A 104,253-nucleotide genomic window follows, 5' to 3' on the forward strand; every position below is an offset into this window, starting at 1 on the left:
GTCCGTGTTCAGCCGCCGGAGGCTGGACTCCACCGAGGCGAACATGCTCTTGCGGTGGCTCCCCGCGGAGTTCGGGTCGCCCGGCCGGCGCAGCGTGGTGTACTTCGTCGCCAGCACCAGGCCTTCGCGGCCGCCCCGGGTGAACTCGCCCAGCTGGCGTTCGGAACTGCCGTCGGTGTACGTGCTGGCGGTGTCGATGAAGTTGCCGCCGCGCTCGACGTAGGCGTCGAACAGCCTGCGCGCCTCTGCCTTCTCCGCGCCCCAGCCGAACTCGGTGCCGAACGTGGCCGTGCCCAGCGCGAGCGGTGAGACCCGCAGTCCGGAACGGCCCAGCAGCCGGTAGCTGTCGAGGGTGAGTGCCATGGTGACCTCCCGTGTTCGTGATCCGTCGTCGACAGCGAGTCTGCGGCGGCGACGGGGCGCGGATAAGGGAGGGGACTTCCTGGGAACATCTGTCCTACCCTGGCTGTTGCGCCGGTCATGACGACCTCCGCGCCGGACAGGACCCAGACCCAGGAGCTGGCCGCGTTCCTGCGCAGCCGGCGCGAACGCCTGGATCCCCGGGACGTCGGCCTGCCGGCGCGCCTCCGGAACCGCCGCACCCCGGGGCTGCGCCGTGAGGAGGTCGCCGAACTGGCCGGGGTCAGCGTCGACTACGTCGTCCGGCTGGAACAGGCCCGCGGGCTGCGCCCCTCCCCCGACGTGCTCCAGGCCCTGGCCGGGGCGCTGCGCCTGGCCCCCGACGAGCGTGCCTACCTCTTCGACCTGGCCCTGCGGCGGCCCCCCGGCGCCGACCGGCCCGCCACCGCCGCCGCGCCGCCGCTGGCCCGGCTGGTCGCCGACCTCGCACCGCTGCCCGCCATGCTCCTGAACCACCGCTACGACATCCTGGCCTGGAACGCCGAAATGGCGGGACTGATGGTGGACTTCGACGCCCTGCCGCCCCCGCAGCGCAACGCGATGTGGCTGTGCCTCATGCACCCGCGGGTGCGGGAGTTCTACCTCGACCGCGAACGCGTGGTGCGGGAGGGGATCGCCCACCTGCGCGCCGCGTGGGCCGCCCACCCGGAAGACCGGGCCCTGAGCGGCCTCATCGCCGAATTCGCCGCCGGTGACGAGGAGTTCGCGCGCCTGTGGGCGGAGCGGGACGTCCGGGTCAACGGCCGCGGCCACAAGGCGCTGCGACACCCCGAGGCCGGCGTCCTCACCGTGCAGTTCGAGACCCTCAGGCCGCTCCAGGACCCGGACCAGCTGCTGGTGATCTACCGTGCGGCGGACGCGGAGAGCCAGGCGGCCCTGGACCGGCTGCGCGTAGCTGCCGCCGGGCCGCGGAAGGAGCCTGACGGGCTCTCGCACGCGTCCGCCTCCTCACAGCGGCCCTGACCGTCGGCCACTCACCACGGAGCGGCAGAGGCGGCACCTGTACGTGGAGTCAGCCGAGGTCGAACTGCCAGTACGCGGTGTCGCGGAACCCGGGCGACTTCGGGGCGACCTCCACCGTGACCGGGCCTCCCTGCTTGTCGGGCTTCACCCGCACCGACACGGTGCGCTTCTGCTCCGTGCCGAGGAGCGGCGTGAGGGCGGTGACGGTCGCGGCCTGGTCCAGGAAGGTCATGCCGGGAGCAGGGACGGGAGCGGAGCCGAAGGCGGAAGGGGTGGACAGCGGGCCGGAGTCGATGGCCTTCCCCGCCCGGACCACGACGGCGGCGGAGCCACCGGTCGTGCCGACGCCGGTGTCGGGGGACGTCCCACCGGGGCGCAACTCCTCACCCGTGCCGTTGTCGTAGGTGATCGTGAAGCTGTAGCTGCCGTCGGGTTCCCGGCGGGGAGGGCCCACGGTGATCCTCAGGCCGTCGTCGTAGCGGGCGGTCCCGCCGGCGCCCAGGGGCTCGACGACGGTTCCGGGGCCTTTGACGTACCCGTGCTGGGTCAGGGAGTCCTCGAACGTGGCCAGCGCCATGGCTCCCAGGACGACCAGGGCGGTGAGGACCGCCAGCGCGACCCCGAGGACGGTGGCCCAGCGCGGGGTGTCGGAGGGCCGGGGGCAGGCGGGAGCCACGTTCGTGTCCATGCGGGCCACGCTAGGGAAACAGCTGGTCGGAACGCATGAGCGGACGTACTCAAGGGCCACTGAGTAGCGGGCCTACGCGGTGCAGGTGCGGTCGCGGGCGGGGAGGTGTCCGGTGGCGAGGTAGGCGTTGACGGTGGTGTCGACGCAGGAGCTGCCGTGGACACCGTAGTTGGCGTGCTGGTTGGCGCCCGCGAGGGTGAGCAGGCGGGAGCTGGGGAGGCGGTCGTGCAGGGCGGTGCTGCGGGTGTAGGGGACGCGGGGGTCGCCGGTGGAGGCGACGATCAGGGCCGGGGTGTCGTGGCGGACCCGGACGGGGGCTTCGCGGGGGCGGTCCCAGAAGGCGCAGGGGGTGATGTTCTCGGTCAGCGGGGCGAACAGCGGGTGGGCGGCGCGGGCGCGTTCGATGTCGCTCCAGTACGTCTCGGGGTCGCGCGGGGCGGGTGCGTCTCCGCACAGGATCGCGGTCTGGGCGCTGCCGGTGCTGGAGCCGGCGGGGGTGAACACGGAGCGCAGGAGGTCGGCGAAGGCGGGCGGCAGGGTGGAGGGGTGGCCCTGAGCGGCCCGGGCGAGCAGGGACATCTGCTCGGCCAGGGAGGCGCGTGCCGGGTCGGTGTCGTCGGCCATCCCCGTGAAGAGCAGGGCGGGGACCTGGCTGTCGTCGAGGCGGAAGGCGTCGGGGGCGGTCCCCACGGTGAGCGGTTCGCGGGAGGAGGCGGCGATGACGCCGTCGAGGGTGGCGCGTACCTCCTCCCGGGTGCGGCCGAGGCCGTAGGTGCTGTCGCGGGCGGCGGTCCAGTCGGCCCAGTCGTCGTACGCCTTCTCGTTCTCGGCCTCGGTTCCCTTCATGAGGCGGGGGTTGTAGCGGTCGGGGTCCAGGGCGCTGTCGAGGACCACCCGGTCGTAGCGGGTGGGGAACATCTGGGTGTAGGCCGTGCCCAGGTAGGTGCCGTAGGAGTAGCCCAGGTAGGAGATCCGCCGTTCGCCGAGCGCGCCGCGCACGACGTCGATGTCCCGGGCGGTGTTGCGTGTCGTGACGTGCGGCAGGACGTCGGCGTTGGTGGCCCGGCAGCGGTCCGCGACGTCCCTGGCCCGGGCGGTCTGGCGGTCGAAGCCGGCCCGGTCGGGGCCGGCCGACAGCAGGCCGGGTCCGGAGGGCAGGCCGCAGTCCAGGGGGGTGCTGCGGCCGGTGAAGCGCGGGTCCATGCCGATCACGTCGTAGCGGGCGCCGGTTTCCTTCATCACGGGGCGCACGGTGAGCCCGATGCCGAGGCCTGGGCCGCCCGGGCCTCCGGGGTTCACCAGGAGGGAGCCGATCCGGTGGCGGGTGTCGGTGGCCTTCAGGCGGGACACGGCGACGGTGATGGTCCTGCCGCCGGGGTCGCCGTAGTCGAGGGGTACGGTCACGTCGGCGCAGCGCGCGCCCGCGGCGTCGAGGGCGCGGCCCGTCTGGTCCTCCCCGCCCCGAGCGCAGCCGTGCCAGTCCAGGCGCTGCTGGTAGTAGCGGCCGAGTCCGGCGGCAGGGGCCGGCGTCGCGGCGAGGGCGGCGGGTGCGACGGCCAGGCAGGTGGTGAGGCCCGTGGCGAGGACGAGGCCCGCGGCCGAGGCGCGCCGGACGGTGGTGCCGGTGATGGTCATGCTGCTTTCTCCCGGGGGGTGACGGACGCGTCCGGCCCGGAGGAGGTCCGGGCCGTGCCGGTCGAGCCTCTCAACGCACCTCCCCCGAAGGCATCGCCCTGTGACACGAACTGGCGGTACGTCAGACGCAGCAGGGCGGGCCATCGGTATACGACCGGCGCACCATCCCGCCCGTTCCTTCCGCAGGACGGACGCGGTACCGGAACGCGTCGAGGGGGCCGTCGGAGTCGATCCCCTGGACGACTTCGGCGCCTTCGGCATCGTCGAGGGGTGGTGGAGTCGACTCAGCGGGCCGTCGCGGGAACGAGGTGGTCGAGGCCCTGGGCACTTCCCGTCGCCGCCTTGATCGAGCGGGGCAGCATGACGTGCTCGTAGGCGCGGACGGCGTCGCCGACGCTGGATTCGGTGACGAGGGCGTGGGCGAGGTCGGCGCCGTCGAGCATGGCGAGGTTGGCGCCCAGCCCGACCGGGGGCATCAGGTGTGCGGCATCGCCGAGCAGCGTCACTCCGGGCACGTGCGTCCAGGCGTGCGGGGCGGGCAGCACGTGCAGGGGCCGGCTGACGAAGCCGTGGTCGCTGTCGCGCAGGATCCGCAGCAGGCCGTCGTCCCAGCCGTCGAACAGCTCCAACAGGTGCTCCCGCACGGCCCGTTGGTCGCCGAGGTCGAGTCCGGCGGCCGTGTGCCAGTCCTGCGGCTCGCGCAGCGCGAGGTAGCCGCGGATGTGACCGTTGCTGTTGCGCTGGGCGACCAGGGTCCGGCCGACGCCCTTCGCCAGCAGCGATCCGCTGCCGACCAGTCGGGCGAGTTCGGGGTGGCGGGTGTCGCACTGGTCGAAGCCGGTCTCGACGAAGGTGACACCGGTGTAGTGGGGTACGGCGGGTGACAGCGCCGGGCGGACCCGTGACCAGGCGCCGTCGGCACCGACCACCAGGTCGAACTCCTCGGACGTACCGTCGCCCAGGAGCAGCCGGCACGTGCCGCCCACCAGCGGGGTGACCCCGGCGGCGGCACGGTCCCACCGCACCGTGTCCGGGGCGAGCGAGTCCAGCAGCAGGCCGCGCAGTTGGCCGCGGTCGATCTCCGGCCGGCCCCCGCCCGCGGTCGGCCCCCGCTGCGCGAGGAGGGCGCCGGTGGCATGGTCGAGCACCCGCCACTCGTCGCCCTCGGGGCGGGCGAGGGCATGGAACCGGTCGAGCAGGCCTGCCGACCGCAGGGCGGCCTGGCCGGTGTCGGCGTGAAGGTCGAGGGAGCCGCCCTGCGGGCGCGCGTCGGCGTCGGCTTCACGTTCGAACACCGTGACGGCGCGGCCGTGTTGCTGCAGGATCCGGGCACAGGTCAAGCCGCCGGGGCCGGCGCCGACGATCGCGATGCGGGGGGCACGGGCAGTGGGCATGGGTGTGTCCTTCCGGTGGTGGGCGGGTCGCCGGGCGGCCCGACACCACCAAGAAAGCACACTCGCTAAATAAGTGCAATGACTACACTTTCAGAGTGGATGCACTTCGGGCTATGGTGGTCGGGTGACCGAAGCGATTGGGCGCCGCGAGCGCAAGAAGGCCCAGACCCGCCAGTCCCTGGCCGACGCCGCACTCGAACTCTTCCTCGAACACGGCTACGACCAGGTCGGTGTCAAGGACGTCGCCGACGCCGCGGACGTCTCGGTGACCACCCTGTTCAAGCACTTCACCAGCAAGGAGGCGCTGGTCTTCGACCAGGACGACGACCTGGAGGCGGCCCTCGTCGCGGCCGTGCGCGAGCGGCCCCCGGGCCGGTCGGTCCCACAGGCGCTGCGCGAGCACCTGCTGCTGAACCAGACCCGGTTCGCCATTCACGCCGCCGACCCGCGGTTCGCCGACTTCACCCGCCTGGTGCAGGACACCCCCGCGCTGCGCGACTACTCCCAACGGATGTGGACCCGCCACGAAACGGCCCTGGCGCGGGCCATCGCGCAGGCCGTGGACGCGCCCGACGACGACGTCAGCTGCGTCGCCCTGGCCCGGTTCGCCCTGGCGGCCCGCAGCCTGATCCTGCAGCACCCCGAACCGCGCCGGGCTGCCGACGAGGCCTTCGCCCTGCTCGAACACGGCTGGGCGGCCTCCCATCCGAGCAGCTGACCCGATCCGCGAGAGCCCCGATGCGCGCACAGGCGCCGCGTGCTCCCGGCCGCGGCCCCTGTGATCCGCGGATCGCACCGATTGTCGCGAAGCCTTGACACTGCGCCACGGGCTGAGAACCCTGGTGCTGTACTCCAGGGACGCGAGGGACACGGCATGCCATGGGTTGACGAGAGCAAACGCCACCGGGGTTTCCCGGCGGCGGTGTTGGCGGACGGCAGCGAGCCGGAGCCGCTGCCGGACGGGCGCACCACCTGGTGGCTCTACAACGGTGCGGACGGTCCCCGGGCCACCGCGGTGCGCGGTGGTTGCAGCTGCGGCTGGCGGGGCGAGCAGGTGCACCGGTTGGACTTCGGCGACGACTCGGCGACCGAGGCGGTGGGCAAGGACACCGGGCCGTTCGCGGACTGGGAGTCGCACGTCGACCTGGCCGAGGGTGTGGTGCCGCGCGAGGTCGAGGACCTGATCGCGGCGCTGGTCGACCGGATCTGCGACCTGACGGAGAGCAGGCCGTACGCCGCCGCCCGTGCGGCCGGCCGGTTCGAGCGCGCCGCCGCTTCGACCGCGCTGCTGGCCGGCCGCAGGGCCCACCACAACCTGATGACCTGGGAGTACATCGGCCGCGCCTTCGGCTGCGGGCCGGCGGAGGCGCAGGAGCGGTTCGGCGAGACGCCGCAGGACGGCGACCGGGACGACGAGGTGTAGGTCGTCGGTCGTCACGCATCGGGCGGGCGGTGCGAGCACCGGTGCCGGCTGCGAGCACCGGTACCAGCTGCGAGCACCGGTATCAGCGAGGACACCGCCAAGCGGGTGCCCGCGTCACCACGACGGGCACCCGCTCCTCAACCACCCCCGGTCCTGCCAGGACCGGGCTCCCGCCCCGATGCTGCCGCACCCCTGCCCGCGCGCGCCAGCTCCACCCCCCGAAGGGGTGACAGGTCCCAACCCTTCCGATTTTTTCTGCTCCGCGGGAGTCCGCCCTGGGGGTGTCCCGGCCTGGGGGCGTCCCGGCGTCCGGCGCGGACCGCTTCCGGTCAGGCCTCCGGTCAGGCGTCGAGGACCTGGCCTTCGCGCTTGACGACCGGTCCTTCCGTCGACCACGGGAACTCGATCCAGTCGTCGGTCCGCTTCCACACGTACTCGCACTTCACCAGGGAGTGCGACTTCTCGTAGATGACGGCGGACCGGACCTCGGCGACGTGGTCGAGGCAGAAGTCGTGCACGAGCCGCAGGGTCTTGCCCGTGTCGGCGACGTCGTCGGTGATCAGGACCTTCTTGTCGGTGAAGTCGATCGCGGCGGGAACGGGCGCCAGCATGACGGGCATCTCGAGGGTGGTGCCCACGCCCGTGTAGAACTCGACGTTCACCAGGTGGATGTTCTTGCAGTCCAGCGCGTACGCCAGACCGCCCGCCACGAACACCCCGCCGCGGGCGATGCTCAAGACGAGGTCGGGCTCGTAGCCGTCGTCGGCGATCGTCTGCGCGAGTTCGCGCACCGCCCGCCCGAAGGTCTGGTAATCCAGGGTCTCACGCACATCAGTCACGACGATCAGTGTCCTTGGCCGTCGGCCGGGCCGCGAGTTCCGGCACGCTCTGGACCGGAAGTGTGGTGCTTCACACGTCGGCCGAGCGCTCCGGTTCCCCGGGCCACGGCGGCCGGCCCGCGGGGAGTCGGGCGGGTGCCGTCAGGTCCGGCGGGCGTGGGAGGCCAGGCGGTCGGCGAGGGCGGTGACGAGGGTGCGCAGTTCCTCCGGGCGCTCGATGACGAACGGCCGGTCGATCGCGGCGAGGAGCGGCGGCAGCCAGTCGAGGCGCTCCGCCCGTAGCTCGACGCGCAGCCAGCGCTCGGCGGTCGGGTCCCCGTCCGGTGCCGGTGCCGGGTCGTGGTCCTCCAGTGTCGCGACGCCGGCGGGCAGGTGGGCCCGGATCTGCTCGGCCGTGCCGTGGATGCGCAGCGTCACCTCGTGCCGGTAGTCGGCCGTGGCGAAGCCCGACAGCAGGCGGTCGGCCGGGTCGGGGCCGGCGGGCACGTCGAACATGCCGGGCAGGGCCCTCGCGTCCGCGACGCGGTCGAGCCGGAAGGTCCGGTCCTCGCCGATCCCGGGGTCCGCGCCCGTGACATACCAGCGGTTCGCGTGGGCGACGATCCCGTACGGGTGCAGCGTGCGCTCACTGGGCCGGCCGTCGCGGTCGGTGTACCTGAGGGAGACCGGCCGGCGGTGGCGCACCGCGTCGGCGAGGGTGAGCAGGATCCCGGCGTCAGGGGCGGCGTCCCCGCCGGAGCCGTCCGTGAAGGAGAGGGCGTCCAGGAGCGCGTCGAGCCGGGCCGCGACGTGCCGGGGCAGCACCCGGCGGATCTTGGCCGCCGCGGTCTCGCCCGCCGTGCGCTCGGCCGTCGCCAGTCCCGTCCGGCGTCCGGCGAGCAGTCCGAGCAGCACGGCGAGCGCCTCGTCCTCGCCGAGCATGAGCGGGGGAAGGCGGTAGCCCGGGGAGATCCGGTAGCCGCCGTACCGGCCGCGCACCGACTCCACGGGCACGTCGAGGTCGATCAGGTGGTCCACGTAGCGCCGCACGGTGCGCCCGTCGACGCCGAGGCGGTCGGCCAGTTCGGCCAGCGTCCGGGTACCGCCCGACTGCAGCAGCTCCAGGAGGGTCAGCACACGGCCGGTGGGTCGGGACATGACCACAGCCTAGGCGGATAGTGGACAGGTTCTGTCCACTATCCCTCCTAGTCTGCGGAGCGCACGGCCGCTCAGCGGCACCAGCACTCAGCCGCGCGACCGCGGCCGGCTCCGACCCCGTCCCAGGAGGACACCATGGACTTCGTTTCGATCCGCATCATCACCGGCGACGTCGCACGCCTGGTCGAGTTCTACGAACGCGCCACGCAGGTACGGGCGGAGTGGGCCACCGAGGACTTCGCCGAGCTCCGGACCCCGGGAGCCACCCTCGCGATCGCGGGCACCCGCACCGTCCCGCTGTTCGCCCCGGGCTCCGCCCGCCCGGCCGCCAACCAGAGCGTCATCACCGAGTTCCTCGTCGACGACGTGGACCGCGTCCACCGCGACCTGACCGGGTTCGTCACGGACTTCGTCACCGAGCCGACCACGATGCCCTGGGGCAACCGCTCCCTGCTGCTCCGCGACCCCGACGGCAACCTCGTCAACTTCTTCACGCCCGTCACCCCGGCGGCCATCGCGAAGTTCACCCGCTGACGGGGCACCCCGCCGCTACGCCATCCCCGCCCGCCGAAGCAGGTCTTCGTCACCCGCGGCGCCCGCAGCACCGACGGCCGCCGCGCCGCGGGGCTCGCCGGTGTCCGTGCACAGCCCCGCGAGCAGGCGCAGCCCGTCCTCGGCGGGGCTGCCGGGGGCCGCGGACAGCACCAGCAGCTCGATGCCCGGCTCGTCCGGCAGCGCGAAGTTCTCCTGGTGCAGTTCCAGCGGTCCGACCAGGGGGTGCCGGTACGCCTTGCGCCCGTGGGTGCGGGCGCGGACGTCCGCGCGGGCCCAGAGGCGGCGGAAGCGCTCGCTGCCCATCGCCAACTCGCCGATGAGCGAGGCCAGTCGGGGGTCGTCGGGGTACTGGCCGGCGGCCAGCCGCAGGTGCCCGACCACGTCGAGGGTGCAGTTCTCCCAGTCGGCGTAGAGGCCGCGGTCGGCCTCCTCCAGGAAGATGTGCCGGGCGGTGTTCAGGCCCGGCATCGGGCGGCCGAGGAGGAGGCCGGCGAGACGGTTCCCGGCGAGGACGTCCAGGCGGTGGTTCATGATCAGCGCGGGTGCGCCGGCCACCAGGTCGAGGACGCGCAGCAGTTCCGGCCGGACCCGGCTGCCCGGCGCCGTCGCACGGCGGCGGCGCTGCCGCGCGAGGCGGTAGAGGTGACCGCGTTCGGTCTCGTCGAGGTCGAGGACGCGGGCGAGCGCGTCGAGGACCTGCTCGGAGGGCTGGGTCGCGCGGCCCTGCTCCAGGCGTACGTAGTAGTCGACGCTGACGCCGGACAGGTGCGCGACCTCCTCGCGGCGCAGCCCCGCGACCCGGCGGCGGCTGTCGGTGGGGATGCCGACGGTGGCCGGATCGACCCGGGAACGCCTGGTCCGTAGGAAGCCCGCGAGATCGTCCATGCCCCTCAGTATGGCCGCGGCGGGCGCCCGTACGGCCGGCTCGGGTGCCCGTGAGGGTGGCCCTGCCGGTACCAGGAAGTCCGGTCCGACGGAAGCGGCGCCCCTGAACGCCGGGCGCCGCGGCGTCCAGGATCAGAGGCATCCGATCCGAAGGAGTCCCCCGTGAAGACGCTGATCGTCCACGCCCACCCGGAGCCGAAGTCGCTCAACAGCTCGCTGAAGGACCTCGCGGTGTCCACCCTGGAGACCGCCGGGCACGAGGTACGGGTGAGCGACCTGTACGCGATGAACTGGAAGGCGGTCGTGGACGCCGCGGACTACGGCCCCGAGGCCTCGAGTCCGCTGAAGGTCGCCCTGGACTCGGGCCGGGCCTTCGAGGCCGGCACGCTCTCCCCGGACGTCCGCGCCGAGCAGGAGAAGCTGCTGTGGGCCGACACGATCGTCTTCCAGTTCCCGCTGTGGTGGTACACGATGCCCGCGATCCTCAAGGGGTGGGTGGACCGGGTGTTCACCTACCGCTTCGCGTACGGCGTCGGCGAGCACAGCGCCACCAGGTACGGCGAGCGCTTCGGCGAGGGCACCCTCGCGGGCCGGCGGGCGCTGCTGTCGGTGACCGTCGGCGGCCCGGAGTCGCACTACGCCGCTCGCGGGATCAGCGGCCCCATCGACGACCTGCTGTTCCCGTTCCAGCACGGCGTCCTCTACTACCCGGGCATCGAGGTGCTGCCGCCGTTCGTGCTGTACGGCAGCGACCGGATGACCGACGAGGACTACCCGGCCGTCGCCCGGGCCTGGGAGCAGCGCCTGCTCACCCTGGAGTCGACCGAGCCGATCGCGTTCCGGCGGCAGAACTTCGGCGACTACGAGATTCCCTCGCTGCACCTGAAGGAGGGGCTGGAGCCCGCGGGCCGCACAGGGTTCGGGCTGCACGTGCGCGGCTGAGGGCGGTCGACTCGGTCCCCCGACTCGGTCTGTCAGCTCGGTCTACCGACTCAGTTGGTCGGCTCGGTCCACCGACTCGGACCGTCGGCTCGGTCTGCTACTTCAGTCCGCCGGCTGGGTCGGACAACCCAGTCCGGCGGCTGGGTCGAGCAACCCAGTCCATCGGCTGGGTCGAACGACAAAGTCCGTCGGCTGGGTCGAACTACCCAGTTCTCCGACTCAGTCCGCCGGCGACCGCTCCGCGAGCCCCCGGCGCCGCGGGCCCCGGGCGGGACCGCCTCGCTGCTCGTACGTCCACACCGCCAGCTGCGTGCGCGAGGCGAGCCCCAGTTTGCCCAGGATGCGTTCGACGTGGTTCTCCGCGGTCCGCTGCGCGATGGTGAGGCGCGCCGCGATGTCCTTGTTGGTGAGGCCCTCGGCGACCAGTTCCGCGACCTGGCTCTCGCGCTTCGTCAGTCCCGGGACCCCGGCCGGGTCGTCGAGGACGTGGGCCATCGCCTCGTCCACGGTGGCGCGCGCTCCGCGGCGGAACTCCCGGTCGAAGGCGGCCGCGCCCAGCGCCTCCCGTACCGTGGCGTCCAGGCGCAGGTGCTGGGTGCGCATGAACGGCGCCGCGCCGAGCCGCCCGCCCAGTGACTCCCACAACAGGTGCAGCACGCCCAGGAGCCGGGCAGTGCGCCGCGGGTCGTTCCGGGTGCTCCAGGCGATGACCTCCACGCACATGGCCACGTCCCACCAGTCCTGGAACGGGCGCAGCCGGGCGATGGCCGCCCTGGCGTGCGTGGTCGCGTCGGCGGGCGCGTCCGCGCGCAGGGCCAGCAGGGCGCGGGCGAGCAGGGCCATGCCGTGCAGCCATGACTCGCCGTGCGTGCGGGCGGCCGCCTCGACCTCGCCGCACGCCTCCTCGGCCACGGCGGCCTCGCCCCCGCAGGCGTGCGCGATGGCGAACTTGACCCGGCACTCGAGGGCCGCGTCGAGGCAGCCCAGCGCGCGGAACTCGGTGCGCGCCCGCGCGAACAGTTCGGCGGCGCTCGCGTAGTCCTCGCGCCAGACGGCGAGGATCCCGTGGTGGTGCCACACCCACGCCGACTCCCGCCGGTGGCCGCCCTGTTCGGCCGCCGCCTCGCACGCGGCGAGCGCCTGCCGTACGTCGGCGTCCGGGTCGCCCTGCAGGATGCGCAGGTACGTGTCGGTGACCCGGGCGTGGACACGGACGGCCGTCTCCGGCCCCGTCGCGCCGTCACCGCGACTGTCACCGTCACCGCCGTCCTGCGCATGGTCAGCGGCGAGCAGCTGCGACAGCCAGTGGCGCCCCTCGGACAGCAGGCCCGCGGTCATCCAGTAGTGCCGGGGCGACACGGCCAGGGCCAGACCGGCCCGTGCCTGCCCGGGCCGCTCCAGGCAGAATCCCAGGGCGGCGCGCAGGTTCGGGTGGTCCAGGCGAAGGCGCGTGAACCAGTCGACCTGCCGGGGCCCGAACCACTCCCGCCCTGCTCGTGCGGTCAGTTCGGCGTACCGGTCCCGGTGGCGGCCGCGCAGGGCGTCGAGCGAGTTGGACGCGGCCAGCCGCTGGTGCCCGTACTCCCGTACCGTCTCCAGCATGTGGTAGCGCGAACGTCCCCGCACATGGCGGCAGTTGACGATCGACCGAGCCACCAGGCCGTCGAGGGCGTCGAGCAGGGCGGCGGGCGGCAATTCGGCGTCCGCGCAGACCCGTTCGAGGCTCTCCAGGTCGAAGCCGCCGCGGAACACCGAGGCCCGCGCCCACAGCAACCGCTCGCGCCCCGTGCACAGTTCGTGGCTCCAGTCGATCAACGCGCGCAGGGTGCGCTGCCGGTCGGCGGCGACGCTGCTCCCGCCGGTGAGCAGCGCGAACCGGTCCGTGAGCCGCTCCAGGATCTCCTGCGGCGTCAGGCTCCGGATGCGGGCGGCGGCCAGTTCGATCGCGAAGGGCAGCCCGTCCAGGCGGCGGACGAGCTCGGCGACGGCTGCGGCGTCCGGCCTGGTCAGGGTGAAGCCGGGCAGCACGGCGGCGGCCCGGTCGACGAACAGCGCGACGGCCGGATTGCCGTTCAGGTCGCGCAGGCCGTGACCCGCCCGCGCGTCCGGCACCGGCAACGGCTCCACGGGAAAGACCTGTTCGCCCGCGATGCCGAGCGGCTGCCGGCTCGTCGCCAGGACGCGCAGTCCGGGCGCGGCCCGCAGCAACGCGTCGGTGAGGCGGGCGCACGCGTCGACCAGGTGCTCGCAGTTGTCCAGGACCAGCAGGGCGCGCCGCTCGCGCAGCCGGGCGGCGAGGACGGCCGCCGGGTCGGCGCCGGGGTGCCCCGGATTCGCCACGTCGAGGGTGCCGAGGACGCTCGACGCGAGCAGCTCCGGGTCCCGGAGGTCGGCGAGTTCGGCGACGTACACGCCGTCGGGGAAGGCGGAGCGCGCCGCGTCCGCCGCCACGCGCAGCGCCAGCCGGGTCTTGCCCACGCCTCCGGTGCCGCTGAGCGTCACCAGACGCGCGCCGGACAGCAGCCGGGCGATCCGGGCCGTGTCCGCCCGCCGCCCGATCAGCGGCGTCAGTTCGGCGTCGAAGCCGCCGAGGCCGGCGAACGTCCCCGCGGCTGCCCCCGTTCCCATGGGTGGTCATCCTACGGACGCGCGCTGACGGTACCGGCACGGAAAGCGTGCGGGAATTGAGTAGTTCTCCCGTTGTCCCCCGCACGCACCCGCCCGAGACTCGACGACGCGGTATCGGACGGCTATGCGAGGTGTGTGGTGACGGCAGGCACGGCGGCGGGGTCGGAGCGGAGCGGGCGGCTGCTGGGGCAGCGGGTGTGGACCTACCAGGGGGCCTACGTACGCAGGCCGACAACCGCGCTGGTCGTGCTCCTCATCCTGTTCGGCGTGCTGTGCTCCCTCGTCGGCAAGTACTACGACGAGGACTCCTCGTTCCGCCTCGCGTTCTGGGCCCTGCCCGTGGCGGCCCTGGGGTGCCTCGCCCTGTGCGTGCGGCACGCCCGGATCCGGATCCGGGAGTACGAGCACGGCTTCGAGCTGCGCCGGCCGGGGCGCCGCACGCTGCGGTACGCGTGGCAGGAGATCGCCTCCGTCGAGTCGACCCGGGTGTCCGTCCACTTCAACTCGGCGCACTCGCACGACGTGCTCAAGACCGTGATCCGCCCCCACTCGGGCGGCCGGATCCGCCTCCGGGGCCTGGACTACATCAGGGTCCAGGAGGAGTGCGGCTTCTGGCGGATGATCACGAAGGCGCACCCCACCACCGGCGCGCGCTTCGTCTCGGACGCGACGCAGTCCGTCGCCGTGGCCCGTGCGCAACGCCTCCTGGACGAGCTCGGCGCGGGCGGGTCGTTCCGCTGGGGCGCCCTGACCTTCACCGCCGAGGGGATGACCCTCTCCCCGTTCCCCGCGCCGATCGCCTGGTCCCGGATCGCCCTCGTCTCCGCGCGCCCGGCGGACGGTGTCCAGCTCGACGTCCGGGGACTGGCCTCGCACGTCGGCAGCCGGGCCCTGTCGGGGCGCGCGACGAAGGCGGGCTACCGCACCGAAGGGGACCGGCTGGAAGTGTTCGTGCCCGTCCGCCGCCCCGGATCGGACTACGTGGCGCTGAGCGTCCTGCTCGCCCACGGCACCGCCCTGCGGAACGGGCAGGACCAAGGACACGAGGGATAGCGAGGGTCGGCCGGGCCCCGGCCGGTCTACGGCCGGCGGCGGGTGGGCCCGGGCCGCAGGGCCTCGGCGGCGGCCGCCGCGACGGCCTCGGCGACCGTGGACAGGGCGGGCGAATCCAGCTTCCACTGCTGCCAGTACAGGGGAACGTCCATCGGCCGGGCGGGTGCCAGCTCCACCAACCGCCCGGACCGCAGCAGCGGCTCGGCCTGCGGCTCGGGCACGAGGCCCCAGCCGAGACCGGCGGCCACCGCGTCCCGGAACCCGTCCGAGGCGGGCACCAGGTGGCGGATCCGCCCGGCGCCCGACCGCCCCCGGGTGAGGGACCGGACGAACTCGTCCTGGAGCTCGTCGCGCCGGTCGAAGGCCACGGTGGGGGCCCGGCCCAGATCCTCGGCCAGGTCCCCGGTGAGATGACGGGCCGCGAACTCCGGTGTGGCCACGGCCAGGTAGCGGGCCAGCCCGAGCCGCCGCACGGTGCAGCCGGCCACCGGGTCGGGCGAGGAGGTGACGGCGGCCATCACCTGGCCCTCGCGCAGCAGGGCGGTGGTGTGGGCCTCGTCCTCCCGGTGGAGCTCGAAGCAGATCGGCGGGTCCTGCGGCACCCGGGTGAGCGCGGGCAGGAACCAGGTCGCGAGGGAATCGGCGTTGACCGCGATCGGGACCCGGGCCGGGCCCTGCTCGGCCGCCAGGCCCAGTTCGGCGCGGGCGTCGCGTTCCAGCCGGGCGAGCTGGCGGGCGAACCGGACCACCACCTCGCCGGACTCGGTGGGCCGCACCGGCTTGGTGCGCATCAGCAGGACCCGACCGGTGCGCTGTTCCAGGGCCTTGACGCGCTGGCTGACGGCGGAGGGGGTCACGTGCAGTGCGGCGGCCGCGGCGTCGAAGGTGCCCTCGTCGACCACCGCGAGCAGGGTCCGGACCTGGTCCAGGGGAAGCTCGTCCATAAGTACGGCTAAGGTTACTTTAGAATCTTTAGCTGTACTCATCTATACGCGGTCCATACGGTCGGACCCATGACCAGCAGCACCATCGCCGCCGCACTCGCCGGATTCGGTACCGGACTCTCCCTCATCGTGGCCATCGGGGCCCAGAACGCGTTCGTCCTGCGCCAGGGCGCCCGCAGGCACGCCGTCCTCGCGGTCGTCGCCATCTGCGCCGTCTCGGACGCGGCGCTGATCGCGCTCGGCGTGACGGGGGTGGGCACGGTGGTCACGGCCTGGCCCGCGGCGCTGACCGCGGTGGGCCTGATCGGCGGGGCGTTCCTGCTCTGTTACGGCTTCCTGGCGGCCCGACGGGTGCTGCGCCCGGATCCGGCGGCCGCGCTCACCGGCGGCGGACCGGAGACCGGGTCCGTCCGGCGAGCGGTCCTCACCTGCCTGGCGATGACCTGGCTGAACCCGCACGTGTACCTCGACACCGTGCTCCTGCTGGGCTCGCTCGCCTCCGACCGCGGCGACCTGCGCTGGGCCTTCGGCGCGGGCGCGGCGCTGGCCAGCCTGTGCTGGTTCGCCGCCCTGGGCTTCGGCGCCCGGCTGCTGAGCGGCGTCCTGTCCCGGCCGAGGGCCTGGCGGGTGCTGGACGGACTGGTCGCGGCGACCATGCTGGCGATGGGCGGGATGCTCCTCGCCGGGGCGTAGGGCGCCCTGACCCACCGGCCCCGGCTGCCACCCGCGTGGGTGGCCGGCCATGGTGGCATCCGACCCGACCAGGCCGGATGCCACCCTTCGTCCGACGCCGCGCGGACCCGCGGGCGTACGCGCGGGTTCACTCCGCGGGGCCGGGGCCGTGCCCGGGGGTCAGGGCTGCTGCGGGTCGCTCCGCGGGCCGAACCGGCCCGTCAGCCGGACCGCAGCGAGGGCGACCGCGTACCCGACGGTGAACAGCACCACCAGGAACAGGACAGCGGTCGCGTTCATGACGTAGTAGCCCGTCAGCGTGGGGGCGACCACGGGCGGCACCCCCAGGACGACGGCCGTCAGGGCCGCCGAGCGGACCGTACGGGTGGTGCAGGCGACGGCCGCGCCGACGACCACCGGGGCGACGAGGGGGAATCCGGTCCGGAAGAACACTCCCTCCCCCGGGCCGGAGACCAGGACGAGGGCGACGTCCGAGGCCGTGGTGGCGAGCACGACCGCCCACGGTACGGCGGAGCGCGGTCGCGTGGTGCGGTCCGGCGGGGCGGCCAGCAGCACCAGGGCGTTGAGGGCGAACAGCACCGTGTCCGGGCCGACCAGACCGTAGGTCAGCGGGCCCCGCGCGTGCGCACCGGGCAGTTCGGGGCCGGCGAGCAGGACGAGCAGCGGGGCCACGACGGTGGCCGCCGCCAGGGCGCGGGCCGCCGTCCAACGGCCGGTCAGCGCCGCGACGGCCATCAGCACCGCCGGGACGAGCAGCGCCATCGTGGCGCCGAGCGACCCGACGCGCATCCCGCCGTCCGGGTCGGTGGCGGCCCGGACCGCCCAATAGAGGTGCACGGCCGCGTAGCCGCCGGCCAGTGCGGCGGCGAGCGGGGCCGCGGTGGCCAGGGCCCGGCCCGCCGGCCGGTGGGAGACCAGGCCGAGCCGGACCCGGACCCCGTGCCCCGCCACATCGGCCACCTCACGCAGAGCGGCGAGCGGACTCGCGGTTCGGACGCGGCGCTCGGCGTGATCGGCAACCTCCGCCAGCGCGTGGGTGCCGTAGGAGGCCGGGTAGAGGGCGAGGGCGCGGCGCAGCAGGTGGGTCGTCAGGCGGCCCTCCCTGCTCTGCTCCTGGTGATTCTGGTGGTCCTGGTGGTCCTGGTGCGCGGTCATGCCGGGCCTCCCGCGAGCCTGTTCCGGGTGATGGCGAGGCGGCGGTCGGCCTCGCGGAGGGCGGCCCGCAGCCGCCGGCTCTCGTCGGTGAGGGCCTGGGTGCCGGTCGGGGTGAGGGCGAAGACGCGGCGGGGTCGCCCGTCGACCGTCTCCTCCCGTTCGACCCGGATGAGGCCTTCGGCGAGCAGTCGGTCGAGCGTGCCGTACAGGCTTCCGGCGCCGAGCCGGACCCGGCCGTCGGAGATCGCGGCGACCTCGTCGCCGAGCGCGTAGCCGTGCCGGGGCTGGTCTGCGAGGGCGGTGAGCAGCAGGAAGGTGGGCTCCTGCATGGAGCGTTTCTTCGTCACGCCGATCACCATAGTACGGTCACCGTAGTGTCCGGAAGAGCGGGTGCGATCGGAGGCGGGGGGCACTCACCGCTCATCCGCCAGGACCAACGCACACCCGGGAAGCCGGTAAGGCTTGCCTTGCCATGGAGTCGGGCCCGCCTCTATGGTGAAGTCCTCAGAGGACCTGAAGACCTGGGGACCTGAGGACTACTTGGGGAGAGTGATCATGTCAGACCTCCATGCCCTGACGCTGGCCGAACAGGCGGCGGCGATCCGCGGGCGCACCGTCTCGCCGACCGAACTCGTCGACCACCACCTGCGCCGGATCGAGGAACTCGACGGCGTGCTCGGCGCCTACCGCACGGTCGACGCGCCCGGCGCCCGTCGGGCCGCCCGTGCGGCCGAGGCCAGGCTGGCCGCCGCCGGGGACGGCCCCGAGACCGGGGACGGCGCCGGGCTGCCGCCACTGCTCGGCGTGCCGCTGTCGGTGAAGGACACCTGGCCGGTCGGCGGGCTCCCGTTCACCGCGGGCTCCGCCGCCTTCGACGACCGCACCGCTCCGCAGGACGCCGCCGTGGTCGGCGCCCTCCGGGCCGCGGGCGGCGTGCTGCTGGGCACCACCACGGCCGCCGAGTTCGGCTGCTCCGCCTACACGGAGACGGTCCACGCCACCGCGCGCAGCCCGTACGACCCCGGCCGCGGCGCCGGGGGTTCCAGCGGCGGGGCGGCCGCCTCGGTCTCCGCCGGACTGGCCGCCGGGGCCCTGGGCAGCGACGGCGGCGGCTCGGTCCGGATCCCGGCCGCCGCCTGCGGTGTGGTCGGCCTCAAGCCCAGCCGGGGCCGGGTGACGACCGCCCCCGGCACGGACGCCTTCGGGCTGGCCACCGCCGGCCCGCTGGCCCGGACGATACTGGACGCGGCCCTCCTGCTGGACGTCATGGCCGGCAGCGTCCCGGGCGACGGCAGCACCCTGCCCGCCTCCCCCGCCGGCCACTTCCGGGCCTGCGTCGAACGCGAGCCCGGCCCGCTGCGGATCGGCGTCCTGCCCCGGACGGACGGGTGGCACCCGGAGGCCGCGCTGGCCTCCCGCCGCACCGCCGACCTGCTCGCCGACCTCGGCCACCGGGTGGAGGAGGCCCCGCCGTTCGACCCCGCCGAGTACGTGCCGGACTTCACCGTGCTGTGGAGCGTGCTGGCCGCCGCCGTGCCCGTCCCGCCGGAGCGGGAGGACCGGCTGCTGCCGCTGACCCGCTGGCTGCGCGCCCGGGGCAACGAGCACAGCGCGGTCCGGCTGGCCGCGGCGATGGCCTCGCTGACCGCCACCGCCCGGACGATCTGCCACCGGTACGACCATTTCGACGCGGTGCTGAGCCCCACGACGGACCAACCGCCGCTGCCGGTCGGGTCGTTGGCCGACCCTGACGCCCCGGAGCGGACCTACGCCCGGATGCTCGCCGTCACCCCGCGCACGCCGGTGGCGAACCTCACCGGCCGGCCGTCGATCAGCCTGCCGCTGCACTGGACCCCGGACGGACTGCCGATCGGCGTGATGCTGACCGCCCGGCTCCACCAGGAGGGCCTCCTGCTCTCCCTCGGCGCCCAGCTGGAACGGGCCCGGCCCTGGCACCACCACGCCGCCCGGCAGGCGGCCGTCCTGGAGCGGGCGACCGGGCAGAACACGGCGCGGCCCGAGCGGGGGACGCGGTGAAGCGCGGACAGCTGGCCTTCCTGACCGGCACCCACATCGTCAACGACCTCTACCAGGGCGCCGTCCCGGCCCTGCTGCCCTTCCTGATGTCCCAGCGGCACTACAGCTACACCGCCGTCTCCGGCATCGCCCTGGCCGCGAGCGGCCTGTCCAGCGTGGTCCAGCCGCTGTTCGGCCTGCTGGTCGACCGCCGCCCCCGCGGCTGGCTCATCCCGGCCGGCTTCCTCACCGCCGCGGCCGGGATCACCGGTGCGGCCCTCGCCGACAGCTACCCGCTGACCTGGCTCTTCGCCGCGCTGGCCGGCATCGGCATCGCCGCCTACCACCCGGCCGCCACCAACCAGGCCCGGGTCGCCGGCGGACAGTCCCAGCGGGCGATGAGCCTGTTCTCCGTCGGGGGCACCCTCGGCGCCTCGCTGGCACCGGCCCTGGTCACCCTCGTGGTCGGCGCGTACGGCCTGGGCGGCAGCTGGCTGCTGGCCGTCCCGGCGCTGGTGACGGCCCTGCTGTGGGCCGCGCAGGGCCGCTGGCTGCGGTACCGCGGCCACACCCCGGCGACCCCGGCCGCCGCCCGGGGCGCGGCGACGAGCGCCCACCGCGACGACTGGCGGGCGTTCGGACGCCTCGCCGCGACCACCGTCGCCTGGTCGATCCCCTACGTAACCGTCACCTCGATGCTCGCCCTCCACATCCAGCGCGACCTCCACGGCTCGACGGGAACCGGCGCCGCCGCACTGACCCTGCTCACCCTGGCCGGGGCGGCCGGCACCCTGCTCGGCGGCTGGCTCGGCGACCGGCACGGACGGATGACCCCGATCCGCACCGGCTACTTGCTGGCCGTCCCCGCCCTGGCCGCCGTGGCCTTCGCACCCTCCGTCGCGGTCGCCATGGCCGGCGCGGTGGCGTTCGGACTGGCCATGTTCCTGCCCTTCGCCCCGCAGGTGACACTCGCCCAGGACTACCTGCCCACCCGGCCCGGCACCGCCAGCGGGCTGACCCTCGGACTCGCCATGTCCGTGGGCGGCCTCGCCGCACCGGCGCTCGGGGGCCTGGCCGACGCCCACGGCCTGCGGACCGTCCTCGCCCTGGTCCTCGGCGTGCTGGCGCTCGGACTCGGCTCCGCGCTGCGGCTGCGCGACCGCGTACTGCCGGAGGCGGGGCCGGAGCAGGGGCCGGAACCGGCCCCGGAACGGGTGAACGAGCAGGCCGCCACGGGTGCGGCACCCGGAGGACGATAGGGTCGTCCTCATGACTGTTCGCCCGGTACGCCATCGCTCACTGGTGGAGGAAGCCACGGCCGAGCTGCGCCGACTGATCGGCACGGGCGAGTGGCCGGTCGGCAGCAAACTGCCCGGTGAGGTGGAGCTGAGCCGACTCCTCGGAGTCGGCCGGACCACCTCGCGCGAGGCCGTCCGGGTGCTGATCGCCGACGGCCAGCTGCGCGCCCGTCAGGGCTCGGGCACGTACGTGGCCGCCGCCGCCCCGGTCTCGGAGTTCGACCGGGAGCTGCGGCGCTCGGAGGTCTTCGACGTGTACGAGGTCCGGGCGGCGCTGGAGGTGGAGGCGGGCCGGCTGGCCGCGCAGCGGCGCACCGAGGCGGACGTCGCCGCGCTCCGGGCGGCGCTGGCCGCCCGCGACGCGGCCGCCGACCCGGCCGAGCTCGTCGAGACCGACCTGGAACTGCACCGCCAGGTCGTCCGGGCGGCGCACAACCCGGTGCTCATCCGCCTCTTCGACTCCTTCGTCGACGCGCTGCGCGAAGCGGCCGGCCACGTGGTGGCCGACAACCGGCTCCACGACGGCGTCGAAGCGGAGGGCATCACCCACGCGCACCGCACCCTGGTCGAGGCGATCGCCGCGGGCGACCCGGACGCCGCCGTCGCGGCGACCCAGGCCAACCTGGACCACACCCTCGACAGACTGCGCGCCACGGGCACCGGACCACGCTGAGCCGGCCGCACCCGCGCCCGACCGCCTCGGGCCCGGCCGTCCGGTCGTGCCCTCGTACGGCCCCCGGGTCCGGCGGTTCCTACCGACAGGAGCCGCCGGGCCCATCCGCATCACCGGGCCCCACCTGGCTCCCCACCGAGGCCAGGTAGGCGGCGGTCAGCTCGGGGGTGGCCAGCCAGGCGGCGTAGTCGCGCGCTTCGGCGTAGGTGTTGGCGAGCCGGCGGCCGACCTCCGGGTGTTCGGCGGCGGCCGCGAACACCCCCTGGAGGTGGTCCGGCACGGTCAGCATCGCGGCGGTGAACTCGACGCTGTGGCGGGCCTGTTGCTGCCAGAACCGCTCGGCGGTGCGGCACATCCAGTCGGCCGTGTAGGGGGCGTCGCCGTGCTCCACGACGGCCCGGCGGTAGGCCTCGGCGGCCCGGGCGGCGTTGTTGGCGCCCTGTCCGGCGATCGGGTCGGTCACCACCACCGCGTCGCCGAGGCCCAGCACGTGGACGGCGTCCACGCCCGAGCCGAGCTCCGCCACCGCGCGCCGGACCACCGGGGTGACCGCGCCGAACAGCCCGGCCCCGGCGTCGGTCGGCTCGGCCTCCGTCCAGAGCTCCGCCTCCCAGGGCAGGTACTCGGCCAACAGCTCGCGGATCCGGGCCAGTTGGACATCCGGCGGCGGGGCGTCGCCGAACGCGTCCAGCGGGCCGCCGGGCAGCGCCTCCCAGAGCAGGATGTCGCAGGGGCCGGAGAGGGTGAGCGCCGGCTGCAGGTACAGCTCGCCTAGGCCGGGCAGGGCGTTCATCCGGGCCCTCGGCCCGGCGGCCGGGTCCGGCGAGCCGACGCCGTGCGCGTACAGGCAGGACAGGGCCCGCTGCGGTCCGTCGAACGGCGAGCGGCCGGCGTCGCGTTCGAAGATCCCGGACAGGGCGCCGCGGCCGGCCGCGACCACGGTCAGCTCGTGCCGACGGGCCAGCTCGTGCAGCCCGCCGCGGTCCAGCGTGCGGTACTCGACCACGCCGCCGCGCTCGGCCAGCAGTTCCAGCCAGCCGGCCAGCTTGAGCCGCTGGTCCACCGACTGGGCGGGCTCGTCCAGCGTCATGGTGTACTCCAGCGCCCGCACGCCGGGGGGCGCCGCCAGCACCGCCTCCACCGAGGAGACGGCCGGCGCCTGCTCCGCCCAGAGGTCCAGCCCGGCCGCCGCCTCGATCCGCAGGGCGGGGCCGAACATCGCCTGGGTGGACAGCACCCGGCCGCCGCGCAGCTGCTCCGGGGTGCGCTCGGCGACCAGCGTCACCCGGTACCCGTCCGCCACCAGCCCGAGCGCGAGTTGGAGGCCGGCCTGGCCCGCTCCGACGACGGCGATCCGGCGCACGCTGCCTCCTGGTGGTCTGTTGACGGTCCGTCAAGCAGGCACAGTAGTCGAGCGGGCGCGCTCCGGTCACCGGTGGCGGGCGCATCCGTTCGAAGGAGGCGGCGGCGTGCGGACCGCGCCGCCGCCCCGGTCGCCCGGGGTGCCCCGGGCCGGCTCAGCCGCGCAGGTGCGCGGTGAGCACCTCCACCACGTCGTGGGTCCGGTCGGCCAGGTAGAAGTGCCCGCCCTGGAAGACCCGCAGGTCGAAGGGGCCGGTGGTGTGCCGCTCCCACTGGCCGACCTGGTCGACGGTGGCGTGCGCGTCGGACTCCCCCGCCAGGGCGGTGATCGGCAGCGACACGGTCGCGTCCGGGGTGCTGCAGTAGGTCTCGACGGCCATGTAGTCGGCCCGCAGGCTCGGCAGGACCAGCTCGCGCAGGCCGGGCACGGCGAAGATCCGGTCGTCCGTGCCGCCGAGCGCGGAGATCTCGGCGAGCAGTTCGTCGTCCGGCAGCTGGTGGACCCTGGTCGTCCGGGGCAGCGAGGGCGCGCGGCCGGCCGAGACGACCAGCCGGTCCGGCCCCCGTACGCCGTCGCGCTCGAAGCAGCGGACCGTCTCGAAGGCGACGGCCGCACCCATGCTGTGCCCGAAGAAGGTGAGCGGCCGGTCCGCCCACTCCCGCAGCTCCCGGGCGAGCTGCTCGGCGAGGCCGGTCACCGAGCCGATCGTCGGCTCGCCGATGCGGTTCTGCCGGCCCGGGTACTGGACGGCGAGCACATCGGCGTGCGGCGCCAGCGCGTTGGCGTACTCCAGGTAGTAGCTGGCCGAGCCGCCGGCGTGCGGGAAGATCACGATCCGGGCGGGCGCGGAGTCGGACGGGTTGAACCTGCGGAACCACGGATTCTCGACGACGGCGCTGCTGGACATGCGGGGTGCGACCTCTCTCCGTGACGGACTCTGCAGGCCCCAGTCTGGCAGTGCCGGGCCCCGCCGCGGGCGCGAAGTGACGATCATGACCCTCCGGCAGGCCGGTTCTCGCCGGTGCCCCGCCGGCCGCCCGGGCCTGCCTGTCAGGAGGTTCAGGCCCGGACACCGGTCGCGGGGTCCGGGTCGGTGACCCAGCCCGCGGCCAGGAGGAGGCCGGAGGTGCGGTGGACGGCGAGGAAGCCGAACGGCCGTCCGAAGCCGGCCCGGGCGATCCGCCGTAGGTACGACGGGCGCGGGCGGGCGGCGGCGCCCCCGGCGACTCCGAGGGCGGTCACCGAGGCGGCGCGGAAGCCGTCCGGGCCGAAGGTCGCGGTGGCGCGCTGCCGGGCGCCGTCGATGAACAGCGGTTCCTCTCCCCCGAGCCCGGGCAGGCGGTGCTCGGTCTCCGAGCGGGTCCCCAGCGTGGCCAGGCCGAAGAGGTCGAGTCGGGCGAGCAGATCGTGGTCGGCCCCGACGGTGAACCGCGGGACGTCCACGGCCAACAGGTCCTCCGGCTCGTACCGCCGGATCCGGTCGATCGTCAGGCCGGGGCCGGGGGTGCCGACGGGCAAACGGTCGGCGGTGGTCCGGCGGTGGCGCCCGCTCGATGCCTCGATCCCGGTGGCCAGCACCCGGCCGGGCGACGCGCCGGGCTCGCCGAGCAGCAGATGGACACTGATGTCCCCGTACCCGTGCACCCGCACTTCGGTGACGAGCCCGGTCGGTGACTCCAGCACGGCGGCCCGGTCCAGCAGGCAGGTGTACCGCGACAGATACCGGACGGGCCTGCCCCAGGCGTCCGCCGGACCCTCCGGCGGGCCGTCGATCTCGTCGAACGGCCGGATCCAGTCGGTCCGGACGGTGAGCGCCGCGGCCAGCACCAGGCGGGTCTCCCGGTCCAACCGCACCGGCATGGCGTCGATCAGACCGCCGGTGGCGCGGGCGGCCCAGGCGTCCAGCCGCGCCTGGTCCTGCCGGACGTCACCGGAGAGCCGCCCGTGTACACCCGCCGGCAGCCCGGCCGGCCACTCCGGGCGCAGCCGCAGCCGCTCACCCGTCCAGAGCCCGAGGGCCGAGCCGACCGCCGGGATGCCCTCCAGCAGACCGAGGAGTTCCCGGGCCCGCTCGGCGGCAGCCTCCGGCAGCAGACCCAGGGCCTGCGTCAACTCGCCCTGGACGGCGGGGCTTCCGGCCGGCGCCAGCAGGCCGAGCAGCGGCCAGACACCGGCCGGCATCAGGACCGTCCCACCCGCCGGGTCGACCTGCCCGACCCAGCGCGCGCCCAGCGCGTTGACGACCCTCACGGCTTCGGCCCGACTCATCCGCCCCCCTTCGCTCGATCGTCCGGTACGCCGCCGAGGGTAGGCCCGCGCCCGGGTGGGAGGCGACCGGTTTACCGGCACTCCCGGCCGCCAACGCCCGCTCCGGGAAGGCGGGTTCCGCCGTCCCCCCTTTCCGCTGTCGACCTGATCCGATCCGTGTCAGCATGGCCGCATGAGCGAACCCGACGACTGGATCACCATCGCGGCGTACGAGAATCTGCCCGGCCGCCCGACCCCGCCGGCAGCCCTCCGCGCTTGACTGCGTGACCGGGGCATCGACTGGATGCCCATCGCCGCGGAAGCGGTGCGCAGTGACCTGCTCTGCGGGGTCGGACCGGACGGCCGTTGGCACGGCTGGTTCGAGGTCCGGGTCCACGCCGACGCCCTGCGGACGATCGGGCTGCACCCCGAGCAGGCGTCCGCGGTCGTCAACGGATCTTCCCCGCCCGGCTGGTGGCACGCCGAGGCCGAGCGCCGGGCCCGTCGGTGACGGCGGCCGCCGGCCCGGATCAGCCCGCCGCGCCGAAGCGGACCGTCTCGGCGCGGGAGCGGGAGGCCGCGTCCAGCAGCAGGACGGACGAGGCCTCCGGGGTCGGCATCGGGCCGCCGGCGCGCACGTGCCGGGTGAAGGCGGCCAACAGCTGCTCCAGGCCGCGGCGGTGGCGGGCGAAGACCCGGCCGGAAGCGTGCCGGCCGCGGGCCCGCTGGCCGTCCAGCGCGGTGGCGGCGCCGACGTCCAGCAGCACCAGGTGCAGTTCGCGGCCCCGGCGGGCCGCCTCCCGGGCGAGCCAGCGCCGCATCCAGGCGCGGCTGCCGCAGTCGTGCACCAGCAGCGGGCCGCCACCGCGCACCGAGGAGCGCAGCAGCCGGAAGTGTTCCAGCCGGGCCCACGGCCGGTACACCGCGTACGGCAGGGCGGCGGGCATCACCGCCTCGCAGGCCTCGTGCACCGTCCGCGGGTCCACGGCCCGGACCGCCGCCCCGGACCAGCGCCGCAGCAGCGTGCTCTTCCCGGCCCCCGGCAGCCCGGACACCACCACGACGGCGTCGGCCGGGTAGGCGGTGACGAACCCCGCCCCGGCCTCGCCCCGCAGATCGACCACGCCGCGCGGCGCCACGACCGCATCCACCCCGCCGCCCACCAGTCCGAGCCCCCGTTCACGTCCGACCGGGAACCCTAACAACAACGCCCGGCCGGCCGCTCGGCGGATCCGGCCGGACCGGGCCTCGGCGTCGGGCGTGCGCGCCTCGCGGAGAGGAAGCGGGGGCGCCCTCCGGCCGGGGGCCGAGGGGACCCCGCAGGCCCGCACCGGTCCGTCGGCGCCTACCCGCACCCGTCGGTGCCCCTGGGCCCCCGGCGACCGCAGTGCACCCGTGGGCCCGCCGTCCACTAGGCTGACGGGCCGTCAGACAGGAGGACGGGCCATGGCGGAGGCGGCTCCGACGTACACCGCGCTGGTGCTGGACGGGCTCGCCCGCGATCCCGCCCGGGTGGCGCTCCGGTACGGGGACGAGGAGTGGACCGGGCAGCGCTGCCTGGACCTGGTGCACCGCGCCGCCCGCGCGCTGGAGCGGGCCGGGCTCGGGCGCGGGGACGGGGTGACGGTGCTGGCCGGGAACCGGCCGGAGGCGCTGCTGGTGCGGCTGGCCGCGAATCTGCTGGGCTGCCGGGTGGCGATGCCGTTCCCGGACGGGCCGGTCGCCGAGCAGGTGGCGCTGGCGGAGTTCGCCGGGACGTCCGCGCTGGTCTTCGACCCGGTCCGGTGCGCGGCGGCGGCCGACGGGGTCGCGCGGGCGGTGCCCTCGGCCGTCCTGCTCTCGCTGGGCCCGTCGCCGCTCGGGCTCGGCACGGACCTGCTGGACCTCGCCGCGGCCCGCTCCCCCGCCCCGCTGGCGCCCCGCTACCGGCCCGAGGACGTGATGGCGGTGCGGTTCACCGGCGGCACGACCGGGCGCCCGAAGGGGGTGCTGCGCCGCTTCGCCCGTCCGCCGCGCCCGCCGCTGCTGGCCGGCTCGGTCTTCCTGCTGTGCACCCCGCTCTGCCACGGCGGCGGCACCACGGCGGACCTGGCGCTGGCGGCGGGGGGCACGGTGGTGATGCAGGACGGGTTCGACGCCGGGGCCGTGCTGGCGGCGGTCGAGCGGCACCGGGTGTCCCGGATGTACCTGCCGCCGCACCTGCTGTACCGGCTGCTGGACCACCCGCTGCTGCCGACGACCGACACCGGCAGCCTGCGCCGGGTCGGCTACACCGGGTGCGCGCCCTCGCCGCGGCGGCTCGCCGAGGCGACCCGGCGGCTGGGCCGGGTGCTGCACCAGACCTACAGCCTGACGGAGTGCGGGCCGGTCGCCCGGCTGGGCCCGGACGAGCACCTGGCACCGCGGCTGCTGACCACCGCGGGCCGCCCGTACCCGGACACCGGGCTGCGCGTCCTGGACGAGGACGGCGCCGAGCTGCCGCCGGACCGGACCGGGGAGATCTGCGTCCGGACGCCGACCGCGATGGCCGGCTACTGGCGCGACCCGGAGCTGACCGGGCAGGTGCTCCGGGACGGCTGGCTGCACACCGGCGACCTGGGCAGCCTGGACGCGGCCGGCTATCTGACGGTGGCCGGGCGGCGGGACCCGATGGCGGTCGTCGAGGGGCACAATGTGTTCCCCCGCGAGATCGAGGAGCCGCTGCGCACCCACCCGGAGGTCCGCGAGGCGGTGATGTTCACGACCACCGACCCGGACCGCCTGGAGCGGGTGCACGCCGCCGTCGCCCTCGTCCCCGGCTCGCGGCTGACAGCCGAGCAGCTGCACCGCTGGGCCCGGGCGCACGGCCTCGGCCGGTGCGCCCCGGACTCACTCCTGCTGCTGCCCGCGATCCCGCTGAACGGTCTCGGGAAGCCGGACCTCGCCGCCCTGCGGGCCCAGGTGGACGCCGGGAGCGGACGGGCGGCCGCCACCGCGGGGGCGCGCGACGGGGTGTGACGCGCCCGCCGAGTGCATCGAGCGCCTACGCGGGCGACCTCTCGTGCGCCACCCGGCGGGAAGAACCGTCCGTGGGCACTCGATCGTGCGGCCCGACCTGCCGATACATCCCCGGCAGCGCCGTGCACGTCGCTGTGGGCCGCACCGTCCCCCCAGGAGGCACTCCCTTGACCTGGCTACGCGTCCTGACCGCACTGGGCATCCTCGCCGTGGCGGCCAGTGCCCTGATCGTCTTCGCCCTCTGCACCGCCACCTCGCGCGGCGAGCGCGCCGCGGAGGAGGCGCCGCCCGACCTCCGGGCGGACGCCGAGGGCAGCGGCCTCTTCCAGCGGATGGGCGGCGACAGCTGACGCCGCGCCGCCCACCGCCGGTCAGTGCCCGGCGATGTCGTCCGGCCGGACCTCGATGTGGTCGGCGGCGAGATCGACCGCCACCCGGTGCTCCATGCCGAGCGACTCCAGGAACTTGACCGGCAGCTGCACCCGGCCGCTGCGGTCCAGCATCACGTACTCGCGCTCGTTCACCGACTCCTCGCCGTGCTCGTCCATCACGGTGCGGCGCAGCACCTCGCTGGCGGTCCGCCCGTCCCGGATCGCGACCGTGCGACGGACCTCGCCCGCGACCATCGGGTCGTGGGTGACGATCACGACGGTGGCGCCCAGTTCGCGGTTGACGGTGCGGAAGGACTCGAAGATGATCCCGGCGGTCTCCGAGTCCAGCTCGCCGGTGGGCTCGTCGGCGAGCAGCACCGGCGGGTTGTTGGCCATCGCCACCGCGATCGCCACCCGCTGCTGTTGGCCGCCGGAGAGCTCGTTGGGCTTGCGGTGGGCGAGCTCGCCGATCTCCAACGCCTCCATCAGCTCCGCCACCCGGGCCGCCTGCTGCCGGGCCCCGCCGGCGCCCGAACGACGACCGCGCAGCTGCATCGGCAGGGCGATGTTCTCGGCGGCGGTGAGGAAGGGCAGCAGGTTGCGGGCGGTCTGCTGCCAGATGAAGCCGACCACCTCGCGCCGGTAGCGCAGCCGCTCCTTGACCGACATCTCCAGCAGGTCGCAGCCGGCCACGGTGGCGGTGCCGGCGGTCGGCACGTCCAGCCCGGCGAGGATGGTGAGCAGCGTGGACTTGCCGCTGCCCGAGGCGCCGACCAGGGCGACCAGGTCGCCCTGGCGGATGGTCAGCTCCAGGCCCTGGAGCGCCTGGACCTCGACCCCCTCCGCGCTGAAGATCCGGACCAGCCGGTCGCAGACGATGGCCGCTCCCTCGCCGTACGCCTTGGGCGAGGCGGCGGCGAGGGCCCGCTGCTGGAGCTCCTGGAGGCTGGGGGCCTCGGCGACCGTCCGCTCCTGGGGAGTGCTCTTCACCGGTGGTCTCCTGTCTCGACTGTCTGCTTCATCGCACCGCTCTCCACTGTCCCGGCGGACCGGGCCGCTGTCACGGCCCGTGCACCGCCCCCGCCCGCCGCTCCCGGCGGGTCCGCCGCTATCCGTGCCGGCCTCATTGCCGTTCCCCCGCTCGCAGTTCGGTGGCGATCTGGCGCCGGCCGGCGACCAGGGTCTCCAGCACCACCCCGAGGCCGACCACCAGGGCCAGACCGGCGGTGGGCAGCAGCACCGGCAGCACCGCCGGGGCCAGGGTCTCGCCGACGGTGGCACCGACCAGCGCCGAGAGGTCGAAGGCGCCCCCGAGCAGGGCGACCGCGGCCAGCGCGACCAGCCCGCCGCCGACGGCCGCCGCCAGGGTCTGCGGCAGCGCCTCGGCGATGATCAGCACCAGGCCCTGCCGGGGCCGCAGGCCCATGGTGCGCAGCCGGGCGAGCACCGCCGTACGGTCCGGCGCGGCCCGCAGCAGCGTCAGCAGCACGGCCAGCAGGGCGAAGCCGGCGGCGGCGAAGCCCGAGTACCAGAACAGCCGCCCGGCGGCGTGCTGCACCGGGTCGCCGGCCAGCTCGGCGATCTTCTCGCGGCTGCTGTGCACCACGTAGCCGGGGGGCAGGCCGGCGGTGGTCTTCCCGGCCGCCGTGGCCTCCGCGTCGATCAGCTTGGCGACGCGCCCCAGGAGCTCGCCGCTGCCGATGGCGCGCTCCCGCAGCAGGGCGCGGACCCGGTCCGGATCGACGTCGCCGACGGCGAACCACTTATTCACCCGGTTCGACCGCTTGAGCTCCGGCAGGTGCTCCGCGGCGGGGCCGGCCGGCACCACGACGAAGGGCTTGCCGGGGTCCGGGAAGGCGGGCGTGGCGGTGACGATCCCCGCGACGCTGGTGGCCATCTGGCTGCCGGAGGGCGTGCGCACCTGCGGTGCGCCCGAGTCCAGGTGCGCGGCCAGGTCCCGGCTGAACAGCGCGGGGACCGGGCCGTCCTTGCCGCCCGGGGCGGCGGTCAGCCTGGCCGGGTCGTACCCGCCGACCCCGACGGTGCGGGAGATCTCCGCGTAGGCCTCGGGCTCGACCACCACCAGGACGGCCTCGGCGGTCTCCCGGTCGGCGCCGACGAAGGTGGCCCGCTCCTCGATCCACGCGCCGGTCGCCGCCCGGACGCCGGGCAGTTCGCCGGCCGCCTTGGTGAAGGCCTCCGGCAGGTTGGCGTAGAGCGGGACGGAGACGGACACATCGCCGCCGGTGGAGAGCCGCGCGGCACGCGCCCGGGAGTGGTCCACCGTGTCGAGCACGGTGGCCCCGAAGCCGGTGGCGGTGACGGCGATCAGCAGGGCGAGCAGCGGCAGCGCGGAGGGCCGCCGCCGGCCCGAGTTGTCGCGGGCGGCCCGGACCAGGCCGAGGAAGCCGACCAGGCCGCGGCCGCGGCCGGCGAGTGCGGCCAGCCAGCCGACCACGACCGGCTCGATCCTCGCCAGCAGCAGGCCGCCGGAGACGGCGAGCAGCAGCGGGGCGGCCACCAGCAGCGGGTCGACGCCGCTACCGGGGTGGCCGACGCCGCGACGTCGGACCTCGGCCACGGCCGCGGCGGTGACGGCCAGCACGGCGAGTTCGCCGACCATCCGGCGCCAGCCGCCGGCCGCCCGCGGGCGCGCCCAGAGCAGCGCGGCCCGGACCGGGAAGACCAGGATCGCGAGCAGGGTCACGGCGAGCGCCAGCAGCACCGGGGTGCCCCAGCGCGGGGTGGGCAGCAGCACCAGCGCGAGGGCCGTGCCGAGCACGGCGGCGGGCAGCACGGTCACCGCGCCCTCCCCGAGCAGCCGCAGCAGCACCCCGGTGCGCGAGCCGCCGCGGGCCTGGAGCAGCCGGATCTCGGCCGTGCGCCGGTCCGTGCTGAGCGCCGCGGCCAGGCAGAGCACCACGACCGCGACGCCGGCGACACCGGCCGGCCCGATGGCGCCGAGCGGGGCCGCGGCCTGGTAGCGGGCGGTGGCCCGGGCGAGGACGTCCGGCATCAGCGAGGTGGCGTGCAGGTCGGCCCGGAGGGTGGCGTCGATCAGGGCGGTCATGCCGGGGCCGGCCGTGTACGAGCCGAGGACCTCGCGGGTGTGGTCGAGCTCGTCGGCGCGCAGCGAGCCGGGGTCGACGGGCAGCCGCCAGAAGTTCTGGCCGCTCGAACCCCAGCGGGCCAGCGCGGTCAGGCTGCCGCCGTCGACGAAGCCGCTGGTCCAGTACCACGCGTCCTCGCCCTTGACGCCCAGGCAGGCCCTGGACGGGCAGCCGAGTCCCTCCCAGAACGGGTCCTGGGGGTCGTTGACCCGGTAGAGGCCGGTCACGGTGGTGCGCAGCGCGACCGGTCCGTCGGTGCCGCTCTCGATGACGTCGCCGACCTTGATGTTGATGGCCTCGGCGGCCTGCTGGCTCAGCGCGATCGGCAGCGGGCCGTCGACCGGGGCGGGGCCCGGCCAGGTGCCCGCGGTCAGCGTCGCCCGGTCGGCGAGGCCGTGCAGGTAGAACAGGCCGAGCCCCGGGACGGCCCGGTCGGAGAGCCGGGTGAACCCCGGGTTGAACATCTTCCGCTCGGTCTTGATCCGGGTGCCGTGGACCTGGGCGGACGCGCTCAGCGGCAGCTGCCGTCCGATCTGCGCGTCGAACTTCCGCTGCAGGGCTTCGAGGGCGGCGCCGTCGTCGCCGGGGGCCAGCCCGGAGGTGACCTCCAGGTTGGTGACGTTGGTGCCCAGGCCGCGCGTGAACTCCTGGAGCGCGCTGTCCGCGTTCCGGTCCGCGATGCGCGGGAAGGCCGCCGCCAGGAAGACGGTGACGAGCGCGAGGGCCGCCGTGAGCAGCGCGGCCAGCGGCATCGCGCGCAGCCGGGTGCGGACCCAGGGCGCGGGCCGGTGGGCCCGCGCCGGTTCGGGCGCCGGCGGCGGCGCGTGGGTGGGCACGGTGGTGCCGGCCTTGGTGGTCACATCTCCTCCACGTGGCGCAGCCGCGCGGCCACGTCTCGACGCCGGCGGCCGATCAGGAAGGCCGACAGCAGCGGGACGACGGCGATCGCCCCCGCGAACAGCAGCGCCTGACCGAACGGCAGCTCGACCAGGGCCTCCGGCACCGGGCGGCGGGCCGCCGGGGTCAGCACCACGAAGGGCACGATCAGCCGGACGAGCAGGGCTCCGAGGGCGAGGCCGACGATCCCGCCCAGGCCGACCAGCACCGCGTTCTCGGCGGCGACGGTCCGGGTGACCTGCTTGCGCGGGGCGCCCAGGGCGAGCAGCAGCGCGGAGTCCCGGGAGCGCTCGTGCGCCGAACCGGCCACCGCGGCGGCGAAGCCGATCGCGGCGAGCACGGCGGTGACGATCGCGATGGCCATCAGCGCGCTCTGCGGGGCGGCGCCGACCGGGTCGCCGAGGAGGCCCTCGGAGACCTCCTCGTAGAGCGCGAGGTCCTGGCTGCCGGGCGCGCCGCGCAGGGCGGCGGCGGCCTCGGCCGGGATGCGGTCGCCCGGCCCCGTGGCGGGCAGCCACCACTCGGTGCGGGAGGGCAGGTTGCGGTCCTGGACGGACAGCATCCGGGCGACCGAGCCGAGGTCCAGCAGCAGCGCCCGCTGGCCGGCCACCGGGAGGGCCTCGACCGCGCCGGTCACCTTGACCGGGACGACGACCCCGCTGAACGGCACCTGGAGGGTGTCGCCGACGGAGGCTCCGACGGACTTCAGGTAGTCGTGGGTGGCGACGCCGTTGACGGCGGCCGGCAGGGGCGCCCCGGTCGGGCTCAGCACCGCGCGGATCGGGTCTCCGATGCCGCCCGCGGGGTGGTAGCGGACCGTGAACAGGCTGTCGGGGGCGGCCGCTTCGGAGGCGAGCGCGGCCACCGGCGAGCCGCCCGCGCCGTTGCGGGACTCCGGCGGCTTGATGGTCCAGCCGGCACCGGACGGCACCGGGACGGCGGTGGACGGTCCGTCGGCGGTGTCCGAGACGGCCAGGTTCCGCAGGGTGACCTCGCCCTCGCTGCGGTCGCCGAAGGCGACGTTCGCGCCGACCACTGTCAGCGGGGCGGCGACCGAGCCCACCGGGGCGTCGACCAGCGCGCCGAGCCGGATCGAGGAGTGGACCTGGCCGTTCATCGGGAGCTCGCCGAACGGGACCTTGTGGACCAGGCCGAAGCGGTCGCGCAGCAGCAGCCGGACCTCGGGCTGGATCGGGACGCTGGTGAACCGCGAGTTCTTCGGCTCCTGCTGGCTCACCGCGATGTCCGCGTCGATCCGCAGCGGGCTGCCGGGCAGCGGGATGCCGGCGGGGGCGGGGGAGGCGAGCGAGCCGAAGACCTCCGTACCGGTGCGGCCGTCGAGCAGGTCGGAGCGGACCGGGACGCGTTCGGCGAAGGCGGCGGCGTCCACGGCCATCAGCTGGCCGGAGCCGCCCTGCAGCGGCTGCTCATCGCGCACCACCGCGACCAGCCGGTCGCCGCCGGGCAGGCTGCCGTAGCGGCCGCCCTGACCCATCGGCGCGTTGTGCGAGCCGGAGATGCGCAGGCCGCCGGCCGTGGCGAAGGCCGCCTGGTCGCGCTGGGAGGCGGTCCAGGTGGCGTGCTGACCGAGCGCCAGGACACCGGTGGCCACGGCCATGACGAGGAGCAGGACGGGGCCGGTGGCGCGGCCGGGCCGGCGGGCCAGCTGCCAGCCGACCATGGCGGGGCCGAGGCCGCTGCCCCGGGCCGCCGCGCGGGCGCCGAGCCGGGCGACGACCGGCAGCAGCCGCAGCACCACCAGGGTGCCGGCGCACAGGGCGAGGGTCGGGGTGGCGACCAGCAGCAGGTCCACGTCCAGCCGGCCGGTGGAGTCGGGGGACAGCCCGCCGCCGTACTGGTCGAGCTGCTGGTAAGCGAGGGCGGCCAGGGCGAGCACGGCGATGTCGCCGCCGTTGCGGGCGACGCCGGAGACCACCGCCTGGCGGCGGCCGGCCCGGCGGCGCAGGGCGGCACCGACGCCGCGCACCACGCTCGGCACGGTGGCCAGCAGGATGCAGGCGAACGCGCAGACCACGGCCACCGGCCAGAGCGACCAGCTGATGCCGGTGTCCAGGGCGACCTGGTGGGCGCTGCCGAGGCCGGCCAGCGCGCGGACCAGGAACGGGGTCAGCAGCGGCGCGAACACCGCCGCGGGCAGGGCCAGCAGCAGCGACTCCAGGGCGGTGAAGGAGCCGAGCCGGACGGCCGAGGCGCCGCGCGCGGCGAGCATCTCGTTCTCGGACTCCTGCCGCGCGGCGATCAGGTGCACGACCAGCAGCAGGGCCGCCGCGGCGAGCACCGCCAGCTGGAGGGCGCCGATCAACAGGGTGGACCGGGCGACCACCATGCTGTCGGACAACTCGCGCATGATGTCGGGCAGTTCGGTCTTCGCGGCGAGCGAACCGGAGGTCCGCAGCTCATCGGAGAGGCGCTGGGCGCGGTCGCCGACGGCCTGCGCGGCGGCCCGGTCGACGCCGGAGAAGTCGGCGTCCAGCGACCAGCCGCGGCTGCTCTGGACCAGGCCGGCCGTGGTGAAGGCGCTCTGGTCGACCATCATCGGGCCGAAGGTGGTGAAGCCGGCGACCTCGATCTCGTGGCCGCCGACCGGGTCGATCCGCCAGTACGGGGCGGCCGGGTCGGTGGCCCGGTAGACGCCGGTGATCCGGACGGTCAGCGGCTTGCTGTCGTTCCGGTCGACGAGCCGGACCTCGGCGGGCAGGGCCTGCTCGGTCAGACCGAGCCGGCGCAGCAGGCTCTGCGGGACGGCGGCCTCCGGGGCGGCGGACTGGGCCGGCCCGGTGGCGGCGCCCGGCCAGGCGCCGGCCACCAGTTGGACCCGGCCGCGGTCGAGGTCGGCGAGGACCGTCAGGTCGAGCTGGGCGCCGGGGGCCTGGCCGGCGGAGGCGCCGGCTGCGCCGGTGCCGCTCGCCGGGCTGCCGTTCGCCGCGGTGCCGTTGGCCGGACTGCCGTTCGCCGCACTGCCGTTCGCCGCGCCCCCGGAGCCGGGCAGGCTGTAGGAGCGGCTGCGCATCACGCTGTCGGTGTGCACGGGCAGGTCGCCGAAGAGCTTCTGCCGGTAGGAGGCGAGCGCCTCCTCGTCCTTCGTCCGCTGGTCGAGTCCGTGCTCGCCGGTCACCGTCACCGTGGTTCGTGCGTGACCGGGCCCTTGGAGCGCCTGTCGCAGGCCGGCCTCGCCGACACTGCTGTTGAAGGCGACCAAGGCGGTCAGCACGGATGTGGTGATCAGCACCGCGAGCAGGACGGCGGCAGCCAGCGGCACTCGTCCGCGCAGTCGGCGCACGACGAAGCCGAGCATCAGGTTCCTCCCCCGGACTTACGTCCCCGGTTGCATCCCCGGGCCCCGCTCGTCGGTCCGATCCGAGTGCCGATCCGCGTGCAGATCGGTCACAGATGGACACACCGCGGGCACACCGGCGCATTGATCACCGGCTATCGGTCGCCGGATAGCGGACGATGCTGTCAGATTCGATCCAGGAACGGAAGGGACTTGCGCGAATCAAGTAAGCAGTGAGCAAATTCCTTTCATTGGTAGCATCCCGGCCGGGGATGCCCTACTTGAAATGCCATGAACACCTCACAAATCCGGCTTCGGCGCACTCCTTTGGCCCGGGACACCGACTTCTCGGATTCCCGCCCGGGAACGTGAACCGCCGGAGCACTCATATCCGTAGAACCGGACGGGACCCGGATGGAACCGGGCCGCCACGCCCACAGGGGGACGCCGCATGACGCAGCCTCAGGCCGCCACCGCCGACACCACCACCCAGCCGATGGTGGCCGTCACCGACCTCCGCCGGAGCTTCGGCACCGGTGAGCGGACCGTGCACGCCCTGCGCGGCGTCTCGTTCACCGTCGGCCGTGGTGAACTCACCGCGCTCAAGGGCCGGTCCGGCTCCGGCAAGACCACCCTGCTGAACCTGGTCGGCGGCCTGGACGCACCGACCGGCGGCAGCATCGCGCTGGACGGCATCGACCTCGCCTCGCTGGACGAGGACGGCCGACTCGCCCTGCGGCGGGAGCGGATCGGCTTCGTCTTCCAGTCCTTCGGGCTGATCCCGATGCTCACCGCCGCCGAGAACGTCGGCGTGCCCCTGCGGCTGCGCAAGGCCCCGGCCGCCGAGCGCGAGGAGCGCGCCCACACCCTCCTCGCCCTGGTCGGCCTCGCCGACCACGCCAACCAGCGCCCCGGCGAGCTCTCCGGCGGCCAGCAGCAGCGCGTCGCCATCGCCCGTGCGCTGGCCAACCAGCCCAGCCTGATCATCGCCGACGAGCCGACCGGTCAGTTGGACTCCGAGACCGGCCGCTCGATCATGGAGCTGCTGCGCGCGGTGGTGCGCAGCGAGGGCGTCACCGTGCTGGTCGCCACCCACGACCCGACGCTGATGGGGCTCGCCGACCGGGTGATCGAGGTCCGGGACGGACGGATCGTCGAGGAGGAGGCGGAGCAGGCCGCCTAGCGGAACGGGCCCGGGCCCCGGGGCTGATCCCGGTGTGCGCTACGGGTGCGCGTGACAGGACTGCTTTACGGGGGTGGGGATGCGGGGTGCCTCCCCGCCCCCGTGGGGCGCCGGCGCTCGGACTCAGGGCCCGGCCGGGACGATCGATTGGGCGTGGTGGAACACCTCCTCCCCGTCCCAGTAGGCCTTGGTGCGTTGCAGCCGTGGGTAGTTGCCCTTGTAGTAGAGGCGCGGGTAGTCCGGGTCGGGCTGGTCGGCGGTGCCCAGGTCGGTGTCCGGGTAGTTGACGTAGGCGCCGTCCGTCGCGGTGTCGACCTCCGGGACACCGCCCGTCTCCCGGTAGACGTCGCGGTACAGCCCGCTCAGGTAGGCGAGGTGCTCCTCGTCCTCGGCCGGGTCCGTCCAGTGCGTCTGGTACTGCAGCTTCATGATCGAGTCGCGCTGCGGGACGGCCGTCTCCTCGGGGCGGCGGGCGTTGATCCGGCAGCCGTAGGAGTCGATCTGGACCACCGTGTTCGAGAGGTCCGCCCCCTCGACGTCCCGCGTCAGCCAGTCCCAGAAGGCGGCGATCTGCGCCGGGGCGAACGGCGCCCGGTGGTAGGCCGACTTGTGCTTGCCCCGCTCGTTGTCTCCCGAGGGGTTGAGCGTCATGGTCGCCTGGAACCACGGCATCCGGCGCCGCTTGTCCGGGTAGGGCAGGAACAGCCCGCCGGCCGAGCGGGTCTGCACCACCGCGCGCGTCGTCATCCCCTGTTCGACGGCGGCCACGAAGGCGTCGAGCGGGGCCGGGTCCGCTCCGTCCCACTGGCTGAACAGGACGACGTTCCCGTTGGAGTGGTGGGTGAGCTTGAGGATGGCGAACAGCCCCTGGTACACCGCCTCCCGCGGGCCGCTGTGCTCGGCCATGAAGGCGCCGAAGTTGGCCACCAGGGTCTCGAAGTCGGCCGGCCGCCGGAGCAGTTCGGCCCAGGGCCAGGCCACGCTGCTCAGCCAGACCCGGGGCGGCGGCTGGGGCACGTCCGACGCGAAGTGGTAGCGCAGCACCACCCCGAAGTTCCCGCCCCCGCCGCCGGTGTGGGCCCAGAAGAGGTCCTGCTCGGGCGAGCCCGGCGCGTCCTCGCGGTGCGCCTTCGTCACCACCGCCCGGCCGCCCCGGACGGTGACCACGTCGACCTGGACGAGGTGGTCTACGGTGAGCCCGTGCCGCCGGGAGAGCAGGCCGTACCCGCCGCCGCAGACGTGCCCGCCCGCGCCGACCGAGTAGCAGGACCCGGCGGGCAGGGTGACGGCGTACTCGCGGAACAGCGTGGTGTAGACGTCCCAGTTGGTCGCGCCGCCGTCGACGCCGTAGGTGGGCCGGCCGAACTTGTCGGTCGAGGCGGCGACGCCGCGCATCGTGCCGAGGTCGAGGATGACGCCTTGGTCGTTGTCGACGAAACCCTCGTAGCAGTGCCCGCCGCCGCGGACCGTCGGCCGTAGCCCGGCGTCCAGCGCGCGGTTCACCTCGGCGACCGCGTCGGCCTCGTCGCCCACCAGCCGGATGTAGGCGGGACTGCTGCTCCACCGCTGGTTGAAGCCCTGGGCGAGGGTCTGGTAGCGGGGGTCACCGGGCAGCACCGACCGCCCCTTCGGCAGCTCCCGGCGCGCGCCCTCGGCCGCCGCCGCGCCCGTGGAAGCGGCGGTGATCCCGGCGGCCGCCGCGCCGGCACCGCCCAGGAATCCCCGCCGGGAGAATTCGTACCGCATGTTCCGTCCCCACTTTCCCGAGTCCGAGAGAAGCCGGCGGCCCGCACGCTAACACGGATATCCGGCCACGGGAATCGGTTAATGGAAAGTGTGACAGTACGTCATTCCTGCTGGTCCGACCTGGTCTTGACCGTCACCATGACACCGGAATCCCATTGTCAGTGGCATGGGCTATGGTCGCCGACGAATCGCAGGAATCCGCTCCACGGGAGGTTCGATGACGATCCGTCTCCGCATTTTCCGCGTTCTCCGGGCCCTCCCGGCCCTCCGGGAACTCGCCCGGAAAACACGGTCGTGGTGGTCGGCTGCACCGCCGACCACCACGACCGTCAAACCCTCCCCCGGGTCACCGGGGGCCGTTCCGTCAGACCGCCGGGAAGATCTCCGCGTCCGGCTTCAGCAGCTGGCCGGCCGCCGGCGCGGTGCCGTCGACCAGGTAGCGGGTGACCATCTTGTTCAGCGCCTGGCTGCGGCCGACCGCGCAGTGCTCGATCGAGTCGACGCTGACCAGCACCGCGTTGCCCAGCTCCTGCTGCATCCGCTGGGCGAACTTGTACTGGGTGGCCGGGTCGTAGAGGTTGCCGATCACCATCACGGTGTTGGAGGTCTTCTTGTTCCACGGGCCGGAGAAGCGCTCGGCGTCCCGGGCCGGGGCCGGCCAGCTCGCGCACGCGGGCGCGTCGAAGGCCTGGTAGCGGCCGAAGGTCGGCATCTCCTTCTCCCAGGCCTTGGCCGCGTTCGCGAACACCCGGTCGTTGGAGGGGTACGGCTTGTCCTGGCAGTTGACAGCCATGTAGGAGTCGTCCGCGGTGTACTCGGAGTCGACCGGGGCCTCCCGCAGCGCCGTCCGCGGGACGTCCACCGAGAGCAGGTTGGCGTCCTCGTCCGAGACGTTCGCCTGCGGGGCCAGCAGGGCGGCCGCGGCCGGCTTCTGGAACACCTGGTAGGTCGCCTGGAGGGACTTGGCCAGCGGGGCCAGCTTGGCCTGCGAGTACAGGGCGCTGGCCACCTCGCCGGTGAAGCTGCTCAGCGTCACCTTGGAGCCGTTCGGCAGCGTGATCGGGCTGGTCCGCAGGTGGTCGCGGAGCTGGTCGAACTTGGCCCGGGTGTCGCCCTCGCCGAAGGCGCAGCGCGGGGCGCCGGCGGTCTGGCAGCGCTTGAGGAACTCGTCCAGGGCCAGCTCGAAGCCGTTCGCCCGCTGGCGGTCGTACTCCAGGCCGTTGTGCAGGCGCAGGTTCGGGTCGACGTTGCCGTCGACGATGATCGCGCGGACCTTGTTCGGGTACATGTTGGCGTACGTCGAACCGATCAGGGTGCCGTAGGAGAACCCGGCGAAGGTGAGCTGGGCGTCACCGACGGCGCGGCGCATCCGGTCGAGGTCGCGCACCACGTTGATGGTCGACATGTGCTCGATCAGCGGGCCGGCGTTCTTGCTGCACGCGTCGGTGTAGTCCTGGTCCGCGTCCAGCGTCTCGTTGATCTCGGCCTTGGTGACCGGCACGCCGACCATGCGGTTGGTGACCGCGTCGGCGTCCTCCTGGGTCTTGAAGCACTTGAGCGGGTTGCTCCGGGCCACGCCGCGCGGGTCGAAGCCGACCAGGTCGAACTTCGACTGCACCTCGGTGCCGAAGCGGGCGGTCGTCGCCCACAGGTAGCCACTGCCGCCCGGGCCGCCCGGGTTGAGGAACAGCGAGCCGATCCGCTTCGACGGGTCGCTCGCCCGCCGCCGCATCATCGCGATGCCGACCTTCTCGCCCGACGGCTTGTCGTAGTCCAGCGGCACGGGGTAGACGGCACAGTCGTAGATGCCGGGGTCCGGCTTGGTCGGGTCGGGGTTGCACGGCGTCCAGGCGACGGGATCGACCTTCGCCTCGGCCAGGCTCGGGGTCTGGTCAATAGGCGCTGCCGAAGCGGCGGCGGCGGTGCCGGTGACAAGTGCGAGAGCGCAGGTGACCGCTCCGGCCAGCGTGGATATGCGGGACAAGGAACCTCCTCCGTACTGAAAGGGCGGCCCCAGCCTGTCAGTCGGAGATCTCCGTGGGAAGACCTGGGAGCGGCGTAAATCATCCACCCGCGATGTGACACATCGCGAAATATTCTGTGAATGAACCAACTTGACGGTTGATTGACCTGAGATTTCGTCATCCCGCGTTGCCGATCGGCCGTCGGCCGTCCGGGTTCGGTGGGGGGCGGGCGGCGTCCGGCGGGGGGTCTGCGCAGCCGACAAGGGCGCGGATTTCCCGCGCGGCCGAACACCCAGGGGCTCCCGCTATTGCGCGATCGGCATCGAGGGCACGGCGCTCCCCGCCGGTGCTCGGCGGCCCGTGGACGGGAGATGGTCCCACGCCTCGCAGGCGCGAGCCGGGTCGCGCCGGCGAGGAGCGGCACGCCTCAACTCGCGGCCGCTCCCCGCAGGGCGGCCGCCACCAGTCCCTGGATCGCGTCGACACCGGGCTCGCCGCCGCCCACCAGGTGCTCGAAGACCAGGCCGTCGACGCAGGCCAGCAGTGTGGTGGTCCGCCCGTCGGGGTCGCTCACGCCCTGGTCGGCGAGGAACGCGCGAACGGCGGCGCGCCCGGCGTTCTCCCGCGGGACGAGGATCTCGCGCAGTTCGGGATCGCGCACACTCTCCACCGCGCAGGCGTACCGGGCCAGCGAGCGCCGCCGCCCGTCGCCGGACAGTCGTTGCCGCATCAACTCGGCGATGCCGTCGGCCAGTTCCTCCGACGAACGGACCGGCACCCGCTCCCCCATGGCGTGCAGCTCGCCCTGGTCCAGCTCCACCAGCCGCCGCACCAGCGCGGTGAGCAGGGCCTGCCTGGTCCGCAGGTAGGCCGAGGTGGTTCCGACCGGCAGCCCGGCCGCCGCGTCGACCGCCCGGTGGGTCAGTCCGCGCACCCCGAGGTCGGCCAGCACCCCGATCGCGGCGTCCGCCAACACCGTCCGGCGGTCCGGCCGCCCCGCATCGTCCCGCTTCTGGTCCTCGTGTCGCCGCATCCCTCCTTTCTACCGGGGCCGCGGCACCCGGCGCGCACCACCTCGGTCCGAGCCGACCGCCGACCGCCACCCCACCACCCCGAACCGCCCTGGCGGACCCCGGCGGACCCCGGCGGCCCCGCCCCCACCCCCGTCCACCTGCTGACAGCCCCGTAGTACGCTCCTTCTACAGATGTAGAAAGCAGCGCGGCAACACGGGAAGGACCGGGCATGAGCAGCAGCAGCGCGGTGGTGGTCGGGGGCGGCATCGGCGGACTGGCGGCCGCGATCGGGCTCCGACTGGCGGGGTGGGACGTGACCGTGGTCGAGCGGGCGGCCGTCCTGGACGATGCGGGCGCCGGCATCTCGCTGGCCGCCAACGGGATGCGCGCGCTCGCCGCCCTGGGGGTCGGCGAGGCGGTCGAGGCTGCCGCCCGCCGCCAGTACACCGGCGGCACCCGGACGCCGGATGGCCGCCGGCTCGCCGCGATGGACGGTGCGGCACTGGAACGCGAGCTGGGCGCCCCGATCGTCGGGATCCCCCGCGCTGCTCTGCACCGCATCCTGCGCGAGGCGCTGCCCGCCGAGTCCCTGATCGTCGGCGCCGAGGTGACCGAGCTGGACACCACCCGGCCGTTCCGGGTCCGGGTCGGGTTCGGCGGCACCACCCCGGCGACCGACACCCAGCAGGCCAACCCCCGGCAGACCGACCCCCGGCACGCCGACCCCCAGCACTCCGACCGCCCGAAGGCCGACTTCCTGGAGGCCGACCTCCTGGTCGCGGCCGACGGCCTCAACAGCCGGCTCCGGCGCCGCCTCTTCCCCGACCACCCCGGGCCGGTCTACAGCGGCTCGACGGTGCTCCGGGCGATCACCGAGCGCCCGGTCGACGGGCTGAGGGCCGACTTCGAGATCACCTGGGGGCACGGCGCCGAGTTCGGCCACATCGCCTTCCCGGACGGCACCGCCGAGTGGCACGCGGTCCTGAACGCCCCGGCCGGGGTCCGCTACCGGGACCCGCTGGCCGAGGTCCGCCGCCGCTTCGCGCCCTGGCACGAGCCGATCCCCTCGCTGCTGGCCGCGACCCGGCCGGAGGCGGTGCTGCACCACGACATCAACGAGCTGACCACCCCGCTGCCCTCCTACGTCTCGGGGCGGGTCGCACTGCTCGGCGACGCGGCGCACGCCATGACGCCCCACCTCGGCCAGGGCGCCTGCCAGGCCCTGGAGGACGCGGTGACCCTGGCGGCGGCGCTCGCCGAGGCCCGGACGGTCGAGGGCGCGCTCGCCCGGTACGACGCGGCCCGCCGTCCGCGCAGCCAGACCGTGGCCCGGGACGCCCGCCGGGCCGGCCGGATGGGCCAGCAGCTCGCCCACCCCCTGGCGGTCGGCCTGCGCAACGCCGCGATCCGGCTCACCCCGCCCGGCGCGATGGTCCGGACCGTCCTGCGGCACGCCGACTGGACGCCGCCGCGGATCGCTCCGCGTGCCGCCTAGGCACAAGCCCATCGTCCCGCTTGACGCGGAATCAAGTTAGGCGCCATATTACTTCTCGTGACCCAGTACTCCGCGGGCGGTCCCACCGCCCCCAGCCTCGACCAGGCGCGCCGCCAGATCGCCCGCTACGGCCTCTCGGCCGATCCGCAGGCGATTCTGGTCGCGACCCGGCTGATGGCGGCGGGCGCCCGGATCAACCAGGCCGGCGAGGTGCACTTCGGCCGCTTCGGCCTCTCCACCGGCCGCTACCGACTACTGGCGGACCTGGAGGACCACGGCGGCGAGAAGTCGCCCTCCCAGCTCGCGGCGAGTCTCGGCGTCTCCCGGGCGACGGTGACCGGCCTGGTCGACGGCCTGGAGCGGGAGGGCCTGGTGGCCCGCCGGCCGTCCACCGAGGACGGCCGCGGCAACGTGGTGATCCTCACCGCGCGGGGCGCCGACAGGCTGCGGGAGCTGGCGCCCGAGCACTTCGCCCGGATGCAGGCGCTGGTCGGGGGGCTCTCCACCGAGGAGCGCGCCACCTTCCTGGACCTGCTGGGCCGGGTGGTCGCGGGCATGGACGCGCTCACCGAGGACTGATCCGCACCCAGGCGGGCCGCCGTTCGGTGGCCCGCCTCCTCTCAGCCTCAATAGTTAGGTACCTAAGCACAAATACTTAGGTACCTAACTACCAACGAAAGGACATCCGCTCCGATGAGCAAGAAGGCCCCCGGCGCTCCCCCGCCCTTCATCCTGTGGCGCGAGGTCCTGCTCGCCTACGCCATGCCCGCCGCCATGGCCGGGGCCGGTGGAGCCGTCACCGGCCAGCCCCAGCTGGTGGCCGCCGCGCTCACCACCATCGGCGGCACCTCCGCCCTGGTGGCCGCCGCACTCGGCACCGCACTGCGCCGCCGCCCCGTCCGCACCCGGCCGGCCCGGACCCCGCGCGCCCTCGCGGCCGCCGCCCTCGGCCTGGCCGGAGCCGCGCTCGGCCTGGCCGTCGGCCTCGCCGCCGCCCACTGGCTGCCGCAGGTCCCCCGGCTGGCCGCCAGCCCGTGGCCGCACCGGCTCCCGGTCGACCTGCCGGTCTCCTCGGCGATCGCCGCCACCATCACCACCTGGCACTGGCGCGGCAGCCGCCCGGCCCGCACGGCACAGCACCGACTCCCCACCGCACCCCTCCCCGAAAGGCAGACGTCATGATCGTCATCATGGGCGCCGGTGGCGCCACCGGCGGCGCCACCCTCCGCAGCCTCGCCGCCCTCGGCGCACCGAGCCGCGCCCTCAGCCGCGAGCCCGCCCGGCTGGCCGCCGCACTCGACGAGCGCACCCTCGCCCGCACGGCCACCCTCCCGGCGGACGCCGCCGACCCGGCCTCCCTGCGCGCGGCCTTCCGTGGCGCGCACCAGCTCTTCCTCACCATGGCCAATGGCCCGCAGCAGGTCCGGTACGAGCTGAACGCGATCGAGGCGGCGGTCGACTGCGGCGTGGAGCACATCGTCAAGGTCTCCGCGCCCGCCGCCGAGCCGGACTCCCCCGTCGCCGTCTCCCGCGGCCACCACCTGATCGAGGAGCGGCTGCGCTCCTCCGGCATCACCACCACCGTCCTGCGGCCGTACGCGTTCATGCAGAAGCTGCTGCTCCTGGCGCCCGGCATCGCCGCCGCCGGAGTGGTGCACGGCGCGCTGGGACAGGCGCGCTGCAACTACGTGGACGCCCGGGACATCGGGGACGCGGCAGCCGAGGTGCTCACCCGCCCCGAGCTCGCCGGTGGCACCTATCCGCTCACCGGCGGGCGGGCCTACAGCTACCCGGAGCTTACCGCGCTGCTGGGCGAGCTGCTCGGCCGGCCGGTCCGCTACCTCGACCTGGGCCCGTCCGAGCTGCACGCCCACCTGGTCGGCCGGGCCGGGATGCCGGACTGGCTGGCCACCCACGTGGTGGAGATCCAGCGGCTCGCGGTGGTCCGCAAGGAGACGCCGGACGACACCTTCCTCCGCCTCGCCGGACGCGCTCCGCGCACCCTGGAGGCCTTCCTCGGCGAGAACCTGCACCGGTTCCGCTGACCGCCGGGCCGTACGGCGGGCCGGGACCGGACCGAAGGGGCCGAGCTCGAAACCCGGCCCGCCGACGGCCCGCCACCCGAAGGGAGCAGCATTCGCTGTGGCGTGGATCACGGTCGAAGAATCGACCTGACGATCCGTCAATTTCACTGACACCTCGTCACATGGGTTCCAACGGGGCTCAGTTATTGACTGATGAAGCGTCAGATTCGGCCACTCCGGCGCCAGTTGGGCCGTGCGTCCGCTCCTGCCGGGTCGCCGCGCCGGGGCTACCATCGGTCGGGTTGTCCGCTCCGGCCCCGGAGTGGGGTCACCCGATCAGGCGGTGCCCCCACCGCCCCAGGGGTCGGGCATCGGTCGGAACGGGGCGAGGACGAGGAGCGCACGGCTGCCATGACAGCTGAACCGAGCTACCCGGAGCAGTACCCCACGCCACCGCAGGATCCGACGCCCCACGCCGACCCCGTCCAGGGGTCCACGCCCCACGCCGAACCCGCCCAGGCGCCGGTGCCGCAGGCCGAGCCGGCCCTCGCCCTGTTCCCCGGCCGCCCGGCCGCCGCCCCGCGCACCCTGGTCGACGTGCTGGACGCCACCGTGTCCGCCCACCCCGACGAGCCCGCCCTGGACGACGGGCGCACCGTGCTCAGCTACCGCGCGCTGGCCGCCGAGGTCGAGCAGCTGCGCCGCCGGCTGGCCGCCGCCGGGATCGGCCCGGGCGACCGGGTCGGCGTGCGCGTGCCCTCCGGCACCAACGACCTGTACGTCTCGATCCTCGCGGTGCTCGCCGCCGGGGCCGCCTACGTCCCGGTGGACGCCGAGGACCCGGACGAGCGCGCCGAGCTGGTCTTCGGCGAGGCCGCCGTCGCCGCCGTGCTCGGCGCCGGACGCGGCCTGGCGACCACCGGCGAACGCGCTCCCGCCCTGGAGCGCCGCCCCACCCCCGCCGACGACGCCTGGATCATCTTCACCTCCGGGTCGACCGGCAAGCCGAAGGGCGTGGCCGTCACCCACCACAACGCCGCCGCCTTCGTGGACGCCGAGGCCGCGCTCTTCCTCCAGGAGGAGCCGATCGGCCCCGGCGACCGGGTGATGGCCGGCCTCTCGGTGGCCTTCGACGCCTCCTGCGAGGAGATGTGGCTGGCCTGGCGGCACGGCGCCTGCCTGGTGCCGGTCCCCCGCTCCCAGGTGCGCAGCGGCGCCGACCTCGGCCCGTGGCTGGCCGAGCAGGAGATCACCGTGGTCTCCACCGTCCCGACCCTGGCCGCGCTGTGGCCGGCCGAGGCCCTCAACGAGGTGCGGCTGCTGATCTTCGGCGGCGAGGCCTGCCCGCCCGAGCTGGTGCAGCGCCTGGTCACCGAGGGCCGCGAGCTGTGGAACACCTACGGCCCCACCGAGGCCACCGTGGTCGCCTGCGCCGCCCTGCTGACCGGCGAGGGCCCGGTGCGGATCGGCCTGCCGCTGGACGGCTGGGACCTCGCCGTGGTGGACGAGGCCGGCCTGCCGGTCGCCCCCGGCGGCACCGGGCAGCTGGTGATCGGCGGGGTGGGCCTGGCCCGCTACCTCGACCCGGAGAAGGACGCCGAGAAGTACGCGCCGCTGCCCTCGCTGGGCTGGGAGCGCGCCTACCGCAGCGGCGACCTGGTCCAGGCGGACCCGGCCGGCCTGCTGTTCCTCGGCCGCACCGACGAGCAGATCAAGCTGGGCGGCCGCCGGATCGAGCTCGGCGAGGTCGACGCGGCCCTGCAGGCCCTGCCCGGCGTGGCGGGCGCGGCGGCCGCCGTCCGGACCGCGCGCGGCGGCAACCAGCTGCTGGTCGGCTACCTGGTGGTCCAGGACGGCTTCGACCGCGAGCAGGCCGTCGAGCGGCTGCGCGCCGAGCTGCCCGCCGCCCTCGTGCCGCTGCTGGCGACCGTCGAGGCCCTGCCCACCCGGACCTCCGGCAAGGTCGACCGGGCCGCCCTGCCCTGGCCGCTGCCCGAGCTGGAGAACGCGGGCCCCGGCGAGGAGCTGTACGGCACCGAGGCCTGGCTGGCCGAGCAGTGGTCGGAGATCCTCGGCGTGCGGGTCGGCGGCCCGCGCGACGACTTCTTCGCGATCGGCGGCGGCAGCCTGGCCGCCGCCCGGCTGACCACCCTGCTGCGCACCCGCTACCCGAGCGCGGCCGTGCTGGACATCTACCAGCACCCGACGCTGCGCAAGCTCGCCCGGCACCTGGAGCGCTCCGCCGGCGAGAGCGCCGAGGCCCGTACCGTCGCCCTGGTGCCGACCAGGGCCAAGCTGCTCCAGCTGCTCCTGCTGGTTCCGCTGTTCACCGTCGTCGGCCTGCGCTGGACGGTCGCCCTGCTGGCCGCCGGGAACCTGCTGACCCACCTCGGCGACTACCCGTGGGCGCCGACCGCCTCCTGGTGGTGGGTCGGCGCGGGCGCGCTCGCGCTGTACACCCCGGCGGGCCGGCTGGCCGTCGCGGCGGGCGGCGCCCGGCTGCTGCTGCGCGGGGTGCGCCCGGGCAGCCACCCGCGCGGCGGCTCCGTCCACCTGCGGCTGTGGACCGCCGAGCGGCTGGCCGAGCTGAGCGGCGCGGACTCGCTGTCCGGCGCCTGGCTGACGCGCTACGCCCGGGCGCTGGGCGCCAAGGTCGGGCCCGAGGTGGACCTGCACTCGCTGCCGCCGGTCACCGGGATGCTGAAGCTGGGCCGCGGCTGCGCGGTCGAGGCCGAGGTGGACCTGTGCGGCTACTGGCTGGACGGCGACCGGCTGCTGATCGGCCAGGTCAAGATCGGCTCCGGTGCCGTGGTCGGCACCCGGTCGACGCTGCTGCCCGGCGCCCGGGTCGGCAAGCGCGCCCAGGTGGCGGCCGGCTCCAGCGTCACCGGGCAGGTGCCGACCGGCCAGCGCTGGGGCGGCGCGCCCGCCGTCAAGCTGGGCCGCACCGAACGCGCCTGGCCCAAGGAGCGCCCCGCCCGCCGGGCCCGCTGGGCCTCGCTGTACGGCGCCAGCGGTGCCGTGCTCGGCCTGCTGCCGGCGCTGCCGGCGCTCGCCGCGCTGGCCGTGCTGTCCCGGTTCGTCGACCAGGGCGCGGCGCTCGGCCCGGCGCTCGGCGGCGCGCTGCTCGGCCTGCTGCCCGCCACGCTGGCGTTCGGCGCGGTGTACGCGGCGCAGCTGGTGGTGCTGGTCCGGCTGCTGAGCACCGGCCTGGTGCCCGGGACGCACCCGCTGCACGGCCGGGTGGGCTGGCAGGCGTGGACCGTCACCCAGCTGATGGACCGGGCCCGCGAGGTGCTGTTCCCGCTCTACGCCGGGCTGGTCACGCCGCTGTGGCTGCGCACCCTCGGGATGCGGGTCGGCCGGGGCGCGGAGGTGTCCACGGTGCTGGCGCTGCCCAGCCTGACCACGGTCGGCGACGGCGCGTTCCTGGCCGACGACACCCTGATCGCCCCGTACGAACTCGGCGGCGGCTGGGTGCGGCTCGGCGAGGCGAAGGTCGGCGAGCGGGCGTTCCTCGGCAACTCGGGGATGACCGCGCCGGGCCGCTCGGTGCCCAAGCGCGGCCTGGTGGGCGTGCTGTCGGCGACGCCGGCGAAGGCGAAGAAGGGCGGCTCGTACCTGGGCATGCCGCCGATGCGGCTGCCGCGTTCGGCGGACCTGGCCGACCAGAGCCTGACCTACGAGCCGCCGGCCCGGCTGCTGTGGGCGCGCGGGCTGGTCGAGGTGGCCCGGCTGGTGCCGGTGCTGGCCTCGGCGGCGCTGGGCCTGCTGACCGCGGCGGCGCTGTCCTGGCTGGCGGCCGGCTCGCCGCTGACCGCCGCGCTGCTGTCGGGCCTGGTGCTACTGGCGGCCGGCGCCCTGGCCTGCCTGGTCTCGGCCGCCGCCAAGTGGCTGCTGGTCGGGCGGTTCCGGGCGGTGGAGCACCCGCTGTGGAGCGGCTTCGTGTGGCGCAACGAGCTGGCGGACACCTTCGTGGAGATGCTGGCGGTGCCGTGGCTGGTCGGCGCGGTGCCGGGCACCCCGGTGCTGAACCTGTGGCTGCGCTCGATCGGCGCGCACGTCGGGCACGGGGTCTGGTGCGAGAGCTACTGGCTGCCGGAGGCGGACCTGGTCACCCTCGGCGACGGGGTCACCATCAACCGGGGCTGCGTGGTGCAGACGCACCTCTTCCACGACCGGATCATGCGGATGGATACTGTGGTCCTCCGCGAGGGCGCCACCCTGGGCCCGGGCGGCATCGTGCTGCCCGGCAGCACGGTGGGCGCGCGCAGCACGCTGGGCCCGGCCTCGCTGGTGATGCGCGCCGAGTCCGTCCCCGCCGACACGCGGTGGCTGGGCAACCCGATCGAGGCGTGGCAGAGCACGCCGTGACCACCTCCCCGTCCCCCCGTCCCGGCCCGCAGGAAGCGCACGTCCCCGTGAAGCCCAAGCACGTCCCAGCGGCCGCCGGCGCCCCGGACCCGTACTTCCCGAACAGCGGCGACCACCGCTACCGGGTGCACCGCTACGAGCTGGCGCTGGACTACCGGCCCGGGCCCAACCGGCTGGCCGGCTCGGCCCGGCTGAGCGCGGTCGCGGACGCGGCGCTGGCGGAGTTCGCGCTCGACCTGGCCGAGTTCCGGATCGGCCGGGTGCTGGTCGACGGCAAGGCCGCCCGCTACACCCACCGCGGCGGCAAGCTGCGGATCCGCCCCGCCAGGGCGCTCGCGCCGGGCGCGGCGTTCACCGTCGAGGTGCACTACGCGGGCAACCCGCGCCCGGTGCGCAGCCCGTGGGGCGGCCTGGGCTGGGAGGAGCTGACCGAGGGCGCGCTGGTGGCGAGCCAGCCGGTCGGCGCGCCGTCCTGGTTCCCGTGCAACGACCGCCCCGCCGACAAGGCGACCTACCAGCTGGCGCTCACCACGCCGTCCCCGTTCACGGTGGTGGCGAGCGGCCGGCTGCTGACCCGCACCACCCGGGCGTCCAGCACCACCTGGGTGTACGAGCAGAGCGCGCCGACCCCGACGTACCTGGTGACGGTGTCGATCGGGCACTACCGGCCGGTGCCGCTGGCGGTGCGCCCGGCGGTGCCGCAGACCGGCTACGTGCCGGAGCGGCTGGCCGCCGCCTTCGCCCGGGACTTCGCCCGGCAGCCGGAGATGGCGGCGTACTTCGGCGAGGTCTTCGGCCCGTACCCGTTCGGCGAGTACGCGGTGGTCGTCGCGGACGAGGAGCTGGACGTCCCGGTGGAGGCGCAGGGCGTCGCCACCTTCGGCACCAACCACCTCGGCGGCGGCTGGGAGCGCGAGCGGCTGATCGCCCACGAGCTGGCCCACCAGTGGTTCGGCAACAGCGTCACCATCGCCGACTGGCGGCACATCTGGCTCAACGAGGGCTTCGCCAAGTACGCGGAGTGGCTCTGGTCCGAGCACGCCGGCGGCCCGGGCGCGGCCGTGCACGCCGCCGCCGCGCACCGGCTGCTGGCCGGGCTGCCGCAGGACCTGCCGCTCGGCGACCCGGGCCGCAGGCTGATGTTCGACGACCGGCTGTACCAGCGCGGCGGGCTGGTGGTGCACGCGCTGCGGCGGGCGCTCGGCGACGACGCGTTCTTCGCGATGCTGCGGGACTGGACGGGCGCCAACCGGCACGGCGTGGTCGCCACCGCCGACCTGCGCGCGCACGCCGCCCGGTACACCGCCGCGCCGCTCGGCCCGCTCTTCGAGGCCTGGCTGGAGCGGCCGGAACTGCCGCCGCTGCCGGGCTGATCCGGCGACCGGGCCCGGCCTGATCCGGTCACCGGGCCCGGGCGCGGGATTATTGGGTCGGCGTCGCGGCCGGGCTGGACTACTGTCCGTGCACATGTCGATGAGTCCAGAAGCCCACATGACCGACCTCCCCTCCGAGCTGCTGCCCGCCACCCGCCGAGCCCTGCTGCACCGGCTCGCCGTCGCCCAGGCCGAGGGGCGCACGCCCTCGATGGTCGCCGGGGTGCTGCGCGACGGGCGGCCGGTGTGGAGCGGCGCCCGCAGCATGGTCGACGGGCACGCGCCGACCCCGGACGTCCAGTACCGGATCGGCTCGCTCACCAAGACCTTCGTCGCCGTGCTGGTGATGCGGCTGCGCGACGAGGGCCTGCTCGACCTCGCCGACCCGCTCTCCCGCCACCTGCCCGGCACCCCCGCCGACGACGCGACCGTCGTCCAACTGCTCGCGCACTCCTCCGGCCTGACCGCCGAGACCCCCGGCCCGTGGTGGGAGCGGACCGAGGGCTCGCTGCGCCCCGGCCTCGACGACGTCCTGGAGGCCGACCGGCCGCTGAAGCACCCCGCCGGGCGGGTGCACCACTACTCCAACCCCGGCTACGCGCTGCTCGGCGCCCTGGTCGCGAAGCTGCGCGGCGAGCCCTGGGGCGAGGTGCTGCGCCGCGAGGTGCTGGCCCCGCTCGGCATGGACCGCACCACGCTGCTGCCCGAGCACCCGCACGCCGGGGGCTTCGCCGTCCACCCCTGGGCCGACGTCATGCTGCCCGAGCCGCTCACCGACACCGGGCTGATGGCGCCGGCCGGCCAACTCTGGTCCACCATCGCCGACCTGGCCCGCTGGGCGGCCTTCCTGACGGCCGGCGACGACAGGGTGCTGTCCGCCGACACCGTCGCCGAGATGCGCCGCCCGGCCGTCGCCCCGGACGACGCCGAGTGGACCAGCGGCTACGGCCTCGGCCTGCAACTGCGCCGCGACGAGGGCCGGCTGCTGTACGGGCACACCGGCTCGATGCCCGGCTTCACCGCGGGCCTGTGGATCAGCGAGACCGACGGCCTGGCCGCGTACGCCCTCTCCAACGCCACCAGCGGTGCCAGCGCCGCGTCGCTGGCCGCCGAGTTGATCGCGCTCACCGCCGACCTGGAGCCCCGGCTGCCCGAACCGTGGCGCCCGCTCGCCGAGGTGGACGCGGAGCTGCTGGAGCTCACCGGTCCCTGGTACTGGGGCGCCGCGCCGGCCGCCCTGCGGCTGAGGCCCGGGCGGGTGCTGGAGCTCGCCCCGCTCACCGGCCGCGGCCGGGGCTCGCGCTTCCGGCCCGAGGCGGACGGCACCTGGACCGGTGTGGAGAACTACTACGCGGGCGAGACCCTGCGGGTGGTCCGCCACCCCGACGGCACGGTCAGCCACCTCGACGTCGGCTCCTTCGTCTACACCCGCGAGCCGTACGGCCCGGCCGGCGCCGTCCCGGGCGGGGTCGACCCGGAGGGCTGGCGGGCGTTCTGAGCGGCGCGCCGCTCTCGTCACGACAGCGGTACGTCGGATCGTCACGACGGCGACGTGACGCGAGCGGCGTGACGGCGCGATCGTGACGACAGCGGCGTGACAGCAGCCGCGTGACGACCGCGGGGTCGCGACAACGGGGGCGTGCGGTGCGGCCGTACGCCCCCGTGGTGCGTGTTGTCCACCCCCCGCGAACGAGCGCCCGGTGCCGGGCAGATGACCGCCGGGCCACGGGTGGTGCCATTCAACAGGTGCACATCTGCGGTCCTCCGGGCCGCAACATGAATGCCAACCGATTCGGAGAGAAACACGGGGACCGGTTCGCGTCCATGCCCAACCGCCTGCGGACCGGGACGGTGCCCTGGTGATCCACGGCACCGCCGATCGTGCTGCCCTGGAGGGTCCGCCATGACCACCGTCCCCACGTACGCTCCGTCCGCAGTCACCACCACCCACGACGCCCCGGCGGTCCCCGCGCCCCGCCCCCACCGGCCCGCCGCCCCGGCCTCGTACACCGTCTCCCTCGCCCGCGACGAGGACGACGTGCGCGCCGCCCAGCGGCTGCGCCACCAGGTCTTCGGCACCGAGCTGGGCGCCGAACTGCACAGCCCGGTCGCGGGCCTGGACGTCGACCCCTTCGACGAGTTCTGCGACCACCTGCTGGTCCGCGAGGGCGAGCAGGGAACCGTCGTCGGCACCTACCGGCTGCTGCGCCCCGAGGCCGCGCGCCGGGCCGGACGGCTGTACTCCGACGGCGAGTTCGACCTCTCCGCGCTCGCGCCGGTCCGCCCCGGCCTGGTCGAGCTCGGGCGCTCCTGCATCCACCCGGACCACCGGGGCAACGGCGCCGTCATCAACCTGATGTGGGGCGGCATCGCGCGCTACCTGGCCGACACCGGCAACACCTGGGTCGGCGGCTGCTGCTCGATCGAGCTGGCGGACGGCGGCGCCACCGCGGCCCGGGTCTGGGACACCGTCAGCGCCAAGCACCTGGCGCCCGAGGAGTACCGGGTCACCCCGCACCGTCCCTGGGACGCCACCGGGGTGGCGCGCGCCGAGCGGGGCGCGCTGCCGGCCCTGCTCCGCGGCTACCTGCGGCTCGGCGCCTGGGTCTGCGGCGCGCCCGCGTACGACCCGGACTTCGACTGCGCCGACCTGTACGTGCTGCTGTCGCTGGAGCGCACCGACCCGCGCTACCTGCGGCACTTCCTGTCCGGCGGACCCGCCTCGGGCGCCTCGTCGTGAGCGTCTGGCTGCCCACCGCGACCTGCCGGCCCGAGACCTGCCTGGCCGACGTCCCGCCGAGGGTCTCCCACCCCCGGCGGGCGCTGCGGCTGACGGCCTGTCTGGCGGCGGTGCTGGCCGGGGTCGTGCTCCTCCCGCCGGTCCGGCTGCTCCCGGACCGCGCCCGGAACCGGCTGGCCCGGCTCTGGGCCCGGGTCGTGCTGCGCACCCTCGGGGTGACGGTCCACCTCGCCGGGCCCGACGGCTGGGGGCCCGGCGCGGACGGCGGGGTGCTGGTGGTGGCCAACCACGTGTCCTGGCTGGACATACCGCTGCTCGCCGCCGGGCGGCCGGGCCGGTCGCTGGCCAAGACCGAGGTCCGGAAGTGGCCGGTGCTCGGACCGCTGATCGCCTTGGGCGGCACCGTCTTCCTGGACCGCGACCGGCTGCGGACGCTGCCGGACACCGTCGCGACGGTGGCCGAGGTGCTGCGCTCCGGCCACCCGGTGATCGTCTTCCCGGAGGGGTCGACCTGGTGCGGGCGGGAGAGCGGCCGGTTCCGGCCCGCGCTGTTCCAGGCTGCGGTGGAGGCGGGTGCCGACGTCCAGCCGGTGACGATCCGCTACCGGCTGGCGGACGGACGGCCGACCAGCGTGCCCGCCTTCATCGGGGACGACGGACTGCTCACCTCGCTCGCCCGGGTGGTCGCGGCCCGCGGGCTGGTCGCCGACGTGACCTTCCTGCCGCCGATACCGCCGCCCGGGCCCCGGCCCGGCCGGGCGGGCGCCCGGCGCGAACTGGCCCGCACGGCGCAGGCGGCGGTGGAAGGGATCCGCTGACCTCGCACGACCTCCTGTGACCTTCCCGGCCTTCCGCGACCTCCCGCGACCTCCTGACAGCACCTCACCGGTCGGCTCAGGCGACGCCCGCCCCGGCCAGGTCCTCCGGCCGCGGCTCTTCGGAGGCCGCCGGGGCGAGCGGGCGGGCCCGGCCGACCAGGACGGCGACCAGGACCGCGGTGACGGCGAGCGCGGCCGAGCCGCAGCGCAGCGCGAGGTGGATGCCGTCGACGAAGGCCCCGTCCACCGCCTGGCGCACCGGCTCGGGCAGTGCGCCGGCCGCGCCGCCACCGCCGTGGGCCGCACTGGTCGGCGCGTCCGCGATCGGGCCGACGGCCTCCGGCGGGACGCCGAGCCGGTGCAGGGCCGAGGTCAACCCGTCGGTCATCCGGTTGGTCAGGACGGCGCCGAGCACCGCGATCCCGAGCACGCCGCCGAGCTCGCGCAGGGTGTTGACGGTCGCCGAGGCCATCCCGGTCTGCGCCGGGGCGACCCGCTGGAGCACCGCGACCGAGACCGGGGTGAAGGTCAGCCCCATGCCGAAGCCCATCGTGAACAGCGTCCACAGGTACTCCGGGTAGCGGGCGTGGTCGCCGTACAGCGACAGCCCGCCGAGACCGAGCGCGCACAGCGCGAGGCCCAGCACCATCGGCGGCCGGGGGCCGTACCGGGCGGCGAACCGGCCGGACAGCGGCCCGGCGACCACCAGCATCGCGGTCATCGCCAGCCCGGCGTACCCCGCGCCGGACGGGGACCAGCCGAGCACGCCCTGCATCATCAGCGGCAGGAAGAACAGCGCCCCGAACATCCCGAAGCTCACCATGAACCCGCTGAGCAGCGCGCCGCTCAACGCGCCGTCCCGGAACAGCCGCAGCTCCAGCATCGGCTCGGCCAGGCGCAGTTCGAGCAGCAGGAAGGCGGCCAGCAGGACGACGGCGGCAGCGCCGCAGCCGGTCACCCGGGGGTCGGTCCAGCCTCGCGTGGGGCCCTCGATCAAGGCGTAGACGAGCAGGCCGAGGCCCGCCGCCGAGAGCGCGAACCCGCCGAAGTCGATCCGCCGGGGGCGCGGCGGGATCTCCGGGAGGACCTTGGCGGCGAGCAGGACGCCGGCCACGCCGATCGGCACGTTGATCCAGAACACGCTGGCCCAGCCGAAGTGTTCGACCAGCGGGCCGCCGATCACCGGGCCGATCGAGAGGCCGATCGCGGACACCCCGGACCACACGCCGATCGCCTTGGCCCGCTCGCGCTCGTCGGTGAACACGTGCCCCAGCAGGGTCAGGCTGCCGGGGGTGAGCAGCGCGGCCCCGACCCCCTGGACCATCCGGCCCGCGACCAGCACGCCGATCGTTCCGGCGAGCGCGGCCACGGCGGAGCCGAGCGTGAACAGGCCGAGCCCCAGTACGAACATCCGGGTACGGCCGTGGCGGTCGCCCAGCGCGCCGCCGGTCAGGACGAGTGCCGCGTAGATCAGGCTGTAGCCCTCCGCGACCCACTGGAGACCGCTGATCCCGGCGTCCAGCTCCTGCCCGATGCGGGGCAGGGCGACATTGACGACGACGTTGTCCAGCATGGCCATGAACATGGCGATGCAGAGCGTGAGCAGCGCGAGCCGTTTGCGGCGGGCGCTCGACTTCTCCATGGGTTCCCTTCCGATCATGAGCCCCTAACAGTGTTAGGGGTCGACGTGACAGCCACAGAGTGCACCTAACGGTGTTAGATTGCAAGCGGGAATCGACCGCACCACCGGAGGCGTCCGCACAGCCATGCCGCAGAACCACACCGACACACCCGGAACCGACGACGCGACACCCGCCCTGACCAGGGAGGCCCTCGCCCAGGCCGCACTGCGCGTCCTGGAACGGGACGGCCTGGCCGGGCTCTCCATGCGCAAGGTCGCCGCCGAGGTCGGCGTCAAGGCGGCCTCGCTGTACTGGCACGTCCGCAACAAACAGGAACTCCTCGACCTGCTCACCGACGCGGTGATGGGCTCCGCCGAGCCCCCGCCGCGCGAGGGCGACTGGCGCGAACAGTTCCACGCGTACTGCTGGCGCTACCGCCGCCTGCTGCTCGGCACCCGGGACGCGGCCAAGGTCGTCGCCGGCCGGCTCGCCCCCGGACCCAACCTGCTCGGGCTCATGGAGGACCAGCTGGACCGGCTCCGCGCGGCCGGCTTCACCGACGCCGACGCCGCCATGGCCAGCTACCTGCTCGGCGCCTTCGTCCAGGGCTTCGTGCTCCAGGAGCAGTCGCCGATCTCGGCCTCCGAGGTCCTCGGCACCAGCCGCCGGGACATCGCCGACGCCGCCGGAGACCTGTTCCGCGCCCTGCCCGCCGAGACCTTCCCCAACCTGGTCGACCTCGCCGACGACCTCACCGAGCCGAACATGGACGCCCGCTTCGAGTTCGGCGTCCAGCGGATCCTCGACGGCCTCGCGGCCCTGCTGCCGCCGGAGCGGCGCTGAGCCCGGGACCCGCGGCCGCCTCTCCCGGTCCTCGGCCTCCTTCCACGCCGCCTCCCTCGGGCCGGACCTCGGCCTCCGGCAACGGGTAGGCTCACCGGGCCCCGCCCGTACGACCACGGAGGAGTCACCGATGCCCGAGCCGTACCCCCTCTACGAACCCTACGCACAAGGCCTGTTGGACGTCGGCGACGGTCAGCTGATCCACTGGAACGCCTCCGGCGACCCGGCCGGCAGGCCGGCCGTGGTGGTGCACGGCGGGCCCGGCTCCGGCCACAACCCGGGCACCCGGCGGTACTTCGACCCGAAGCGCTACCACCTCGTCCAGTTCGACCAGCGCGGCTGCGGGCTCAGCCGGCCGCACGCCGCCGACCCGTCGACCAGCCTGGAGCACAACACCACGGCGCACCTGATCGCCGACATGGAGCGGCTGCGCGAGCACCTCGGCATCGACAAGTGGCTGCTGCACGGCGGCTCGTGGGGCTCCACGCTGGTCCTCGCGTACGCGCAGGCCCACCCGGAACGGGTCTCCGCGATCGTGATCTGCGGGGTCACCATGACCCGTCCCGAGGAGACCGACTGGCTCTACCGGGGCGTGGGCCGCTTCCTGCCCGGGCCCTGGGAGGAGTTCCGGGACTTCCTTCCGCCCGCCGACCGGGACGGGGACACCGTCGAACTGCTCGCCGCCTACAGCCGGCTGCTCAACAGCGCCGACGAGTCCGTCCGCCGGGCCGCCGCCAACGCCTGGGCCACCTGGGAGGACGCGGTCATCTCCCACGAGTCGCTGGGCAAGCCGAACGCGTACACCGACCGCCCCTCCGAGGCGCTGATGGGCTTCACCCGGATCACCGCGCACTACTTCTCGCACCAGGCCTTCCTGCCGGACGGCCAACTGCTGCGCGACGCCGGACGGCTGGCCGGAATCCCCGGCGAGCTGATCCACGGCCGACTGGACCTCGGCGGACCGCTCGCCACCGCCTGGCAGCTGGCCAAGGCCTGGCCGGACGCACGGCTCACGGTCATCGACGAGTCCGGGCACACGGGGAGTCCGCGGATGCGGGAGGCAGTCCTGGCCGCGATCGAACGCTTCGCCTGAGCGCTCCCCGACCTCGGGGTCGGGCCGTTCCGGCCAACGGCCCGGCCCTACGGCGACCGTAGAATACGGCGCATGATCGCCTATGCCCCAGCCGCCCTGTTCTTCGTCCTGTTCGGACTCGGGGTACTACGCGACCGTCGCCAGTTCAGCAACGCCATCCTGCTCGGCATCGCCGTCTCACTGCTCTCCCTCGCCGTGCTCGCCGAACTGCGCAGAGCCCCTACCCTGGTGGTGGAGATCGCGATGGTGGCGATCTTCCTCCTGCCGACCGTCGGAACGGTGGCCCTGATCTGGTTCCTCATCGCCAACGGCCTGACCATGATCCGCAAAGAGGGCAGACGGCCGGCCAACCTGCTCTCGCTGCTCGCCGGTCTGGGCATCGTCGCCGTCATCCTGATGCTGTTCGTGGCCCTCGCCCTCCGCTCGGCCCGACTGGGCATCGTGGTCGGCACCCTGCTCCTGGTGATCGGCTACGTCTCCTTCCTCTTCACCTGCTTCATCGGCTACGCCTTCCTCTACGGCCGCCACCGGCCCCGCCAGGACGTGGACTTCGTGGTCGTGCTCGGCTCCGGACTGATCGGCGGCGAGCGCGTCCCGCCGCTGCTCGCCAGCCGGCTGAACCGGGGCCGCGAGGTGTACGAGAAGCAGGCCGCCCGCGGCAACCCGCCGGTGCTCATCACCTCCGGCGGCCAGGGGCCGGACGAGAAGCTGCCGGAGTCCCACGCGATGGCCGACTACCTGGTCGAACACGGCTTCCCCGCCGAGCACATCGAACGGGAGGACCGCTCGCGCACCACCGAGGAGAACCTGCGGTTCAGCAAGGCCATCATGGAACAGGCCAAGCCCGACTACCGCTGCGTCGTGGTCACCAACAACTTCCACGCCTTCCGGGCCGCCCTGCTCGCCCGCGAGACCGGCGTCAACGGCCACGTCTTCGGCTCCCCCACCGCCCGCTACTACTGGCCGAGCGCGACCATCCGCGAGTTCGCCGCGATCTTCCTGTCGCACAAGCTGGTCAACTTCGGCATCTGCGGCCTCATCGCCCTCTGCGGCGTGCTCGGGGCACTCTGAGCGGCCCCTGCCGCTCTGACCTCTCCGACTGCTCCGAGTACCAGGTTCGGGCCCCGGTCGCCACAGCGGCCGGGGCCCGACCCTTTCCGGTGCGGGTACGGCGGCCGCCCGGCCGGGCCACCCGCTCGGTCAGGCCTCCGGGCGGGGGGCCAGGATCGCGCAGGTGGTGGTGGCGTGCGCGTAGAGCTTGCCGTTCTCCGTGCCCAGCACCCTGGCCTCCGCCGTCGCCATCGTCCGGCCCAGGTGCAGCACCACGCCCTCGCAGCGCAGCGTCCCGGAGTCGGCGAAGAGCGGGCGCAGCATGTGGACGTTGAGCTGGGTGGTGGTGTAGCCCACCCCGGCCGGCAGCCTGCTCAGCACGGCGCAGCCGAGGGCCGAGTCGAGCAGGGCCGCCAGGTAGCCGCCGTGCACGGTGTTCATCGGGTTGTGGAGGTGGTCTCCGGGTTCGCCCCGGAACACCGCCGTCCCCGGCTTCACCTCGGTCAGGTGGAAGCCCATGGTGCCGCAGATCGAGGGCTCCGGGATCCGCCCGGCGATCCACTCCAGCAGGATCTCCTCTCCGCTCAGGTGGGTGAACTCGGCGATCGGCGGGCCGGGCGTCCAGGTGTGGGTCCGGGTGCGCCGCTCCGGGCCGTTCGTGGGCTGGGGGCCTTCGGCGGCGATCTCATCGGTGGTCATGGGATCAACCTGCCTGGTCCGGCCGCCTGCCTCAAGTGCCTTACGGCGCGCGGCGGGTACGGGGCCGCGGCCGCCGGACCATGGCGGCCCGTGCCATGCCCGGGCGGCGGACCCCGGATGACCGCCACATGGCACCGGGGCTCCCGGCGCGCCACGCTGCACGGGACCGGCCCCCACTCCTCCCCCACCCAGGAGTCCCCATGCCACTGCGCCCCACCGCCGCGGCGTTGTTCACCGCCGCCGTCCTCGCGCTCGGTACCGCCGCACCCGGCGCGGCCGCGGCCTCCGACACGGTTTCCACCCTGCCGTCCGCAGCCGCAGCCGTAGCCGCGGCCGCGAGCGGCAGCTTCCAGCAGGTCACCGGGTTCGGCACCAATCCGGGCAACCTCGCGATGTACACCTACACCCCCGCCGGGCTGCCCAGCGGCGCTCCTCTGGTGGTCGCGCTGCACGGCTGCGTCCAGAGCGCCACCGACTACTACCGCAGCTCGGGCTGGACCAAGTTCGCCGACCAGTACGGCTTCGCGGTGGTGTTCCCGCAGACCAGCAGCGTCAACAACAGCCTCTCCTGCTTCAGTTGGTTCGACGCGGGCAAGGCCGCCCGGGGCGTCGGCGAGGCCAGGTCGGTGGTCGAGATGGTCACCAAGGCCGAGTCCCTGTACGGCTCGGACGCCCGCCGGGTGTTCGTCACCGGGCTCTCGGCCGGCGGCGGAATGGCCGCCGACCTGCTGGCCGACTACCCCGACGTGTTCGCCGGCGGGGCGATCGACTCCGGACTGCCGGCCCACTGCGCCGCCACCCAGGCCGCCGCCTCCGGCTGCCAGAACTCCGACCAGGGGCTCACCCCGGCCCAGTGGGGCGACAAGGTCCGGGCCGCGTACCCGGGTTACACCGGACCGTGGCCCAGGGTGGCGATCTGGCAGGGCACGGCCGACACCGTGGTCAGGCCGGTGAACGCGACCGAGCTGCGGGACCAGTGGACGAACGTCCAGGGCGGCGGCCGCCAACCGACCGGCACCCGGAGCCTCCCCGGCGGCACCACCCAGGAGCTCTACGCCGACGCGAGCGGAAAGCCCGCCGTGGCCGTGTTCACGATCAGCGGGATGGGCCACGGCCTGGCCGTCCACCCGGGCTCCGGGGCCGACCAGTGCGGAGCGACCGGCGCCTACTTCCTCGACACGATCTGCTCCGGCTACTACACCGCGCAGTTCTGGGGGCTGGACGGCGGCTCCGGCCCCACCGACCCCGGGCTGCCGGCCCCGACCGGCCTGACGGCGAGCGCGACCGCCGGTTCGATCGCCCTCGGCTGGCAGGCCGTCAGCGGCGCGTCCTCCTACCAGGTCTTCCGCAACGGCGGCCAGGTCGGCACCACGACCGGCACGACCTTCACCGACACCGGACTCGCGGCCGGCACCACGTACGGCTACACCGTGGCGGCGGTCGACGGCTCGGGCACGGTCGGCGCCCGCTCGGCGGCGGTGACGGCGACCACCCCGGGCGGGGGCGCACCCCAGTGCTTCACCGCCAGCAACTACGACCAGGTCCTGGCCGGCCGTGCCACCCAGAGCGGCGGCCTGACCTTCGCGCTGGGCTCGGGCCAGAGCATGGGGCTCTGGAACACCTTCGTCACCCACACCCTGAAGCAGACCGGCCCGGGCTTCTACGTGCTCGCCGACGGCCAGTGCTGAACAGACGGCAGCCCGCCCGCCACCGAGCAGCACCACGACCACCCGCCCCACAACGGCCCACAGCGCGACGGCCCGCACCGCAACAGCCCGCACCGCCACACCGACCGTGAGGCTCATCCCGCCCCCACCTCCACCTCCGCCCGGAGCCCGGCGAACAGGTCGGTCTCGATCCCGCCCGCCGCGGCCGCCGCACCGGCCTCCGGCAGCAGACTCCGGGCGAGGTGGTAGTCCTCCGTCGGCCAGACCTCGCGCTCGATGTCCCGCGGGTGGGCCATGAAGGCCACACCCGGCTGCACCTGGGTGGCGTGCGCCAGCATCGCCGCGTCCCGTACGGCGAACTGCTCGGCGCACGCGATCCGGGTGGTGGCGGCCAGGGCGGGCGGGGTGTCGGGCCAGCCGGCCAGCAGCTCGCCCATCCCCGAGGGGACACCGCGTTCCGTCATCGCCGTGTGCAGCGCCTGGAACCAGGCCCGGGAGAGCGCCAGGTGGTAGTAGAGCTTGGACACCTGCCAGGGCTCGCCCTGCCCGGGGTGGCGCTGCGGGTCAGCGGCGGCTTCGACGGCCGCCACGGTGACCCGGTGGGTCATCACGTGGTCCGGGTGCGGGTACCCGCCGGTCTCGTCGTAGGTGACGACCACCTGGGGGCGGAACTCCCGGATCAGCGCGACCAGCGGCGCCGCCGCCAGCTCCACCGGCCGGGCCGCGAAGCAGTCCTCCGGGAGCGGTTCGCCCGGCCCGGGCATCCCGGAGTCGACGAAGCCGAGGAACCTCTGGCGCACACCGAGGATCTCCCGGGCGGCCGCCATCTCCTGGCGGCGGACGCGGGCGATGTCGGCCCGGACCTCGGGCCGGTCCATGGCCGGGTTGAGCACCGAGCCGCGCTCGCCGCCGGTGCAGGTGGCGACCAGGACGTCCACGCCCTCGGCCGCGTACCGGGCGAGGGTGGCCGCGCCCTTGCTGGACTCGTCGTCGGGGTGCGCGTGCACGCTGAGCAGGCGGAGAGCGCCGGGGTGACGGGTGGACACGGGTACCTCCATGCTTGGGTGGTCGGGAGCCGCTCGGCGGTCAGCGGGACGGGCGGGTGTTCGGGTAGAGCAGTGCCGGGGCGATGGCGAGTGCCGACAGGGCCAGGACCCACCAGAAGGTCTCGCCGAAGGCCGCACCCGGCTGGTCGGGGTGCCCGCCCTGCGCCTGCTGGAGCGCCAGCGTCAGCACCGCCGTGCCGAGCGCCCCGCCGAGCCGGTTGAGCACGTTGACCGCGCCCGCCGCCGCCGGCACCTGGGCCTTCTCGACGCTCCCGTACACCGCCGCCAGGCCGGGGATGGCGATCAGCCCCATGCCCGCGCCGCGCAGCGCCAGCGAGCCGGCGATCAGCCAGGCCGCCGGTTCGGAGCCGCTGCCCAGCCGGGTGAACGCGAGCGTGCCGACCAGGGAGCAGGCGATGCCGATCATGATCAGCGGACGCGGCGCGAAGCGGTAGGTGATCCGGGCCGCCAGCATGGCGGTGACCGCCGTACCGAGGGCCTGCGGCGCCAGCAGCAGACCGGCCTCCACCGCCCCGGCGTGCTTCACCTGCTGGTAGTACAGCGGCACCAGGAACATCGAGCTGTAGAGCGCGGCGCCCTGGAGGAAGCTGTTCGCCGTCGCCACGGAGAACCCGCGCCGGGCGAACAGCCGCAGGTCGATCAGCGGCGCCCGGCCGGCCTTGCGGCCCACCCGCAGCGCGTGCCAGCCGTAGACCGCCACCAGCACCGTGCCCACCACCAGCGCGACCCAGCCGGCCGTCGCGCCGTCACCGATCGTCGAGAGCCCGTAGACCAGCCCGGTCAGACCGGGCGAGAGCAGCACCAGCCCCGTCACGTCCAGCCGGGGCTTCGGTATGTCCGACGCCTCGTCAGTCGGCAGCCAGCGGGCGGCGAGCAGCAGGATCACCAGCCCGACCGGCACGTTCAGCAGGAACATCCAACGCCAGTCGAAGTGCTCCAGCACCAGCCCGCCGAGGATCGGCCCCAGGACCGGGGCCAGGCTGATCGGGAGCATCAGCGTGCCCATCACCCGCCCGACCCTGGACGGCCCGGCCGCTTGTATGATGATCGCCTGGCCGAGCGGTTGAATCATCCCGCCGCCGATCCCCTGCAGCACCCGGAAGGCGATCAGACTGCCCGTCGACCAGGCCAGGCCGCACAGTGCCGATCCGAGCACGAACAGGACGACCGAGGCGAGCCACGCCCGCCGCCCGCCGAAGCGGCCGGCGGCCCACCCCGAGAGCGGCATGGTCAGCGAGATCGCCAGCAGGTACCCCGTGGCCACCCACTGCATCTCCGCGATCGAGCCGTGCAGATCGCGGCCGACGGAGTCGATGCCGACGTTGACGATCGTGCTGTCCAACAGCGCGAGCACCGGCCCCAGCGCGAGCACCGAGGCCATCTTCCACAGGCCCGCCGGAATCGGCTCCGGTGCCCCCTCCCGGACTCCTCCCGGCTGGTCCTTCGCGGCGACGGATGTCGTCATGCGCCCCTCCCCTAGTCGCAGTCGGGCCAGCGCCCCCGAACCCGCGTGCGGCACCCCGACGCTCGCTCGGCACACTCTCGGACGCTCACCCGGGCAGCCGCTCCGGCCGCCCGAGAAGAACTTAGGCCGGACCCACTGATTGGGTCAAGCCTAATTCATGTACCCGACCCAGCAACCTGCGCTACGCTCCCGACATGACCGAGAACGCGACCACGCCGAGCCTGCGCGAGCTCAACAAGCGCCGCACCCGCGAGGCGATCTCGCACGCCGCGACCAGGCTCTTCATCGAGCAGGGCTTCGACCGCACGACCATCGCCGAGGTCGCGGCCGCCGCGGGCGTCGCCAAGATGACCGTCACCAACCACTTCCCGCGCAAGGAGGACCTCTTCTTCGACCTGCACGAGGAGCTCGTCGTCCGGCTCGCCGCGACCGTCGCGGGGCGCGCGCCGGGCGAGTCCGCGCTCGCCGCGCTGCGCCGCGACTGCCTCGCCGGGCTCGACCGGCACGACGCCCGGCTCGGCTTCTCCGGCCCGGAGTTCGCCCGCACCGTCTTCGACAGCCCCGCCCTGGGCGCCCGGCTGCGCGAGCTGCACGAGCAGGGCGAGACGGCGCTCGCCGAGGCGCTGGCCGAGGCGGTGCACGAGAGACCCGTCGGCTTCGAGTGCCGCGTCGCCGCCGCGCTGCTCGCCGCCGTCGACCGCGCGGTGTTCGCCGAGGTGTTCCGCCGCACCCTGGCGGGCGAGGAGCAGGCGGCGATCGCCACCGCCGTCCGCCCCTCGGCGGTCCGGGCCTACGACCGTCTGGAGGGCGCCCTCGGGAGCTTCGCCGTACGGGAGGCCTAGGCCGCGGGTCCGGCCTCCGACCAGGGGCTGAACCACGTGTCCGGGCCGGAGCACCCTTGACGAAAGGTTGACCTGCTCACGGCAGAAGGTTGGCGATGGCCGCCTCTATCGTCGGCCCATGCCCTCACAGCCCATCAGGCCCACCACCCTGCCGGTCCTGCCCTACCGCAAGCCCACCCGGGGCCGGGACTACTGGGTCCTGGACAACGTGCTGCCCGACCCGGACGCCGTCCGGGAGCGCTGTCTGGCCCGCGGGGACTGGACCGAGGGCTACCCGCACCGCCCCGAGACCTGGCCAGGGCTGCGCACCATGCCGGGCCTGGAACCCGGGGAACTGGCCCGGGTCGAGTCGCTGGTCCGCAAGGCCACCGGCGCCTCCCGGCTCTGGGTGCAGAGCACCCCGGGCGGCGGCACGCTCAACCACAACTGCGTCCAGGTCGTCGGCGCCGGGGAATCGGAATCCCGCCCCCACACCGACTCCCGCGCGCTCTGCCGCTACGCCGCCGTCCTCTACCTCAGCCCCGGCGCCCCGAAGGACGCCGGCACCAGCTTCTACCGCCAGCAGTTCCCCGGCGGCCGCCTCGGCGGCAACCTGGTCAACGCCCCGCACAACAACCTGGTCGAGGCACTCGGCACCCGCCACGTTCCCGGTGACCACTTCACCGAGGACGTCCGCGTCCCCAACCGCTACAACCAGCTGCTCCTCTACCACGCCAACCTGATCCACAGCGCCACCGGCTACTACGGCACCGACCTGGCCGAGCGGCGGATGACGGCGGTCTTCTTCTGGATGGCCTGACCCCCACCCACCCTCCGGACGACCCGCCCCTCAGTCGGCGCCCACGTGCGCCAGACTCGCCCTGGTCAGCGCCGCCGCCAACCGGGCCTGGTCCGCCGGCCCGACCAGCGCCCCCAGTGCGGCCGGTTCACCCGGCAGCCCGAGCGTCCGGGCCTCCGCCGGCACCCGCTCGTCGACGTAGGGCCGCAGCGAGGGCCAGACCGCCATCGCCTCGCGCCGGCCCCCTCATGCCCGCCATCCACGCTTGCCCGGATTCGGGCACCCCGCACCCGGGGAGGCTGGCCGCATGAACGAGCGAATCATCGGACGATGTGCCTGGGCGAATAGCACTGCCGCGCGAAGCGAGGCGGGCGCATGAGTCGTGACACCGTTCCCGCGACCGAGACCATCCGCCCCGAGTGGGCCGCGATCGACGAGTTGCCCACGGTCGAGCTGCTCCGGCTGATGAACGCCGAGGACCGTACGGTGCCCGAGGCCGTCGCCGGGGAGTTGGAGCGGATCGCCGCCGTGGTCGACGCCGTGGCCGCCCGGATGGCGCGTGGTGGCCGGCTGGTCTACGCGGGCGCCGGGACGGCCGGGCGGCTCGGCGTGCTGGACGCCGTCGAGTGCCCGCCGACCTTCGGCACCGATCCGGCGCTGGTCGTCGGCCTGATCGCGGGCGGGCGCCCGGCCGTCACGGCGGCGGCCGAGGGCGCCGAGGACCGCACCGACCTCGCCGAGGCCGATGTGGCCGCACTCGCCCTCACCTCCGCCGACACCCTGGTGGGCGTCTCCGCCTCCGGCCGTACGCCCTACCCGCTGGCCGCCGTCCGCGCCGCGCGCGCGGCGGGGGCGCTGACCGTCGGGCTGGCGTGCAACCGCGGCTCGGCGCTCGCGGCCGCGGCCGAGTTGGGCATCGAGGTGGAGGTCGGCCCCGAAGTGCTGGCCGGATCGACCCGGCTCAAGGCGGGCACGGCGCAGAAGTTGGTGCTCAACCTGCTCTCCACGGCCGTGATGGTCCGGCTCGGCCGGACGTACGGAAATCTGATGGTCGACCTCCGCGCCACCAACGACAAGCTGCGCGACCGCGCCCGACGGATCGTCGCCGAGGCGACCGGCGCCGACGGGACCGCGGTCGACCGCGCCCTGAGCGCGACCGGCGGCCGGGTCAAGGACGCCATCCTCTCCCTGCTCGCGGACGTGGACGCCCCCACCGCAGCGCGCCTGCTCACGGCCTCGGAGGGACGGCTGCGCGAAGCCCTCCGCCTCGCCCGGCCGTAGCAGCCCTCCGCCTCGCCCGGCCGTAGCAGCCCTCCACCGCGCCCGGCTAAAATCCCGCCCGGCCGTAGCCCCGTCCCCCGCCAACTCACCCCAACCGCACGTCCGCCGCCACGACGACCTCGCCGAGGCGCGGGAAGTCCAGTTCCACCGACGCCCGGTGCTCCTCCGCCGTGAGCGCGGCCATCGCGTCCTCGACGAACACCAGCCGGTACCCGTGGTCGCCGGCGGCCCGGGCGCTGGACTCCACGCCGAGGTTGGTGGCGATCCCGGTGAACACCAGGGTCTCCACGCCCCGCGCCCGCAGCAGCCCGTCCAGGCCGGTGCCCTGGAAGGCTCCGATGGTGCGCTTCACCACGACCTCGTCGGCCACCGCCGCGACCTCCGCGACCAGCCCGCTCCCGGGCGGCTGCTCAGCGACGTTCGGCCGCTCGACCCGCACCGCGACCACGGGCGCGCCCGCCGCCCGGAACTCCCGGGCCAGCTCCAGCGAGGCCTCCACCACCTCCGAACCGGTGCGCGGCGCGAGCGGGTTGGCGACGATCCGGTCCATCAGGTCGATCAGGACCAGGGCCGTACTGCGGGGATCAAGGGTGGTCATGGACGTCACGCTAGTCCAGTCACGCCGGCCCGTCCGACGACGGCCCCTCCTGCGCCCGGCCCTCCGAGGCCTGGCCCGCCGAGGCCCGTGCCTCCGAAGCCGGAGCGCACTCCGCCGCCTCCCGCGCGATCTCCGCCCGGAACCCCTCGATCAGCACCCGCAGCCCGTACTCGAAGTCCGCGTCGTGGTCGGTCATCCGCAGCACGTCCACCGCCTCGCGCAGCAGCGGCAGTTCGCGCAGCGCCTCGTCCGGGAACGGCGGCCGGTCGCGGTCCGCGGTGTCCTGCCGCCAGGCCTGCTCCTCGGTGACCCAGCCCATGATGTACCGGTCGACGGTCAGCAGCAGCCGCAGCGCAGTACGCGGGCGCAGCCCGGCCCCGCACAGGGCGGCCAACTGGGCCTCGACCGCCGGGAGTTCGTCCTCGCTGGGCAGGGTGCCCGCGTGTACCCGGGCGCCGTCGCGGTAGGCGAGCAGGGCGCCGCGCTTGGCGCGGGCGTCGGCAGCGATCCACTCGGGCCAGTGCGCCGGGTCCGGCTCGCGGTCGGGCGGGAGGGCCTCGGCGAGCATCGCCTCGGCCATCAGATCGAGCAGTTCCCGCTTGTTCTTGAAGTGCCAGTACAACGCCGGTGACTGGACGCCGAGTTCACGGGCGAGCCGACGGGTGGTCAGCCCGTCGATGCCCTCCTCGTCGAGCAGGCGCAGCGCCGTGCGCACCACCTCGTCGCGTTGCAGCGCCATCCGATCGCCCTCCTGGGTTATCCGCTTGCCAGACCCACCTTATCGCCGATAAGTTCCCGAGCTGGAATTTATCAGCGATAAGGACGGCCGTCGCGACGCCGACGACCGCGAAGGGATCCCACCCCTCGTGACCTCCAACCCGAACCCCACCTCCGGACCCGACCCCACCTCCAGCCCCGACCGCCCCTGGTCCCGCCTGCTGCCGAACACCGCCCCCTGGCGCTCCTCCCGGGACTTCCGGCTGACCTGGACCTCCGGCACCGTCACCCTGCTCGGCTCGATCTTCACCATGACCGCGATCCCACTCCAGATCGCCGACCTCACCGGCTCGCCGCTGGCCGTGGGCGCGGTCGGCGCGGTCGAGCTCGTGCCCGTCATCCTGTTCGGCCTCTACGGCGGCGTCCTCGCCGACCGCGCCGACCGCCGCACCGTCGCCCTGGCCACCGAGGTCGCCCTGGCCACGCTCAGCGCCTTACTGCTGGCCAACGCGCTGCTCGGCGCCCCCGCCGTCTGGCCGCTCTACGTCGCCGCCGGGGTGGCGGCGGCGATCCAGGGCATCCAGCAGCCCTCGGTCGAGGCGATGGTCCCCCGCCTGGTGCCCCAGGACCAGCTGGTGGCGGCGGGTGCCCTGCTCTCCCTGCGCTGGAGCATCGGTGGCGTGGCCGCCCCGGCGGCGGCCGGCCTGCTGATCGCGACCGCCGGCGTCCCGGCGGCCTACCTGGTCGACCTCGGCACCTTCCTGCTCTCGATCGCCCTGCTCGCCCGGGTCCGGCCGGTCCCCTCGGAGCGGGACGCCGAGGCGCCGCAGCTCACCGAGTTCCTCGACGGCGCCCGGTACGCGGCCCGGCGGCCCGATCTGGTCGGCACCTACCTGGCCGACCTCGCGGCCACCGTCTTCGCCCTGCCCACCGCGCTCTTCCCGTTCCTCGCCGCGGAGTTGGACGCCACCTGGGCGCTCGGCCTGCTCTACTCGGCCGGTGCGGCCGGCAGCCTGATCGCCGCCGCGACCGGCGGGTGGGCGGAGCGGGTGCACCGGCACGGCCGGCTGGTCCTGCTCTCCGCGGCGCTGGTCGGCGCGGCGACGGCGGCGGCCGCCTTCGCCCCGGGCCTGTGGGCCGTCCTGCTCTGCCTGGCCGTCGCGGGCGGCGCGCACTGGGTCGGCGACACCTTCCGCAGCGCCATCTGGAACCAGTCCATTCCGGACGAACTCCGGGGCCGAGCGGCCGGGTTGGAGATGCTGATCGGCTCCGCCGGGCCGGCCCTGGGCGACCTGCGGGCGGGCGGGCTCGCGGCCCGCCAGGGCATCCGGGCGGCGCTGCGCACGGGGGGCCTACTCTGCCTCGGCAGCTCGGCCGCCGTGTCCGCCGCGCTCCCCGCGCTCTGGCGCTACGACCAGCGGGCGCACCGCACCGGGCCGGCCGCGCCGGAGCCCACCCCGTGACGCACCCGCCGCACCCACCCCACGACTGCTCAGTCCCGGACGAGCGCCGTCGCGTGCCGGTCGATCAGCTCCGCCAGCCCCCGGAGGTCGTCGACCCCGCGCTTGGGCAGCATGGTCAGCACACCGGTCTCCTCGCTGCCCTTCAACAGCAGGAACAGCCGGGGCGTCTCCAGGTAGTACCGCTGCTCCGACCAGGCGAACTCGGTGACCGAGGCCTCGGTGCTCACGACCACCCCCTGGTCGTCCAGCAGGACCCTGAACTCGCCCTTCTCCCTCGCCGTCCTCGTCACCCGCCGCACCCGCGTCGCGGGCCCCGCGAGAACCACGAGCAGCACGACCGCCACCAGCAGGGCGAGCAACCGCAGCACCGTCCCGCCGAGGACGGCGAGCAGCCCGACGACCGCCGTTCCGCCGACGGCCACCGTGTACACGGCCAGCCGCGACCGGCGTCCGGCCGCCGTGCACCGCTCCCACGCCGCGAAGGCCTCCCGGAAGTCCTCGGCCGTCGGGGTGTAGCGGACCTCGACCGACGTCACCGCCCGCTCGTCGGAACCCACGTCCCACACCCTCCGACCCATGTACGCACAACTCCTGACACCAGCTTCGCCGGATCGTAGCAAAGACCGTACGTACCCGATGCGACCGCGTCCACGGCCTCCCGGCCCTCCGGCGTGAATGCGCCGCTCCCGGCACCCACCCGTTGACCGACCACCCCGCCCGGCGGTTGGCTCACCCCGAGCCGGCCGCCGGGGAGTTCGGCGTCCACCGCCGACGCGGCACGGCCCGATCCCAGGGGAGGGAACCCGATGACCCGCATCCGCCGCCCACTGCGCGCGGCCCGCACCCTCGCGGCCGCCGCACTGGCCGCCGCCGTCTCCATCACCGTCGCCGCCCCCGCCCAGGCGGCCCCGTCCACCACACAACCGTCCGCCTGGCCGGGCGGCACGGGCACCGAACGCGTCTCCGTCGGCCCCGGCCAGGCGCAGGCCACCGGCGCCTCGCAGGCCCGCGGCCTGAGCGCCGACGGGCGCTACGCCGTCTTCACCTCGGAGGCGGCCGACCTGGTGCCCGGCGACACCAACGGCACCTCCGACGTCTTCGTCCGCGACCTGTGGACCGGCCGCACCGAACGGGTCGACACCGGTCCGGGCGGCGTCCAGGCCGACGGCGCCGCCCACCACGCCGCGATCAGCGGCGACGGCCGTTACGTGGCGTTCGGTTCCAGCGCCACGAACCTCGCCCCCGGCGCCAACCGCGGCTACCAGGACGTCTACGTCCACGACCGCCGGACCGGCGAGACCCGGCTGGTCAGCGTCGGCAAGGCGCCGGGAGCCCCGCAGACCGACCGGGTGTCCGACGTCCCCTCGATCAGCTGGGACGGCCGCTACGTCGCCTACCAGTCCAACCGCAGCGACCTCGCCCCCGGCACGGTCACCTGGTTCGGCGGCAACATCTACGTCACCGACCTCTGGACCGGCGACACCCGCCTGGTCAGCGTCGGCGCGGACGGCAAGGAGGCCGACGCCTCCTCCGCCTCGCCGGAGATCAGCGGCGACGGCAGCACGGTCGTCTTCATCTCCAAGGCGACCAACCTCATCGGCCCGGGCCGGCCCGACACCCTCTCCCCGGCCGCCGTCGCCGAGCTCAGGGCCGGCTCCGACCAGGAGTTCGCCGCCGACTCCCTCCGCCCGGAAGCCCGCTCAGACTCCCGCCCGAACGCCCGCCCGGACACCCGCTCAGACGCCCGCGCGGACACCCGCGCAGAGCTCCTCAAGCCGCGCCTCTACCCGCTGTACGCCCGCGACCTGCGCGCCGGGCGGACCAGCCTGGCCTCCTCGGCCCCCGACGGCGGCTACAAGGGCGCGGCCGACCCGTCGATCAGCCCGGACGGCCGCTACGCCGTCTACTCCTCCTGGGTCGTCCACGGCGACACCTCCTGGGACCGCCACTTCGAGCTGTACGTCCGCGACCTCCGGCAGGGCACCGAGACACTGGTGAGCGTCGGCCTGCCCGGGACGAAGACCACCCTCGACTCCTTCGGCGGCCGGCTGACGGCGGACGGCCGGTGGGTCTACTTCAGCTCGGCGGCGGAGAACCTCGTCCCCGGCGACACCAACAACGCCGAGGACGTGTTCCGGCGCGACCTGTGGACCGGCCGCACCGAACGGGTCAGCGTGGCGGGCGACGGTTCCCAGACCACCGGCTCCTCGTACGCCCCGTTCCCCGACGCCTTCGGCACCGCGGTGGTGTTCACCTCGTCCGACAGCACCCTCGTCCCGGGGGACACCAACAACGCCGAGGACGTGTTCCTCCGCCGCCTCCCGCTGTTCTGACAGCGAACTCCCACACCGACCCCCGACCGGCGCGGGTGCTCCCGGTCTCACACCGTGAGCGCCCGCGCCGAGGCCCGGATCGGCGCCGGCAGTTCCGTCCACCCCCGCAGGTACCGGTCCACCGCCGCGGCCACCGCCCGCCCCTCGGCGATCGCCCAGACGATCAGCGACTGCCCGCGCCCGGCGTCCCCCGCGACGAACACGCCCTCCGCCGCCGTGGCGAAGCCGTCGTCCCGGGCCAGGGTGCCCTCCGGCCCGGTGGCGAGGCCGAGTTGGGCGAACAGCGGCCGGTCCGGGTCCGGCCCGGTGAAGCCCAGCGCGAGCAGCACCAGCTGCGCCGGCAGCCTCCGCTCGGTGCCCGCCCGCGGGCTGCGGTCGGCGGGCTCGGCCTCGGCGAAGCGGACGGCGGCCAGCCGGCCGTCCGGGCCTGGCTCGAAGCCGACGGTGGTGGCCGCGAACACCCGGGGCCCGGCCTCCGCCGCACCGGACTCCTCGTGCGAGGTGGTCTCCCGGTACACCTTCGGGTACACCGGCCAGGGCTGCCCGTCGGCCCGGTCCCGCGGCGGCCGCGGGTTGATGTCCAGCTGGGTGACAGAGGCGGCGCGCTGGCGCAGCGCCGTCCCCAGGCAGTCCGCCGCCGTGTCGCCGCCGCCGACGATCACCACGTGCCGCCCCTCGGCGGACAGCGGCGAGACCGGGCAGTCGCCCTCGTCCACCCGGTTCGCCCAGGTCAGGTACTCGATCGCCTGGTGCACCCCGGTCAGCTCTCGCCCCGGCACCGGCAGCTCCCTGCAGGCGGTCGCGCCCACCGCGACCACCACCGCGTCGTACCCGGCCCGCAGTTCCTCGCCCGGGACGTCCCGGCCGACCCACACCCCGGTGCGGAAGTCGGTGCCCTCGGCCCGCAGCTGGTCCAGCCGGCGCTCCAGCCGGTGCTTCTCCAGCCGGAACGGCGGGATGCCGTACCGCAGCAGCCCGCCCGCGCGGTCGGCCCGCTCGTACACCGTGGTGGCGTGCCCGGCCCTGGTCAGCTGCTGGGCGGCGGCCAGCCCGGCCGGGCCCGAGCCGATCACCGCGACCCGCCGCCCACCGGAGCGCTCGGCGCGGTCGGGCGGCCGGGGCCCGTCCCAGCCCGCGTCCAGGGCGCGGTCGGCGATCGCCAGTTCCACGTTCTTGATCGTCACCGCCGCGCCGTCGATGGCCAGCACGCAGGCGCTCTCGCAGGGCGCCGGGCAGAGCCGCCCGGTGAACTCCGGGAAGTTGTTGGTCGCCAGCAGCCGTGCCGCGGCCGCCCGCCAATCCGCGCCGGCCTCCGCGCCGGCTCCGGTCCCCTCCCCGGAACCCGTCCCCGACTCCGCCACCAGCCGGTTCCACTCCGGCACCAGGTTCCCGAGCGGACAGGCGCTGTGGCAGAACGGCAGCCCGCAGTCCATGCACCGCCCCGCCTGCCCGCCCACCACCGGCAGCAGCGGGCCGGGCCGGTACACCTCCCGCCAGTCCCCCAGCCGCTCCCGCGCATCACGCCGCACCCGCTCTTCGCGCGGGGTGGTGAAGAAGGCCATCCGGTCTGCCATCGCGGCCTCCGGCAGGGCGTGCCGACTCGGATCAGGCGGCCCACCCGGCGGCGCGCCACCGTACGGCCACCGTACGCCCGCGAAGCACCGCGCGACAGCCCCGGCCGTCACGGACCGCCCCGGAGCGGCCGCGGAGCGGGCCCGGACACCCCGCCCCCGCCCGGAACCGCCGTGAGCACGCCAGGGAGAATCTCCGCCATGACCCACACCGTGCTGATCGCCGAGGACGACCGGGCCATCCGCGACTCGCTCGCCCGCGCGCTGATGCTGCAGGGCTACCGGGTGCGGGTCGCCGCCGACGGCACCCAGACCCTGGCCGTCCTCGCGGAGCAGCGCCCGGACGTCCTGGTGCTCGACGTGATGATGCCCGAGCCGGACGGCCTGGAGGTCTGCCGCCGGCTGCGCGCGGCCGGCGACCGCACCCCGGTGCTGATGCTCACCGCCCGGGTCGAGGTGCCCGACCGGATCGCCGGCCTCGACGCGGGCGCGGACGACTACCTGGTCAAGCCCTTCGACGTGGACGAGCTGTTCGCCCGCCTGCGCGCCATGCTGCGCCGCCGCCCGCCGGAGTCCGCCACCGAGGTGCTGACCGTCGCCGACCTGCGGATCGAGCCGCCCGCCCGCCGGGCCTGGCGCGCCGCCCAGGAGCTCGAACTGTCCCGCACCGAGTTCGACCTGCTGGAGCTCCTCGCCCGGCACGCCGGCGCCGTCCTCGACCAGGCCACCCTGTACGAGCGGATCTGGGGCTACGACTTCGGCCCCGGCTCGAAGAACCTCGCGGTGTTCATCGGCTACCTGCGCCGCAAGCTCGACCGCCCCGGCCTGGCGCCGCTGATCCACACCGTCCGCGGCGTCGGCTACACGCTGCGCGAGCCGTGACCGGCCCGGCCCGCCGCCTCCCCCGGTTCCCGCGCCCGGCCCGCCGCGCGCCCCGGCCGCCGCGCCCGACCGGCCGGCTCCCCCGTCTCCCCCGGCTGCCGCGCCCCGGCCTGCCCACCACCTTCGCGCTGGCCTTCGCCGCGATCGCCGCGCTGGTCGCGGTGCTGATCGGCGCACTCGGCTACGACGCCGCCGCGCGGCTGATCCGGGATGACGAGACCGCCGACTTCGGCGCCGCCGTCGACTCCGTCGGCCGCCAGGTCCAGCGGGAGGTGCTCTTCCCGGGCGACTTCGCCGGCCCGAGCGGCCTGAGCGCCGACCTGGTCCGCCCGATCCGGGTCACCACGCAGTCGCTCGACCCCGACGGCGCGGTGCTGCCCGGCACCGCCCGGCTCGACCTGCCGCCGAGCCCGTCCGACCACGAGCTCGCCCACGCCGACCAGCCGGGCCGCACCTCGATCGGGCTGCGCCACGAGCACCGCGAGGCCTACCGGGTCGGCGTGGTCTCGCTCGGCGGCCGACGCGGGGCGGTCCAGATCATCCAGCAGGTCGGGCCCACCGAGAAGCTGCTGACCACCCTGCGCACCCGTACGGTCGCCCTGGTGGCGATCGTCGCGGTGCTCGCCGGCGGGGCCGGCCGGCTGCTCGCCCGACGGATCACCCGACGCCTGGTCCGGCTCACCCACGCGGCCGAACTGGTCGCCGCCAGTGGGCGGTTGGACGTCCCGGTGCCCGCCGCCGGCACGGACGAGGTGGGCCGGCTCGGCCGGGCCTTCGACCGGATGCTGGGCCGGCTCGCCACCGCCAAGGAGAACCAGCGCCGACTGGTCCAGGACGCCGGGCACGAGCTGCGCACCCCGCTGACCAGCCTGCGCACCAACCTCTCGGTGCTCCCCAGCCTGGACCGGCTGCCGCCCGCCGAACGCGCCGCGCTGATGGCCGATCTGGTCGAGGAGACCCGCGAGTTGACCCAGCTGGTGGAGGAGCTGGTGGCACTCGCGGCGGACCGAAGGGCGGACGAGCGGCCGACCGAGGTGCTGCTCGCCGACGTGGTCCGGCAGGCCGCCGCCCAGGCCCGGCGGCGCGGCGACCGGGAGGTCGTGGTGGACGCGGACGCGACCGTGGTCACCGCCCGGCCGGACGCACTGGCCCGCGCGGTGGGCAACCTGCTGGACAACGCCGCCAAGTTCGACCCCGCCGGGACGGGCCCGATCGAGGTGGTGGTGCGCGGCCCGCGGGTGGAGGTGCGCGACCGCGGCCCGGGCATCGACGCGGCCGACCTCGACCGGGTCTTCGACCGCTTCTACCGGGCCACCGCCGCCCGCGGCCTGCCCGGCTCCGGGCTGGGCCTGGCCATCGTGCACGAGGTGGCCCGCTCGCACGGCGGTACGGCCTTCGCCGCCAACCGGGAGGGCGGCGGCGCGGTGATCGGCTTCACCCTCGGCGCCGACGGAGCGGACGGGCCCGACGGCTGAGCACGCGGACGGGCCCGGCGCGTGGCAGCGCCGGGCCCGCGGTGGAACCGACCATCAGACGGCGGCCAGCAGCCCCCGCCCGAGCCAGTCGGCCTCGTCCTTCACCCCTGGCAGGACGAAGAAGTAGCCGCCGCCGGTCGGCGAGATGTAGTCCACCAGCGGCTCGCCGATCAGCCGGGTCTGGGTGGCCTCGAACTGCCGCACCACGTCCTGCTGGTAGCAGCAGAACACCAGGCCCATGTCCAGGTTCCCGGCCCGGTCGACGCCCCGGTCGTAGTTGAAGCCCCGGCGCAGGATGCGCGAGTTGTCGGTGTCGGCGGTGCGCGGGTTGGCCAGCCGGATGTGGGCGTCGAGCGGGATCGCCTTGCCGTCCGGGTCCTTGGCGTAGTCCGGCGCGTCGGTCTCCCGGGCGCCGTCCAGCGGCGCGCCGGTGTCCCGGCGGCGGCCGAACATCTTCTCCTGCTCGGTGAGGGTGACGCGGTCCCAGAACTCGATCAGCATCCGGATGATCCGGATCACCTGGTAGCTGCCACCGGTCGCCCAGGCCGGCTCGCCCGTCCCGTCGGTGACCCAGACCAGCCGGTCCATCTCGCGCGCGGAGCCGGTGTCCGGGTTGACGATGCCGTCCTTGAAGCCGAGCAGGTTGCGCTGGGCGCCGTCCGGGCGGGACTGGTTCTGGAAGCCGTCGATCCGCCAGAGGATCTGCAGCGCGCCCCGGGTGTGCCGGGTGATGTCGCGCAGCGCGTGCAGCACGGTGTCCTGGCGGTCGGCGCAGATCTGCAGCGAGAGGTCGCCGTGCAGTTCGGCGGCCTGGAGGTTGTCGTTCGGGAAGGTCTTCATCGGCGCGAGCCTGACGGGCTTGGCCTTGGCCAGCCCGTAGCGGTCGTCGAAGAGCGAGGCGCCGACGCCGACCGTGACGGTCAGGTGGTCGGCGGGGACGGTCGGGCCGAGGATGCCGCTGTCCGAGGGCGGCGCGCCGACGCCGAGGTCCGGCGGGGTGCCGCCGGCGGTGAGGAAGCGGATCCGCTCGGTCAGGGTCCGGAACAGCGTTTCGAGGCCCTTGCGGTCCTGGGCGATCACCTGGCAGGAGACGAAGGCCGCGAAGCCGGGGGCGGCCGTGGTGACGCCCGCCTGGTGGGCCCCGTGGAAGGGCACCGCCCCGGCCTTCTCCTGCGTGCCGTCCCCGGCGGCGGCCGGTCCGGCGGCGAGGGCGAGGCCGCCGCCGGCCAGCACGGCCGCTCCGGCGCCCGCGCCGAGCGCGGCCCGGACGAAGCTGCGCCGGGCCGGTCCGGCCGGGCAGCCGCCCTCCGCGGCGGCAGCGGCCTCGGTGGCGGCGGCAGCGGCGTGCGGGAACGGGCAGGAGCCGGTGGCTGCGGTGTGGTCGGTCATCAGGCGGCCTTCCGGATCTCGAGCAGGGCGGGGACGGGGGCGAGGTCTTCGAGCAGTTCACCGGTGGCGCCGTTGAGCTGTCGGCGGGCGTCGGCGGGCAGCCGGTCGACCGGGGTCCAGCCCTCGGGCCGGTGGGCGGCGGCGACCAGGTCGCCGACCCGCTTCATCCCGGCGTTCACCTTGACGAGCACCTGCGGGTCCCGCTCGTCGAGCAGCGGCTGGAGCAGGGTCAGCAGCTCCTGGGTGCCGGTCAGGTTGGCCTGGGCGGTGGCCAGGTTGGTGCCGCTGCCCATGTCGGTGTCGCCGGTCAGCTCGAACTGGAGGGTGTTCTCCAGGATCTCGTGGGCGCGCAGCGGCAGGTCGCCGGGGGCGAAGTCCTGGCCGGGGAAGTCGTGCGCCAGCTTCTCCACGTTCTGCGCAAGGTCGTCGGCGACGGGCGTCAGCTCGGCGGCGGACTGGTCGTGCCAGAGGCCGTACTCCAGCCGCAGGAAACCGGTGAAGCCCGGGTCCCGCTCCTTCTCGGCGAGTCCGTCCGGGCGGCCGTCGATCTTGCCGTCGAGGTCGGCGAAGGTGCCGTACGCGGCGCCGAGCGAGGCGTACCGGAGGTGGGCGGTGAGCCAGTCGGCCTTCGCCGTGGCGAGGTCCCCGGAGCGCACGTCGGCCTGGAGCTTCCGGCTCTCCGTCACGACCGTCGCGAGGCCCTGGTCGACGTACTCCTTGTAGCTGTCCAGCGGGGCCTTGAGGTCCTCCTCGGCGACCGGCTTGACGGCCTTGACCACGGCGGCGCCGCTGACGTGCACGGCGGCCGAGGTGACGGACTTGCCGCCGGTGGGCACGCAGCGCCAGGCGTAGTCGCCGGAGCCGATGGTGGCGGTCAGGGCGCGGGTGGTGCCGGGGGCCAGGCCCTCGATCTCCCCGTAGACCGCGCCGCTGCCCGGGTCGACCAGGTAGACCTCGGCGACCTTGTCGCCGGTGTTGCGCATCTGGAACACCTGCTGGCCGGGCCGCGGGTCGGCGAAGCCCTTGCCGCACTCCTGCTCGGAGACGGCGACGGTGGCGGAGCCGCCCTGCTTGCCCTCGCTGACCGCGATCACCACGCCGGCCACCACCACCGGCACGGCGATCGCCGCGGTCGGCAGCACCCAGCGCGGCCGGCCCGCCCGCACCGGTCCGGCCGTACCCCCGCCCTCGCCCTCGGCCCCGCCCGCGGCGGGCTTCGCCTCGGCGGGAGCGGCGGGAGCGGCGGCCGGGGCTGCCTGGGCCGCCTGGGCGCGCCCGCCACTGCGGACCCCCTCGACGAACAGCGTCATCACGACGCCCAGGTACGCGACGTAGCCGACGACCTGGAGCACCGTCATGGTGACGGTCAGGTTGAGGGTGCCCTGGACCAGCGTCGCGTACCAGGACGAGGCGTCCAGGTGCCCGCTCAGGTCGAAGGCGTACGAGGTGCCGCCGCCGACCAGGCCGGACTCCTGGAGGTCCCGCAGGCCGTAGCCGAGGACGCCCGCCGCGACGACGATCAGTCCGACGCCGGTGATGGTGAAGAACCGGGTGAGGTTCATCTTCAGGGCCCGCCGGTACAGGCCCCAGCAGAGCCCGGCCGAGAGCACCAGGCCGACGGCCGCGCCGATCAGCGGCCCGGTGGACTCGCCGGCGGTGCGCACGTTGGTCCACAGGAAGAGCGAGGTCTCCAGGCCCTCGCGGGCGACCGCGAGGAAGCTGGTGAGCACCAGCGCGCCGGCGCCCATCGCCAGCGAGGCCTGGACCTTCTCCTTGATCTCGGCGGAGAGGGTGCGCGCCGAGCGCCGCATCCAGAACACCATCGCGGTGACGAAGCAGACCGCGATCAGGCTGAGCACCCCGCCGAACGCCTCCTGGGCGTGGCCGGAGAGGTTGGCGGCGGTGAAGGTGAGCACCGCGCCGAAGCTCAGGCTGAGCGCGACGGCCGCCGCGACGCCCGACCACACCTGGGGCAGCCGGGCCTTCTGGTCCGCCCGCACCAGCGTGGCGACCAGGATCGACACGATCAGTCCGGCTTCCAGGCCCTCGCGCAGACCGATCAGGAAGCTGGGAAACGCCTCATCCCACATGCGGCGGGCTCCTCCCCCGGGCCGGCCCGGGTCGTTCACCTGTCCTCGACCCCGCCGCGGTGGCGGCGGGGCGGCACAGCCGAACGCCCCGGACACTGCGGTCCAGGGCGCCACGGCTTAGCTTAGGCAAACCTTAGAGCCGCGCAGGTCAACCGCACCCCCGGTTCGGGTAAGGGTTCGGTATGAGCTCGCCCTCGTGTTGACCAAACCCGCAGGGCGGAGGGACCGTCAGGAGCCCCGGGTCACCCCCACCACTGCTCCGGCACCGCCTCCGGTTCGGGCGACTCCGGCACCGTCACCGGTTCGGCGCAACGCACCAGGAGATCACCCTCCTCCGTTCCGGCGACGAGGTAGCCGCACTCGCGCAGCACGACCGCGGCCGCGCCGCTCAGCGCCGCGAGCGCCTCCCGGGAGGGCGGCCCGCCCGGCTCCGCTCCCGGCGTCCAGCCGACCACCACACCCTCGGGGTGGCGGTCGATCCACAGCGGTGAGGGGCCCGGTCCGGTGTCGAACCCGGCGCGGGCCAGGGCCTCGGTGACGTCCTCGAAGAGTTCACGGTGATCCACCATTGGCGCAGCGTAGGCCCCGGACCTCGCGACCCCCGGACGCGGCGCGCGCCGAAACGCTTCAGCGGCACCCGACCGCAGCATCGGCACCCGTTGGGCCGAGCGGCGGCCAGCCGATCGGGCGTCAGGAACCCCCGTCCGGCCCGACACGCACGGCCGGACGGGCCGATGGACGTGCACAGTCGGCCCCCTGCCGACAGCATGACAGAGTAAGCGCTCCATCACCCTGAGCAACGGGCCCAGCGGAACAGCTGGTCCGCGCGCCGGTCCCGCCGGCGGGCCCGTATCGAGAGGTCCCATGATCACAACACTTCGCCGGCCGCCGTTCCCGCCGGCGGGCCTCCGGCACGGTACGCCGCGGACGCCGGGGAGCCCGTCGTGAGAGCCGACCAGCAGTCGCAGCCGGGACCGGTGACCACCACGCGCGCCGACCCCGCCAACAAGGCCGAGGCGCTCGCCGACTGGGCGGACGGCCGACTCGGCATCTACTCCCTGGCCAAGGCCAACCTGCGCAAGATCTTTCCCGACCACTGGTCCTTCATGCTGGGCGAGATCGCGCTCTACACCTTCGTCATCATCATCCTCACCGGCGTCTGGCTCACCCTGTTCTTCGTACCGAGCATGGGCGAGGTCGTCTACGACGGGTCGTACGTCCCGCTCAGGGGCATCCCGATGTCCGAGGCCTTCTCCTCGACCGTCAAGATCAGCTTCGACGTGCGCGGCGGCCTGCTGATGCGCCAGATCCACCACTGGGCCGCGATCGTGTTCGTCGCCTCGATGCTGACCCACATGATGCGCGTCTTCTTCACCGGCGCGTTCCGCAAGCCGCGCGAGATCAACTGGGTCTTCGGGGCGCTCCTGCTGATCCTCGGCATGTTCGACGGCTTCATGGGCTACTCGCTGCCCGACGACCTGCTCTCCGGCACCGGCATCCGCTTCATGGAGGGCGCGGTCCTCGCCGTCCCGATCGTCGGGACGTACCTGCAGTTCTTCCTCTACGGCGGCGAGTTCCCGGGGCACGACATCATCCCCCGGCTGTTCACCGTCCACGTCCTGCTGATCCCCGGGATCATGGTGGGCCTGCTGGCGGCGCACCTGATCCTGGTCTTCTACCACAAGCACACCCAGTTCGCCGGGCCCGGCCGGACCAACAGCAACGTGGTCGGCATGCCGCTGCTGCCGGTCTACACCGCCAAGGCGGGCGGCTTCTTCTTCCTGGTCTTCGGCGTGGTCTCGGTGATGGCGGCGATCGCCACCGTCAACCCGATCTGGATGTACGGCCCGTACCGACCGGACCAGGTGACCACCAACGCCCAGCCCGACTGGTACATGGGCTTCTCCGAGGGCCTGATCCGCGTGATGCCCGGCTGGGAGATCAGCGTCTGGGGCGGCCACACCCTCAACCTCGGGGTGTTCGTCCCGCTGATGGTCTTCCCGACCGTCCTGCTGGCCATCTGGTGCTACCCGTTCCTGGAGGCCTGGATCACCGGGGACCGGGGCGAGCACCACATCGCCGACCGGCCGCGCAACGCCCCGGTCCGCACCGCCTTCGGCGCGGCCTGGATCAGCCTCTACCTGATCCTGCTGGCCGGCGGCGGCAACGACCTGCTGGCCACCCACTTCCACCTCTCGATCAACGCGATCACCTACGCGGTGCGGATCGGCTTCTTCACCGTGCCGGTCGTCGTGTTCGTGATCACCAAGCGCTGGTGCCTGGGCCTCCAGCGGCGGGACAAGGAGAAGGTGCTGCACGGCCGGGAGACCGGCGTCATCAACCGCCTCCAGCACGGCGAGTTCGTCGAGGTGCACGCCCCGCTGCCGAAGGGCCGGCTCTACACCCTCACCTCGCACGACCAGCCGCAGCCCTCCGAGCTGCCGCCCGAGGTGGACGAGAACGGCGTGGCCCGCAAGGCCGGGCTGTGGACCCGCGCGCGGGTCAAGCTCTCCCGCGGCTTCTACGGCGAGTACAGCCAGATCGCCAAGCCCACCGTCGAGGAGCACGAGGAGATCGGCAGCGGCCACGGCCACCACTGATCCCCTCCCGCACCTGGAAAGGGCCCGCCGCACCGGGAACGGTGCGGCGGGCCCTCGTCGTGCCGGGGCCCGTCGACGGCGGGCCCGGGCCGCTCAGCCGCGCAGGACGGCCGGGACCACGGCGAACAGCGCCGCCGTCACGGTGACGGAGAGGCAGAGCGCGGCCCAGCGGGCGCAGATCCGGCGGCACTCGACGCGGTACCGGGCGGCCAGCCGGCGGCAGCGCTCGACCGCGCGGTCGACGACCTCCTCGGCGTAGCGCAACCGGTCGGCGGCGTAGGCCTGTTCGAGGCTCTCCCGCTCCGCCGCCGGCAGCCACGGGAACTGCGCGGCGAACGCGCGGGCGTCCCGTTCGGCCGCCGCGACCTCCGCCTCCCAGGCCAGGAACCCCTCGATGCGGGCGAACTCCGCCCGGGAGTTCACCCGGGCACCGACGCCGGCGGGCCTGCCCTGACGGGGCGTCCGCGCTCTCGGCGGACGCTGTCTGCCACCCATGACCGCTCCTCCAGTCCTGTCGAGTCGTCCCGCCGGAAAGCCTGCGGGGTCGGGCTCCCGACGGGGATCGCTCCGCGACCAGGCAACTACTACCAGCGACAAACCGCAGGTGGCGGGCGGCTCGCCACAGCCCGCGCGGCCGGGAAAAACTTGCGTGCCACGCACTATTGCGCACCGCGCACCTTTCGCGGGACAGTGGTGGCCATGACGAAGGACCAGCCCGGCCTGCGGGAACGGAAGAAGGCCGCGACGCGGGAGGCACTGGGCTGGGCCGCACTGCGGCTCGCGGTGGAGCGGGGGCTGGAGAACGTCCGGGTGGAGGACATCGCGGCCGCGGCCGGGGTGTCCCCGCGCACCTACAACAACTACTTCTCCAGCAGGGCCGAGGCGATCGTCTCCCGGCACCGCGACCGGGTCCTGCAAGCCGCCGGGGAGCTGCGGGCCCGCCCGGCGCAGGAGCCGCTGTGGGAGGCGCTGACCCGCTCCCTCGTCGCACCGTACGTCGGCGCGCCCGAGGGGCCCGACCCGCGCTGGACCGCCGCCGTGCGGCTGCTGCTGCGCGAACCGGCGCTCCAGGCCGAACTGCTCCGCGACAGCGCCGGGGTCCGGAGGGAGCTGGCGGCGGCGGTGGCCGCCCGGACCGGGACCGACGCCGACCGGGACCTCTACCCGAACCTGGTCGCCTCGGCCGCGCTCTCCGCGCTGCAGGCCGCCAACGAGCACTACCTGGCCGCCGACCCGGTGGTGCCGTTCCAGCCGCTGCTCACCGAGGCGCTGCGCCAGCTGGCGGCCGGGCTGCCCGATCCTTCGTCACGGTGACCCCACCGCATCCGAGGGGGATTCGACATGAACGGGGACTTGAGATGAACAGCGATGTCGTCATCGTCGGCGCCGGCCCGGTCGGGCTGTTCCTGGCCGGCGAACTGGCGCTGGCCGGAATCCGGCCGGTGGTCCTGGACCGGCTGCCCGCGCGCTCGGGCGAGCAGAAGGCCAACGGGCTGGTCGGCCAGGTGCTCCGGCTGCTCGACCACCGCGGCCTGTACCAGCCGCTCAGCGGCGTCCCGGGCGCGCCGCGGCCCGTGCCGCGCTTCGTGTTCGGCGCCTTCCCGCTGGAACTGCACCGGCTCGACCGGAACCCGCTGCACGCCGTGCCCGTACCCCAGCACCGGATCGAGGAGGTACTGGAGGAGCGCCTCCTCGACCTGGGCGTCACCGTGCGCCGCGACCGCGAGGTCACCGGCCTGCGCCAGGACCCGACCGGGGTGACCGTCGACGTCCGAGGACCCGACGGCGCCGGACAGTTGCGCGCCCGCTACCTGGTCGGCGCGGACGGCGGCCGCAGCACCGTCCGCAAGCTCGCCGGGATCGGCTTCCCCGGCGTCACCTCGCCCGACCCCGTCTCCCGCATCGCGCACGTGCTGCCGCCCGAGGGGGTGCGCACCACCGACAACGGCGACGTCCTGCTGCCCGGCTGCCCGACCCCGTTCCGCGTCTTCACCCACACCCGCACCGACCACGGCGTGTTCGTCATCTCCCCGTTCGGCCCGGACGCCGTCATGATCGCCACGATGGAGTGGGGCGGCCCGCCGGTGGACCAGCGGACCCCGCTGACCCTGGACGAGCTGCGCGCCAGCGTCCGCCGGGTGACCGGCGCCGACCTGCCGCTCGCCCCGGCCCGTACCGCCGGACCGTTCACCCCGCGCCGCACCGTCGGCCACAACACCCGGCTCGCCGAGCGCTACCGCGACGGCCGGGTCCTGCTCGTCGGCGACGCCGCCCACGTGCACGCCGCGACCGGCGGCCCGGGCCTCAACCTCGGCCTCCAGGACGCCGCCAACCTCGGCTGGAAGCTCGCCGCCGACCTGCACGGCTGGGCCCCGCCCGGCCTGCTGGACAGCTACCAGAACGAGCGCCGCCCGGTCGGCGAGCGGGTGTTCATGCACTCCCAGGCCCAGACCGCCCTGATGGCCCCCGGCCCCGGGACCACCGCGGTGCGCGCCCTGTTCGACGAGCTGCTGGCGCACCCGGACAACCTCGGCCGGATCGCCGCGCTGATGGCCGGCAGCGACGTCCGCCACGACGTCGGCTGCCCGCACCCGCTGGCCGGTCGGTTCGTGCCGGAGCTCGCGACGACCACCCCGAACGGCCCCACCCGGATCGCCGAACTCGCCCGCACCGGACGCCCGTTGATCGTCGACCTCACCGGCGGCCGGCTCGGCCTCGCGGACCCGGCGGCGGGCTGGAAGGACCGGGTCGACCTCGTCACGGCCGACTGCCCGCAGCCGCCGGCCGGCGCCCTGCTGCTGCGCCCGGACGGCTACGTCGCCTGGGCGACCGGGCCCGACCGGGCGGACCGGGAGGGGCTGGCCCGGGCGCTGCGCACCTGGTTCGGCGCCGCCTCCTCCTGAGGACGGGCACCCGCGGACGAGCTCCCCGGCGACGGGTTCCACGACGACGCGGACGGGCCCGTACCCCCCGTCCGCGGGGCCGCCGGGGAGGCGCCGGACGGGTGGGGGAGAATGGCGGCATGTCCCGACGTCGTTCCGCGCCCCGCGCCGCCGCGCCCCGGCTGCTGCCCTCGTCCCCCTGCCCGTGCGGCCTGCCCGCCGCCTACGGCGACTGCTGCGGCCGGCTGCACCGGGGCCAGGCGGCGGCCACCACCGCCGAGTCCCTGATGCGCTCCCGGTTCAGCGCCTTCGCCGCGCAGGACGAGGCGTACCTGCTGCGCACCTGGCACCCGGACACCCGGCCGGCCGAGGTCGACTTCGACCCGGGGCTGCGCTGGACCGGGCTGGAGGTGGTCGACACCACCGAGGGCGGCGCCTTCCACGCGCAGGGCACCGTCGCCTTCCGGGCACACTGGACGGAGGGCGGCGAGGAGGGCGTGCTCAGCGAGAACAGCCGCTTCGTGCGGCACGAGGGCGCCTGGGTGTACCTGGACGCCCTCTCGCTCGGCTGAGCCACCCGACCCGCGGCGGTTGCGGTCGGGTGGCCGCTCCGGGCCGCCGCTACAGGTAGTCGTCCAGCCGGGCCAGTGCGAAGCCCTGCGCGGTGACGTCGTTGACGACCTTGCGCAGCAGGTCCGGCATCGAGGCCTTCCAGATGTCGGTGCCCCGGAAGTGGGTCAGGATGATGTCGCCCGGGTGCAGCTTCCGGTCGTCGTAGCGCCACTCCATGTGGTCCGGGAAGGCCTCCTCGTTCCACATCGGCACCGCCTGCACCCCGCAGGAGGCCGCCGCGCGCAGGGTGTCGTCGTTGTACTCACCGTACGGCGGCCGGAACAGCCGGGGGCGGACGCCGATCTGCTTCTCCAGCTGGTCCTGCTGGGTGCAGATCTCCTCGCGCTGGGTGTCGTAGTCCAGCACCTTCAGGTTGCGGTGGTTGATCGTGTGGTTGTTGATCTCCACGCCCTGGGCGTGCAGGTCGCGGAAGTAGCCGTAGTTCTCGCGGGCGAGGTAGTCGGAGACGTAGGTGCTGAGCGGGATGCCCAGGTCCGCGGCCATCCGGGAGAACTCGGGGTCCTTCTCGTCACCGTCGTCGACGGTCAGGAAGACCACCTTGTCGTCGGTCGGCACCCGGAAGACGACGGGCGGGCGGCCGTCCGCGAGCTTGACGCCCTGCACCGGGGTGAGCTCGGGCTTGGTCGCCGGACGCGGCGGAGCCTTCAGCGGCGGACGCTCCAGGCCCCAGTGCTGGGCGGCCGCCTCCTGACGGGCCACGGCCTCGGCGCTGTTCGCCTCCTCCGCCAGGGGCGGGGCGCCGGCGTGGTCGGCGTCCGGGGCGGCGGGCGCCGTGTTCGCCTCGGGGGCCGGGGCGGCCTTCGGCCCGGCGGGAGCGGCCGGAGCGGCGCAGCCGGCGAGGACGGCGGAGAGGCAGACGGCGGCCAGCAGGCCGGTCCGTACACCGCCCCGGTGGTGCTGGCTTCCCCTCAAACCCCCATTATTACGACAAACTGATGGTCTGTTCATGGGTGCACTGCTCCCCTGCCGTGCACCACCGCCAATCCCCGCGTCACCCGTGCGAGGCAACGACGCACCGGGTCCTTGCCGTTCCTTTGCCCGGGTGGCGGGGCAACCGGGTGACCGTCGGCCCGACGGCCGGGGCGGAGCGGGCCGGGTGGGGCCGCCGGGAAAACCGATTGCGGCGACGGCCCCCGAATCGGATCATGCGCGCATGACGAACACCGCGCCCCGCCGCTCCGACCTCTGGACCGTCACCACGGCCGACGTGACCGCCCCCGAGGCCCTGGACCTGCTGCGCGAGTACTACTACGACGTGGCCAACCGCTACTACCGCCTGCACTTCGACCGGGAGGGCACCCCCGAGGAGCTGGAGTCCGGCCTGGCCGACTCCCCCAGCGACGACCTCGCCGCCCCGGACGGCCTCTTCCTGATCGGCCGCCACGACGGCGCCGCCCACTCCTGCGCCGGCCTGCGGCGACTCGACGCCGCCACCGTCGAACTCACCCGGGTCTTCGTCCGCCCCGGCCTGCGCGGCACCGGCGGCGGCGCCGTGCTGCTGGCCGCCGTCGACCGGGCCGCCCGCTCCCTGGGCGCCGAGCGGATCGTCCTCGACACCCGCCTCGACCTGGTCGAGGCCCGCGCGCTCTACCTGCGCAACGGGTACCGGGAGATCCCCGCCTACAGCAGCGGGCCGTACGCCCAGGTCTGGTACGGCAAGGACCTCGCCCCCGTCGAGTAGCGGCGTCGGCCCGGAGGGAACGGACCGGGTTCACACCGCGCCGACGTGCCGGGAGGGCTCCGGTCAGTCCGCCAGGGCGGCCGTGAGTTCGGCCGCCGAGGGCGGGTTGGCGCCCGGGCGCGCGACGGTCAGCGCCGCCGCCGTCACCGACTGGGTGAGGCAGACCGCGAGATCGGCGCCGGACGCGTGGGCGTGCAGGAAGGCGGCCATGAAGGCGTCGCCGGCGCCGACCGTGTCCGCGACCGGCACCGGGAGGGCCGCGGCCTCGGCGCGGCCGCCCCCGGCGGTGCGGGCGAACGCGCCCTCGGCACCGAGGGTGACCGCGACCACGGCCGGGCCGAGGGCCAGCCAGCGCTCGGCTACCGCCTCGGGCCGCTCGCCCGGGTAGAGCCAGTCCAGGTCCTCGTCGCTGACCTTGACCAGGTCGCTCAGCGCCACCCAGCGCTCGACCCGGCGGACGGCCCCGGCCCGGTCGCCCATCAGCGCCGGGCGCACGTTCGGGTCGTAGCTGATCCGCGCGTGCCCGCGCCAGCGCTCCACCAGGGCCAGCACCGAACCCGCGCCGGGCTCGGTCACCGCCGCGATCGAACCGAGGTGGATCGCGGCGGGCGGCTCGGCGAGTTCGGTGGGCGGGAGCGTCCAGTGGATGTCGAAGGTGTAGCGGGCCCGCCCCTGCCCGTCCAGCTCCACCACCGCCGAGGGCGTCCGGGCGACCTCGGCGGCCTGGACCCGCACCCCCGCCGACTCCAGGTGCCGCCGGATCAGCCGGCCGTTGGCGTCCGGCCCCAGTTCGGTGAGCAGGGTGGCCGGTCGGCCCAGCCGGGCGAGGCCGTACGCGACGTTCGCGGGGCTGCCGCCGGGGTGCACCCGGTCCGGGACGTCACTCGTTCGGACGATGTCGGCGACGCACTCGCCGATCACCAGAACGGGCGAGGCTGGGCTGGTCACGGCGGCTCCTGGCATCCGGTACGCGGGCGTCGTCTCGACCGCCAAGCCTACGGGGTGCCTCCGGGCGCACGGCGCCCGGGCAGGAAAGTACGGCCGCCGGACCTGGCCAGGTTTTCCGACGGCCGTGGCTCGTCCGTCAGGGGACGATGCACTCCTGACGTTAGACCGCGTACAGGCGCCGCGCCATCACCGTGGGCCGTCCGGGGGACACGGTGTGTCGCCGGACCGAGCTCCGCCGTCGCACCACGCCGCGCCGTCGGACCGCACCGATCGCGCCCGCGCCGGCCCGACGGTCCACTAGCATCCGTGGGCCAGGCTCTCCCCGTCCCGGGGGCTCCGCCTCCGCTCCCGCTCGTGAAGTGCGGTGATCACCCTTGTCCAGGCCCCTCGGCCTCCTCAGGCCCTTCAGGCTTCTCAGGCCCCGCGCCCGTCTCGTCCCGTCACTCGCGCTCAGCGCGGTGCTGCTGTCCGCGAGCGTGCCGACGGCCGGCGCCGCCGACGGGCTGGGCGATCCGGTCTTCCCCTCGCTCGGGAACACCGGGTACCGGGTGCTCGGGTACGACCTGGCCTTCGACTACCGGGACGGGCACCGGACGGTGGACGGCACGGCCGTGCTCACCGTCCGGCCCGACCGCACGCTCGCCCGGCTGGACCTGGACGCGCTCGGCCTGGCCGTGCGCGCCGTCCGGGTCGACGGGCGGCCGGCGGGCTTCGCCGCCCACGACGAGAAGCTGACGGTCACTCCGGCCAGGCCGTTCCGCCCGGGCGCCGTCGCCCGGCTGACCGTCGAGTACACCGCCGACCCGCGCGCCGCGCTGCCGCACACCGGCTGGGTCCCCACCCCGGACGGCTTCGCGGTGGCCGGCCAGCCGAACAGCGCGCACACCGTCTTCCCGTGCAACGACCACCCCAGCGACAAGGCCCGGTTCACCATCTCGGTGACCGCCCCGGACGCTCTCCGCGGCGTCGCCAACGGCGAGCTGACGGCCACCGAACGGCGCGGCGACGGCCGCACCACCCGCCGGTACGTGTCCCGCGAGCCGATGGCCACGGAGCTGGTCCAGGTCTCGGTCGGCGACTACACCGTGCGCGAGCGCACCGGCCCGCACGGCCTGCCGCTGCGCGACGTCGTGCCGACCGCGCGCGCCGCCGAACTGGAACCCGCGCTCGCCCTCACCCCCGGCCAGCTCGCCTGGGCCGAAGCGCACCTGGGGCCCTTCCCGTTCGAGACGTACGGGCTCCTGCCGGCCAACACGGACGATCCGGCCGCGTTCGCCTTCACCGGCCTGGAGACCCAGACGCTCACCCTCTACAAGCCGAACTTCCTGCGGCAGGCGGAGCCGGCGATCGGCTCGCACATGATGCACGAGCTGGTCCATTCCTGGTTCGGCAACAGCGTCTCCCCCGCCAGGTGGTCCGACCTCTGGCTCAACGAGGGCCACGCCGACTTCTACGGACTGCTGTACCGCTACGAGCGCGGATGGCCGGACGCCTGGGGCCACACCACGCTGACCGACCGGATGCGCTACCTCTACGGGCTGGGCGACCAGTGGCGGCACGACTCCGGGCCGGTCGCCTCCCCCACCGCCGCCGACCTCTTCGACAGCCAGCGGTACACGGGCGGCGCGCTGGTGCTGTTCGCGCTCCGGGAGAAGGTCGGGGCGGCCGCCTTCGACCGGATCGAGCGGGCGTTCCTGCGCACCTACCGGTCCGGGAACGCGACCACCGAGGACTACGTGCGGACGGCCTCGGCGGTGTCCGGCCAGGACCTGCGGGGCTTCCTCGACGACTGGCTGTACGGGCTGCGGACGCCGCCGATGCCCGGTCACCCGGACTGGGTGGTGGGCCCGGTGGGCCTGGCGGGGGCGGCTCCGGGGGCTCCCGGGGCACCGGTTCCCGGGGCGTCGCTCTGGGAGGGTGGGGCCGCGGAGGCGGGCGGGCCCGCGGTGGCGCGGGGCTCCGGAACGCTCTGACGGCGCGGCTGGGACTGCTGGTGCACGCCCGGCGCGCCGCCGTGCGTCCGGTCGCGGCTCGCACGCCCCTGACCGGCAGGGGCGGGTGGGGCCATGGTGGTTCCCACGGCCCGCCCGCCGCCCGGCAGAGTCCCGGTCGGCTCGCGGGCCGTCCAGGGTTACGCTGCCGGCATGTCCGATCAGGGAAGCTACCGCCGCGAATCCGCCCGTGTCCTGTTGATCGACGAGCTGGACCGCCTGCTCCTGCTGAAGTTCCATGTCGACCCGGACGCTCCCGAGAGCGGTCACGGATGGTGCACGCCCGGCGGTGGTGTCGAGGACGGGGAGACCCTGGCAGAGGCGGCAGCCCGCGAGCTTCGCGAGGAGACCGGCCTGTCCGTGGAGCCGGAGGCCTTGCGGTCAGCCGTCGCGGAGACCTCCGGATACGCGGATGTCGGCTGGGCCGAAGGGATCTTCCGGGACGTCTTCTTCCGGCTTCGCGTCACGGGCCACCAGGTCGACGTCAGCGGCCAGGAGGCGAACGAGCGCACGTACCACGCCGGCCATCGCTGGTGGTCCGTCACCGACCTCGCGGCCACCGGCGAGACGGTCTACCCGCTCGGCCTGGCCGGGTTGGCGGCCGAGCTGGTGGCCGGGCGTGTCCCCACTGATCCGGTTCAGCTGCCCTGGCATCACTGAGGACCGCCGCTCGGGCACGCTGCGCCGTAACCCTTCCGGCGCAGCGTCGTTGGACCGGCCATGAAGAAGCGCAGCATGCTTGCCGTCGCCTCGATCGCCGTCGGTGTCGTGGCCTCCCTCACCGCGCCGAGCGCGCACGCCAGTGCCGTGGGCGGGCAGGAGGGACTGCCCGGGCCGCTGAGCAGCGCTCCGGACCTGGTGCCCGGGCAGGTCGGTGACGCGGGCGGCGTCCTCGGGGATGCCACGGGCTACGTGACCGGGTCGGCGAACGGCCTGGTGGCGGCCACTCCGGCGTAGTCCCCGCCCATGGCTCAGGACATCGGGGCTCCGAGGTCCTGGGTCCAGTAGGGGGTGCCGGCCGCGTTGGTGGCGAAGCCGACGCCGATGTCCTTGAATCCGCAGTCGAGCATGTTGGACTGGTGGATCCCGCCGTCCATCCAGCGGGCGAAGACGGCGGCCGGGGTGGTCGGGCCCCGGTCGAGGTTCTCGCCCCACTGGGACCAGCGGTAGCCCGCGGCGGTGATCCGGGCCTCGGTCCGGACGCCGTCCGGGTTGACGTGGTCGAAGAAGCCGCGGGTGGCCATGTCGTCCGCGTGCTTCTGGGCCGATCCGTGCAGCCGGGGGTCGATCCGCAGCGGGGCGCAGCCGACCCTGGCGCGTTCGGCGTTGACCAGGTCCACCAGCTGGCGCTCCGGGTTGGGCTGCGGTGTCGCGGTGGCGGTGCGGGTCGCGGTCGGTGTGGCCGTCGCCGTGGGCGTCGGGCTCTCCGCGGGCAGCGGGGTCGGCACCGGTGTCGGGGCGGTGGCGGCGGGTGCGGCGGCGGCCGTCGGGACGTCCTGGGCCGCGGCCGGGGCGGTGGGCTCGGGTGCCGTCGGCTGCGGCGGCTCGCCGGCCTGCGGCCAGACCAGGGCGAGGGTGGTCACGGCGACCGCCGCGGCCGCGCCGCTCACCAGGACGGCCTTGCGGGCCGCGGTGCCGGCCCAGCCGCCGTGCCCTCCCGCCGCCGCGTGCGCGCCGGTACCGGTAGAGGCCCCGGCTCCCGCGCCCGAGCCCGCTCCGGTGGCGGCCGAGGAGGCGACGGCGGCCGCCGTGTGCTGGAAGTGGAGCAGCACGGGCGAGCCGAGCGGGATCGGCACCAGGGCGAGGCCCGCCAGCAGCCCTTCGGCCGGGAACAGGTCCCGGCCGAGGCCGCCGCAGTCCGCGCAGTCCCGGATGTGACGGGCGATGCGCTTGCGCCAGACCGAGTTCGGGGTGCCGTCGAAGCCCGCGGTGAGCTCGGTCAGTCCGGGGCAGCGGGGGTAGGCGCAGAGCGCGCGGACGACGATGCGGCCCGCTTCGAGCTGCTTCTTCATCCGCTGCACGCGCACGGCGGTGTGCTGCGGGCTCAGGTCGAGCGCCTCGGCGAGTTCGGCGCGGGTCAGATCGCCGGCGGCCTCCAGCCACCAGAGGGCGAGCAGCTCGCGGTCGTCGGGGTCCAGCCAGCGGGTGGCCTCGGCCACCTCGCGGCGCTGGCCGGACAGGCCGAGGCGCAGGATGGTGAGGTCGGTGAAGTCGGCCCGGGGGTCGGCGACCTCCCAGGTCTCGTCCAGGCCGCCGACGGTCGGCTGCTGCTGACCGGCGGCGTGCCGACGGCGCACCTGGTTCATGGTGATGGCGACCAGCCAGGACCGGAAGGACTCCGGGTCGCGGAGCCCGTCCAGGCCGTCCAGGGCCCGGATCATGGTCTCCTGCGCGACGTCGTCCACGTCGGCGTGGCCGCCGAGGGCGCGGCCGGCCACGTTGTAGACGAGCGGCAGCCAGGCGGCGACCAGCGCCTCCCGGGCCTGCCGGTCACCTGCCTGCGCCGCGAGCACCAGGGTGGTCCCGGTCCTGTTCTGCACCTCAGCGTTCATGGTCCGCACTCCGTGTTGCCGTGTATCCGTCCGCCGCTGCCTCCTCGGAGACCCGTGGGGAGTGATCAGATAACAACAATGTGCACGGAATCGGAAAATCGGCCCGGATCGGCGGGCCCGGTCTGAGGGTCAGACCGGGCCTGGGCAGGAGCGGAAGCCGGGACGATCAGGCGTGAGCCACGGTCGGAGCGGGGCCGAACGGAGGCCGGACCAGGGGCGGTTCAGGGGCGGTTCAGGGGCGGTTCACGCCGGGGAGGCGAACACCTGGGTCCACCACGGGCCGTTGTTACCGGTCCGCACGCCCACGCCGAGCTGCTTGAACGCGCAGTTCAGGATGTTGGCCCGGTGGCCGGGGCTGTTCATCCAGGAGTCCATCACGGCGGCCGGGTCCTTCTGGCCGCGGGCGATGTTCTCGCCCCAGGTGCTCCAGCTGTACCCGGCGGCCTCGATCCGGTAGTCGGCGTGCTTGCCCTCAGGGCTGGCGTGGTCGAAGTAGTTGCGGTCGGCCATGTCGTCACTGTGCGACTGGGCCGCACTCGTCAGCCGGGGCTCGGCGCTGACCGGCCCGCAGCCGGCCTTGCCGCGCTCGACGTTGACCAGGTCGACGACCTGCTGGGCGTACGACGGGGCCGCGCCTCCGCCGGCCGGGACGCCCCCTCCCCCAGGCATGCCCCCGCTCCCCGGGAAGCTGCCGCCCCCCGGCATCCCAGGGATGCCCCGCTTGGCGGTGCCCTGGCCGGCGGTGGAGGCACCGGCGGCGGTCGGGGTCGCCTTGACGGCGGAGGCCGTGGGAGTGGGGACGGCCGTCGGGGAGGCGGCGGCCGAAGCCGTCGGGGAGGCCGGAGCGGTCGGCGTGGCGGAGGCGCCCTGGGTGGCCGCCGGGTCGGCGGCGGTGGGGGTGGCCGGTAGCGGAACGTCCGGGTTCGTCCCCCCGGCGCCGGGCACCTGGATGCCGTCGTGCGTGCCCAGCTCCGCCGAGATCAGCATGTCGGCGGCCAGCGACTGGCCCGCCATGTCGCGGTCGGTCTGCTTGCCGCCGTACGCCGCGTAGCCCGCGCCGGCCAGCGCGGCGAACAGCCCCGTCCCGGCCACGGCGACGACGACCGCGGTCACCGGCACGATCCCGCCGCCCCGCCGCGCCCGGCGGCCCCGGCCGGCGTGCCGCTCGGCAGCCCGCCGCGCCGCCCGGCCACCGGAGCGGCCGCGGGCCCCATGCCCGCTGTCGCTGCCGGCGCCGCCCCCGCTCGCCGGGAGGATGGTCGTCCTGTCGTCGCTGTTCACGTGGCCACGCTTTCTGTTCCGGGTCGACTGGTCGGGTGTCGACACATGGGAGACCTCCCGGCGGGGCGCCGATAACAGAAATTCCGAACGAATGTCCGGGGGCCAGGCCGCGGTCTCAGCCGGCCGGTGCCTCCGGAGCCATGTCGTAGGTGATGAACCTGGTCTGATTGGCGACCTTGTCATATTTTCCACGGGCCCGGTAATTGTCTTCAGAGGTGATCCAGCGGACGGTGTTCCACCCGCGTTCCGCCGCGATTTCCCGCAGCCGGCCCAACAACGCGTCCACCGCCCCGCCGCCGCGGACCTCCGGCGCCACGAACAGATCGTCCAGGAAGCACCCGACCGCCCCGTGCAACGGCCGCGAGAACGGCCGGTAGTGCGCCAGCCCGACCGGCCGCCCCTCCCCGTCCCGGACCAGCAGCCCCGCCACCTCGTGCCCCGGATCCATCACCCAGGACCACACCAGCTCGGCCTTCTCCTCCGGAATCGGCACCCGGTAGAACTCGCAGTACCCACGGAAGAGTTCACGCCAGGCCGGGTAGTCACCGGCCTCGGGCACGCCGACGCTCCAACGGGCCGTGGAGGTGTCGTTCATCTCGGTCTCCATCACTCAGGGGGCGGTACGAGCCACCCAGCATGACGCCCCGTCGCCCCGCCGCGGATCACCGCCCCGGCCAAGAGCACGTACCCGCTACGCCACTCCGGCGCCTTGCCTCCCCGGCCAGGACCCCCGGACGCAGCACCACCCCGATCAGCCCAACCCGCCCGGGGCGGGGGCAGGGGCGGCCTCGGACACCGGCCCGCCGGGCGCGCGAGCGGGTGGACACGGGGGCCGGGCCGGGCCCGGCTGGGCGACGGCTGCGCGGGTGCTCGGGTGCGGGGGTGGGGGTGGGGGCGGATGCTGAGGGGGGTGGAGGTGGTGGTGTGGCGGGGTTGTCGAGCTTGGCGTCGGTGTCGCGGGAGGTGGCGGCGGAGGCGGGGCGGCGGGCGAAGACGGGGTTGTTGGCCGGGTGTCTGCGGGGGCTGGGGCCGCTGGAGGGGGCGGCGGCGGTGGCGTTGCTGTCCGGGGAGTCGCAGCGGTTGCGGACCGGGATCGGGCCGGCGGCCTTGCGGGGTTTGCCCGGGCCCGCGGTGGAGGCCTCGCTCGGGGTGCGGGAGGTGGAACGGGAGCTGGAGCGGATCGCGGGGGTGCACGGGGCCGGGGCGCAGGCGGAGCGGCGGCGGCTGCTGCACGGGCTGTTCGCGCGGGCGACGGCGGAGGAGCAGGGGTTCCTGCGGGCGGTGCTGGTCGGGGACCTGCGGCAGGGGGCGCTGGACTCGGTGGTCGGGGACGCGGTGGCGCGGGCGGCGGGGGTGCCGTCGGCGGCGGTGCGGCGGGCGCTGATGTTCCGGGGGTCGGCGCGCGCGGTGGCGGAGGCGGCGCTGACCGGCGGGGAGGCGGCGCTGGCGGCGTTCCGGCTGGAGGTGGGGCGGGCGGTGCGGCCGATGCTGGCCGCCTCGGCGCCGGACGTGGCGACGGCGCTGGAGCGCACCGGTCCGGCCGCGCTGGAGTGGAAGCTGGACGGCATCCGGGTGCAGGTGCACCGGGAGGGCGGGGAGGTCGCGGTGTTCACCCGCGGCCTGGAGGACATCGCCGCCCGCGTCCCCGAGGTGGTCGAGGCCGCGCTGGCGCTGCCGCTGCGTTCGGCGGTGCTGGACGGCGAGGCGATCGCGCTCGGTCCGGACGGCCGGCCGCGCCCGTTCCAGGAGACCGCCGCGCGCACCGCCTCCCGGCGGGACCCGGACCGGCTGCGCGCCGAGGTCCCGCTCGACGCCTACTTCTTCGACCTGCTGCACCGGGACGGCGAGGACCTGGTGGACCGTCCCGGCCGGGAGCGCTGGGCGGCGCTGGCCGGGGCGGTGCCGGACGGCCTGCGGGTGGCCCGCACCGAGACCGGGGACCGCGACCGGGCGCTGGCCTTCTTCCGCGACACGCTGGCGCTCGGGCACGAGGGCGTGCTGGTGAAGGACCCGTCGGCCCCGTACGCGGCCGGGCGGCGCGGCGCGGGCTGGATCAAGGTGAAGCCCCGGCACACCCTGGACCTGGTGGTGCTGGCCGCCGAGTGGGGCAGCGGGCGGCGGCGCGGCTTCCTCAGCAACCTGCACCTGGGCGCCCGGGCGGCGGGCGAGCCGGGGCTGGGCCCGTGGGTGATGCTCGGCAAGACCTTCAAGGGCCTGACCGACGAGACGCTCGCCCGGCAGACCGTCGAACTGCTGGCCCGGGAGACCGGACGGGACGCCTGGACGGTGCGGGTCCGGCCGGAACTGGTCGTCGAGATCGCCTTCGACGGGGTGCAGCGCAGCTCCCGCTATCCGGCCGGGCTCGCCCTGCGCTTCGCCCGGGTGGTGCGCTACCGGCCGGACAAGGACGCAGCCGAGGCGGACACCGTCGCGACCGTGCGGGAGATCGCCGCCGCCGAGGGGCTCTGAGCCGGGAGCGGGCGGCTACGGGCAGCGCCCGGAGGCTGTGAACCACCGTACGGTACAGGCTTGTTGGGGTGATTCCGGTTCAAACCTCCGGCGCCGCTCCGGCGGTTCCGACGGGAGCCGAATCGGCCATTCTCGGCGATCCCGCCACCGCGCCCTCCGTGGACGGAGTAGCGGCGGTTAGGTTGGCAATGACAACGAGAGGCGGCCGCCGGGCAGCCGGCGGCGCACTGGCGAGAGGTGCCCGACCATGCGGGTGAGTGTCGACCGGGACCGCTGTTGCAGCTCCGGGATGTGCGTCACGAACGTTCCCGAGGTCTTCGACCAGGACGACGACGACAGTCTGGTGAGGCTCCGTCAGACCGCCTTCAGGCCGGACCAGTTCGAGGATCTCAGACTGGCCGCCCAGCTCTGCCCGGGCGGCGCCATCACCGTGGTCGAGGACGGGCCGGCGGAGGCCGGGGCCGCCTCGGTCGACGGCTGACCGTACGCCGGTCCGGGCCGGCCGCGGACCGGAACCGCACCCGGGACCGGCGGACGTCCGGCAACCCCACCCCCCACCGGAGAACCATCGCGACGCAAGGAGACCCCGCCTTGACGAGCACACCCACCGTGCCCGCCGTCCCACTGCCGGCCCGGCACTCCGCCGGCTGCCCGTTCGGCCCGCCGCCCGCCTACACCGAGGCCGCCGCCACCGCGAACCTGAGCCGCGCCGAGCTGCCCGGGGGCGAGTCCTGCTGGCTGGCCACCGGCTACGCCGAGGTCCGCGCCATCCTGTCCGACCGCCGGTTCAGCGCGGACCTGCGCCACCCGACCTTCCCGCTGCTGATCGCCGGCAGCCGGGAACGGATCGGCGAGAACCCGAACTTCCTGAACCTCGACGACCCCGAGCACGCCCGGCTGCGCCGGATGGTCACCGGGGACTTCCTGGTCAAACGGGTCGAGGCGATGCGCCCGGACATCCAGCGGATCGTGGACGAGGCGCTGGACGGGATGACCGCGGGCCGCACCGAGGCCGACCTGGTCGCCGACTTCGCGCTGCCCGTCCCCTCGCTGGTGATCTGCCTACTGCTCGGAGTCCCCTACGAGGACCACGAGTTCTTCCAGGGCATCAGCCGGACGCTGCTCAGCAACACCAGGCCGTTCGAGGAGCTCCTGGCGGCCCGGGACGAGATGCTGGAGTACCTGGAGGCGCTGACGGCCCGCAAGCGGGAGGAGCCGCGGGACGACATCCTCAGCCGGCTCGCCGTCCGCGACGACCTCACCCCGCGCGAGGTCGCCAGCACCGGCTTCCTGCTGCTGGTCGCCGGGCACGAGACGACCGCGAACATGATCTCGCTCTCCACCGCCCTGCTGCTGGACCGGCCCGAGCAGATCGCCAGGCTGGCCGACCCGGCCGCGGTGCCCGGCGCGGTGGAGGAGCTGCTGCGCCTCCTCACCATCATCCACACCGGGGTGCTCCGGGTGGCGCTGGAGGACGTGGAGCTGGGCGGTACGACCGTCCGGGCCGGGGAGGGCGTGGTCGCGATGCTCTCCACCGCCAACCGGGACGAGGCGGTGTTCGGCGGCGCCGACCGGCTGCCGGCCGACGAACTGGACCTGGACCGGGACGCCCGGCGGCACATGGCCTTCGGCTTCGGCGTGCACCAGTGCCTCGGCCAGCCGCTGGCCCGCGCCGAGCTCCAGATCGCGCTGGCCACGCTGTTCCGGCGGCTGCCCGGGCTGCGGCTGACCGTCCCGCGCGACGAGCTGGCGTTCCGCACCGACGCGTTCATCTACGGCATGCGGTCGCTGCCCGTCGCCTGGTGACGCCCGGGGGTCTCCTGACGCCCGGGTGGGGTCCGCGGGGCGCTTCCCGGGTCACCCGGCTGGCCCTCGCGCCGGGGCGGAGGCAGGCTGGAGGGGCGAAGAGCCACCACCGGTCCCGCCGCGCCTCCGGCCCGGGCGCGCCAGGACCGGCCGAGGAGACGGAGCCCGCGATGACCGACATGAGTGACCGGTCCAAGGTGAGTACCGAGGACGACGAGGACATCCGCGCCGCGGACCCCGAGGAGGGCGTCCCCTCGATGCAGAACCTGCACGCACAGGACACCTCCCAGGCGGAGGGCGCCCCCATGCTGGACGAGCCCGGCCAGCCCGGCTGACCGTCCGCCGTACCGACTCGACCGCCCGGTGCCGCCGGGCGGTCGCCGCGACCGCAGGTGTCGCTGCTCCGGCGGCGGGCCACCCGCGGGGGAGGATAGGCGCATGACCGAACACGACCAAGGAAACCGCCAGGCCCAGCCGCCCGCGGACCCGCGCACGTCGTGGGCGACCTGGACCACCCAATCGATCATCAGCGGCCCCGGCGGGGTGACCACCACCGAGATCGGCCCGATCTCCGGCGACCTCACCGTGCACACCACCTGGGTGGACGGCGAGGCGAGGCTGACCATCCAGTACACCGGCGCGCTGGACTGGTACACGGTCACCGGCAGCCCGGTGCCGGCGCAGGACGAGACCACCGCTCGGGCGATCCACCAGGCGATGGTGAACGGCGTCAAGGCCGGCCGGGGCGCAGGTGCCCCGGCGCCGCCGAAACCCTAGGAACACCAGGAACCCCAGGCCCTTCGACGCCCGGGGTTCCAGAGCCTCCGGCGACAGGCGCGCCCGGGACCGTCACCGGTCCCGGGCGCGCCTGTCACTCCTCCCCCGGTGGCCGCGGGGCCGTCTCCCCCTTCGGCGGCGGCGCGGCCGCGGCCCAGTAGGCGCCGTCCGCCGGGCGGCGCCCGCGCAGGTCCTCGCGCACCTCGCCGGCCAGCCGGCGGGTGTCGCGGCGGTTCATGGTGGCGCCTATGCCGGCCCCGACCAGCAGCGGCGTCACCGCCGGCAGGTGGCGCAGCGAGCTGCGGGTCAGCCGGCGGCGGACCTGCTGGCGCACCTCGGAGCCGATCGCCAGCGCGGCGAAGCCGGCCGGGCGCACCAGCAGGCCCGCGTCGATCCCGCGGCGGTTGGCCCAGGCACCGAGGTAGGCACCGGCCCGCTGGGTGGCGGCGCCCTGCGCCGGGGTGCCGTAGACCTCGTGCAGCTCGGCGATCAGCTTGATCTCCACGGCCGCGACCGCGAGCGTCTCGGCCGCGATCTCCAGCGGCATCGCGGGCGGCACCGGCAGCATCGCCGCCGCGCCGACGCCCGCGCCGAGCGCGCCGGAGGCCCGGACGGCGCCGGTGACCAGCAGGTCGGCCAGCTGCTCCGGGAAGGCCGCGTCGGGGTGCTGCGCCCGCAGGGTGGCGAGGTCGCGCACCGGGATCCGCGGCGCGGTCCGCACCAGCTGGTCGGTCAGCGCCTTGCCGCCGAACGCGGCGCCCTTGGCCGCTCCCCTCGCCGCCCCCTTGGCGGCGACCCGGCCGCCGCGGCCGAGCAGCCGGGCGGTGTGCAGGACCACGGCCCGGCCGCGGCCGCGCTGCCTCGCCGCGTACGCGGCGACCGGGCCCCGGCCGACGGGCTGCTCGGACTCCTCGACCAGTTCGGCGAGCCGCTCGCCCAGGTCGGGCTCTGCCACATCGGGCCCGCTCGGGTCCGGCTCGGCCGGGTCGGATCCGGGACGCGGCCGGAAGCGGTCCGGTCTGCGGAAGACTGCCATGGGCTCCGGTACCCCTTTCGCGAGGACGGCACGGCCCGGGGCCGCCTACTCGGCGACCACCACCCCGCGCCAGAAGGCCACCCGGCCGCGCACGTGCTCGGCCTCGGGCTTCGGGTCGGTGTAGTACCAGACGGCGTCCGGGTTGGTCCGCCCGTCCACCTCCAGGCTGTAGTAGCCGGCGGTGCCCTTCCAACCGCACACCGTGGTGGTCTCCGAGGGGCGCAGGTACTCGGTGCGCACCGCCTCGGCCGGGAAGTAGTGGTTGCCCTCGACGACGACGGTGTCGTCGCTCTCGGCGATGACGACGCCCTGCCAACTCGCTGTGGTCATACCGCGATTGTGCCCGACGGACGGAATCCGCGCCGGGGTTCCGAGTGCCCGCCCAGGGTTCCGGGCGGTCAGGGCAGCGGGTGGGCGTGCACCGGCAGGTGCGGGCTCTGGTGGCCGCCGCTGGCGAGGATCCGGACCTCGCCGGCGTCGCTGATCTCCGCCCGGACGATGCCGCTCTCGTCCTCGTACACCGGGTGGCCGCCCGGACCGGTCGCGTCGGTGCGGGTGACCACCACGACGTCCTGCGGGGCCTGGGTGCCCGGGGTGCCGGGGAAGGTGAGGGCGTAACGCTCGGCGTGGCTCATCACAGCTACTCCTGCCTACCCGGCGGCCTCGGCCGGCACGGCGGCCCGGGCGTGCGGGCCGCGGACCTCCAGCTCGGCGAGCAGCCGGGCGGTGGCCTCCGCGACGGCGTCCACCGCCTGGTCGAAGGCCTCCCGGTTGTGCGCCGCGGGGGCGCGGAACCCGGACACCTTGCGGACGTACTGGAGGGCTGCGGCGTGGAAGTCCTCCTCGTCGGCGTCGGGCGTGACGGGAGGTCGCAGCGTCTTGATGTTGCGGCACATGCTCCCAGTCTCGCGCGCGGGAGCCGCGTCGGCGACCCCCTTTCGTCAGCCGGCGACGCCCTTTCGTCACACGCACCTCACGGCGCCGTCATCCGGCCGGATTAGGATTCCGGACGAACGAATTCATCCCGCCGTCCTTCCCGCCTTCATCCCGCCGCGCGCTTCCCCGGTCCGTCGGCATCACTCCGGAGTCACCCCCTTGCCTCTCGCGCTGCTCGCGCTGGCCGTCACCGCGTTCGCCATCGGAACCACCGAATTCGCCGCCATGGGGCTGCTCCCCCAGGTCGCGGACAGTCTCCACGTCTCCATCCCGCAGGCGGGCTGGCTGATCTCCGCGTACGCGCTGGGGGTGGTGGTCGGCGCGCCGCTGCTGACCGCGCTGGCCGCCGGACGGCCGCGCAAGGCGGTGCTGGTGGCGCTGGCCGCACTGTTCGCGACCGGCAACCTGCTGTGCGCGGTGGCCCCGGACTTCTGGACGCTGGCCGCCGCCCGGCTGATCACCGGGCTGCCGCACGGCGCCTTCTTCGGAGCGGGCGCGGTGGCGGCGGCCGAGCTGGTCGCGCCGGACCGGCGGGCCCGGGCGGTGGCCGTGATGTTCTCCGGACTGACCGTCGCCAACATCGTCGGCGTCCCGGCCGCCACCCTGCTCGGCCAGCACCTGGGCTGGCGGGCGACCATGCTGGTGGTCGTGCTGATCGCGGCCGCCGGAACGGTCGCCATCGCCCGGCTGGTGCCCGCGCTCCCCTCCTCCGGCCAGTCCGGGCTCCGGCACGAGCTGCGAGCCTTCCGCAGCGGCCAGCTCTGGCTGGCGCTGGCCACCGTGGTGTTCGGCTGCGGCGGCTTCTTCGCCTGCTACAGCTACATCGCCCCGCTGCTCACCGAGGTCTCCGGGTACGCGACCGGCTCGGTGACCCTGGTGCTGGCGCTGTTCGGGGTCGGCATGACGATCGGCAACGTGCTGGGCGGCTTCGCCGCCGACCGGGCGCTGCGCCCCACCGTCTGCGCGGCCTTCGTGCTGCTCTCCGCCACCCTGGCGCTGTTCGCGCTGACCGCGCACGCCCGCTGGTCGGCGGCCGTCACGGTGGTGCTGATCGGGCTGTTCGGCTTCGCGATCGTGCCGGCCGTGCAGACCCTGGTGCTCCAGAAGGCGCGCAGCGCGCCGACCCTCGCCTCGGCGACCGTCCAGGGCGCCTTCAACCTGGCCAACGCCCAGGGCGCGTACTTCGGCGGGCTGGCGCTGGACGCCGGGCTCGGCTGGACCGCGCCGACGCTGGTCGGCGCGGTCCTGGCGGCCGCGGGCGCGGTGGTCGCGGTGCTCGCCTGGGCGGCCGACCGCCGCCGGCCCGCCCCGGTGGCGACGGAACCGGCGGCCGCGGCAGCGATGACCACGGCCTAACCAGGAAGCCGCTAGATCTCCCGGTGGGCGTCGGCGAGCAGCTGGTAGCCGGCGCCGTTGGCCTTGATGCCGGTCTTCTCGTCCTCGGTCAGCTCGCGGCGGACCTTGGCCGGGACGCCGGCGACCAGCGAGCCGGGCGGGACGACCATGCCCTGCGGCACCACCGCGCCGGCCGCGACCAGCGAGCCGGTGCCGATCCGGGCGCCGTTGAGCACGGTGGCGTTCATGCCCACCAGGACGTCGTCCTCGACCGTGCAGCCGTGCAGCACGGCGTTGTGGCCGACCGAGATCCGCTCGCCGACCACCAGCGGGAAGCCGGGGTCGGCGTGCAGGGTGCAGTTGTCCTGGATGTTGCTGCCCGCGCCGACGCTGATCGACTCGGCGTCGCCGCGCAGCACCGCGCCGTACCAGACGCTCGCGCCGGCGGCGACGGTCACGTCCCCGACCACGACGGCGTTCGGCGCCACGAAGGCGCCCGGGTCGACGGCGGGCACCCGGCCCCCGACTGCGGCGATCAGCGGCTCTGCCATGGGTCGTCCTCCTGTGACGGTCGGCGGTTCTGTCGCCGGTCAGCGTAGGGGGTCGGTCACGGTGCCATGCGGGCGAGGTCGGGTGCCGCGGCCGCCGCCTGGGCGCCGCACAGGGCGGTCGTGGTCACCTTGCGCCAGGCGGTGTTGGCGGCGTCCGGGTCCGGGGCGTCGTAGAAGGTGGTGTCGGCGGCGAACGAGCGGCTGCCGTCCGGGGCGGCGAGCATCATCGTGCTGTAGCCGGGGATGCCGCCGGCGTGGCCCCAGAACGGGCCGCAGGGGGTGTCCAGGCGCTGGAGGCCGAGGCCGTACGTCCGGCCCTCGCCGTGGTCGGTGGTCCGCTTCATCGCGGCGAGTTCGGCCGGGCGCAGCAGGCGGCCGCCGAGCAGGGCGTCGAGGAAGGCGGTCAGGTCGGTGGTGGTGGAGATGCCGCCGCCGGCGGAGCCGGCCATGGACGGGTTGAGCACGGTGACGTCGGCCGGACCGGTGTCCGTCCTGACGTAGCCGTGGGCGTGCGGGCCGGGGATGAACGGGAGGTCGCCGGGCATCCAGGTGCCGGTGAGCCGCAGCGGGCGGATGATCCGGCGGGTGACCTCGTCGTTCCAGCTGTGGCCGGTGAGCTTCTCGATGATCATCCCGACCAGGATGTAGTTGGTGTTGGAGTACTGCCATCCCTCGCCGGGGGCGAAGTCCGGCGGGTAGGTGTTCGCGAGGTCCACCAGGTCCCGCAGCCGGTAGGACTTGTAGCGGCGGTCGGCCAGCCAGTCCCGGTCGACCTCGAAGGCCCGGTCCCGGGTGTAGTCGGCGACGCCGCTGGTGTGGTCGAGCAGCTGCCGGACGGTGATCGCGGTGCTGTTCGGGACGATGCCCGGCAGCAGGCACTCCAGGCGGTCGTCGAGGTCCAGCCGGTGCTCGCCGACGAGTTGGAGCAGGGTGGTGGCGACGAAGGTCTTGGTGGCGCTGCCGATCCGGAACGCGCCCTCCGGGTCGGCGGGTTCGCCGGTGCCGAGTTCGGCGACGCCGGTGGCGTTGCGCCAGACCAGTCGGCCGTTCTCGCGGACGGCGGCGAGGGCGGAGGTCGAGTAGCCGGGGTCGGTCATCCCGGCGAGGGCGGCGTCGGCGGCCGTCCAGTCGCCGCGCCGTTCGGCGGCGCCGTCGGTGCCCGTGCCATCGCCGGGCGTGCCGCCGGTGACCGAGAGGTGCACGGCGCCGTGGCAGCCGGGGGCCGGCGGCCGGCCGGCGGGCCCGGCGACGGCGGTCGGGGCGAGGGTGGTGAGCAGTCCCGCGCCCACGGCGGCGGCGACGGCGACGCGCAGGGCGGTCCGGCGGCGGGCGGGGGCGGTCGGGTCGGCGGTCATGCCGTCCTCCCTGGTCCGGGGTCGGCGGAGTGGGCAACTCCGGTCGGCTGGTGCTCACCTGACACCTTGCCGGATCGGCCGGGCCGGATCGTCCGCCTGGGGAGGGGGTCCCGCCCCCGAGGGATCCCGGAGCCGGACCCCGA

At 74.8% G+C, this 104,253-nt stretch carries 93 protein-coding genes (1 of these 93 only partly in view); 48 read left to right on the forward strand and 45 right to left on the reverse strand.

Annotation, left to right across the window (positions count from 1 at the left end; translation table 11 throughout):
- On the reverse strand, positions 1-363 hold the 5' end (the start) of the coding sequence (locus AMK13_RS20645) for an aldo/keto reductase (protein ID WP_074003572.1). The gene continues 702 nt to the left of window position 1, outside the view; 363 of the gene's 1,065 nt are visible here — the first part of the coding sequence; its start codon is at positions 361-363; its stop codon lies beyond the left edge, outside the window.
- A gap of 117 nt (positions 364-480) precedes the next feature.
- Here AMK13_RS20645 and AMK13_RS20650 point away from each other — a divergent pair, with 117 nt between their 5' ends.
- The gene (locus AMK13_RS20650; RefSeq protein ID WP_074003573.1) at positions 481-1,383 is read left to right on the forward strand and encodes a helix-turn-helix domain-containing protein; all 903 of its coding nucleotides are present in this window, start codon (positions 481-483) and stop codon (positions 1,381-1,383) included.
- Positions 1,384-1,432: 49 nt separating this feature from the next.
- Here AMK13_RS20650 and AMK13_RS20655 read toward each other — a convergent pair whose 3' ends face one another.
- From AMK13_RS20655 to AMK13_RS20665, 3 genes are all read right to left on the reverse strand, one after another.
- Entirely contained in the window at positions 1,433-2,071 is a 639-nt protein-coding gene (locus tag AMK13_RS20655; protein ID WP_074003574.1) for a hypothetical protein, read from the reverse strand.
- Between the two features lie 72 nt (positions 2,072-2,143).
- On the reverse strand, positions 2,144-3,706 hold the full coding sequence (locus tag AMK13_RS20660; protein ID WP_074003575.1) for an alpha/beta fold hydrolase: 1,563 nt from the start codon (positions 3,704-3,706) through the stop codon (positions 2,144-2,146).
- A 284-nt stretch (positions 3,707-3,990) separates the two neighbouring features.
- A complete protein-coding gene (locus tag AMK13_RS20665) occupies positions 3,991-5,100 on the reverse strand; it encodes an FAD-dependent oxidoreductase (protein ID WP_074003576.1) in 1,110 nt (369 codons plus the stop codon).
- A gap of 124 nt (positions 5,101-5,224) precedes the next feature.
- On the opposite strand from AMK13_RS20665, the gene AMK13_RS20670 reads away from it, so the two are divergent.
- Positions 5,225-5,818: a TetR/AcrR family transcriptional regulator gene (locus tag AMK13_RS20670; protein WP_074003577.1), complete on the forward strand. Its 594-nt coding sequence runs from the start codon at positions 5,225-5,227 to the stop codon at positions 5,816-5,818.
- A gap of 156 nt (positions 5,819-5,974) precedes the next feature.
- A complete protein-coding gene (locus AMK13_RS20675; protein ID WP_143204589.1) occupies positions 5,975-6,523 on the forward strand; it encodes a hypothetical protein in 549 nt (182 codons plus the stop codon).
- A gap of 341 nt (positions 6,524-6,864) precedes the next feature.
- Here the strand turns inward: AMK13_RS20675 and AMK13_RS20680 are convergent, their stop codons facing one another.
- Both AMK13_RS20680 and AMK13_RS20685 read right to left on the reverse strand, forming a co-directional pair.
- Positions 6,865-7,362 carry a phosphoribosyltransferase gene (locus AMK13_RS20680; RefSeq protein WP_049651192.1) on the reverse strand — a complete coding sequence of 166 codons (498 nt, stop codon included), beginning with the start codon at positions 7,360-7,362 and terminating at the stop codon, positions 6,865-6,867.
- A 141-nt stretch (positions 7,363-7,503) separates the two neighbouring features.
- Positions 7,504-8,499, reverse strand: a complete 996-nt coding sequence (locus tag AMK13_RS20685; RefSeq protein WP_074003578.1) for a helix-turn-helix transcriptional regulator — start codon at positions 8,497-8,499, stop codon at positions 7,504-7,506.
- Positions 8,500-8,634: 135 nt separating this feature from the next.
- On the opposite strand from AMK13_RS20685, the gene AMK13_RS20690 reads away from it, so the two are divergent.
- Positions 8,635-9,033 carry a VOC family protein gene (locus AMK13_RS20690; RefSeq protein ID WP_074003579.1) on the forward strand — a complete coding sequence of 133 codons (399 nt, stop codon included), beginning with the start codon at positions 8,635-8,637 and terminating at the stop codon, positions 9,031-9,033.
- Positions 9,034-9,048: 15 nt separating this feature from the next.
- Here the strand turns inward: AMK13_RS20690 and AMK13_RS20695 are convergent, their stop codons facing one another.
- On the reverse strand, positions 9,049-9,939 hold the full coding sequence (locus AMK13_RS20695) for a helix-turn-helix transcriptional regulator (protein ID WP_241852971.1): 891 nt from the start codon (positions 9,937-9,939) through the stop codon (positions 9,049-9,051).
- A gap of 162 nt (positions 9,940-10,101) precedes the next feature.
- Between AMK13_RS20695 and AMK13_RS20700 the strand changes: the two genes are divergently transcribed.
- Positions 10,102-10,881, forward strand: coding sequence for an NAD(P)H-dependent oxidoreductase (locus AMK13_RS20700; RefSeq protein WP_074003580.1), 780 nt, complete (start codon positions 10,102-10,104; stop codon positions 10,879-10,881).
- A gap of 219 nt (positions 10,882-11,100) precedes the next feature.
- Here the strand turns inward: AMK13_RS20700 and AMK13_RS20705 are convergent, their stop codons facing one another.
- A complete protein-coding gene (locus AMK13_RS20705; RefSeq protein ID WP_074003581.1) occupies positions 11,101-13,509 on the reverse strand; it encodes an ATP-binding protein in 2,409 nt (802 codons plus the stop codon).
- 138 nt (positions 13,510-13,647) lie between these two features.
- Between AMK13_RS20705 and AMK13_RS20710 the strand changes: the two genes are divergently transcribed.
- Positions 13,648-14,562 (forward strand): hypothetical protein, encoded by a 915-nt coding sequence (locus AMK13_RS20710; RefSeq protein ID WP_241852972.1) that lies wholly within the window; start codon positions 13,648-13,650, stop codon positions 14,560-14,562.
- Positions 14,563-14,588: 26 nt separating this feature from the next.
- On the opposite strand, the gene AMK13_RS20715 is transcribed toward AMK13_RS20710, so the two are convergent.
- Positions 14,589-15,506 carry a LysR family transcriptional regulator ArgP gene (locus tag AMK13_RS20715; protein WP_074003582.1) on the reverse strand — a complete coding sequence of 306 codons (918 nt, stop codon included), beginning with the start codon at positions 15,504-15,506 and terminating at the stop codon, positions 14,589-14,591.
- A gap of 69 nt (positions 15,507-15,575) precedes the next feature.
- Here AMK13_RS20715 and AMK13_RS20720 point away from each other — a divergent pair, with 69 nt between their 5' ends.
- The gene (locus AMK13_RS20720) at positions 15,576-16,199 is read left to right on the forward strand and encodes a LysE/ArgO family amino acid transporter (protein WP_074003583.1); all 624 of its coding nucleotides are present in this window, start codon (positions 15,576-15,578) and stop codon (positions 16,197-16,199) included.
- Positions 16,200-16,358: 159 nt separating this feature from the next.
- Here AMK13_RS20720 and AMK13_RS43610 read toward each other — a convergent pair whose 3' ends face one another.
- The gene (locus AMK13_RS43610; RefSeq protein WP_074003584.1) at positions 16,359-17,354 is read right to left on the reverse strand and encodes a hypothetical protein; all 996 of its coding nucleotides are present in this window, start codon (positions 17,352-17,354) and stop codon (positions 16,359-16,361) included.
- Positions 17,351-17,683: a PadR family transcriptional regulator gene (locus tag AMK13_RS20730; protein WP_079272352.1), complete on the reverse strand. Its 333-nt coding sequence runs from the start codon at positions 17,681-17,683 to the stop codon at positions 17,351-17,353. The genes AMK13_RS43610 and AMK13_RS20730 overlap by 4 nt, the downstream gene beginning before the upstream one ends.
- Before the next feature lie 226 nt (positions 17,684-17,909).
- Here AMK13_RS20730 and AMK13_RS20735 point away from each other — a divergent pair, with 226 nt between their 5' ends.
- The 3 genes from AMK13_RS20735 to AMK13_RS20745 are packed head-to-tail and all read left to right on the forward strand — an operon-like array spanning position 17,910 to position 21,341.
- Positions 17,910-19,391, forward strand: coding sequence for an amidase (locus AMK13_RS20735; RefSeq protein ID WP_074003586.1), 1,482 nt, complete (start codon positions 17,910-17,912; stop codon positions 19,389-19,391).
- On the forward strand, positions 19,388-20,629 hold the full coding sequence (locus AMK13_RS20740) for an MFS transporter (RefSeq protein WP_074003587.1): 1,242 nt from the start codon (positions 19,388-19,390) through the stop codon (positions 20,627-20,629). Before AMK13_RS20735 ends, AMK13_RS20740 begins: the two co-directional genes overlap by 4 nt.
- Positions 20,630-20,639: 10 nt before the next feature.
- A complete protein-coding gene (locus tag AMK13_RS20745; RefSeq protein WP_049657443.1) occupies positions 20,640-21,341 on the forward strand; it encodes a FadR/GntR family transcriptional regulator in 702 nt (233 codons plus the stop codon).
- 79 nt (positions 21,342-21,420) lie between these two features.
- Here the strand turns inward: AMK13_RS20745 and AMK13_RS20750 are convergent, their stop codons facing one another.
- The 3 genes from AMK13_RS20750 to AMK13_RS20760 all read right to left on the reverse strand — a co-directional run bounded on the left by AMK13_RS20750 (position 21,421) and on the right by AMK13_RS20760 (position 24,972).
- A complete protein-coding gene (locus AMK13_RS20750) occupies positions 21,421-22,704 on the reverse strand; it encodes a styrene monooxygenase/indole monooxygenase family protein (RefSeq protein WP_074003588.1) in 1,284 nt (427 codons plus the stop codon).
- A 154-nt stretch (positions 22,705-22,858) separates the two neighbouring features.
- Positions 22,859-23,611, reverse strand: coding sequence for a thioesterase II family protein (locus AMK13_RS20755; RefSeq protein ID WP_049657441.1), 753 nt, complete (start codon positions 23,609-23,611; stop codon positions 22,859-22,861).
- Positions 23,612-23,763: 152 nt separating this feature from the next.
- Complete coding sequence (locus AMK13_RS20760; protein WP_074003589.1) at positions 23,764-24,972, reverse strand: hypothetical protein; 1,209 nt, start codon at positions 24,970-24,972, stop codon at positions 23,764-23,766.
- Positions 24,973-25,255: 283 nt separating this feature from the next.
- Between AMK13_RS20760 and AMK13_RS20765 the strand changes: the two genes are divergently transcribed.
- Positions 25,256-25,462 carry a hypothetical protein gene (locus tag AMK13_RS20765; RefSeq protein WP_074003590.1) on the forward strand — a complete coding sequence of 69 codons (207 nt, stop codon included), beginning with the start codon at positions 25,256-25,258 and terminating at the stop codon, positions 25,460-25,462.
- A 19-nt stretch (positions 25,463-25,481) separates the two neighbouring features.
- Here the strand turns inward: AMK13_RS20765 and AMK13_RS20770 are convergent, their stop codons facing one another.
- Positions 25,482-26,102 carry an AAA family ATPase gene (locus AMK13_RS20770; RefSeq protein ID WP_074003815.1) on the reverse strand — a complete coding sequence of 207 codons (621 nt, stop codon included), beginning with the start codon at positions 26,100-26,102 and terminating at the stop codon, positions 25,482-25,484.
- Positions 26,103-26,397: 295 nt separating this feature from the next.
- Here AMK13_RS20770 and AMK13_RS20775 point away from each other — a divergent pair, with 295 nt between their 5' ends.
- Entirely contained in the window at positions 26,398-27,948 is a 1,551-nt protein-coding gene (locus tag AMK13_RS20775; RefSeq protein ID WP_074003591.1) for an AMP-binding protein, read from the forward strand.
- Between the two features lie 167 nt (positions 27,949-28,115).
- Complete coding sequence (locus tag AMK13_RS20780; protein ID WP_049658969.1) at positions 28,116-28,298, forward strand: hypothetical protein; 183 nt, start codon at positions 28,116-28,118, stop codon at positions 28,296-28,298.
- Positions 28,299-28,319: 21 nt separating this feature from the next.
- Here AMK13_RS20780 and AMK13_RS20785 read toward each other — a convergent pair whose 3' ends face one another.
- The 3 genes from AMK13_RS20785 to AMK13_RS20795 form a co-directional block, all read right to left on the reverse strand.
- Entirely contained in the window at positions 28,320-29,309 is a 990-nt protein-coding gene (locus tag AMK13_RS20785; protein ID WP_074003592.1) for an ABC transporter ATP-binding protein, read from the reverse strand.
- A gap of 133 nt (positions 29,310-29,442) precedes the next feature.
- A complete protein-coding gene (locus AMK13_RS43615; protein ID WP_074003593.1) occupies positions 29,443-32,289 on the reverse strand; it encodes a hypothetical protein in 2,847 nt (948 codons plus the stop codon).
- A complete protein-coding gene (locus tag AMK13_RS20795) occupies positions 32,286-35,642 on the reverse strand; it encodes an ABC transporter permease (protein ID WP_074003594.1) in 3,357 nt (1,118 codons plus the stop codon). The genes AMK13_RS43615 and AMK13_RS20795 overlap by 4 nt, the downstream gene beginning before the upstream one ends.
- Positions 35,643-36,072: 430 nt before the next feature.
- Here AMK13_RS20795 and AMK13_RS20800 point away from each other — a divergent pair, with 430 nt between their 5' ends.
- Positions 36,073-36,804 carry an ABC transporter ATP-binding protein gene (locus AMK13_RS20800; protein WP_049656422.1) on the forward strand — a complete coding sequence of 244 codons (732 nt, stop codon included), beginning with the start codon at positions 36,073-36,075 and terminating at the stop codon, positions 36,802-36,804.
- A gap of 123 nt (positions 36,805-36,927) precedes the next feature.
- Here AMK13_RS20800 and AMK13_RS20805 read toward each other — a convergent pair whose 3' ends face one another.
- From AMK13_RS20805 to AMK13_RS20815, 3 genes are all read right to left on the reverse strand, one after another.
- Positions 36,928-38,550, reverse strand: coding sequence for an FAD-dependent oxidoreductase (locus tag AMK13_RS20805; protein WP_107418797.1), 1,623 nt, complete (start codon positions 38,548-38,550; stop codon positions 36,928-36,930).
- 364 nt (positions 38,551-38,914) lie between these two features.
- A complete protein-coding gene (locus AMK13_RS20810; protein ID WP_198959396.1) occupies positions 38,915-40,534 on the reverse strand; it encodes an alpha/beta hydrolase in 1,620 nt (539 codons plus the stop codon).
- Between the two features lie 407 nt (positions 40,535-40,941).
- A complete protein-coding gene (locus AMK13_RS20815; RefSeq protein WP_074003595.1) occupies positions 40,942-41,547 on the reverse strand; it encodes a TetR/AcrR family transcriptional regulator in 606 nt (201 codons plus the stop codon).
- A 210-nt stretch (positions 41,548-41,757) separates the two neighbouring features.
- On the opposite strand from AMK13_RS20815, the gene AMK13_RS20820 reads away from it, so the two are divergent.
- From AMK13_RS20820 to AMK13_RS20860, 9 genes are all read left to right on the forward strand, one after another.
- Complete coding sequence (locus AMK13_RS20820) at positions 41,758-43,023, forward strand: FAD-dependent monooxygenase (RefSeq protein WP_074003596.1); 1,266 nt, start codon at positions 41,758-41,760, stop codon at positions 43,021-43,023.
- A gap of 57 nt (positions 43,024-43,080) precedes the next feature.
- On the forward strand, positions 43,081-43,602 hold the full coding sequence (locus AMK13_RS20825) for a MarR family winged helix-turn-helix transcriptional regulator (protein WP_241852973.1): 522 nt from the start codon (positions 43,081-43,083) through the stop codon (positions 43,600-43,602).
- A gap of 114 nt (positions 43,603-43,716) precedes the next feature.
- Positions 43,717-44,205 (forward strand): hypothetical protein, encoded by a 489-nt coding sequence (locus AMK13_RS20830; RefSeq protein WP_074003598.1) that lies wholly within the window; start codon positions 43,717-43,719, stop codon positions 44,203-44,205.
- Positions 44,202-45,068 (forward strand): NmrA family NAD(P)-binding protein, encoded by an 867-nt coding sequence (locus AMK13_RS20835; protein WP_074003599.1) that lies wholly within the window; start codon positions 44,202-44,204, stop codon positions 45,066-45,068. Before AMK13_RS20830 ends, AMK13_RS20835 begins: the two co-directional genes overlap by 4 nt.
- Positions 45,069-45,458: 390 nt before the next feature.
- A complete protein-coding gene (locus tag AMK13_RS20840; RefSeq protein WP_079272321.1) occupies positions 45,459-49,421 on the forward strand; it encodes a Pls/PosA family non-ribosomal peptide synthetase in 3,963 nt (1,320 codons plus the stop codon).
- A gap of 47 nt (positions 49,422-49,468) precedes the next feature.
- On the forward strand, positions 49,469-50,794 hold the full coding sequence (locus AMK13_RS20845) for a M1 family metallopeptidase (protein ID WP_074003600.1): 1,326 nt from the start codon (positions 49,469-49,471) through the stop codon (positions 50,792-50,794).
- A 118-nt stretch (positions 50,795-50,912) separates the two neighbouring features.
- Entirely contained in the window at positions 50,913-52,292 is a 1,380-nt protein-coding gene (locus AMK13_RS20850; RefSeq protein WP_074003601.1) for a serine hydrolase domain-containing protein, read from the forward strand.
- A gap of 405 nt (positions 52,293-52,697) precedes the next feature.
- Positions 52,698-53,534, forward strand: a complete 837-nt coding sequence (locus tag AMK13_RS20855; RefSeq protein ID WP_049658096.1) for a GNAT family N-acetyltransferase — start codon at positions 52,698-52,700, stop codon at positions 53,532-53,534.
- Positions 53,531-54,352 (forward strand): lysophospholipid acyltransferase family protein, encoded by an 822-nt coding sequence (locus AMK13_RS20860; RefSeq protein WP_107418798.1) that lies wholly within the window; start codon positions 53,531-53,533, stop codon positions 54,350-54,352. Before AMK13_RS20855 ends, AMK13_RS20860 begins: the two co-directional genes overlap by 4 nt.
- 76 nt (positions 54,353-54,428) lie before the next feature.
- On the opposite strand, the gene AMK13_RS20865 is transcribed toward AMK13_RS20860, so the two are convergent.
- Positions 54,429-55,994 carry an MFS transporter gene (locus tag AMK13_RS20865; RefSeq protein WP_074003602.1) on the reverse strand — a complete coding sequence of 522 codons (1,566 nt, stop codon included), beginning with the start codon at positions 55,992-55,994 and terminating at the stop codon, positions 54,429-54,431.
- Between the two features lie 124 nt (positions 55,995-56,118).
- Here AMK13_RS20865 and AMK13_RS20870 point away from each other — a divergent pair, with 124 nt between their 5' ends.
- The 3 genes from AMK13_RS20870 (at position 56,119) to AMK13_RS20880 (ending at position 58,981) form a co-directional block, all read left to right on the forward strand.
- Positions 56,119-56,817: a TetR/AcrR family transcriptional regulator gene (locus tag AMK13_RS20870; RefSeq protein ID WP_074003603.1), complete on the forward strand. Its 699-nt coding sequence runs from the start codon at positions 56,119-56,121 to the stop codon at positions 56,815-56,817.
- Positions 56,818-56,947: 130 nt separating this feature from the next.
- Positions 56,948-57,910, forward strand: coding sequence for a prolyl aminopeptidase (gene pip, locus AMK13_RS20875; protein WP_074003604.1), 963 nt, complete (start codon positions 56,948-56,950; stop codon positions 57,908-57,910).
- Between the two features lie 72 nt (positions 57,911-57,982).
- The gene (locus tag AMK13_RS20880; RefSeq protein ID WP_074003605.1) at positions 57,983-58,981 is read left to right on the forward strand and encodes a YdcF family protein; all 999 of its coding nucleotides are present in this window, start codon (positions 57,983-57,985) and stop codon (positions 58,979-58,981) included.
- Positions 58,982-59,110: 129 nt separating this feature from the next.
- On the opposite strand, the gene AMK13_RS20885 is transcribed toward AMK13_RS20880, so the two are convergent.
- Positions 59,111-59,659: a PaaI family thioesterase gene (locus AMK13_RS20885; RefSeq protein WP_074003606.1), complete on the reverse strand. Its 549-nt coding sequence runs from the start codon at positions 59,657-59,659 to the stop codon at positions 59,111-59,113.
- Positions 59,660-59,859: 200 nt separating this feature from the next.
- Between AMK13_RS20885 and AMK13_RS20890 the strand changes: the two genes are divergently transcribed.
- Positions 59,860-61,347, forward strand: coding sequence for an extracellular catalytic domain type 1 short-chain-length polyhydroxyalkanoate depolymerase (locus tag AMK13_RS20890; protein ID WP_074003607.1), 1,488 nt, complete (start codon positions 59,860-59,862; stop codon positions 61,345-61,347).
- Positions 61,348-61,460: 113 nt separating this feature from the next.
- On the opposite strand, the gene mca is transcribed toward AMK13_RS20890, so the two are convergent.
- On the reverse strand, positions 61,461-62,384 hold the full coding sequence (gene mca / locus AMK13_RS20895) for a mycothiol conjugate amidase Mca (protein ID WP_074003608.1): 924 nt from the start codon (positions 62,382-62,384) through the stop codon (positions 61,461-61,463).
- A gap of 28 nt (positions 62,385-62,412) precedes the next feature.
- Positions 62,413-63,858, reverse strand: coding sequence for an MDR family MFS transporter (locus tag AMK13_RS20900; protein ID WP_107418800.1), 1,446 nt, complete (start codon positions 63,856-63,858; stop codon positions 62,413-62,415).
- A gap of 194 nt (positions 63,859-64,052) precedes the next feature.
- Here AMK13_RS20900 and AMK13_RS20905 point away from each other — a divergent pair, with 194 nt between their 5' ends.
- Together AMK13_RS20905 and AMK13_RS20910 are read left to right on the forward strand one after the other, a co-directional pair.
- Positions 64,053-64,700, forward strand: a complete 648-nt coding sequence (locus AMK13_RS20905; protein WP_074003609.1) for a TetR/AcrR family transcriptional regulator — start codon at positions 64,053-64,055, stop codon at positions 64,698-64,700.
- 118 nt (positions 64,701-64,818) lie between these two features.
- Positions 64,819-65,499, forward strand: coding sequence for a DUF6445 family protein (locus tag AMK13_RS20910; protein ID WP_074003610.1), 681 nt, complete (start codon positions 64,819-64,821; stop codon positions 65,497-65,499).
- Between the two features lie 30 nt (positions 65,500-65,529).
- On the opposite strand, the gene AMK13_RS43620 is transcribed toward AMK13_RS20910, so the two are convergent.
- Entirely contained in the window at positions 65,530-65,706 is a 177-nt protein-coding gene (locus AMK13_RS43620) for a hypothetical protein (RefSeq protein ID WP_158077732.1), read from the reverse strand.
- A gap of 147 nt (positions 65,707-65,853) precedes the next feature.
- Here AMK13_RS43620 and murQ point away from each other — a divergent pair, with 147 nt between their 5' ends.
- A complete protein-coding gene (gene murQ / locus AMK13_RS20915) occupies positions 65,854-66,759 on the forward strand; it encodes an N-acetylmuramic acid 6-phosphate etherase (RefSeq protein WP_074003611.1) in 906 nt (301 codons plus the stop codon).
- Between the two features lie 85 nt (positions 66,760-66,844).
- Here the strand turns inward: murQ and AMK13_RS20920 are convergent, their stop codons facing one another.
- Together AMK13_RS20920 and AMK13_RS20925 are read right to left on the reverse strand one after the other, a co-directional pair.
- Positions 66,845-67,357: an isochorismatase family protein gene (locus AMK13_RS20920; RefSeq protein ID WP_074003612.1), complete on the reverse strand. Its 513-nt coding sequence runs from the start codon at positions 67,355-67,357 to the stop codon at positions 66,845-66,847.
- A 19-nt stretch (positions 67,358-67,376) separates the two neighbouring features.
- On the reverse strand, positions 67,377-68,096 hold the full coding sequence (locus AMK13_RS20925; protein ID WP_074003613.1) for a TetR/AcrR family transcriptional regulator C-terminal domain-containing protein: 720 nt from the start codon (positions 68,094-68,096) through the stop codon (positions 67,377-67,379).
- A 127-nt stretch (positions 68,097-68,223) separates the two neighbouring features.
- Here AMK13_RS20925 and AMK13_RS20930 point away from each other — a divergent pair, with 127 nt between their 5' ends.
- Positions 68,224-69,537 (forward strand): MFS transporter, encoded by a 1,314-nt coding sequence (locus tag AMK13_RS20930; RefSeq protein WP_198959397.1) that lies wholly within the window; start codon positions 68,224-68,226, stop codon positions 69,535-69,537.
- 29 nt (positions 69,538-69,566) lie between these two features.
- Here AMK13_RS20930 and AMK13_RS20935 read toward each other — a convergent pair whose 3' ends face one another.
- Positions 69,567-70,094, reverse strand: a complete 528-nt coding sequence (locus AMK13_RS20935; RefSeq protein WP_049654974.1) for a YcxB family protein — start codon at positions 70,092-70,094, stop codon at positions 69,567-69,569.
- Between the two features lie 249 nt (positions 70,095-70,343).
- Here AMK13_RS20935 and AMK13_RS20940 point away from each other — a divergent pair, with 249 nt between their 5' ends.
- Positions 70,344-71,870 (forward strand): PD40 domain-containing protein, encoded by a 1,527-nt coding sequence (locus tag AMK13_RS20940; RefSeq protein WP_074003615.1) that lies wholly within the window; start codon positions 70,344-70,346, stop codon positions 71,868-71,870.
- Between the two features lie 47 nt (positions 71,871-71,917).
- Here the strand turns inward: AMK13_RS20940 and AMK13_RS20945 are convergent, their stop codons facing one another.
- Complete coding sequence (locus AMK13_RS20945) at positions 71,918-73,444, reverse strand: glutamate synthase subunit beta (RefSeq protein ID WP_074003616.1); 1,527 nt, start codon at positions 73,442-73,444, stop codon at positions 71,918-71,920.
- Between the two features lie 198 nt (positions 73,445-73,642).
- Between AMK13_RS20945 and AMK13_RS20950 the strand changes: the two genes are divergently transcribed.
- A complete protein-coding gene (locus AMK13_RS20950; protein WP_049654967.1) occupies positions 73,643-74,323 on the forward strand; it encodes a response regulator transcription factor in 681 nt (226 codons plus the stop codon).
- Positions 74,320-75,798, forward strand: coding sequence for a sensor histidine kinase (locus AMK13_RS20955; protein WP_079272322.1), 1,479 nt, complete (start codon positions 74,320-74,322; stop codon positions 75,796-75,798). Before AMK13_RS20950 ends, AMK13_RS20955 begins: the two co-directional genes overlap by 4 nt.
- A gap of 54 nt (positions 75,799-75,852) precedes the next feature.
- Here AMK13_RS20955 and efeB read toward each other — a convergent pair whose 3' ends face one another.
- The 3 genes from efeB to AMK13_RS20970 form a co-directional block, all read right to left on the reverse strand.
- Positions 75,853-77,187 carry an iron uptake transporter deferrochelatase/peroxidase subunit gene (gene efeB, locus AMK13_RS20960; protein WP_079272323.1) on the reverse strand — a complete coding sequence of 445 codons (1,335 nt, stop codon included), beginning with the start codon at positions 77,185-77,187 and terminating at the stop codon, positions 75,853-75,855.
- A complete protein-coding gene (gene efeU / locus AMK13_RS20965; RefSeq protein WP_074003617.1) occupies positions 77,187-79,277 on the reverse strand; it encodes an iron uptake transporter permease EfeU in 2,091 nt (696 codons plus the stop codon). The genes efeB and efeU overlap by 1 nt, the downstream gene beginning before the upstream one ends.
- Before the next feature lie 242 nt (positions 79,278-79,519).
- Positions 79,520-79,846: a hypothetical protein gene (locus AMK13_RS20970; RefSeq protein ID WP_049657126.1), complete on the reverse strand. Its 327-nt coding sequence runs from the start codon at positions 79,844-79,846 to the stop codon at positions 79,520-79,522.
- Between the two features lie 408 nt (positions 79,847-80,254).
- Here AMK13_RS20970 and qcrB point away from each other — a divergent pair, with 408 nt between their 5' ends.
- A complete protein-coding gene (gene qcrB, locus AMK13_RS20975; RefSeq protein WP_074003822.1) occupies positions 80,255-81,877 on the forward strand; it encodes a cytochrome bc1 complex cytochrome b subunit in 1,623 nt (540 codons plus the stop codon).
- Between the two features lie 93 nt (positions 81,878-81,970).
- On the opposite strand, the gene AMK13_RS20980 is transcribed toward qcrB, so the two are convergent.
- Positions 81,971-82,372: a cytochrome C oxidase subunit I gene (locus AMK13_RS20980; protein WP_143204590.1), complete on the reverse strand. Its 402-nt coding sequence runs from the start codon at positions 82,370-82,372 to the stop codon at positions 81,971-81,973.
- Between the two features lie 204 nt (positions 82,373-82,576).
- Between AMK13_RS20980 and AMK13_RS20985 the strand changes: the two genes are divergently transcribed.
- The 3 genes from AMK13_RS20985 to AMK13_RS20995 all read left to right on the forward strand — a co-directional run bounded on the left by AMK13_RS20985 (position 82,577) and on the right by AMK13_RS20995 (position 85,331).
- Positions 82,577-83,191: an acyl-CoA-like ligand-binding transcription factor gene (locus AMK13_RS20985; RefSeq protein ID WP_074003618.1), complete on the forward strand. Its 615-nt coding sequence runs from the start codon at positions 82,577-82,579 to the stop codon at positions 83,189-83,191.
- A gap of 44 nt (positions 83,192-83,235) precedes the next feature.
- Positions 83,236-84,780: an FAD-dependent monooxygenase gene (locus tag AMK13_RS20990; RefSeq protein WP_074003619.1), complete on the forward strand. Its 1,545-nt coding sequence runs from the start codon at positions 83,236-83,238 to the stop codon at positions 84,778-84,780.
- Positions 84,781-84,899: 119 nt separating this feature from the next.
- Positions 84,900-85,331, forward strand: coding sequence for a YchJ family protein (locus AMK13_RS20995; protein WP_049657121.1), 432 nt, complete (start codon positions 84,900-84,902; stop codon positions 85,329-85,331).
- A 49-nt stretch (positions 85,332-85,380) separates the two neighbouring features.
- Here the strand turns inward: AMK13_RS20995 and AMK13_RS21000 are convergent, their stop codons facing one another.
- Positions 85,381-86,304, reverse strand: coding sequence for a polysaccharide deacetylase family protein (locus AMK13_RS21000; RefSeq protein ID WP_241852975.1), 924 nt, complete (start codon positions 86,302-86,304; stop codon positions 85,381-85,383).
- 241 nt (positions 86,305-86,545) lie between these two features.
- Here AMK13_RS21000 and AMK13_RS21005 point away from each other — a divergent pair, with 241 nt between their 5' ends.
- The gene (locus AMK13_RS21005; protein WP_079272324.1) at positions 86,546-87,073 is read left to right on the forward strand and encodes a GNAT family N-acetyltransferase; all 528 of its coding nucleotides are present in this window, start codon (positions 86,546-86,548) and stop codon (positions 87,071-87,073) included.
- Between the two features lie 63 nt (positions 87,074-87,136).
- On the opposite strand, the gene AMK13_RS21010 is transcribed toward AMK13_RS21005, so the two are convergent.
- Positions 87,137-88,021, reverse strand: coding sequence for a carbohydrate kinase family protein (locus AMK13_RS21010; protein WP_241852976.1), 885 nt, complete (start codon positions 88,019-88,021; stop codon positions 87,137-87,139).
- Between the two features lie 458 nt (positions 88,022-88,479).
- Here AMK13_RS21010 and AMK13_RS21015 point away from each other — a divergent pair, with 458 nt between their 5' ends.
- From AMK13_RS21015 to AMK13_RS21025, 3 genes are all read left to right on the forward strand, one after another.
- Positions 88,480-89,994: a M1 family metallopeptidase gene (locus tag AMK13_RS21015; protein ID WP_074003620.1), complete on the forward strand. Its 1,515-nt coding sequence runs from the start codon at positions 88,480-88,482 to the stop codon at positions 89,992-89,994.
- A gap of 171 nt (positions 89,995-90,165) precedes the next feature.
- Positions 90,166-90,672, forward strand: a complete 507-nt coding sequence (locus AMK13_RS21020) for an NUDIX hydrolase (RefSeq protein ID WP_074003825.1) — start codon at positions 90,166-90,168, stop codon at positions 90,670-90,672.
- Between the two features lie 60 nt (positions 90,673-90,732).
- Entirely contained in the window at positions 90,733-90,969 is a 237-nt protein-coding gene (locus tag AMK13_RS21025) for a hypothetical protein (protein ID WP_049659354.1), read from the forward strand.
- Positions 90,970-90,983: 14 nt separating this feature from the next.
- Here the strand turns inward: AMK13_RS21025 and AMK13_RS21030 are convergent, their stop codons facing one another.
- The 3 genes from AMK13_RS21030 to AMK13_RS21040 all read right to left on the reverse strand — a co-directional run bounded on the left by AMK13_RS21030 (position 90,984) and on the right by AMK13_RS21040 (position 94,440).
- Positions 90,984-92,564, reverse strand: coding sequence for a sigma-70 family RNA polymerase sigma factor (locus AMK13_RS21030; RefSeq protein ID WP_074003621.1), 1,581 nt, complete (start codon positions 92,562-92,564; stop codon positions 90,984-90,986).
- Positions 92,565-92,807: 243 nt separating this feature from the next.
- The gene (locus AMK13_RS21035) at positions 92,808-93,845 is read right to left on the reverse strand and encodes a CAP domain-containing protein (RefSeq protein ID WP_241852977.1); all 1,038 of its coding nucleotides are present in this window, start codon (positions 93,843-93,845) and stop codon (positions 92,808-92,810) included.
- 115 nt (positions 93,846-93,960) lie between these two features.
- The gene (locus tag AMK13_RS21040) at positions 93,961-94,440 is read right to left on the reverse strand and encodes a GNAT family N-acetyltransferase (RefSeq protein ID WP_049661127.1); all 480 of its coding nucleotides are present in this window, start codon (positions 94,438-94,440) and stop codon (positions 93,961-93,963) included.
- A gap of 329 nt (positions 94,441-94,769) precedes the next feature.
- Between AMK13_RS21040 and AMK13_RS21045 the strand changes: the two genes are divergently transcribed.
- The 5 genes from AMK13_RS21045 (at position 94,770) to AMK13_RS21060 (ending at position 98,897) form a co-directional block, all read left to right on the forward strand.
- Entirely contained in the window at positions 94,770-96,314 is a 1,545-nt protein-coding gene (locus AMK13_RS21045) for an ATP-dependent DNA ligase (protein ID WP_241852978.1), read from the forward strand.
- 247 nt (positions 96,315-96,561) lie between these two features.
- Positions 96,562-96,795, forward strand: coding sequence for a ferredoxin (locus AMK13_RS21050; protein ID WP_074003623.1), 234 nt, complete (start codon positions 96,562-96,564; stop codon positions 96,793-96,795).
- A gap of 110 nt (positions 96,796-96,905) precedes the next feature.
- Positions 96,906-98,120, forward strand: coding sequence for a cytochrome P450 (locus AMK13_RS21055; protein WP_074003624.1), 1,215 nt, complete (start codon positions 96,906-96,908; stop codon positions 98,118-98,120).
- A 170-nt stretch (positions 98,121-98,290) separates the two neighbouring features.
- Positions 98,291-98,455: a hypothetical protein gene (locus AMK13_RS43625; RefSeq protein WP_158077733.1), complete on the forward strand. Its 165-nt coding sequence runs from the start codon at positions 98,291-98,293 to the stop codon at positions 98,453-98,455.
- A 103-nt stretch (positions 98,456-98,558) separates the two neighbouring features.
- The gene (locus AMK13_RS21060) at positions 98,559-98,897 is read left to right on the forward strand and encodes a hypothetical protein (RefSeq protein ID WP_074003625.1); all 339 of its coding nucleotides are present in this window, start codon (positions 98,559-98,561) and stop codon (positions 98,895-98,897) included.
- Between the two features lie 94 nt (positions 98,898-98,991).
- Here the strand turns inward: AMK13_RS21060 and AMK13_RS21065 are convergent, their stop codons facing one another.
- The 4 genes from AMK13_RS21065 to AMK13_RS21080 all read right to left on the reverse strand — a co-directional run bounded on the left by AMK13_RS21065 (position 98,992) and on the right by AMK13_RS21080 (position 100,829).
- Positions 98,992-99,852, reverse strand: coding sequence for a hypothetical protein (locus AMK13_RS21065; protein ID WP_198959399.1), 861 nt, complete (start codon positions 99,850-99,852; stop codon positions 98,992-98,994).
- Positions 99,853-99,978: 126 nt separating this feature from the next.
- Positions 99,979-100,263 (reverse strand): DUF427 domain-containing protein, encoded by a 285-nt coding sequence (locus AMK13_RS21070; RefSeq protein ID WP_049659097.1) that lies wholly within the window; start codon positions 100,261-100,263, stop codon positions 99,979-99,981.
- Positions 100,264-100,331: 68 nt separating this feature from the next.
- Positions 100,332-100,568, reverse strand: a complete 237-nt coding sequence (locus AMK13_RS21075; protein WP_049659098.1) for a DUF6296 family protein — start codon at positions 100,566-100,568, stop codon at positions 100,332-100,334.
- A 15-nt stretch (positions 100,569-100,583) separates the two neighbouring features.
- Positions 100,584-100,829, reverse strand: a complete 246-nt coding sequence (locus tag AMK13_RS21080; protein WP_074003627.1) for a DUF2277 domain-containing protein — start codon at positions 100,827-100,829, stop codon at positions 100,584-100,586.
- Between the two features lie 199 nt (positions 100,830-101,028).
- On the opposite strand from AMK13_RS21080, the gene AMK13_RS21085 reads away from it, so the two are divergent.
- The gene (locus AMK13_RS21085) at positions 101,029-102,225 is read left to right on the forward strand and encodes an MFS transporter (RefSeq protein ID WP_049659100.1); all 1,197 of its coding nucleotides are present in this window, start codon (positions 101,029-101,031) and stop codon (positions 102,223-102,225) included.
- Positions 102,226-102,236: 11 nt separating this feature from the next.
- Here the strand turns inward: AMK13_RS21085 and AMK13_RS21090 are convergent, their stop codons facing one another.
- Together AMK13_RS21090 and AMK13_RS21095 are read right to left on the reverse strand one after the other, a co-directional pair.
- Positions 102,237-102,755, reverse strand: a complete 519-nt coding sequence (locus AMK13_RS21090; RefSeq protein WP_049659101.1) for a gamma carbonic anhydrase family protein — start codon at positions 102,753-102,755, stop codon at positions 102,237-102,239.
- 56 nt (positions 102,756-102,811) lie between these two features.
- Positions 102,812-104,110: a serine hydrolase domain-containing protein gene (locus tag AMK13_RS21095; protein ID WP_074003628.1), complete on the reverse strand. Its 1,299-nt coding sequence runs from the start codon at positions 104,108-104,110 to the stop codon at positions 102,812-102,814.
- Between the last annotated feature and the right edge of the window lie 143 nt (positions 104,111-104,253).

Origin of the sequence: Streptomyces sp. CB02056 (assembly GCF_001905545.1) — a bacterium.
Lineage (GTDB): Bacteria > Actinomycetota > Actinomycetes > Streptomycetales > Streptomycetaceae > Kitasatospora.

Coding starts and splice junctions, on each gene's coding strand:
- AMK13_RS20650 (WP_074003573.1), top strand. CDS start 481: ATGACGACCTCCGCGCCGGACAGGACCCAGACCCAGGAGCTGGCCGCG.
- AMK13_RS20655 (WP_074003574.1), bottom strand. CDS start 2,071: ATGGACACGAACGTGGCTCCCGCCTGCCCCCGGCCCTCCGACACCCCG.
- AMK13_RS20660 (WP_074003575.1), bottom strand. CDS start 3,706: ATGACCATCACCGGCACCACCGTCCGGCGCGCCTCGGCCGCGGGCCTC.
- AMK13_RS20665 (WP_074003576.1), bottom strand. CDS start 5,100: ATGCCCACTGCCCGTGCCCCCCGCATCGCGATCGTCGGCGCCGGCCCC.
- AMK13_RS20675 (WP_143204589.1), top strand. CDS start 5,975: ATGCCATGGGTTGACGAGAGCAAACGCCACCGGGGTTTCCCGGCGGCG.
- AMK13_RS20685 (WP_074003578.1), bottom strand. CDS start 8,499: ATGTCCCGACCCACCGGCCGTGTGCTGACCCTCCTGGAGCTGCTGCAG.
- AMK13_RS20690 (WP_074003579.1), top strand. CDS start 8,635: ATGGACTTCGTTTCGATCCGCATCATCACCGGCGACGTCGCACGCCTG.
- AMK13_RS20695 (WP_241852971.1), bottom strand. CDS start 9,939: ATGGACGATCTCGCGGGCTTCCTACGGACCAGGCGTTCCCGGGTCGAT.
- AMK13_RS20705 (WP_074003581.1), bottom strand. CDS start 13,509: ATGGGAACGGGGGCAGCCGCGGGGACGTTCGCCGGCCTCGGCGGCTTC.
- AMK13_RS20715 (WP_074003582.1), bottom strand. CDS start 15,506: ATGGACGAGCTTCCCCTGGACCAGGTCCGGACCCTGCTCGCGGTGGTC.
- AMK13_RS20720 (WP_074003583.1), top strand. CDS start 15,576: ATGACCAGCAGCACCATCGCCGCCGCACTCGCCGGATTCGGTACCGGA.
- AMK13_RS43610 (WP_074003584.1), bottom strand. CDS start 17,354: ATGACCGCGCACCAGGACCACCAGGACCACCAGAATCACCAGGAGCAG.
- AMK13_RS20730 (WP_079272352.1), bottom strand. CDS start 17,683: ATGCAGGAGCCCACCTTCCTGCTGCTCACCGCCCTCGCAGACCAGCCC.
- AMK13_RS20735 (WP_074003586.1), top strand. CDS start 17,910: ATGTCAGACCTCCATGCCCTGACGCTGGCCGAACAGGCGGCGGCGATC.
- AMK13_RS20745 (WP_049657443.1), top strand. CDS start 20,640: ATGACTGTTCGCCCGGTACGCCATCGCTCACTGGTGGAGGAAGCCACG.
- AMK13_RS20755 (WP_049657441.1), bottom strand. CDS start 23,611: ATGTCCAGCAGCGCCGTCGTCGAGAATCCGTGGTTCCGCAGGTTCAAC.
- AMK13_RS20760 (WP_074003589.1), bottom strand. CDS start 24,972: ATGAGTCGGGCCGAAGCCGTGAGGGTCGTCAACGCGCTGGGCGCGCGC.
- AMK13_RS20765 (WP_074003590.1), top strand. CDS start 25,256: ATGCCCATCGCCGCGGAAGCGGTGCGCAGTGACCTGCTCTGCGGGGTC.
- AMK13_RS20775 (WP_074003591.1), top strand. CDS start 26,398: ATGGCGGAGGCGGCTCCGACGTACACCGCGCTGGTGCTGGACGGGCTC.
- AMK13_RS20795 (WP_074003594.1), bottom strand. CDS start 35,642: ATGCTCGGCTTCGTCGTGCGCCGACTGCGCGGACGAGTGCCGCTGGCT.
- AMK13_RS20800 (WP_049656422.1), top strand. CDS start 36,073: ATGACGCAGCCTCAGGCCGCCACCGCCGACACCACCACCCAGCCGATG.
- AMK13_RS20805 (WP_107418797.1), bottom strand. CDS start 38,550: ATGCGGTACGAATTCTCCCGGCGGGGATTCCTGGGCGGTGCCGGCGCG.
- AMK13_RS20815 (WP_074003595.1), bottom strand. CDS start 41,547: ATGCGGCGACACGAGGACCAGAAGCGGGACGATGCGGGGCGGCCGGAC.
- AMK13_RS20820 (WP_074003596.1), top strand. CDS start 41,758: ATGAGCAGCAGCAGCGCGGTGGTGGTCGGGGGCGGCATCGGCGGACTG.
- AMK13_RS20830 (WP_074003598.1), top strand. CDS start 43,717: ATGAGCAAGAAGGCCCCCGGCGCTCCCCCGCCCTTCATCCTGTGGCGC.
- AMK13_RS20835 (WP_074003599.1), top strand. CDS start 44,202: ATGATCGTCATCATGGGCGCCGGTGGCGCCACCGGCGGCGCCACCCTC.
- AMK13_RS20840 (WP_079272321.1), top strand. CDS start 45,459: ATGACAGCTGAACCGAGCTACCCGGAGCAGTACCCCACGCCACCGCAG.
- AMK13_RS20850 (WP_074003601.1), top strand. CDS start 50,913: ATGACCGACCTCCCCTCCGAGCTGCTGCCCGCCACCCGCCGAGCCCTG.
- AMK13_RS20855 (WP_049658096.1), top strand. CDS start 52,698: ATGACCACCGTCCCCACGTACGCTCCGTCCGCAGTCACCACCACCCAC.
- AMK13_RS20865 (WP_074003602.1), bottom strand. CDS start 55,994: ATGGAGAAGTCGAGCGCCCGCCGCAAACGGCTCGCGCTGCTCACGCTC.
- AMK13_RS20870 (WP_074003603.1), top strand. CDS start 56,119: ATGCCGCAGAACCACACCGACACACCCGGAACCGACGACGCGACACCC.
- pip (WP_074003604.1), top strand. CDS start 56,948: ATGCCCGAGCCGTACCCCCTCTACGAACCCTACGCACAAGGCCTGTTG.
- AMK13_RS20880 (WP_074003605.1), top strand. CDS start 57,983: ATGATCGCCTATGCCCCAGCCGCCCTGTTCTTCGTCCTGTTCGGACTC.
- AMK13_RS20885 (WP_074003606.1), bottom strand. CDS start 59,659: ATGACCACCGATGAGATCGCCGCCGAAGGCCCCCAGCCCACGAACGGC.
- AMK13_RS20890 (WP_074003607.1), top strand. CDS start 59,860: ATGCCACTGCGCCCCACCGCCGCGGCGTTGTTCACCGCCGCCGTCCTC.
- mca (WP_074003608.1), bottom strand. CDS start 62,384: ATGGAGGTACCCGTGTCCACCCGTCACCCCGGCGCTCTCCGCCTGCTC.
- AMK13_RS20900 (WP_107418800.1), bottom strand. CDS start 63,858: ATGACGACATCCGTCGCCGCGAAGGACCAGCCGGGAGGAGTCCGGGAG.
- AMK13_RS20905 (WP_074003609.1), top strand. CDS start 64,053: ATGACCGAGAACGCGACCACGCCGAGCCTGCGCGAGCTCAACAAGCGC.
- AMK13_RS20910 (WP_074003610.1), top strand. CDS start 64,819: ATGCCCTCACAGCCCATCAGGCCCACCACCCTGCCGGTCCTGCCCTAC.
- AMK13_RS43620 (WP_158077732.1), bottom strand. CDS start 65,706: ATGGCGGTCTGGCCCTCGCTGCGGCCCTACGTCGACGAGCGGGTGCCG.
- murQ (WP_074003611.1), top strand. CDS start 65,854: ATGAGTCGTGACACCGTTCCCGCGACCGAGACCATCCGCCCCGAGTGG.
- AMK13_RS20920 (WP_074003612.1), bottom strand. CDS start 67,357: ATGACCACCCTTGATCCCCGCAGTACGGCCCTGGTCCTGATCGACCTG.
- AMK13_RS20925 (WP_074003613.1), bottom strand. CDS start 68,096: ATGGCGCTGCAACGCGACGAGGTGGTGCGCACGGCGCTGCGCCTGCTC.
- AMK13_RS20940 (WP_074003615.1), top strand. CDS start 70,344: ATGACCCGCATCCGCCGCCCACTGCGCGCGGCCCGCACCCTCGCGGCC.
- AMK13_RS20945 (WP_074003616.1), bottom strand. CDS start 73,444: ATGGCAGACCGGATGGCCTTCTTCACCACCCCGCGCGAAGAGCGGGTG.
- AMK13_RS20950 (WP_049654967.1), top strand. CDS start 73,643: ATGACCCACACCGTGCTGATCGCCGAGGACGACCGGGCCATCCGCGAC.
- efeB (WP_079272323.1), bottom strand. CDS start 77,187: ATGACCGACCACACCGCAGCCACCGGCTCCTGCCCGTTCCCGCACGCC.
- efeU (WP_074003617.1), bottom strand. CDS start 79,277: ATGTGGGATGAGGCGTTTCCCAGCTTCCTGATCGGTCTGCGCGAGGGC.
- AMK13_RS20970 (WP_049657126.1), bottom strand. CDS start 79,846: ATGGTGGATCACCGTGAACTCTTCGAGGACGTCACCGAGGCCCTGGCC.
- AMK13_RS20980 (WP_143204590.1), bottom strand. CDS start 82,372: ATGGGTGGCAGACAGCGTCCGCCGAGAGCGCGGACGCCCCGTCAGGGC.
- AMK13_RS20985 (WP_074003618.1), top strand. CDS start 82,577: ATGACGAAGGACCAGCCCGGCCTGCGGGAACGGAAGAAGGCCGCGACG.
- AMK13_RS20990 (WP_074003619.1), top strand. CDS start 83,236: ATGAACAGCGATGTCGTCATCGTCGGCGCCGGCCCGGTCGGGCTGTTC.
- AMK13_RS20995 (WP_049657121.1), top strand. CDS start 84,900: ATGTCCCGACGTCGTTCCGCGCCCCGCGCCGCCGCGCCCCGGCTGCTG.
- AMK13_RS21005 (WP_079272324.1), top strand. CDS start 86,546: ATGACGAACACCGCGCCCCGCCGCTCCGACCTCTGGACCGTCACCACG.
- AMK13_RS21020 (WP_074003825.1), top strand. CDS start 90,166: ATGTCCGATCAGGGAAGCTACCGCCGCGAATCCGCCCGTGTCCTGTTG.
- AMK13_RS21025 (WP_049659354.1), top strand. CDS start 90,733: ATGAAGAAGCGCAGCATGCTTGCCGTCGCCTCGATCGCCGTCGGTGTC.
- AMK13_RS21030 (WP_074003621.1), bottom strand. CDS start 92,564: ATGAACGCTGAGGTGCAGAACAGGACCGGGACCACCCTGGTGCTCGCG.
- AMK13_RS21040 (WP_049661127.1), bottom strand. CDS start 94,440: ATGAACGACACCTCCACGGCCCGTTGGAGCGTCGGCGTGCCCGAGGCC.
- AMK13_RS21050 (WP_074003623.1), top strand. CDS start 96,562: ATGCGGGTGAGTGTCGACCGGGACCGCTGTTGCAGCTCCGGGATGTGC.
- AMK13_RS43625 (WP_158077733.1), top strand. CDS start 98,291: ATGACCGACATGAGTGACCGGTCCAAGGTGAGTACCGAGGACGACGAG.
- AMK13_RS21060 (WP_074003625.1), top strand. CDS start 98,559: ATGACCGAACACGACCAAGGAAACCGCCAGGCCCAGCCGCCCGCGGAC.
- AMK13_RS21070 (WP_049659097.1), bottom strand. CDS start 100,263: ATGACCACAGCGAGTTGGCAGGGCGTCGTCATCGCCGAGAGCGACGAC.
- AMK13_RS21075 (WP_049659098.1), bottom strand. CDS start 100,568: ATGAGCCACGCCGAGCGTTACGCCCTCACCTTCCCCGGCACCCCGGGC.
- AMK13_RS21080 (WP_074003627.1), bottom strand. CDS start 100,829: ATGTGCCGCAACATCAAGACGCTGCGACCTCCCGTCACGCCCGACGCC.
- AMK13_RS21090 (WP_049659101.1), bottom strand. CDS start 102,755: ATGGCAGAGCCGCTGATCGCCGCAGTCGGGGGCCGGGTGCCCGCCGTC.
- AMK13_RS21095 (WP_074003628.1), bottom strand. CDS start 104,110: ATGACCGCCGACCCGACCGCCCCCGCCCGCCGCCGGACCGCCCTGCGC.